The sequence below is a fragment of the Streptomyces millisiae genome (assembly GCF_031845425.1).
GTDB lineage: Bacteria > Actinomycetota > Actinomycetes > Streptomycetales > Streptomycetaceae > Streptomyces > Streptomyces millisiae.
In genome coordinates this window covers 1-96,314 of record NZ_JAVREM010000023.1, presented here as the reverse complement: position 1 = coordinate 96,314, position 96,314 = coordinate 1, and the positions used below count along the sequence as shown (strand labels likewise).

At 74.0% G+C, this 96,314-nt stretch carries 96 protein-coding genes and 2 pseudogenes; 49 read left to right on the top strand and 49 right to left on the bottom strand.

Annotation, left to right across the window (positions count from 1 at the left end; genetic code table 11):
• Nucleotides 1-26 precede the first annotated feature (26 nt).
• Nucleotides 27-2,474 (bottom strand): outer membrane protein assembly factor BamB family protein, encoded by a 2,448-nt coding sequence (locus RNC47_RS18745; protein ID WP_311600230.1) that lies wholly within the window; start codon nucleotides 2,472-2,474, stop codon nucleotides 27-29.
• A gap of 219 nt (nucleotides 2,475-2,693) precedes the next feature.
• Here RNC47_RS18745 and RNC47_RS18740 point away from each other — a divergent pair, with 219 nt between their 5' ends.
• On the top strand, nucleotides 2,694-3,347 hold the full coding sequence (locus RNC47_RS18740) for a TetR family transcriptional regulator (RefSeq protein ID WP_311600228.1): 654 nt from the start codon (nucleotides 2,694-2,696) through the stop codon (nucleotides 3,345-3,347).
• 114 nt (nucleotides 3,348-3,461) lie between these two features.
• Nucleotides 3,462-4,619, top strand: coding sequence for a flavin-containing monooxygenase (locus tag RNC47_RS18735; protein WP_311600226.1), 1,158 nt, complete (start codon nucleotides 3,462-3,464; stop codon nucleotides 4,617-4,619).
• A gap of 179 nt (nucleotides 4,620-4,798) precedes the next feature.
• On the opposite strand, the gene RNC47_RS18730 is transcribed toward RNC47_RS18735, so the two are convergent.
• Together RNC47_RS18730 and RNC47_RS18725 are read right to left on the bottom strand one after the other, a co-directional pair.
• A complete protein-coding gene (locus RNC47_RS18730; RefSeq protein ID WP_311600224.1) occupies nucleotides 4,799-5,272 on the bottom strand; it encodes an ATP-binding protein in 474 nt (157 codons plus the stop codon).
• 186 nt (nucleotides 5,273-5,458) lie between these two features.
• Nucleotides 5,459-5,833, bottom strand: a complete 375-nt coding sequence (locus RNC47_RS18725) for an STAS domain-containing protein (protein ID WP_311600236.1) — start codon at nucleotides 5,831-5,833, stop codon at nucleotides 5,459-5,461.
• A 291-nt stretch (nucleotides 5,834-6,124) separates the two neighbouring features.
• Between RNC47_RS18725 and RNC47_RS18720 the strand changes: the two genes are divergently transcribed.
• Nucleotides 6,125-6,691, top strand: coding sequence for a sigma factor (locus RNC47_RS18720; RefSeq protein WP_311600223.1), 567 nt, complete (start codon nucleotides 6,125-6,127; stop codon nucleotides 6,689-6,691).
• Nucleotides 6,692-6,834: 143 nt separating this feature from the next.
• On the top strand, nucleotides 6,835-7,995 hold the full coding sequence (locus RNC47_RS18715; RefSeq protein ID WP_311600221.1) for a zf-HC2 domain-containing protein: 1,161 nt from the start codon (nucleotides 6,835-6,837) through the stop codon (nucleotides 7,993-7,995).
• 16 nt (nucleotides 7,996-8,011) lie between these two features.
• On the opposite strand, the gene purU is transcribed toward RNC47_RS18715, so the two are convergent.
• From purU to RNC47_RS18695, 4 genes are all read right to left on the bottom strand, one after another.
• Nucleotides 8,012-8,896, bottom strand: coding sequence for a formyltetrahydrofolate deformylase (gene purU / locus RNC47_RS18710; protein WP_311600219.1), 885 nt, complete (start codon nucleotides 8,894-8,896; stop codon nucleotides 8,012-8,014).
• A gap of 43 nt (nucleotides 8,897-8,939) precedes the next feature.
• Nucleotides 8,940-9,386, bottom strand: coding sequence for an SCO4402 family protein (locus RNC47_RS18705; protein WP_311600217.1), 447 nt, complete (start codon nucleotides 9,384-9,386; stop codon nucleotides 8,940-8,942).
• A gap of 65 nt (nucleotides 9,387-9,451) precedes the next feature.
• A complete protein-coding gene (locus RNC47_RS18700; protein ID WP_311600211.1) occupies nucleotides 9,452-11,128 on the bottom strand; it encodes a hypothetical protein in 1,677 nt (558 codons plus the stop codon).
• A 98-nt stretch (nucleotides 11,129-11,226) separates the two neighbouring features.
• Nucleotides 11,227-12,615, bottom strand: coding sequence for a transcriptional regulator (locus RNC47_RS18695; RefSeq protein ID WP_311600210.1), 1,389 nt, complete (start codon nucleotides 12,613-12,615; stop codon nucleotides 11,227-11,229).
• A gap of 309 nt (nucleotides 12,616-12,924) precedes the next feature.
• Here RNC47_RS18695 and RNC47_RS18690 point away from each other — a divergent pair, with 309 nt between their 5' ends.
• Complete coding sequence (locus RNC47_RS18690) at nucleotides 12,925-13,557, top strand: bifunctional DNA primase/polymerase (protein ID WP_311600209.1); 633 nt, start codon at nucleotides 12,925-12,927, stop codon at nucleotides 13,555-13,557.
• A 793-nt stretch (nucleotides 13,558-14,350) separates the two neighbouring features.
• On the opposite strand, the gene RNC47_RS18685 is transcribed toward RNC47_RS18690, so the two are convergent.
• Entirely contained in the window at nucleotides 14,351-15,223 is an 873-nt protein-coding gene (locus tag RNC47_RS18685; RefSeq protein ID WP_311600208.1) for an alpha/beta fold hydrolase, read from the bottom strand.
• 155 nt (nucleotides 15,224-15,378) lie between these two features.
• On the bottom strand, nucleotides 15,379-16,071 hold the full coding sequence (locus RNC47_RS18680; protein ID WP_311600206.1) for a metal-dependent transcriptional regulator: 693 nt from the start codon (nucleotides 16,069-16,071) through the stop codon (nucleotides 15,379-15,381).
• 134 nt (nucleotides 16,072-16,205) lie between these two features.
• Between RNC47_RS18680 and RNC47_RS18675 the strand changes: the two genes are divergently transcribed.
• Nucleotides 16,206-16,985, top strand: coding sequence for an SIS domain-containing protein (locus RNC47_RS18675; protein WP_311600204.1), 780 nt, complete (start codon nucleotides 16,206-16,208; stop codon nucleotides 16,983-16,985).
• Nucleotides 16,986-17,009: 24 nt separating this feature from the next.
• Here the strand turns inward: RNC47_RS18675 and RNC47_RS18670 are convergent, their stop codons facing one another.
• Together RNC47_RS18670 and pdxH are read right to left on the bottom strand one after the other, a co-directional pair.
• Complete coding sequence (locus RNC47_RS18670; RefSeq protein WP_311600202.1) at nucleotides 17,010-18,404, bottom strand: PAS domain-containing protein; 1,395 nt, start codon at nucleotides 18,402-18,404, stop codon at nucleotides 17,010-17,012.
• A gap of 405 nt (nucleotides 18,405-18,809) precedes the next feature.
• Entirely contained in the window at nucleotides 18,810-19,508 is a 699-nt protein-coding gene (pdxH, locus tag RNC47_RS18665; RefSeq protein WP_394814812.1) for a pyridoxamine 5'-phosphate oxidase, read from the bottom strand.
• Nucleotides 19,509-19,663: 155 nt separating this feature from the next.
• Here pdxH and RNC47_RS18660 point away from each other — a divergent pair, with 155 nt between their 5' ends.
• Nucleotides 19,664-20,746: a citrate synthase 2 gene (locus RNC47_RS18660; protein WP_311600200.1), complete on the top strand. Its 1,083-nt coding sequence runs from the start codon at nucleotides 19,664-19,666 to the stop codon at nucleotides 20,744-20,746.
• Nucleotides 20,746-21,576, top strand: a complete 831-nt coding sequence (locus RNC47_RS18655; protein ID WP_311600198.1) for a PhzF family phenazine biosynthesis protein — start codon at nucleotides 20,746-20,748, stop codon at nucleotides 21,574-21,576. The genes RNC47_RS18660 and RNC47_RS18655 overlap by 1 nt, the downstream gene beginning before the upstream one ends.
• 19 nt (nucleotides 21,577-21,595) lie before the next feature.
• Here the strand turns inward: RNC47_RS18655 and RNC47_RS18650 are convergent, their stop codons facing one another.
• A complete protein-coding gene (locus RNC47_RS18650; RefSeq protein WP_311600196.1) occupies nucleotides 21,596-22,630 on the bottom strand; it encodes an aldo/keto reductase in 1,035 nt (344 codons plus the stop codon).
• A gap of 78 nt (nucleotides 22,631-22,708) precedes the next feature.
• Here RNC47_RS18650 and RNC47_RS18645 point away from each other — a divergent pair, with 78 nt between their 5' ends.
• Nucleotides 22,709-23,329, top strand: coding sequence for a TetR/AcrR family transcriptional regulator (locus RNC47_RS18645; protein WP_311600194.1), 621 nt, complete (start codon nucleotides 22,709-22,711; stop codon nucleotides 23,327-23,329).
• A 4-nt stretch (nucleotides 23,330-23,333) separates the two neighbouring features.
• Here RNC47_RS18645 and RNC47_RS18640 read toward each other — a convergent pair whose 3' ends face one another.
• On the bottom strand, nucleotides 23,334-24,230 hold the full coding sequence (locus tag RNC47_RS18640; RefSeq protein WP_311600193.1) for an SDR family oxidoreductase: 897 nt from the start codon (nucleotides 24,228-24,230) through the stop codon (nucleotides 23,334-23,336).
• Between the two features lie 100 nt (nucleotides 24,231-24,330).
• Between RNC47_RS18640 and RNC47_RS18635 the strand changes: the two genes are divergently transcribed.
• A complete protein-coding gene (locus RNC47_RS18635) occupies nucleotides 24,331-24,900 on the top strand; it encodes a TetR/AcrR family transcriptional regulator (RefSeq protein ID WP_311600191.1) in 570 nt (189 codons plus the stop codon).
• On the opposite strand, the gene RNC47_RS18630 is transcribed toward RNC47_RS18635, so the two are convergent.
• A complete protein-coding gene (locus tag RNC47_RS18630) occupies nucleotides 24,872-25,399 on the bottom strand; it encodes a YbaK/EbsC family protein (RefSeq protein ID WP_311600189.1) in 528 nt (175 codons plus the stop codon). The genes RNC47_RS18635 and RNC47_RS18630 overlap by 29 nt on opposite strands.
• Nucleotides 25,363-25,917 carry a hypothetical protein gene (locus RNC47_RS18625; RefSeq protein ID WP_311600188.1) on the bottom strand — a complete coding sequence of 185 codons (555 nt, stop codon included), beginning with the start codon at nucleotides 25,915-25,917 and terminating at the stop codon, nucleotides 25,363-25,365. The genes RNC47_RS18630 and RNC47_RS18625 overlap by 37 nt, the downstream gene beginning before the upstream one ends.
• A gap of 64 nt (nucleotides 25,918-25,981) precedes the next feature.
• On the opposite strand from RNC47_RS18625, the gene RNC47_RS18620 reads away from it, so the two are divergent.
• On the top strand, nucleotides 25,982-26,902 hold the full coding sequence (locus RNC47_RS18620; protein WP_311600186.1) for a LysR family transcriptional regulator: 921 nt from the start codon (nucleotides 25,982-25,984) through the stop codon (nucleotides 26,900-26,902).
• A gap of 18 nt (nucleotides 26,903-26,920) precedes the next feature.
• On the opposite strand, the gene RNC47_RS18615 is transcribed toward RNC47_RS18620, so the two are convergent.
• Nucleotides 26,921-27,862, bottom strand: a complete 942-nt coding sequence (locus RNC47_RS18615) for an RNA polymerase sigma-70 factor (RefSeq protein ID WP_311600184.1) — start codon at nucleotides 27,860-27,862, stop codon at nucleotides 26,921-26,923.
• Between the two features lie 88 nt (nucleotides 27,863-27,950).
• Entirely contained in the window at nucleotides 27,951-29,141 is a 1,191-nt protein-coding gene (locus RNC47_RS18610; protein ID WP_311600182.1) for an NAD(P)/FAD-dependent oxidoreductase, read from the bottom strand.
• A 138-nt stretch (nucleotides 29,142-29,279) separates the two neighbouring features.
• Between RNC47_RS18610 and RNC47_RS18605 the strand changes: the two genes are divergently transcribed.
• Together RNC47_RS18605 and RNC47_RS18600 are read left to right on the top strand one after the other, a co-directional pair.
• Nucleotides 29,280-29,768: a GbsR/MarR family transcriptional regulator gene (locus RNC47_RS18605; RefSeq protein WP_311600181.1), complete on the top strand. Its 489-nt coding sequence runs from the start codon at nucleotides 29,280-29,282 to the stop codon at nucleotides 29,766-29,768.
• Nucleotides 29,765-30,037: a hypothetical protein gene (locus tag RNC47_RS18600; protein WP_311600179.1), complete on the top strand. Its 273-nt coding sequence runs from the start codon at nucleotides 29,765-29,767 to the stop codon at nucleotides 30,035-30,037. Before RNC47_RS18605 ends, RNC47_RS18600 begins: the two co-directional genes overlap by 4 nt.
• A gap of 145 nt (nucleotides 30,038-30,182) precedes the next feature.
• Here RNC47_RS18600 and RNC47_RS18595 read toward each other — a convergent pair whose 3' ends face one another.
• The 4 genes from RNC47_RS18595 to RNC47_RS18580 form a co-directional block, all read right to left on the bottom strand.
• Complete coding sequence (locus RNC47_RS18595) at nucleotides 30,183-30,686, bottom strand: DUF1203 domain-containing protein (RefSeq protein ID WP_311600177.1); 504 nt, start codon at nucleotides 30,684-30,686, stop codon at nucleotides 30,183-30,185.
• Nucleotides 30,687-30,766: 80 nt separating this feature from the next.
• Entirely contained in the window at nucleotides 30,767-31,414 is a 648-nt protein-coding gene (locus RNC47_RS18590) for an SRPBCC family protein (RefSeq protein ID WP_311600175.1), read from the bottom strand.
• Entirely contained in the window at nucleotides 31,411-31,752 is a 342-nt protein-coding gene (locus tag RNC47_RS18585; RefSeq protein WP_311600173.1) for an ArsR/SmtB family transcription factor, read from the bottom strand. Before RNC47_RS18585 ends, RNC47_RS18590 begins: the two co-directional genes overlap by 4 nt.
• A 39-nt stretch (nucleotides 31,753-31,791) precedes the next feature.
• The gene (locus RNC47_RS18580; RefSeq protein WP_311600171.1) at nucleotides 31,792-32,370 is read right to left on the bottom strand and encodes a GNAT family N-acetyltransferase; all 579 of its coding nucleotides are present in this window, start codon (nucleotides 32,368-32,370) and stop codon (nucleotides 31,792-31,794) included.
• A gap of 55 nt (nucleotides 32,371-32,425) precedes the next feature.
• On the opposite strand from RNC47_RS18580, the gene RNC47_RS18575 reads away from it, so the two are divergent.
• The 3 genes and pseudogenes from RNC47_RS18575 to RNC47_RS18565 all read left to right on the top strand — a co-directional run.
• Entirely contained in the window at nucleotides 32,426-33,022 is a 597-nt protein-coding gene (locus RNC47_RS18575) for a TetR/AcrR family transcriptional regulator (protein ID WP_311600169.1), read from the top strand.
• Between the two features lie 104 nt (nucleotides 33,023-33,126).
• Nucleotides 33,127-34,302 (top strand): MFS transporter, encoded by a 1,176-nt coding sequence (locus RNC47_RS18570; RefSeq protein ID WP_311600168.1) that lies wholly within the window; start codon nucleotides 33,127-33,129, stop codon nucleotides 34,300-34,302.
• A gap of 21 nt (nucleotides 34,303-34,323) precedes the next feature.
• Nucleotides 34,324-34,923, top strand: a pseudogene (locus RNC47_RS18565) (GNAT family N-acetyltransferase); the annotation flags it as partial.
• Nucleotides 34,924-34,955: 32 nt separating this feature from the next.
• Here the strand turns inward: RNC47_RS18565 and RNC47_RS18560 are convergent.
• Together RNC47_RS18560 and RNC47_RS18555 are read right to left on the bottom strand one after the other, a co-directional pair.
• A complete protein-coding gene (locus tag RNC47_RS18560) occupies nucleotides 34,956-36,479 on the bottom strand; it encodes a sodium:solute symporter family protein (protein ID WP_311600167.1) in 1,524 nt (507 codons plus the stop codon).
• 853 nt (nucleotides 36,480-37,332) lie between these two features.
• On the bottom strand, nucleotides 37,333-40,200 hold the full coding sequence (locus tag RNC47_RS18555; protein WP_311600165.1) for an FAD-binding and (Fe-S)-binding domain-containing protein: 2,868 nt from the start codon (nucleotides 40,198-40,200) through the stop codon (nucleotides 37,333-37,335).
• Between the two features lie 195 nt (nucleotides 40,201-40,395).
• Between RNC47_RS18555 and RNC47_RS18550 the strand changes: the two genes are divergently transcribed.
• From RNC47_RS18550 to serC, 6 genes are all read left to right on the top strand, one after another.
• Nucleotides 40,396-41,991: a sensor histidine kinase gene (locus tag RNC47_RS18550; RefSeq protein ID WP_311600163.1), complete on the top strand. Its 1,596-nt coding sequence runs from the start codon at nucleotides 40,396-40,398 to the stop codon at nucleotides 41,989-41,991.
• On the top strand, nucleotides 41,988-42,449 hold the full coding sequence (locus RNC47_RS18545; protein WP_311600161.1) for a roadblock/LC7 domain-containing protein: 462 nt from the start codon (nucleotides 41,988-41,990) through the stop codon (nucleotides 42,447-42,449). Before RNC47_RS18550 ends, RNC47_RS18545 begins: the two co-directional genes overlap by 4 nt.
• Entirely contained in the window at nucleotides 42,446-42,802 is a 357-nt protein-coding gene (locus RNC47_RS18540) for a DUF742 domain-containing protein (protein WP_311600159.1), read from the top strand. Before RNC47_RS18545 ends, RNC47_RS18540 begins: the two co-directional genes overlap by 4 nt.
• Nucleotides 42,783-43,418, top strand: a complete 636-nt coding sequence (locus RNC47_RS18535) for a GTP-binding protein (RefSeq protein ID WP_311600157.1) — start codon at nucleotides 42,783-42,785, stop codon at nucleotides 43,416-43,418. The genes RNC47_RS18540 and RNC47_RS18535 overlap by 20 nt, the downstream gene beginning before the upstream one ends.
• Nucleotides 43,415-44,722, top strand: a complete 1,308-nt coding sequence (locus tag RNC47_RS18530) for a cytochrome P450 family protein (RefSeq protein ID WP_311600156.1) — start codon at nucleotides 43,415-43,417, stop codon at nucleotides 44,720-44,722. The genes RNC47_RS18535 and RNC47_RS18530 overlap by 4 nt, the downstream gene beginning before the upstream one ends.
• An 81-nt stretch (nucleotides 44,723-44,803) precedes the next feature.
• Complete coding sequence (gene serC / locus RNC47_RS18525; RefSeq protein WP_311600155.1) at nucleotides 44,804-45,922, top strand: phosphoserine transaminase; 1,119 nt, start codon at nucleotides 44,804-44,806, stop codon at nucleotides 45,920-45,922.
• A gap of 45 nt (nucleotides 45,923-45,967) precedes the next feature.
• Here the strand turns inward: serC and RNC47_RS18520 are convergent, their stop codons facing one another.
• Nucleotides 45,968-46,783: an ABC transporter permease gene (locus RNC47_RS18520; protein WP_311600153.1), complete on the bottom strand. Its 816-nt coding sequence runs from the start codon at nucleotides 46,781-46,783 to the stop codon at nucleotides 45,968-45,970.
• Entirely contained in the window at nucleotides 46,780-47,784 is a 1,005-nt protein-coding gene (locus RNC47_RS18515; protein ID WP_311600151.1) for an ATP-binding cassette domain-containing protein, read from the bottom strand. Before RNC47_RS18515 ends, RNC47_RS18520 begins: the two co-directional genes overlap by 4 nt.
• A 77-nt stretch (nucleotides 47,785-47,861) precedes the next feature.
• On the opposite strand from RNC47_RS18515, the gene RNC47_RS18510 reads away from it, so the two are divergent.
• The gene (locus tag RNC47_RS18510; protein ID WP_311600149.1) at nucleotides 47,862-48,620 is read left to right on the top strand and encodes a TetR/AcrR family transcriptional regulator; all 759 of its coding nucleotides are present in this window, start codon (nucleotides 47,862-47,864) and stop codon (nucleotides 48,618-48,620) included.
• Nucleotides 48,621-48,627: 7 nt separating this feature from the next.
• On the opposite strand, the gene RNC47_RS18505 is transcribed toward RNC47_RS18510, so the two are convergent.
• Nucleotides 48,628-49,707 (bottom strand): hypothetical protein, encoded by a 1,080-nt coding sequence (locus RNC47_RS18505; RefSeq protein ID WP_311600147.1) that lies wholly within the window; start codon nucleotides 49,705-49,707, stop codon nucleotides 48,628-48,630.
• 110 nt (nucleotides 49,708-49,817) lie between these two features.
• On the opposite strand from RNC47_RS18505, the gene RNC47_RS18500 reads away from it, so the two are divergent.
• The 4 genes from RNC47_RS18500 to RNC47_RS18485 all read left to right on the top strand — a co-directional run bounded on the left by RNC47_RS18500 (nucleotide 49,818) and on the right by RNC47_RS18485 (nucleotide 52,693).
• Complete coding sequence (locus RNC47_RS18500; RefSeq protein WP_311600146.1) at nucleotides 49,818-50,351, top strand: hypothetical protein; 534 nt, start codon at nucleotides 49,818-49,820, stop codon at nucleotides 50,349-50,351.
• Nucleotides 50,352-50,452: 101 nt separating this feature from the next.
• Nucleotides 50,453-50,974 carry a hypothetical protein gene (locus RNC47_RS18495; protein WP_311600144.1) on the top strand — a complete coding sequence of 174 codons (522 nt, stop codon included), beginning with the start codon at nucleotides 50,453-50,455 and terminating at the stop codon, nucleotides 50,972-50,974.
• 60 nt (nucleotides 50,975-51,034) lie between these two features.
• Nucleotides 51,035-52,030, top strand: coding sequence for an aldo/keto reductase (locus RNC47_RS18490; protein WP_311600143.1), 996 nt, complete (start codon nucleotides 51,035-51,037; stop codon nucleotides 52,028-52,030).
• Nucleotides 52,031-52,165: 135 nt separating this feature from the next.
• The gene (locus tag RNC47_RS18485) at nucleotides 52,166-52,693 is read left to right on the top strand and encodes a GNAT family N-acetyltransferase (RefSeq protein ID WP_311600142.1); all 528 of its coding nucleotides are present in this window, start codon (nucleotides 52,166-52,168) and stop codon (nucleotides 52,691-52,693) included.
• 414 nt (nucleotides 52,694-53,107) lie between these two features.
• On the opposite strand, the gene RNC47_RS18480 is transcribed toward RNC47_RS18485, so the two are convergent.
• Together RNC47_RS18480 and RNC47_RS18475 are read right to left on the bottom strand one after the other, a co-directional pair.
• On the bottom strand, nucleotides 53,108-54,445 hold the full coding sequence (locus tag RNC47_RS18480; protein ID WP_311600141.1) for an MFS transporter: 1,338 nt from the start codon (nucleotides 54,443-54,445) through the stop codon (nucleotides 53,108-53,110).
• A 94-nt stretch (nucleotides 54,446-54,539) separates the two neighbouring features.
• Nucleotides 54,540-54,983: a MarR family winged helix-turn-helix transcriptional regulator gene (locus RNC47_RS18475; RefSeq protein WP_311600139.1), complete on the bottom strand. Its 444-nt coding sequence runs from the start codon at nucleotides 54,981-54,983 to the stop codon at nucleotides 54,540-54,542.
• Between the two features lie 137 nt (nucleotides 54,984-55,120).
• Here RNC47_RS18475 and RNC47_RS18470 point away from each other — a divergent pair, with 137 nt between their 5' ends.
• Nucleotides 55,121-55,411, top strand: a complete 291-nt coding sequence (locus RNC47_RS18470; RefSeq protein ID WP_311600138.1) for a DUF2530 domain-containing protein — start codon at nucleotides 55,121-55,123, stop codon at nucleotides 55,409-55,411.
• Between the two features lie 27 nt (nucleotides 55,412-55,438).
• Nucleotides 55,439-57,850, top strand: coding sequence for an HAD-IC family P-type ATPase (locus RNC47_RS18465; protein ID WP_311600137.1), 2,412 nt, complete (start codon nucleotides 55,439-55,441; stop codon nucleotides 57,848-57,850).
• Here RNC47_RS18465 and RNC47_RS18460 read toward each other — a convergent pair.
• The 3 genes from RNC47_RS18460 to RNC47_RS18450 all read right to left on the bottom strand — a co-directional run bounded on the left by RNC47_RS18460 (nucleotide 57,741) and on the right by RNC47_RS18450 (nucleotide 59,067).
• On the bottom strand, nucleotides 57,741-58,067 hold the full coding sequence (locus RNC47_RS18460; RefSeq protein WP_311600135.1) for an antibiotic biosynthesis monooxygenase: 327 nt from the start codon (nucleotides 58,065-58,067) through the stop codon (nucleotides 57,741-57,743). The genes RNC47_RS18465 and RNC47_RS18460 overlap by 110 nt on opposite strands.
• Nucleotides 58,068-58,086: 19 nt before the next feature.
• Entirely contained in the window at nucleotides 58,087-58,599 is a 513-nt protein-coding gene (locus tag RNC47_RS18455; protein ID WP_311600133.1) for a hypothetical protein, read from the bottom strand.
• Between the two features lie 183 nt (nucleotides 58,600-58,782).
• Nucleotides 58,783-59,067: a hypothetical protein gene (locus RNC47_RS18450; RefSeq protein ID WP_311600132.1), complete on the bottom strand. Its 285-nt coding sequence runs from the start codon at nucleotides 59,065-59,067 to the stop codon at nucleotides 58,783-58,785.
• A gap of 162 nt (nucleotides 59,068-59,229) precedes the next feature.
• Between RNC47_RS18450 and RNC47_RS18445 the strand changes: the two genes are divergently transcribed.
• On the top strand, nucleotides 59,230-60,096 hold the full coding sequence (locus tag RNC47_RS18445) for a helix-turn-helix domain-containing protein (RefSeq protein ID WP_311600130.1): 867 nt from the start codon (nucleotides 59,230-59,232) through the stop codon (nucleotides 60,094-60,096).
• Nucleotides 60,093-60,299, top strand: coding sequence for a DUF397 domain-containing protein (locus RNC47_RS18440; RefSeq protein WP_311600129.1), 207 nt, complete (start codon nucleotides 60,093-60,095; stop codon nucleotides 60,297-60,299). Before RNC47_RS18445 ends, RNC47_RS18440 begins: the two co-directional genes overlap by 4 nt.
• A 20-nt stretch (nucleotides 60,300-60,319) precedes the next feature.
• Here the strand turns inward: RNC47_RS18440 and RNC47_RS18435 are convergent, their stop codons facing one another.
• The 6 genes from RNC47_RS18435 to RNC47_RS18410 form a co-directional block, all read right to left on the bottom strand.
• On the bottom strand, nucleotides 60,320-61,288 hold the full coding sequence (locus RNC47_RS18435) for an ABC transporter permease (protein WP_311600127.1): 969 nt from the start codon (nucleotides 61,286-61,288) through the stop codon (nucleotides 60,320-60,322).
• Complete coding sequence (locus RNC47_RS18430) at nucleotides 61,285-62,181, bottom strand: ABC transporter ATP-binding protein (RefSeq protein ID WP_311600126.1); 897 nt, start codon at nucleotides 62,179-62,181, stop codon at nucleotides 61,285-61,287. The genes RNC47_RS18435 and RNC47_RS18430 overlap by 4 nt, the downstream gene beginning before the upstream one ends.
• Before the next feature lie 17 nt (nucleotides 62,182-62,198).
• Nucleotides 62,199-62,639: a GntR family transcriptional regulator gene (locus tag RNC47_RS18425; protein ID WP_394814811.1), complete on the bottom strand. Its 441-nt coding sequence runs from the start codon at nucleotides 62,637-62,639 to the stop codon at nucleotides 62,199-62,201.
• 96 nt (nucleotides 62,640-62,735) lie between these two features.
• On the bottom strand, nucleotides 62,736-63,572 hold the full coding sequence (locus RNC47_RS18420) for an endo alpha-1,4 polygalactosaminidase (protein ID WP_311600124.1): 837 nt from the start codon (nucleotides 63,570-63,572) through the stop codon (nucleotides 62,736-62,738).
• A 110-nt stretch (nucleotides 63,573-63,682) separates the two neighbouring features.
• Nucleotides 63,683-66,832: a sacsin N-terminal ATP-binding-like domain-containing protein gene (locus RNC47_RS18415; RefSeq protein ID WP_311600123.1), complete on the bottom strand. Its 3,150-nt coding sequence runs from the start codon at nucleotides 66,830-66,832 to the stop codon at nucleotides 63,683-63,685.
• Between the two features lie 52 nt (nucleotides 66,833-66,884).
• Complete coding sequence (locus tag RNC47_RS18410) at nucleotides 66,885-67,667, bottom strand: DUF3027 domain-containing protein (RefSeq protein ID WP_311600122.1); 783 nt, start codon at nucleotides 67,665-67,667, stop codon at nucleotides 66,885-66,887.
• A 335-nt stretch (nucleotides 67,668-68,002) separates the two neighbouring features.
• On the opposite strand from RNC47_RS18410, the gene RNC47_RS18405 reads away from it, so the two are divergent.
• The 5 genes from RNC47_RS18405 to RNC47_RS18385 all read left to right on the top strand — a co-directional run bounded on the left by RNC47_RS18405 (nucleotide 68,003) and on the right by RNC47_RS18385 (nucleotide 73,406).
• Nucleotides 68,003-69,355, top strand: coding sequence for an MFS transporter (locus tag RNC47_RS18405; RefSeq protein ID WP_311600121.1), 1,353 nt, complete (start codon nucleotides 68,003-68,005; stop codon nucleotides 69,353-69,355).
• Nucleotides 69,356-69,383: 28 nt separating this feature from the next.
• Nucleotides 69,384-69,968 (top strand): hypothetical protein, encoded by a 585-nt coding sequence (locus RNC47_RS18400; RefSeq protein ID WP_311600120.1) that lies wholly within the window; start codon nucleotides 69,384-69,386, stop codon nucleotides 69,966-69,968.
• An 87-nt stretch (nucleotides 69,969-70,055) separates the two neighbouring features.
• Complete coding sequence (locus tag RNC47_RS18395; protein ID WP_311600119.1) at nucleotides 70,056-70,934, top strand: futalosine hydrolase; 879 nt, start codon at nucleotides 70,056-70,058, stop codon at nucleotides 70,932-70,934.
• Nucleotides 70,931-71,812, top strand: a complete 882-nt coding sequence (locus RNC47_RS18390) for a 1,4-dihydroxy-6-naphthoate synthase (RefSeq protein ID WP_311600117.1) — start codon at nucleotides 70,931-70,933, stop codon at nucleotides 71,810-71,812. The genes RNC47_RS18395 and RNC47_RS18390 overlap by 4 nt, the downstream gene beginning before the upstream one ends.
• Nucleotides 71,813-71,942: 130 nt before the next feature.
• Nucleotides 71,943-73,406 (top strand): ATP-binding protein, encoded by a 1,464-nt coding sequence (locus RNC47_RS18385; protein WP_311600232.1) that lies wholly within the window; start codon nucleotides 71,943-71,945, stop codon nucleotides 73,404-73,406.
• Between the two features lie 52 nt (nucleotides 73,407-73,458).
• Here RNC47_RS18385 and RNC47_RS18380 read toward each other — a convergent pair whose 3' ends face one another.
• Nucleotides 73,459-73,839 carry a cold-shock protein gene (locus RNC47_RS18380; RefSeq protein ID WP_132929506.1) on the bottom strand — a complete coding sequence of 127 codons (381 nt, stop codon included), beginning with the start codon at nucleotides 73,837-73,839 and terminating at the stop codon, nucleotides 73,459-73,461.
• A 166-nt stretch (nucleotides 73,840-74,005) separates the two neighbouring features.
• On the opposite strand from RNC47_RS18380, the gene RNC47_RS18375 reads away from it, so the two are divergent.
• Nucleotides 74,006-74,230, top strand: a complete 225-nt coding sequence (locus RNC47_RS18375) for a hypothetical protein (RefSeq protein WP_311600115.1) — start codon at nucleotides 74,006-74,008, stop codon at nucleotides 74,228-74,230.
• A 16-nt stretch (nucleotides 74,231-74,246) separates the two neighbouring features.
• Here RNC47_RS18375 and RNC47_RS18370 read toward each other — a convergent pair whose 3' ends face one another.
• A complete protein-coding gene (locus RNC47_RS18370; protein ID WP_311600113.1) occupies nucleotides 74,247-74,453 on the bottom strand; it encodes a DUF397 domain-containing protein in 207 nt (68 codons plus the stop codon).
• A complete protein-coding gene (locus RNC47_RS18365; protein ID WP_311600112.1) occupies nucleotides 74,450-75,277 on the bottom strand; it encodes a helix-turn-helix domain-containing protein in 828 nt (275 codons plus the stop codon). Before RNC47_RS18365 ends, RNC47_RS18370 begins: the two co-directional genes overlap by 4 nt.
• A gap of 213 nt (nucleotides 75,278-75,490) precedes the next feature.
• On the opposite strand from RNC47_RS18365, the gene RNC47_RS18360 reads away from it, so the two are divergent.
• Both RNC47_RS18360 and RNC47_RS18355 read left to right on the top strand, forming a co-directional pair.
• Nucleotides 75,491-76,186, top strand: coding sequence for a hypothetical protein (locus tag RNC47_RS18360; protein ID WP_311600111.1), 696 nt, complete (start codon nucleotides 75,491-75,493; stop codon nucleotides 76,184-76,186).
• Nucleotides 76,183-76,416: a hypothetical protein gene (locus RNC47_RS18355; protein WP_311600110.1), complete on the top strand. Its 234-nt coding sequence runs from the start codon at nucleotides 76,183-76,185 to the stop codon at nucleotides 76,414-76,416. The genes RNC47_RS18360 and RNC47_RS18355 overlap by 4 nt, the downstream gene beginning before the upstream one ends.
• A gap of 20 nt (nucleotides 76,417-76,436) precedes the next feature.
• On the opposite strand, the gene RNC47_RS18350 is transcribed toward RNC47_RS18355, so the two are convergent.
• Nucleotides 76,437-77,030, bottom strand: coding sequence for a TetR/AcrR family transcriptional regulator (locus RNC47_RS18350; RefSeq protein WP_311600109.1), 594 nt, complete (start codon nucleotides 77,028-77,030; stop codon nucleotides 76,437-76,439).
• Nucleotides 77,031-77,129: 99 nt separating this feature from the next.
• Between RNC47_RS18350 and RNC47_RS18345 the strand changes: the two genes are divergently transcribed.
• Nucleotides 77,130-77,852, top strand: coding sequence for a nitroreductase (locus RNC47_RS18345; protein ID WP_311600108.1), 723 nt, complete (start codon nucleotides 77,130-77,132; stop codon nucleotides 77,850-77,852).
• A 128-nt stretch (nucleotides 77,853-77,980) separates the two neighbouring features.
• Here the strand turns inward: RNC47_RS18345 and RNC47_RS18340 are convergent, their stop codons facing one another.
• Together RNC47_RS18340 and RNC47_RS18335 are read right to left on the bottom strand one after the other, a co-directional pair.
• Nucleotides 77,981-78,607, bottom strand: a complete 627-nt coding sequence (locus RNC47_RS18340; RefSeq protein ID WP_311600107.1) for an HAD family hydrolase — start codon at nucleotides 78,605-78,607, stop codon at nucleotides 77,981-77,983.
• 397 nt (nucleotides 78,608-79,004) lie between these two features.
• Nucleotides 79,005-79,925, bottom strand: a complete 921-nt coding sequence (locus RNC47_RS18335; protein ID WP_311600106.1) for a hypothetical protein — start codon at nucleotides 79,923-79,925, stop codon at nucleotides 79,005-79,007.
• A gap of 347 nt (nucleotides 79,926-80,272) precedes the next feature.
• Here RNC47_RS18335 and RNC47_RS18330 point away from each other — a divergent pair, with 347 nt between their 5' ends.
• The 6 genes from RNC47_RS18330 (at nucleotide 80,273) to pstS (RNC47_RS18305) (ending at nucleotide 86,508) form a co-directional block, all read left to right on the top strand.
• Nucleotides 80,273-81,007: a response regulator transcription factor gene (locus tag RNC47_RS18330; protein WP_311600105.1), complete on the top strand. Its 735-nt coding sequence runs from the start codon at nucleotides 80,273-80,275 to the stop codon at nucleotides 81,005-81,007.
• A gap of 248 nt (nucleotides 81,008-81,255) precedes the next feature.
• Complete coding sequence (pstS, locus tag RNC47_RS18325; RefSeq protein WP_311600104.1) at nucleotides 81,256-82,368, top strand: phosphate ABC transporter substrate-binding protein PstS; 1,113 nt, start codon at nucleotides 81,256-81,258, stop codon at nucleotides 82,366-82,368.
• Nucleotides 82,369-82,534: 166 nt separating this feature from the next.
• Complete coding sequence (pstC, locus tag RNC47_RS18320; protein WP_311600103.1) at nucleotides 82,535-83,479, top strand: phosphate ABC transporter permease subunit PstC; 945 nt, start codon at nucleotides 82,535-82,537, stop codon at nucleotides 83,477-83,479.
• Nucleotides 83,479-84,579 carry a phosphate ABC transporter permease PstA gene (gene pstA, locus RNC47_RS18315; protein ID WP_311600102.1) on the top strand — a complete coding sequence of 367 codons (1,101 nt, stop codon included), beginning with the start codon at nucleotides 83,479-83,481 and terminating at the stop codon, nucleotides 84,577-84,579. The genes pstC and pstA overlap by 1 nt, the downstream gene beginning before the upstream one ends.
• Before the next feature lie 26 nt (nucleotides 84,580-84,605).
• Nucleotides 84,606-85,385 carry a phosphate ABC transporter ATP-binding protein PstB gene (pstB, locus tag RNC47_RS18310; RefSeq protein WP_311600101.1) on the top strand — a complete coding sequence of 260 codons (780 nt, stop codon included), beginning with the start codon at nucleotides 84,606-84,608 and terminating at the stop codon, nucleotides 85,383-85,385.
• Nucleotides 85,386-85,419: 34 nt separating this feature from the next.
• Nucleotides 85,420-86,508 (top strand): phosphate ABC transporter substrate-binding protein PstS, encoded by a 1,089-nt coding sequence (pstS, locus tag RNC47_RS18305; protein ID WP_311600100.1) that lies wholly within the window; start codon nucleotides 85,420-85,422, stop codon nucleotides 86,506-86,508.
• Between the two features lie 12 nt (nucleotides 86,509-86,520).
• Here the strand turns inward: pstS (RNC47_RS18305) and RNC47_RS18300 are convergent, their stop codons facing one another.
• Nucleotides 86,521-87,372: an AraC family transcriptional regulator gene (locus tag RNC47_RS18300; protein WP_311600099.1), complete on the bottom strand. Its 852-nt coding sequence runs from the start codon at nucleotides 87,370-87,372 to the stop codon at nucleotides 86,521-86,523.
• 64 nt (nucleotides 87,373-87,436) lie between these two features.
• Between RNC47_RS18300 and RNC47_RS18295 the strand changes: the two genes are divergently transcribed.
• Nucleotides 87,437-88,357 (top strand): DMT family transporter, encoded by a 921-nt coding sequence (locus RNC47_RS18295; protein ID WP_311600098.1) that lies wholly within the window; start codon nucleotides 87,437-87,439, stop codon nucleotides 88,355-88,357.
• A gap of 21 nt (nucleotides 88,358-88,378) precedes the next feature.
• Here the strand turns inward: RNC47_RS18295 and RNC47_RS18290 are convergent, their stop codons facing one another.
• A complete protein-coding gene (locus RNC47_RS18290) occupies nucleotides 88,379-89,233 on the bottom strand; it encodes a helix-turn-helix domain-containing protein (protein ID WP_311600097.1) in 855 nt (284 codons plus the stop codon).
• Nucleotides 89,234-89,446: 213 nt separating this feature from the next.
• Between RNC47_RS18290 and RNC47_RS18285 the strand changes: the two genes are divergently transcribed.
• Both RNC47_RS18285 and RNC47_RS18280 read left to right on the top strand, forming a co-directional pair.
• Entirely contained in the window at nucleotides 89,447-91,837 is a 2,391-nt protein-coding gene (locus tag RNC47_RS18285; protein ID WP_311600096.1) for a helicase-associated domain-containing protein, read from the top strand.
• Between the two features lie 563 nt (nucleotides 91,838-92,400).
• Entirely contained in the window at nucleotides 92,401-94,161 is a 1,761-nt protein-coding gene (locus RNC47_RS18280; RefSeq protein WP_311600094.1) for a hypothetical protein, read from the top strand.
• On the opposite strand, the gene RNC47_RS18275 is transcribed toward RNC47_RS18280, so the two are convergent.
• The 4 genes and pseudogenes from RNC47_RS18275 to RNC47_RS18260 all read right to left on the bottom strand — a co-directional run.
• Nucleotides 94,133-94,582 carry a hypothetical protein gene (locus tag RNC47_RS18275; RefSeq protein ID WP_311600092.1) on the bottom strand — a complete coding sequence of 150 codons (450 nt, stop codon included), beginning with the start codon at nucleotides 94,580-94,582 and terminating at the stop codon, nucleotides 94,133-94,135. The genes RNC47_RS18280 and RNC47_RS18275 overlap by 29 nt on opposite strands.
• Before the next feature lie 189 nt (nucleotides 94,583-94,771).
• Nucleotides 94,772-95,569 (bottom strand): SGNH/GDSL hydrolase family protein, encoded by a 798-nt coding sequence (locus RNC47_RS18270; protein ID WP_311600091.1) that lies wholly within the window; start codon nucleotides 95,567-95,569, stop codon nucleotides 94,772-94,774.
• A gap of 127 nt (nucleotides 95,570-95,696) precedes the next feature.
• Nucleotides 95,697-96,140, bottom strand: a complete 444-nt coding sequence (locus RNC47_RS18265; RefSeq protein ID WP_311600090.1) for a pyridoxamine 5'-phosphate oxidase family protein — start codon at nucleotides 96,138-96,140, stop codon at nucleotides 95,697-95,699.
• Between the two features lie 70 nt (nucleotides 96,141-96,210).
• Nucleotides 96,211-96,314 (bottom strand): annotated as a pseudogene (locus RNC47_RS18260) (IS982 family transposase); the annotation flags it as partial.

The window sequence follows — 96,314 nt, the reverse complement described above, 5'->3', positions numbered from 1 at the left end:
GGCCGAAGCCAGGCGCAGCGGACCCGTTAGGACTGCGCCTGCCGCGTGCCGCGGGCCGCGTCGAGGGCGTAGACGCAGTGGTCCTTGCTGCACGCGAAGACCATGCCGTCCGACGCCGCCGGCGTCCCGGTGATCGCGCCGCCGGTCTCCAGCTTCCAGCTGAGGCGGCCGCTGACCGCGTCCAGCGTGTACAGGCAGTGGTCCTCGGAGCCGAAGTGCAGGCGGCCGCCGCTCACCACCGGGGAGCCGACGATCGCGGCGCCGGCCGCGAAGCGCCAGCGTGGTGTGCCGCTGACCGCGTCCAGCGTGTACATCGCCGAGCCGCTGCCCAGGTGGACCAGGCCGTCGGCGACCAGGACCGGGTCGGTGCCGGCGCGGGCCTCCGTGGCGATGCGCCAGCGGTCGTCGCCGGTGGTGACGTCGAGCGCGTAGACCGTGCCGAGGTAGTCGGCGAAGTAGATGCCGGCCGCCCGGCTGCGCGGCGACTCGTACGTCGGTGGGCAGAGGATCGCCGCCGGGGCGTCGAAGCGCCACCGCTCGGCGCCGGTGCCCGCGTCGAGGGCCAGCACGCGGGAGCCGGCGCTGACGTACACCACGCCGTCGTCCGTGGGGGCGACGCGGACCGGGACGCCGCCCGTCACCGAGGTGTCGCCCACGGGGTGCCGCCACAGCTCGGCGCCCGTGCGGGCCTCCAGCGCGTAGAGCAGGCCCTCGCCCCACAGGTAGACCACGCCGCCGTGCACGACGGGCGCGGTGTCCTGGGTCTCGAAGTCGGTCTGGGCGCCGGAGAGCTCCCACAGCTGCTCGCCGTTGGCCGCCTCCCAGGCCTGGACGCCGCCGCCCCTGGTGGCGGTGACCACGGTGCCGCGGTCGGCGCGCAGGGCGTAGATCCAGCCGTCGATCGCGATCCGCCAGCGGTCGGTGCCGTCCGTGGCGTCCAGCGCGTAGAGGCTGGGGCCGTCCGAGGCGAGCACCCGGCCGCCGCTGACGGCCATCGACCAGGCGACCTCGCGGGTCTTGAACTGGCGCCGGCCGCTGGCCACGTCGAGCGCGTGTACCTCGAAGGAGGTGACGTAGAGGAGGCCGTCGCGGACGACGGGCGAGCCCCACAGGTCGTTGTTCATCCGGAACCGCCACGGACGCCAGCGGGCGGGGGCCTGTGCCTGGGCGGGCGGGGCGACGGCCGGGGCGCCGGTGACCTGCTGGCCCGGGTGGGCGGTGCGGGGGCTGGCCATGGGGGCCGCCGGGGCGGCCGTGGGCGGCCGGGCCCAGTCGGGCGAGTGCGGCACCAGGTGGTCGTCCGGTCCCGCGGGCTCGCCGCGCTGCGGTCCCGGGCCGATCGGCACGCGGGCGCCCGGCAGCCGCACCGGGTCGTCGGTCGGCGCGGGGGCCGGCGGTGGCGGGGCGGCCGCGACGGGGGGCCCGGCGGGCGGTGGGGTCGGCGGCGAGGACGGCATGGGCGGCGGCGCGGCCGGCATCGGCGGCGGGGTGAGGCCGGGCACCGGGACCGGCGCCGAGGGCGAGACCGACGGCGGTGGTGGGGAGGGGGACGGGGACGGCGCCGCCGGCACCGCCGCCGGCGCCCGGCCTCTGCGCGCCTCGATCAGCGCCACCGCGGCCGGCGGCAGCCAGGCCGAGGCGTTGCCGCTGTCGTCGCTGGCGGCGAAGAGGTGGGGGGCGAGCTCGGCCTGGAGGTCGGCCGGGGTGGGCCGCTCCTCCGGCTTGTGCGCCATCAGCGACTCGATCATCGGCCGCAGCTCGTCGGGCAGCCCCGACAGGTCGGGCCGCTCCCGCAGCAGCATGAACACCGTCTCCACCGGGTTCGCCCCGTGGTAGGGCGGGTGTCCGGTGGCGGCGAAGACCAGGGTCGAGGCCAGCGAGAACACGTCGCTGGCGCCGCTGACGCTGCGCGAGTCCCGCGCCTGCTCGGGCGACATGTAGGCGGGGGTGCCGACCGCCACGTTGGTCATGGTCAGGCGGGTGTTGGAGACGCCGGAGGCGATGCCGAAGTCGATCACCCGGGGGCCGTCCTCGACGACCAGCACGTTGGACGGCTTCATGTCCCGGTGCACCAGGCCGGCGCCGTGGATGGACTGCAGCGCCTCCGCGATGCCGGCCGCGAGCCAGCGCACCGCGGGCACCGGCAGCGGCCCGCACTCGCTGACGATCTCCTCCAGGGAGGGGGCCGGCACGTAGGCGGTGGCCAGCCAGGGCACGGCGGCCCGCGGGTCGGCGTCGACCACGGCGGCCGTGTAGAAGCCGGAGACGGCGCGCGCCGCCTCCACCTCACGCGTGAAGCGCACCCGGAACAACTGGTCCTCGGCGAGCTCGCTGCGCACCGTCTTGATGGCCACCCGCCGCCCGGACGCCGACCGGGCCAGGTACACCAGGCCCATGCCTCCGGCGCCCAGCCGGCCGAGCACCTCGAACGGCCCGATCCGCCGCGGATCGTGCTGCGTCAGCTGCTCCACCACGTGCCTGACACCTCCCCGTCCGGGCTCCGCTTCGCCGCCCTACGCAGCATCTCATTGCCCACCGACACCTGCGGACCTCCGGGACGATTCTTCCCTCAGCGAGGGGCCGTGGCGAACCCGGGGTCGGGAATGAGCTTTCTGTCATGAAACATCCGGAGCCGCCCCCCATTCGGCTGCGATCAAATCGCGCCGTGATCGCGCGTAGATAAGCTGACTTGCATGACAGGACAGGTAACGACCGTCGACGGCCGGGTCGCCGGCCGCAGAGGTCAGGCAACGCGGCAGAAGCTCCTCGACTGCCTGGGCAAGATGCTGGGGAGCTCCCCCTACCGAGACGTCAAGGTGATCGACGTAGCACGCAAAGCGGGCACGTCACCGGCCACTTTCTACCAGTACTTCCCGGATGTCGAGGCCGCGGTCCTGGAGCTCGCCGAGGAGACGCTGCGCGAGAGCGCCGCCCTCGCCGAGCTCGTCGAGGGCCGCTCCTGGGCCGGCAAGGCCGGCTGGCAGACGGCGGAGGACCTGGTGGACGGCTTCCTCGCCTTCTGGCGCAAACACGACGCCATCCTGCGCGTCATCGATCTGGGCGCGGCGGAGGGCGACCGGCGATTCGTCCGGATCAGGACCCGGGTGCAGGGAGCGGTCGTGAAGCCGCTCGCCGAGTCCATCGACGAGCTGCGCACGCGCGGGCGCGCGGCGGACGGAGGCGCGCCCCCGGTGGCCGTCGCCGGCTCGCTCGTCACCATGCTGGCCGCCGTCTCCTCGCAGCCCAAGAGCCTCCAGTCGCTCGGCGCCAAGCAGGCCGACCTGCGTCCCGCGCTGGCGCTGCTCGTCCACCTCGGCGTCACGGGCCGCAAGCCGACCGCCAAGTAGCGACGACGCCGCGGGGCGCCGCCGCCCGGCCCCTGTCACCGGGCCGGCCCGCCCCCACGCGCGCCGCCGCGCACCCTCTGTCAGCTGTCGGACCGGCTGCGTATGCTCGACGCCATGCCGCAGCCGACCCGTGAACCGGGCCAGAACACCACCCCCGTGTACGTCATAGGCGCAGGTCCGGGCGGCCTCGCCGTCGCCGCCGCGCTCGGCCGCCGCGGGGTGCGCACCGTCGTCGTCGACAAGGCGGACGCCGTCGGATCGTCCTGGCGCGGCCACTACGACCGGCTCCGGCTGCACACCACCCGCCGCTGGTCCTCGCTCCCCGGCCTCCGCATCCCGCGCTCCGCCGGCCGCTGGGTCCCCAGGGAGGCGTTCGTCCGCTACCTGGAGCAGTACGCGCACCACCACCGGATCGACCTGGCGCACGGCGTCGAGGTCTCCCACATATCCCGCGCCCCGGACGGCGCCGGATGGGTCCTGGAGGCCAACGGCGGCCGCCTGCTGCGCACCCCGGCCGTGGTCGTCGCCACCGGCTACAACCACACCCCCCGGCTGCCCGACTGGCCCGGCATGGACGGCTTCCCCGGCCAGCTGCTGCACGCCGCCGACTACCGCGACCCGGCGCCGTTCGCCGGCAGGGACGTCCTGGTCGTCGGCGTCGGCAACACCGGCGCCGAGATAGCCGCCGACCTCGCCTTCGGCGGCGCGGGCCAGGTCAGGCTCGCGGTGCGGACCCCGCCGCACATCATGCGCCGCTCCACCCTCGGCTGGCCGAGCCAGGCCAGCGCGATCCTGGTGCGGCGGCTCCCGGTCCGGCTCGTCGACGTGCTGGCCAGGCCGGTCGAGCGCGCCGTCCCCGACCTCGGCCGGCACGGGCTGCCGCGCCCCACCACCGGCCTCTACTCGCGGGTGCGCGAGGGCGCCATCCCGGTGCAGGACGTCGGCCTGGTCAAGGCGGTGCGGAAGGGCCTGGTGCGGCCGGTCGCCGCCGTGTCCTCGTTCGACGGCGCCAAGGTGACGCTGGCGGACGGCGCGACCATCACCCCCGAGGTGGTGATCGCCGCCACCGGGTACCGGCGCGGCCTGGAGCCGCTCGTCGGCCACCTCGGGCTCCTCGACGGCAGAGGCAGACCGCTGGTGCACGGTAGACAGAACCACCCGGCGGCGCCCGGGCTCTACTTCACCGGATTCACCAACCCCATCAGCGGGATGCTCCGCGAGATCGCCAGGGACGCCGAGAAGATCGCCGCCGCCATCGCCCGGCGGCGCTGAGCGCCCCTCCCCGCGCGGAGGAGGGGGCCCAACCGGTGATCCGTACTCGCCGAGGTCCACCCGCGACCGGGCCGACGACCTCGACGTCCCCTCGCAACGCATCACCCCAGTCCGCCGGATCCCGCCTCCGAGGGATCCGCCGGAACCCTTCCTCAGGGTGATCAAGCCAGCACGGCTCGTCAATACCTGGCCGGAACCTTCCGTTCCCCTCGCGGCTCGCGGCGCCGCTCCCCACCAGCCGGCGCGCGCCGGGTCGGCGGGCAGGTCAGCTCGCACCAGACCCGCTTGCCCGCCCCCTCCTCCTGCCACCCCCAGCGGTCGGCCAGCAGTTCCACGAGCTCCAGGCCGCGGCCGCCCGTGTCCTCCCCCGCCGCGCGCCGGGGACGCGGGGCGCGCGCGCTGTCGTCCACCACCTCGAGCCGGACCGAGTCGGGCTCCCGCACGGCGAGCCGCAGCAGCGCCGGCCGGCCCGTGTGCACCACGGCGTTGGTGACCAGCTCGGACACCAGCAGCACCAGCGTGTCGGTCTGCGACTCGTCGGGACAGGCCGGACAGGACTGCCCCCGGCCCAGCTGCGCACGCACCCACCTTCGGGCGCGACCCACCTCGGAGGGCTCGGGGGCGACCTCCAGTTGTTCGTCCAGCTCCTGCACCGTTCACACCATCCGAACCGGCGGACCATTCGCCTTCACCGGGACACAACCCCGGCTGTGCTCAGCATGATTGACGGGCGAGTCGGACAACAAGCGCTTGAGGAATAATCCGGCGCAAAGGAGTAAGGACGTGGCGAACTGTACGATCCCTGAATCGTTACGAGTTCGAACAGAAGGAAGGCGAGCCTACGCCGTCAGCGGGGCGTCGGCGCCCCCCACCGCGGCGTCCAGGTCCGGGTAGCAGTCGAAGAGCCGGCGCACGCCGAGCGCCGCCAGCACCCGGTTCACGTGCGAGCCGTCCTCCGCGCCCCGCGCCGGCAGTATCAACCGGAGTTCGCCGGCGCACGACCGCATCAACCGGCGCGCCGCCACCAGCACCCCCACCCCGCTCGAGTCGCAGAACAGCACCTCGGACAGGTCGAGCACCAGACGCCGCCGCCCGTCGGCGACGGCCTCGTGCACGCGCTGGCGGACGCCAGGCGAGGTCGCCAGGTCGAGCTCGCCGACCACCCGCACCACGGTCCACTCACCCCGCTGTTCTCCCCGCATTCTCAACGTCACCGCCCGCTGCCCTTCTGTGCTCACTCGCTCACCGTGCCCGGCCACTCCGCGCCCGCTTCTCTGCGCCCTGCCCACTTTCGGCGGGACCACGCGTCATATGCCGGCGCGCATGTGCCGCGAACCAGCCATGTCGGCCACCCGAACGAGGGATGGTCTGACGGGAACCGCGCCCCCGCCCCACGATGTGAGCGCTCGGGGGGCGCGCCCCGACACCACCGCGCACTACATTTGACGCGCGGACGGGCTCGTGAGTTGTTCGCCGACGGACGGGAAGCGGGAAGAGGTTGCCGGATGGCGCACGAGACGCCGCCACAGTGGGACCGCGACATGTGCCAGCGGTTGCGGCGCGGCGAGGCCACCGCTCTCGCCGAGGTCTACGACCGGTTCGCCTCCCTCGCCTACGGCATCGCCCAACGCGTCCTCGACGACGAGGAGTTCACGGCGGGCGTGACCCACGACGTGTTCGCCGGGCTCTGGGCGTCCCCGCACGCCTTCGACCCGCGCCGCGGCCCGATGCGGTCCTGGATCGCCGAGGAGGCGCACCGCGTCGCCGTCGACCGGCTGCGCCGCCGCCCCGGCGTCGGCCGTGACCCCGACGAGGTGGCCGCCAAGGTGCGCGCCGCCTCCACCGCGGCCCGCGCCGACTACATCGTCACCGCCATGCCGGCACCGCTGCGGGACGCGCTCGAACTCACCAGGTTCCAGCGGCAGGACTGCGCCCAGACGGCCGCGCGACTCGGCATCACCGAGGCCGAGGCGCGCCGCCGGCTGCGGCTCGGCCTGCAACTGCTCTCCTCCGCCCACCGCTACACCGCCGAAGCGCCGTCGCCCTCGCCCGCGCCCTCGGAGGGCTCGTGACCACCCCCACCCCCTGGGAGAAGTCCCTGACGCGCGACGGCCGACCGGCTCGCGTACCCTCGCCGCGCGACCGGGGTTCCCCACCCGACGGGCGGGGAACCCCCGCGCCCGTCACCCCGCGGCGAAGGGAGGCGAACGAGAGCATGGCGGACCGGCCGGAAGATCCCAGGACCGGCGACCACCAGGAGCTGATGTCGCTGCTCGGCGCCTGGGCGCTGTCCGCCTGCGCGCCGGAGGACACCGAGCGCGTCGAGGCCCACCTCAACGACTGCGGCCGCTGCGCCGAGGAGGCGCTGCGGCTGCGGGACGCCGCCCTGCTGCTCCAGCCGCAGGGCAGCCTCGATCTCGACCCCAAGCTGCGCGCCCGGGTGCTCGACGGCTGCCTCGCCCGCCGGCCCGCGACCCAGCCGGTCCCCGCCTGGGCGGCGCCGCTCGACTCCGAGGCCGCCCGTCTCGACGCGCTGCTGAACGACATCACCGAGGACGAGTGGCGCACCCCCGTGGAGCTGCGCTGGTTCGACGACCACGAGGGCTGGCTCGGCAGGACCACCACCGTCTCCGGGGTGCTCGACCACCTGCTCGCCGTCGACGGCCTGTTGGCCCGCGCCGTCGGCCTGCCCGACGTCCTGCCGGACGCCGGCGACGACCCCGTGGCCCGGACCGAGGCCCGCTGGGCGGGCGCGCGGCGCGAGGCCGACGCCTGGCGGTCCTGGCGGGAGCAGACCCAGGCGCTGGTCCGCGCCGCGGCCGGCACCGGCGGCAGGACCGGCGAACGCACCGTGCCCCGCGCCGCGTTCGGCGACCCCGCCCGGCTGCCGGGCACCGGCCCCGAACTGCCGCTCTCGGACGCCTACCTGGACCGCGCCTTCGCCTGCTGGGTGCACGCCGACGACATCGCCCGCGCCGTCGAGTACCCCTACGACCCGCCGCTCGGCCCACAGTTGCGGCAGCTGGTCGACCTGGCCGCGCGCCGCCTCCCGCAGAGCATCGCCCGCCGGCGCCGCGCGGGCCTCGCCGTCTCCCAGCCCCGCCTCACCACGGCCGGCACGCCGGGCCGCACCCTCCACCTGGAGGTCGAGGGCCCGGGCGGCGGCCACTTCTACATACCGCTCGACTCGCCCGTGGCCACCGTCTCCCGCACCGCGGCCCGCGAGGCGGTGGCCCGCCTCGCCCTCGACGACGTGGTCTTCTGCCAGCTCGTGGCCGGCCGCATCACCCCCGACGAGGCCGCCTCGGGCGGCGAGGGCGACCTGCTGGTGATCCGCGACGTGCTGTGCGCGGCGGCCGCGCTCTCCCGGCTGTGAGCAGCCGGAACAGGGCCTAGTCGAACACCACGGTGCGGCGGCCGTTCAGCAGCACGCGGCGCTCGCTGTGCCACTTGACGGCGCGCGCCAGGGCCTGGCACTCCACGTCCCGGCCGACGGCGACCAGTTGGGACGGGGTGAGGCCGTGGCCCACGCGCTCCACCTCCTGCTCGATGATCGGGCCCTCGTCCAGCTCGGCCGTCACGTAGTGGGCGGTGGCGCCGATCAGCTTCACGCCCCTGGCGTGCGCCTGGTGGTACGGCTTGGCGCCCTTGAAGCTCGGCAGGAAGGAGTGGTGGATGTTGATGATCCGGCCCGGCAGCCGCTTGCACAGGTCGTCGGAGATCACCTGCATGTAGCGGGCGAGCACCACCAGCTCGACCTCCTCGTCCTCGACGATCCGCAGCAGCCGCGCCTCCGCCTCCGCCTTGGTGTCGGCGGTGACCGGGATGTGGTGGAACGGGACGTCGTAGGAGGCGGACAGCTCGGCGAAGTCGGTGTGGTTGGAGACGACGCCCGCGATCTCGATCGGCAGCGCGCCGATCCTGGCGCGGAACAGCAGGTCGTTCAGGCAGTGCCCGAACCTGCTGACCATCAGCAGCACCCGCATCCGCTCGTCGGCCCGGTGCAGCTGCCAGTCCATCCGGAAGGTGTCCCCGACCGCGGCGAAGCTGGCGCGCAGCTTCTCCAGCGTGACCGGCTCATCGGCCGCGAAGTGCACGCGCATGAAGAAGAGCCCGGTGTCCCGGTCCCCGAACTGCTGGCTGTCCTCGATGTTGCAGCCGGTCATGAAGAGGAAACTGGACACGGCGTGCACGATGCCCGGCTTGTCGGGGCAGGACAGGGTGAGCACGTACTGCGGCCCTGGGGCCGCCGCGGGGGTGGTGGGCGAGGACGTCATGCCGCCAAGCGTGGCACACCGCGGCCGGGGGCCGCGCACCCGCTCAGACGGTGTGCAGGACCGCGGCCAGCTCGTCGAGCGAGCGCGGTGGCGTGTCCGGGTCCTCGCCGTCGTTGGCCGCCAGCCTGAGGTGGGCGTCGCGGGCCGCCCGCACCGCCTCGGGCCAGGCGTGGTGCTGCAGGTACCCGGAGGCGGGCGCGTCGGCCCCGACCTGGTGGAGGATCCGCAGGAAGCGCAGCACGGCGACGTCCACCAGCGCGGCCTCCTGGCTGTCCCGGAAGACCGTGCCGACGTACTTCTCGGCCGACCAGTTGTCCAGCCAGGTGTCCTCGACCAGCCGGTAGACGGCGTCCGTCACGTCCCCGTATCCGGGCACGCCGGGGAGCCAGACGCCCTGCTGGAAGGCGGGGTCGGAGAGCATGTGCAGCGCCGAGCGCACGTTCGCGCGCCAACGCCACCAGGGCATGTCGTTGAGCGGCATGCCTGCCATGGTGGATGAGCGGCGGGGCTGACGGGAAGACCTTTCCGAACCTTGCACGGGAAACGATCGTACGGCTACAGCTGGTTGGACGTTCGCTCCGGGAGGCCGTACTGGGTGGCGATGGGGTTCCACAGCTGCGCGGCGCGCTCCTTCGCGGTGGTGGCGCGGCCGCTGGCGGCGTCGCCCAGGTTGGTCCGGTCGGTGCGGCCGGCTCCGCCGCCCCGGCAGACGGCGGGGTCGGTCCTGGCCTCGTCGGCCCAGTACGCGTAGTGGTCGTCGGCCTCGGCGGAGGCCTGCCATGCCTCGGTCAGGGCGGCGGCGAGCGCGGTGCCCTCCGGGAGGGCGTCCAGGGACAGCGTGTTGAGGCGGTCGACGAGGCCGTTGCGCTGGGCGGCGGCGGCGCGCAGGTTGTTCGCGGCGGCGTCCAGGTTGGTGCAGCCGCCGATGTCGGCGACGGCCTGGATGACGGAGTCGCGGCTGGCGCTGCTGTCGGCGAGCAGCGCGGAGAGCGCCTCGGCCTGGGCGCGGGCCTCCGCGTCGGCCTCGGCGCCGGGCTCCGCCCCGGCTTCGGCGTCGGTCGAGGCGTCGGTCGAGGGATCGCCCTCGGCGGACTGGTTCCCGCCTTCTTCGGTCTCGGCGGTCTGCTCGACCGTCGGCTCCCGCGATTCGTCACCGCCACCGAGCAGGGCGCCGCCGAGGAGGCCGAGCACGGCGCAGCCGGCGATGACGGCGAGCGCGATGCCGAACGGCTTCCGCCGGTCGCCGCCGGCCCGCGGCGCCGGCTCGGGCGGGTACGGGTAGCCGCCCGCCGGCGGCGGGCCCTGGGGTGGCCCGGCGGACGCCGCGTGGTCGAACAGGGCGCTGAACTGGCCCTGGGGCTGCGGGTGTTGCGGGGGCGGGGGCGCGGCGTGGCCGGCCGGTCCCCGGGGGCCTGGTCGGACGGCGCGCAGCTGGGTGGTCGCGTCGTCGACGACGGGCCGTCCGAGCCGCGCGGTGGCCTGGTCGGTGGTGGCGGCGGGCACGGGCGGCATGAGCGTGGTGGCGGCCTCGCTCGCGGCGTTCCCCGGGACCGGCGGGATCAGCTGGGTGGGCGCCTCGCCGGCGTTCGCCGGCACCGGCGGGATGAGCTGGGTGGCGGCCTCGTCGCCGCCGGTGGCCGGGACGGGCGGGATGACCTGCGTCGGCGCGGCGTCGGCGCCGCCGCCCGCCGGTACGGGCGGGATCAGCTGGGTCGGGGCCTCGTTGTCGCCGGCCGGGGGTCTGACCTGAGGGCTGAGCTGGGTCGCCGCCTGGTCGAGTCGGGCGGGGGCCGGCGGCGCGGGCGGGGTCGACGGCCGCTCGGGCGTCGCGTGTCTCGGGAGGGCGGGTCCCGGCGGGCCGGCCGGCACGACCGGGCTGAGCTGGGTCGGGGCGTGCTCCGGGCCGCCGGCGGCGGGCGGCGGTGGGGTGGCCGGCCGCTCCGGCGTGCCGTGCTGCGGGAGTGCCCGTATCTGCGCGGTGACCTCCACGGCCGGGATCGCGGCCGTGTCCTCGCCGCCGCCGGGGGGCGCGGGCGGCACCGGCGGCGCCGACATCGCGGGGCGCGGCGGCTCGCCGGTCGCGCCCGGCTGGCCCGGGCCCCACGGCTGACCCCACGGCTGACCGGCCGAGGGGGCGGCCGAGGCGGGGGTGGGCGGCCAGGGGTCGCTGTCCGCCGGGGGCAGTATCACGCCCTCACGGGCCTCGTCGTCCCGTCCGCTGTGGGTGGTCACCAGGCTCCTCGCTTGTTCCAGGCCGATTCGCCGGGCCACGCTACCGGCTCCCGAGGAGAGTCGTCGCGCCGTGGCCCGGTCGTCAAGTCACCGGCGGCTCACGGCGACTGCCAGCGCGCCGCGAACTCCCGCACCCGCGGCTCGGCCCGGTGCGGTTCGAGGCGTGCCCTGAAGTCAGCGAAGTACTCGGAGCCACGGCCGGAGCGCAGTCCGTGCAGCAGCGTGCCGGCCTCGTCCGCGGTCTGGCAGGCGTGTTCGAGATCACCCTCCTGCAGCTGGCCGGTGGCCAGCAGCAGCAGGCCGACCGCGCGGCGTCGCGCCCGGCCGGGCGGGTGGCCGGCCAGCGCCTCGGTGGCGCGCTGCTGGGTGGCCCGGCCCTGGCCCAGGTCCCGGTGGCAGTGGGCGAGTTCGTCGGCGAGGTAGGCGGCGTCGAAGTGGGCGACCCAGGCCGGTTCCTCGCCCGACGCGTCGCCCGCCCGCTCGAACGCGGCCAGCGCGCCGGCGGCCACCCGGCGACAGCTCTCGCGGTCGCCGAGCTGTGCGTGGCCGCGGGCCTCGGCGGCCAGGAACAGCGCCTCGGCCCTGGGGGTGATCCGGCCGCGGGTGCCCTCCTGGGCGGCCCTGGCCAGCTGGATCACCTCGCGCGGGTTGCCGAGCTCGGCGGCGAGATGGCTCATTCCGGCCGCCAGCACATAGCCGCCGAAGCCCCGGTCGCCGGCCGCCTGAGCGAGCCGCAGCGCCTGGATGTAGTAGCGCTGGGCGAGCCCGGGGAGGCCGGTGTCGATGGCCATGTAGCCGGCCAGCTCGGTGAGCCTGGCGGCGGCCCCGAACAGCTCGCGGCCCACCGCCTCCCGGTAGGAGCCGCCGAGCAGCCCGGCGACGACGCTGTTGAGGTAGTGCACGACGACCGGCCTGACGTGCCCGGCGCCCCACCGCCGGTCCAGGTCGATCAGGGCGGCCGTGGTGGCCCGCACGGCCTCCACGTCTGCGGTGCCGACGCGCGGGCCGGAGGCGCGGGCCACCTCGGTGTCGGCCGGGGTGATGAGCCAGTCGCGGCTCGGCTCCACCAGCGCGGACGGCGCGACCTGGGCGCCGCCGGCCGCGTAGGGCCCGGTGGCGTCGACGGTCTCGCGGCGCACGACGTCGGAGCGCCACAGCTCGGCGGCCTGGTCGACGCTCTCGGCGAGCCCCGCGGCGAAGTGCAGGCCGACGGCCGAGGTGAGCTGGCGGGACGCGCCCATGCCGATCTCGTCCACGGTGACCGCGCGGCCGAGCTTGCGGCCGATGGCGTCGGCGATGATCTCGGGGGCGCGGCCGCGCGGCTGTTGGCCGCGGATCCAGCGCGCCACGGACGTCTTGTCGTAGCGGAAGTCGAGGCCGCGTTCGGCGGCGCACATGTTGACGCGGCGGGCGAGGCCCGCGTTCGAGCAGCCGGCCTCGCGGATCAGGGCCAGCAGTCTCTCGTTCGGCTGGCGTGCGGGTGGCACACCCTGGTGGCGCCTTCCGGTCGTTACCGGGGGGAGAAAACTCGCGGACGGTCTGGCAGTCATCACCGGCTCCCTTGCTGACGGGCTGCCCGGGGAGATCCCGGCACATCACTGCCCGTACAGCCCCGACTCCATCCCGTATGCCCCTCCGGATGCACCGATGCGCCCCGCGTGCGGGACCGGCCGGAACACGCCAGTCGCGCGCCGGGCCGTAACCCATCCGGAGCAACGGGCGTTGGTGCGGGCGTGGATAAGCCCATCGGAGTCTCCCCGCGAGCCACCAGACCGACTGTGTCCCCCCTGTCCTCGATGTCCCCGACCCTGACCGTCCCACGTGCCGAATCGCTGCTCGAGCACGCCGTCCGCTACACCGACGAGCGCCGCTGGGACGTCCTGCCCGGCACGTGGCTGGAGACGAGCCGCGGCAGGATCGGTTGTTCGTGCGCTGTTCCCGGGTGCCGCGCGCCCGGCGCACACCCCACGCGCCCCGATTGGACCGCGCAGGCGACGGGAAGTGTGGCCGCCGCCCGCCGGCTGTGGACGGAGGAGCCACGCGCGGCGATCCTGCTGCCGACCGGCCGCTCGTTCGACGCGCTCGAGGTCTCGGAGACGGCGGGCTGCCTGGCGCTGGCCAGGATGGAGCGGATGGGCGCGGCGCTCGGTCCTGTGACGCAGACGCCGTTCGGCCGGATGCAGTTCCTCGTGGCGCCGGGGAGCGCGCCCAGGGTCCCGGGGCTGCTGCGGCAGTTGGGCTGGGCCGCGGTGGGTCCCGAGCTGACGGTGCGGGGCGAGGGCGACTTCGTGGTCGCGCCCCCGACCCGGGTCGGGGCACGCGGCTCGGTCCAGTGGGTACGCCCCCCGAACCCGGCCAACCGATGGCTGCCGGACGTCGAGGACCTCCTGGCCCCGCTCGCCTACGCCTGCGGCCAGGAACCACGCTGACGTGCGTGCCGCCGCGTAGCGGCGGGAGAGGCCACCGGCGGGTGCCGGGCCCGGCGCGCCGCCGGTGCGGTGCCGCGCCGACGCGAAACCGCGCCCTCGCGGAGCGCACCGCCGGGCGGATGCCCGGCGGGCCGGCAGCCGCCGCGGTCAGGTGTCGAGCCGGCAACCCGGCCGCGCGCCGTGAGCACTCTCCGGCCGTGCCCGGCCCGCGGCCTGGCGCGGCGAGCCGCCGTCACGGCCAGGCGCCGCACACCGACGACGCAGCCCGGCCCGCCGCCAAGCCCCGCGCAGCAGCGACGCAGTCGGGCCGCGCCTGAACCGCCCGTCCGCCACCACGACGCGCCGCTCAACGCGGCGAGCCACCGCGGAACGGCAATCAGCCGCGCCCACCGCCAGGCGGAGCGCACCGCGAGCCGCCGGCACGGCCCAGGCGCCGCGCAGCGGCCACGTACCCGGCTCACCGCCAGGCGGCACGCGGGCCACACGCCCGAGCTCTACGCCAGGTCCGGCACGCCCGCCACCACCGCGCGCCGCGCGCCCCGGCGAGCCTCCGGCAGGGCCGGGCGCCGCCAGGCGCCGCGCAGCGGCGACGCAGCCGGGCCGCGCCCGAACCGCCCGTCCGCCACCACAACCCGCCGCTCAACGCGGTGAGCCACCGCGCAACGGCAACCAGCCGCGCCCACCGCCAGGCGGAGCGCACCGCGAGCCGACGGCACGGCCCAGGCGCCGCGCAGCGGCGACGCGGCCCGGCCCAGCCCGCCGGCAGGCGGCGCGCGGCGGCGCGGTGCGGGGTCTACCGCTTCGCGGAGCGTCGCGGTGCCGTCTCGGTGAGGAAGGGTTCGACGATGGCGCGCCATTCGTGGGGGCGTTCGAGGTGGGCGAGGTGGCCGGCGTCGGGGATGTCGGCGTAGCGGCCGGCGGGGAGGACGCGGACCATCTCGTGGGCCTCGGCGCGGCCGAGCACGCCGTCCACGCCGCGGATCACCAGCGTCGGGCAGCTGACGCCGGCCAGTTCGTCCCAGTGGGCGTCGTGGGCGAAGCCCTCCCTGGCGGCCAGCATCTGGCGGCGGGAGAAGACCGGCCGCCAGCCGTCGGCGCGCTTGGCCATCACGGCGGCGAAGAACTCGCCGCGGGCCGGGCTCGGGTGGTCGAGCGAGGGGTCCTCCTCGCCGAACCAGCGCCTGGCGGCGGCCCGGCTCGGGAAGGGCAGGGGCCAGGAGGAGAGCCAGCCGCGCAGCTCCCGCTGGGAGACCGCGCCGAGCGCGGCGGCCCGCATGTCGCAGATGACGAGGGCCCGCACCAGGTCGGGGCGGCGGGCCGCGAGGCGCCAGGCGATCAGCGCGCCCATGGCGTGGCCGACCAGCGCCACCCGGCCGAGGCCGAGGCGCTCGATCACCGCCTCGACGTCCGCCACGAAGACGTCCCGGTCCAGCGGCCAGCTGCCCGGCTTCTCGCTCCGGCCGTGGCCGCGCTGGTCGAGGGCCACCACCCGGTAGTGGCGGGAGAGCCAGCGCGCGGCCGACGCCCAGTGCTCGGCCCGGCCCATCAGGCCGTGCAGCAGCACCACGGCGGGCCGCTCCTCAGCGGCCGGGTCGCCGCCCTCGGTGAACTCCCAGGCCGCGAGACGTACGCCGCCGTGCCCCACCACGTCCACGCACCGCGCCATGACCTCCGTCCCTTCCTCCGGCCTCGGGTGACCGAACGACCGAAGACCACGATATCGAATACGAGTTCGAAAGCCGTGTGAGATAAGCGACCGATACGAAGGGCCCGCCCCGGAGAGCTCTCACTCCTCCGGGACGGGCCCGCGCCGCCCGGGTGTCACCCCTTGGCGACGAACACGTGCATCGCGACGTGGTGCGCCAGCTCGGCGGACTCGCCCCCGCTGCCGACCTGGACGGACCCGCCGGAGCCCGCCGTGACGCTGACCGAGGCGCCCGGCTGCACGCCGGCCCGCCGCAGCGTGTGCATGACCTGCGCGTCCGTCTGGATCGGCTCGCCGATCCGCCGGACCACCACCGTCTTGCCGCCGTCCGAGTCCAGCTCGGAGAGGGCGACCATCCCCTCGGAGAGGAACGGGTCGGCCTCGCCGGCCTCGCCGAGCTCGGCGAGCGCCGGGATCGGGTTGCCGTAGGGCGACTCGGTCGGGTGGTTCAACAGCTTGAGGACCCGCCGCTCGACGGCCTCGCTCATCACGTGCTCCCAGCGACACGCCTCGGCGTGCACGTGCTCCCACTCCAGGCCGATCACGTCGACCAGCAGACACTCGGCGAGCCGGTGCTTGCGCATCACACGCTGGGCGAGGCGCCGCCCCTCGGCCGTCAGCTCCAGGTGGCGGTCGCCGGCGATGGTGAGCAGGCCGTCCCGCTCCATCCGCGCCACCGTCTGGCTGACGGTCGGACCGCTCTGCTCGAGACGCTCGGCGATGCGGGCGCGCATCGGTACCACCCCCTCCTCCTCCAGCTCCAGGATGGTGCGGAGGTACATCTCGGTGGTGTCGATGAGTCCGGACATAAAGCGCCCCTCGATATCTCGTGCGGTGGCCCTGTGCCAATTCTGACGCACGCCACCGACAACCGTTCCCGTTCGACCGCGCGAGGTGCGTGCGTCTTGACACCGCTCTGGTCCAGACCATTACGGTGTGGGGCGTGACGGAGAACACCCGCGGCGACGTTTCCCCCGCCACCCTCGGCGGTCGCTTCCTCGACGCCGCCATCGGGCTGCTGGGCGAGGTGCGCGACCGCGAGGGCGCCGCGATCGCCAAGGCCGCGGCCGCGATCGCCGACACCGTCACCGCCGGCGGCCGGCTCTTCGCCTACGGCGCCGGGCACTCCGCGCTCCCCGCCCACGACCTGGTCTACCGGGCCGGCGGCCTGGCCCTGGTCAACCTGCTGACCGTCCCCGGCACCAGCGGCGTCGACGTCTCCCCCGCCACCCTCGGCAGCGCCCTCGAACACGTCGGCGGCCTGGCCACCGCCGCGCTCGACAGCAGCCCGGCCGAGGCCGGCGACCTGCTGATCGTCGTCTCCCTCTCCGGCCGGAACACGCTCCCCGTCGAGATGGCAAGCCATGCCAGGGCCCGCGGCCTCACCGTGATCGGCGCGACCTCGGCGGCCTACGCCGAGCTCACCAGATCCCGTCATCCCTCCGGCACCTTCCTCAGGGACCACTGCGACGTGGTCCTCGACAGCCACGTGCCCTACGGCGACACCACGTTGACCAGCGACGGCGTCGACGCCCCGTTCGCGCCCGCCTCCACGGTCGTCACCTGCGCGCTGCTCCAGGCCGTGGTCGCCGAGGCGGCCGGCCTGCTCGCGGCCCGCGGCACGCAGCCGCCGCTGCTGCGCTCGGCCAACGTGGACGGCGGCCATGAGTGGAACGAGCGCGTCTTCGCCGAACACGCCGACCGCATCCTCTGGCGCCGCTAGCCCGCTGGCCAGTCAGCCAGCCAGCTAGGTCCGCGCCGGACCGTGCAGGTCGACCGCCGACGCCACCCGCAGCGCCACGTCCTCGCCGTAGGCCGCGTCCGCGCGGTCGAACGGCCGTCGGCTCGCGCCGCGCAGGAAGGTGAGCACCCCCAGGCTCCGGCCCCGGCTGCGCAGCACCACGCACAGCGCGTGCTCCGCGTCCTTGGGCCAGCGGTGCTCCACCGCCCAGCTGGACCGGGAGACGCCGCCGGTGGCCCGCACCGCCATGCCACGCTCCAGTGCCTGGAGCGCCGGATGGCCCTGCCGGTAGCGGACGGCCACCCCGCGGGCGCCCGAGGCCGCGCCGAAGGCGCCGGGGCTCTCGGCGGTCCGCACCAGGGTGGCGGCCTTGGGCGAGACGGTGTCGAGCAGCGCGTGGTCGGCGAAGCCGGGGAGCGCGTAGTGGAGGTGGAGCACCGCAGCCTCCAGCGGGTCCTCGCACTCGGCCGCCGCCCTGGCCGCGCGCGACAGCTGCTCGTCCCTGAACCGCCGCCTGGCGACGCCGCGCGCCTGCCGCCTGGCGCGGGTGACGTCCTGGAAGACCCAGGCCACGCCGAGCGGCGCCGGCTCGGGACCGGCCGGCGCGCCGAGCCGCAGGAAGCCGCTGACCAGGCAGCGTCGGGCGTCCCCCGAGGGGCCCGAGCTCGGCTCGCCGAAGCCGTCCTCGTGGGTGCCGTCGTCGAGCAGCGTCAGCCACAGTTCGACCGGGCCGGCCGGCGGCTGGCCGGCGAGGGCCTGTTCGAGGCCGCTCTCCAGCTCGTCGAGCCCCGCGCCGAAGAACTCGCCGAGCGGCTCCCCCAGCATGTCGACCGGCGTCACCGCGAGCGCCTCGGCCGCGGCGTCGTTGACGGCCACGGTGCGCAGGTCGGCGTCGAGCAGCACGGTGGCCCAGGAGCCGCACTCGCCGAGCAGGGCCTCGCTCAGCGCCAGGTTCCGCTCCAGGTCGAGCTGGGCGTGCGCCTCGCCGAAGGCGCAGTAGACGCCGGTCGGCCGGCCGTCCGGCTCCCGCACGGCCGTGGTCTTGGCCCGCACGAGTATCCGGCCGCCGTCCTTCCTGACCAGGGGGAACTCCTGGAAGGGCCGTCCTGCGCCGTCCTCGGCCGGCGACCGCAGCGCGGCCAGCAGCCGGTCCATCACGTCGGCGGCGTCGGCCTCCCGCACCGCCCAGCCGCCGAGCCCGGCCCGGCCCACGGCCTGCTCGCGCGACCAGCCGAGCATCCGCTCGGCCTTCCGGTTCCAGTGGGTGATCCGGCCGGCGGTGTCGACCGCGAACAGAGCCGCCTCCATGCCGTCAAGCAGTGCGGCCAGCAGCCGGTCGTCGGCGGTCGTGGCCCTGCCGGGGGCCGAGACCCGGCCGGAAACCTCGGAGTGAGTGGTCACCTGGTACCCCCAGCACAGGAGAGTGAGCCGCCTGTCGCGTGCGCCGGACCATTCAACTGCACGGTGACGCCCGTCACATAGGGTTCGGCCGAATCTGGTGCTCGTGGGACCGCTTCGAAATTCGCTTGTGACACCCCGGGGGCGGCGCCTAGCGTGTGGGCTACACGAGAAGGGAGGTGGTTCGGCAGATGTATGACAACCGGACGCGTGAGGTGACTGCGGCCTAGCGGTCGCCGTCCCACGACGTGTGGTGCCGGCACCGCCCGGCAATACCAAGCAGTCACCCGATCCGCGGGCCGCCGGTAAGTCCGGCCGGCTCCCCGGGGCCGCGAGGCCCGGGGGACCAGGCCCGCGGATCGTTCTTTTGCTCTTTTGAGTTCCCTTTCAAGGGCAGAGGCGCTCCCCTTAAGGGCAGAGGCGCTCCACGGCCCACCCGCCGCCCGCCCGCACATACCGCAGCCGGTCGTGCAGCCGGTTCTCCCGGCCCTGCCAGAACTCGACGGCGTCGGGCACCACCCGGTAGCCGCCCCACTGCGAGGGCGCCGGCACGTCCACGCCCTCCGGGTAGCGGTCGGCGAGCTCCGCGTACAGCTGGTCGAGCTCGGCGCGCGAGGCCACCCGCGACGACTGCTCGCTGGCCCACGCGCCGAGCTGCGAGCCGTGCGGCCGGGTCCTGAAGTAGGCGGCCGTCTCGTCCCGCCCGGTGCGCTCCGCGGTGCCGGAGACGATCACCTGGCGGGCGATGCCGTGCCAGGGGAAGAGGAGCGAGACGAGCGGGTTCGCCTCGATGTCCCGGCCCTTGCGGGAGCCGTAGTTGGTGAAGAAGACGAAGCCGCGCCGGTCGAAGCGCTTGAGCAGCACCGTCCTGCTGCTGGGGCGGCCCGCGGCGTCCGCGGTGGCGAGGACCATCGCGTTGGGCTCGTGCAGCCCGCTGTCCACCGCCTGCGCGAACCAGTGCTCGAACTGCTCGAACGGGTCGGCTGCCAGGTCGCTCTCGTCGAGGCCCGCGTCACGGTACCTGGCGCGCATCGCGGCCGGATCGAGCTGCGGGCTTGGGGCTTGGGGGGCGTTGTCGGCGTGGGACACGCCGATATCTTGCAACATGCCGCCGACAGTCTCGCCGGGCTCGGAGTTTTGTCCCGTGCTCTGTGGCCCGGTGACACCGGGAGTTAAGGTGACGGCCAGACTTATCGTGCGAATTCATCGCGTGCCGCCCCCACCACGAGGCGCGCGCCACCGCGCTACCGAGGAGCCGCCTGATGTCCGAGTTCGTTCCCGGGCTCGAGGGAGTCGTCGCGTTCGAGACGGAGATCGCCGAGCCGGACCGGGAGGGCGGCGCCCTGCGCTACCGGGGCGTGGACATCGAGGAGCTGGTCGGCCAGGTCACCTTCGGCGAGGTGTGGGGCCTGCTGGTGGACGGCTCGTTCACGCCGGGGCTGCCGCCGGCCGAGCCGTTCCCCATCCCGGTCCACTCGGGGGACGTGCGGGTGGACGTGCAGGCGGCGCTCGCGATGCTGTCGCCGGTGTGGGGGCTGCGGCCGCTGCTGGACATCGACGCCGCCCAGGCGCGTGACGACCTGGCGCGGGCCGCGGTGATGGCGCTGAGCTTCGTCGCCCAGTCGGCGCGCGGCGCGGGCCTGCCGATGGTGCCGCAGCGCGAGATCGACAAGGCGGACAGCATCACCGAGCGTTTCCTGCGCCGCTGGCGCGGCGAGCCCGACCCGCGGCACGTGGCCGCGCTGGACGCGTACTGGATCTCGGCCGCCGAGCACGGCATGAACTCGTCGACGTTCACCGCCCGCGTCGTCGCCTCGACCGGGGCCGACGTGGCCGCCGCGCTGTCGGGCGCGGTGGGCGCGATGTCGGGACCGCTGCACGGCGGGGCGCCGGCCCGGGTGCTCGGCATGATCGAGGAGATCGAGCGGAGCGGCGACGCGGAGGGCTATGTGCGGCGGAAGCTGGACGCCGGCGAGCGGCTGATGGGTTTCGGCCACCGCGTGTACCGGGCCGAGGACCCGCGCGCCCGGGTGCTGCGGGAGACGGCGCGGGAGCTCGACGCCCCGCGCTACGAGGTGGCGGTGGCGCTGGAGCGGGCCGCGCTGGCCGAGCTGTCGGCGCGCCGCCCCGACCGGGTGCTGGCCACCAACGTGGAGTTCTGGGCGGCGATCGTGCTGGACTTCGCCGAGGTGCCGGCGCACATGTTCACGGCGATGTTCACCTGTGCGCGGACGGCCGGCTGGTCGGCGCACATCCTGGAGCAGAAGCGCACCGGCCGGCTGATCCGGCCCTCCGCGCGCTACGTGGGTCCGGCCCCGCGCGGGCGTGACGAGGTGGCGGGCTGATGGCGTCCCACGAGTTCGTCATCGCCGACGTCTTCACCGAACGAGCCCTGAGCGGCAACCAGTTGGCGGTCTTCCCGGACGCGCGTGGGCTTTCGGACGCCGACATGGCGGCGCTCACCCGGGAGTTCGGCTTCTCGGAGACCACGTTCGTGCTGCCGCCGGACGATCCGGCGCACACCTGCCGGGTGCGGATCTTCAACCCGGCCGAGGAGATGGTGTTCGCCGGCCATCCCACGGTCGGGACGGCCGCCGTGCTGGCCGCGTCGGGGCGCGCGTCGAGCGGCCGGCTGGTCTTCGAGGAGGGCATCGGGCCGGTGCCGGTGGAGGTCTCGGGCTCCTTCGCCCGCTTCACGGTGACCGCGCCCTACGAGTCCCCCGAGGAGCGCCCGGACGTGCCGGCCGTGGCGGCCGCGCTCTCGCTCGCGCCCAGGGAGGTCGTCGAGGCGTGGTTCGGCGGCCTCGGCAACCGCTTCTGCTACGTGCGGCTGGCCGACCGGGCCACGGTGGACCGGGTCGTGGTCGACGTGGCGGCCCGGCGCGCGGGTCTCGCGGGCGCCTGGTCGTCCGACCTGTATGTCTTCGCCGGCGACGACCGGCCGTACGCCCGTTCCTTCCCCGACACCCCGGCCATCCCCGAGGACCCGGCCACCGGCTCCGCCGTCACCGGCCTGGTCGCCGCCCTGGCGAAGGGCGGCGAGCTGGCGGTCACCGTCGAGCAGGGCGTGGCGATGGGCCGGCCCAGCGTGATCGAGGCCACCGCGCACGCCTCGGGCGCCGTCTCCATCGGCGGCCACACGGTGGTCGTCGGCCAGGGCACGATCAGCCTCTAGCCGCTGGCCGACGCCCGCGTCAGACGACCGCCGGGTTGAGGCGGGCGAATCCCTCCTGGCGGCGGTAGGGGAAGTACGGGTAGGCCGCCTCGGTCGCGCTCGCCGCGTCGAGGCGGGCCACCTGTTCGTCGGTGAGGGCCCAGCCGACGGCGCCGAGGTTGTCGCGCAGCTGCCGCTCGTTCCGCGCGCCGATGATGACCGAGGAGACGGTGGGGCGCCGCAGCAGCCAGTTGATGGCGACCTGGGGGACGGTCCTGCCGGTCTCGGCGGCGATCTCGTCGAGCGCGTCCACCACGCGGTAGAGCAGCTCGTCGGGGACCGGCGGGCCGAAGGCGGCGGTGGCGTGCAGCCGGCTGCCCGCCGGCAGCGGCTGGTCGCGCCGCACCTTCCCGGTGAGCCGGCCCCAGCCCAGCGGGCTCCACACCAGCGCGCCCACGCCCTGGTCGAGGCCGAGCGGCATCAGCTCCCACTCGTAGTCGCGGCCGACGAGGGAGTAGTAGACCTGGTGGGCGACGTAGCGGGGGTGGCCGTGCCGTTCGGCGGCGGCGAGGGACTTCATCAGCTGCCAGCCGGAGAAGTTGGAGACCCCGACGTAGCGCAGCTTGCCGGCCCGCACCAGGTCGTCGAGGGTGGCGAGCACCTCCTCGACGGGCGTGGCGGCGTCGAAGGCGTGGAGCTGGAAGAGGTCGATGTGGTCGGTGCCGAGGCGGCGCAGCGCGGCGTCGGTCGCGGCGATCAGCCGGGACCTGGAGGTGCCGGCGTCGCCCGGCCCCTCGCCGGTCGGCAGGGCGGCCTTGGTGGAGATCAGCACCCGGTCCCTGCGGCCCCTGATCGCCTGTCCCAGCACCTCCTCCGAGGCGCCGGCCGAGTAGACGTCCGCGGTGTCGAAGAGCGTGACGCCGGCGTCCAGGCAGATGTCGACCAGGCGCCGCGCCTCCTCGGCGTCGCTCGTCCCCCATGCCCCGAACAGCGGCCCCTGGCCGCCGAAGGTGCCCGTGCCGAAGCTCAGGGCCGGAACGGTCAGCCCGGACGCGCCGAGTCGTCGGTACTCCATGAGTCACCCCACCTTCATTAACGGGACTACAGTCCCTTTAGTGCGATGTGCGGTAGCGTACCACCGGAGGGGCGCTTAATGGAACAGGGATCCCGTTACGACCAGCCCGGCCAGACCAGACCCGGCGGCCGGACCGCACGCGTGCGCGCCGCCGTGCTGCGCGCCGCCGGCGACGCGCTCGCCGAACACGGCTTCGACCGGCTCGACCTCGCCGACGTGGCCCGCCGCGCGGGCGTCGGCCGCACCACGGTCTACCGCCGCTGGGCCACGCCGGCCGGCCTGGTCGCCGACCTGCTCGTCGAGATGGCCACCGAGTCCCTGCCCCGCACCGAGTCGGGATCTCTCCTCGACGACCTCAGGGCCAACGCGCGGCTGGTCTGCCGCACCCTCGCCGACCCGCGCCAGGGCCCGCTGTTCAAGGCGGTGATCGCCGCCGCCACCGCCGACGAGGACGCGGCCGCCGCGCTCCGCCGCTTCTACGCCACCCGCATCGCCGAGTGGGCACCCTGCGTCGAACAGGCCGTCGCCCGCGGCGAGTTGCCGTCCGGCACGGACCCGCACGAGGTGGTCGCCGCGGTCTCGGCTCCCCTCTACTACCGCCTGCTCGCCAGCGGCGACCCGCTGGACGAGGCCGCCGCCGACCGCGCCGCGGCGGCCGCGGCGGCCGCGGCCCGCGCCGGCGCGTTCGTCTCCCCCTGACGACTCAGGCGGCCGGCGCGGCGAAGTAGTGGCCCTGATCCAGGTCCTCCAGGAGGCCGGGGCCCGTCGGCTGCCAGCCGAGGAGTTCGCGGGTGAGCGCGCTCGACGCCGGGAGGTCGGCGGCGAAGAACCCGCCGATCCAGCCGAAGTGGTCCGCCGCGTCCGCCGGGTCGACGGAGGCCACCGGGAGGCCGAGGTGACGGCCGATCACCTCGGCGATCTCGCGGGTCGGCACGCCCTCCTCGGCGGTCCCGTGCAGCACGGAGCCGGCCGGCGCCTTCTCCACCGCCAGCCGGAACAGCCGCGCGGCGTCGCTGCGGTGCACCCCGGGCCAGCGGTTGGCGCCGTCGCCGGGGTAGCCGGCGACGCCCTTGGCCCGGGCGACGCCGATCAGGGTCGCGAGGAAGCCGCCGTCGCCCTCGCCGTGCACGGAGGGCGCCAGCCGCAGCACGGCGGAGCGGACGCCGCGTTCGGCGAGCGCGAGCGCCGCCCGCGCCGAGACGACGCGGGGGGACGAGTCGGCCGGCGTGTCCCGCTCGGTGCTGGTGCGCCCGGCCGGCAGGCCGACGAACCCGGAGGCGATGACCAGCGGCCGGTCGGAGCCCGCCAGGGCGCCGCCCATCGCCTCGATGGCCCGCAGGTCGGTGCGGGCCGCGCTCTCGTACCGCGCGAAGTCGTGGATGAAGGCGAGGTGGACGACGCCGTCGGACGCGGCGGCGCCGGCCCGCAGGCGGTCGAGGTCGTCGAGGGAGCCGCGCAGCACCTCGGCGCCGGCGGCGGCGACCGCCGCGGCGGCGGCGTCCGAGCGGGCGAGCCCGACCACCTCGTGGCCGGCGGCGAGGAGTTCGGGGACGACGGCGGAACCGATGAATCCGGACGCGCCGGTGACGAAAACGCGCATGGCGAGCACTCCAGTCGATCGTGACGGCAGAAGGATGTCAGTGCCTGTCGTCAAAACTAGCACCCGATGTCAGAGACTGCCATCACGTAGGATTCACGCCATGGGTCGATGGGAGCCGAACGCGCGCGGCCGCCTGCAGCAGGCGGCCCTCGACCTGTACATCGAGCGCGGCTACGGGCAGACCACGGTGGCGGAGATCGCCAGACGGGCCGGCCTGACGGAGCGCACGTTCTTCCGGCACTTCGCCGACAAGCGCGAGGTCCTGTTCGCCGGCTCGGACGAGCTGCGCGAGCTGTTCGCGAGCACCGTCGCCGCCGCGCCCGCCACCGCGGCCCCGATCGACGCGGTGGCCGCCGCCCTCGACGCCGCGGCCGACTCGTTCCGGGAGCGCCGGGACCACGCGCGCCGCCGGCAGGGCGTCCTCGCCGCCAACGCCGAGCTCCAGGAACGCGAGTTGACCAAACTCGCCGGGCTCTCCGCCGCGGTCGCCGACGCCCTGCGCCGGCGCGGTCTCCCGGAACCGGCCGCCAGCCTGACGGCGGAGGCCGGCATCGCCGTCTTCAAGGTCGCCTTCGAGCGCTGGACCGCCGCGGCCGAGACCCGCGACCTGTCCGACCTCGTGCACGAGTCGCTGGACGAGCTCAAGTCCATGACGAAGTGCGCGGATTGAGCACCGACGGCCCGGCGACGGGTTCGACGCGCGGCCCGGCGAGCGCCGCGTAGTCGGCGCCGGACATGACCAGCGAGCGGTCCAGTCGCGCCGCGTTGAAGTACAGCTCCGGGCTCGCGACGACGGCCGGGTCGGCGACGAGTTCGAGGTCCGGGTCGAAGCTGAAGGGCAGCACGGTGCCGGGCACCGCGCGGGCCAGCCGCTCGGCGGTGGCCGCGTCGCTGAACCCGACGTAGCGCGCGGCGAACAGCGTCCGCACGGCGTCCAGATCGACCCGCCGGTCCCCGGGCACCACGGCCAGGACATGCCGCGTCGTCCGTCGGTCGACCTTCACCCGCAGCACGATGCACTTCGCCGCGTGCGACGCCGGATGCCCGCGCAGCGCGCTCACGGCCTCGGTCGCCCCCTCCGGCTCGTGGTCGATGAGCCGGTACGGCGTCCCCGTCGTGTCGAGCAGCTCGATCAGGCGGCGGTAGGTGTCGTGCTCGTGGTCGGGCATGGGTCGTCGTCCCTCGTGTCCTTCTCGGTGGTCCGGTGGGCGCGCTCGACGGCCTGCCCCCAGTACGTCCCGGCGACCAGCAGCGCGGCGCCGAGAGCGGCCGGCACGGTGAGCCGTTCGCCGCCGAGGCTGAGCCCGACCGCGACGGCCGCCGTGCCGACGGCGGTCTGCACGGCCGTCAACTGGAGTGGCCGCACCGGGCGGTGGGCGGTGAGCCGGCCGACGAGCGCGACGTGCCCCGCCCGCACCACGGCCGCCGCCAGCCGCACCAGGATCGCCGCCTGGGTGACGCCGAGCAGCGCCCCGCCCCGGGCCTCCTCCCGGGTCGGCCGGCGGGTGGCGACCAGCGGCCCGCAGGCGAGCGCCGAGATCGCGTACCGCGCGAACAGCACCACCAGCACGGGCAGCGCGACGGTGGCCGTCTTGGCCGCCAGGTAGCTGGAGCCCCAGACGATCGCGACCAGCAGGAGCACCACGTCGGTGCGGCGGGCGTCGAGCACGGCACCACGCTGCCGCATCGGCGACGCTGAAGCCCAGTACCACCTTCTGAAACGACCTTGTAGCGGAGCTACAGTGTTCCGGGTGGACCCCCGGCAGCTCCGCATCCTCCGCGAGCTCGGCGAACTGGGCAGCGTCAGCGCCGTCGCCGAGGCGCTGCTCGTGACCCCGTCGGCGATCTCGCAGCAACTGCGGCTGCTGCAGCGCTCGATCCCCGTCCCGCTCACCGAACGTGCCGGCCGCCGCGTGGTGTTGACCGACGCCGGCCAGGCGCTCGCCGCCGCGGCCGTCGAGGTTGAGACCGCCCTGGCCCGGGCCCGGCACTCCGTGGCCGACTTCGCCGAACGCCCCGACGGCACGGTCTCGTTGGCCGCCTTCCACAGCGCGGCCGCCGCCTTCTTCCCGCTGCTGCTGCGCGGCCTCGCCGGACCCGACGCCCCGCGCCTCGCGCTGGCCGACGAGGACGTGGCCCAGGACCGTTTCCCGCTCCTCACCCGCGACTACGACCTGGTGCTCGCCCACCGCCTCGACCACGCCCCGCCCTGGCCGCGCATGGTCACCGCCAGCACGCTGCTGCGCGAGCCACTCGACGTGGCGCTGCCGGCCGGCCACCCGCTGGCCGCCCGCCGGCGGCTCTACCCGCGCGATGTCGCCGACCAGCCGTGGATCACCGTGCACGACGGCTTCCCGTTGATGGCCACCATCGAGGCCATCGCCGCGGCGGCCGGCCGCCGGCTGGACCTCGTGCACCGCATCAACGAGTTCGCCGTCGTCGCCGAGGCGGTGGCCGCCGGCGGCGGGCTGGCCCTGATGCCGCGCTGGACCACCCGCCCGCACCCGGCCCTGGTCCTCCGCCCGCTCGCCGGCGTCCACGCGCACCGCCACATCGACGCCCTGCACCGCCCGGAGCGCGCGGCGCGCCGGGCGGTCCGCACCGTCCTCGCCGAGCTGCGCCGCGCGGCCGCGACGATCCGGGGCCGGGACGTGGCGCCCGGCGACCGGTGACGGCGGCGCGGTGCGCGCTCAGCGCAGGGTGAGCGGGGTCTCGGAGTCGATGTGGGCCAGCTTCTGCGGGTTGCGGACGTAGTAGAGGCCGGTGATGCGGTTGTCCTCGACGCGCACCGCGATGACGCCGTCGAGTTCCCCGTCCATGTGCAGGGCCAGGGCGGGGCCGCCGTTGACCATGGTCTCCTCGACGACGAGGCTGACGACGTGCCGGGTGAGGCCGCCGACGATGAAGCGGGCCACCTTGTCGGCGCCGGTGACCGGCCGGGGCGTGGCCTGCCGGATGCCGCCCCCGTCGCTGATCGCCACGACGTCGGGGGCGAGCACGTCGAGCAGGCCCCGCACGTCCCGGGTCTCGATCGCCCGTCGGAACGCCTCGACGGCCGCCTCGGCCTGCCGGGCGGTGACCGACCGGCGCGGGCGGCGGGCCTCGACGTGGCGGCGCGCGCGGTGCGCGATCTGGTGCACGGCCGCGGGGGTCTTGTCGACCGCGGCGGCGATCTCGTCGTAGCCGAACCCGAACGCCTCCCGCAGCACGAAGACCGCCCGTTCGGTGGGGGTCAGCGTCTCGAGCACGAGCATCAGCGCCATCGACACGCTCTCGGCGAGTTCGACGTCGGCGGCCACGTCCGGAGTGGTGAGCAGCGGCTCCGGCAGCCAGGAGCCCACATACGCCTCCCGGCGGCGTTTCACCGACCGAAGCCGGTTGAGCGCCTGGCGGGTGGCGATCCGGACCAGGTAGGCGCGGGGTTCTCTGACCTGCGCCGCGTCGACCTCGACCCAGCGCAGCCAGGTCTCCTGCAGGACGTCGTCCGCGTCGGCCACCGAGCCGAGCATCTCGTAGGCGACGGTGAACAGCAGGCTGCGGTGGGCGAGGAACGTCTCCGTCGCCTCGCGGGTGTCCTCGCCGCCGGCCCCTCGCCGCCCGCCGGTCTCACCCGTTTCACCTGTCGTGCTCATGGGGTCCTTCTCCCTGTCTCCGGTCGGTGGCCGTTTCGTCCCGGCCCACCGGGTCGCGGACGAAGCGGGTGGGAACAGCATCCGGTGCCTACGCGACCGGCGCCGCCGCGTCCCCGCTGCGGGCCCGCAGCTGGGCCGGCCGGTGCTTGCCGTCCTTGGGCCAGGAGTGGGCGCCGGGCTTGCGCGCCTCGGTCACCAGGTGCTTGACGCTGGCCTCGCAGGAGATCTCCTTCAGCTTCCGGCCCACCGGCCCGCTGAAGTACAGCCGCGTCGCGGTGTCGTCCTTGCGGCCGAGCTGGAAGATCCCGGCGCCACGGCCGAAGCTGATGCACATGGCCGGGAACGACAGGTCGACCGGCGACGGCCGCTCACCCGCGATCCGCTTCAGCACGGTGTCGGCGGCATGGGCGCCCAGGCATCCCGCGGCGTAGGCGCTCATCCGGAACGGCAGGTCGGACGGTGCCGACGAGTCGCCCGCCGCGACGACGCGCTCGTCGTCGACGCTGGTCAGCGTCTCGTCGGTGAGCAGCCGCCCGGCGGCGTCGGTGCGCAGCCCGCTGCGGTGGGCGAGGTCGGGCACGCCGAAGCCCACGGTCCAGACGGTGACCCGGCTCGGCACCGTGCGGCCGTCACGGAGTTCCACGGCCTCCCGGGTCACCGCGGTGACCGCGGTGTCTGGGCCTTCGAGGACGTCGACCCCCAACCTGGCGAGGTACGTACGGGCGGTGCGTCGCGCCCGGGGGTGCAGGTAGGGGCCGAGGGCACCCCCGCAGACCAGCGTGACGGCGCGGCCCCGCTCCGCCAGTTCCGCGGCGGTCTCGATGCCGGTCGGACCGCCCCCGACGACCGTCACCCGGGCCGTCACGGGCGTGTCGTCGAGCACCGACCGCAGGCGCCGCGCCGCCTCCAGGGTCGCGACCTGGTGGGCGAACTCGGCCGCGCCCGGCACCCGCGGTCCTGAGGCGCCGCTGCCGACCGCGTAGACCAGGTAGTCGTAGCCGAGTTCGCCGCCCCCGGCCAGCGTCACCGTGCGCGCGGCCGCGTCGATCCGTGCCGCGCTGTCGACGACCAGCCGGACGCCCTCGGCCAGGACCGTCTCGTAGTCGACGACCGCGTCGTGGGTCCCGGCGACCAGCTGGTGCAGCCGCAGCCGCGGGACGAAGACCGGGCGCGGGTTGACCACGGTCACGGTCACGTCGTCGCGCCGCGTCAGACGGTTGGCCGCCATCACCCCGGCGTATCCGCCGCCGATCACGACCACGTCGGTGTTCCTGCTCATGGTGTCTCCTTCGCTCCGAGGGGCTCGGTCACAGGACACCGCGTGGACCAGGATCCTGACATCATGTGAGGCAGATCACTGCAAACCAAGATGACAGAGATCTGTGTCATCTCAGCCGAAGGCGTTACGCTCGCCCCCGTGTCCCACGACGCACGCCTCGTCTTCGCCGACCACGTAGGCCGCTTCTACGCCCGCCAGCACGGCTTTCCGCCGATGGCCGGGCGGCTGCTCGGCCATCTCCTGGTCTGCGATCCGCCGCGCCAGACCATCGACGAGTTGGGCGAGGCGTTGCTGGCCAGCCGCAGCGCCATCACCGGCGCGGTCAAGCTGCTGGAGTCCTACCGACTGGTGCGGCGGACGCGGACCGCGGGTGAGCGGATGGACCGGGTGGGGCTCGACCCCGCGAGCCAGCAGCCGCGGAACTTCGACTCCACCGTCCACCGCGAACAGGCCGCGCTGTTCCGCGAGGGGCTCGCGCTGCTCGCCGACGCACCGCCCGAACGGCGGGCCCCGCTCGCGGAGTTGGTCGCGCTCGCGGACTTCCTCAGCGAGCGGCTGCCGGCGCTGCTCGACGAGTGGCACACACACCGCGACAGGCTTCGAGCGACGGGAGAGCTCCCCTCATGACCGACTTCGACACCGATCTGCCCACCCTGCGGGCCCTGGCCGAACGCGGCGACGGCGACGCGATCGACATCCTCGTCGAACTCGCCGGCGAACGCGGCGACCTGGCCGAACTGCGCCACCTCTCCGACGCCGGCAGCGCCACCGCCACGGACCAGCTGATCGAGCTGGCCACCGAGCTGGAGGACCTGCCCGAGCTGCGCCGCCTCGCCGCGGCCGGCGACGCCACCGCGGCCGAACAGCTCGCGGAGCTCACCGAGACGGAGTGCTGAGCCCGCCTACCCCTCCACGGTGACGCGCGCGGGCGCGGCCCGCCGGGTGCCGGCGGCCGGGGCGAGGAAGACCGCCGCGGCGGCGAAGCCGGCGTAGACGGCCGACCCCAGGGCGGGGTCCATGTCGTGGCCGTCGTACGCGCGGTCAGCGCGGGCCCGGGCCCACGGCCGGCCGACGGGTGACGGCGAACATGTAGCAGCCCCAGGCGACGTTGCGGCTGTGCAGCCGCACCACCTCGGGATCCGCGAGGAGTTCGGCGATCACCCGGTCCGGGTCCCGGCCGTCGTGCACGGTGGTCGCGTCGTGGATCCAGCCGCGGGCGTCGTAGGCCCGCAGCACCTGCGGCCGGCCCCGCCAGTCGGCGGGGTAGCCGGTGAGGTCGGCCGGCCCCGCGCACGGTTCGGCGTGCGCCAGCACCGCGCCCACCTCGCGGTAAGGGCTGGCCGCCGGGAGCGGCGGCTGGTAGCCGAAGAGCAGCAGCGCCTCGCCGGGCGCGGCGTCCCGCAGGCAGCACCTGACGGGCTCGCCGCCCGTCGCGGTGAGGCGTTCGGCCGGGGTCCCGAAGGCGTCGACGCCGCGCGCCCGCACGTCGGCCAGCACCTCGCCGGGCAGCGCGTGGACCCGGAAGGCGACCGTGGATGTCGTCATGCGCCCAGGCTCCCCGCCCCGCCCCCGGTCGGCCGGCGGGGATCGGACATGGCGTTCGGTCGGCCGCCGGGGCGCCCGGGCTACTGAGGCGCGTCGCCCGCGGGCGCGTAGAACTCGGTGGTGGCCGCCGTCGCCGCCGCGACCTCGGCCGGGTCGGCGCCGGAGGCGGCGTGGGCCGCGCCCCAGGCCTGGGCGCTGAGGGTGTTGAACTCCCTGGCCTCCGGCCTGTCGTGCCAGGTCGCCGGGTCCAGGTCTTCGCCCCGCAGGTGGTGGTCGAGGCCGAGCAGTCCGCCGTCCCAGCCGACGCCGGTGGCGCCGGGGCCGAACTTCTTCCAGAACTCGGCGGGGACGACGGCGGCGTGTTCGAGTTCGAGGATCGTCTCGCCGTCCTCGCCCGGGGCGAGCCGCAGTTCGACCTCGCTGATGTCCTTGTCGGTGGTGTTCTCGCCGAAGACCCAGGTCACGCGGAGCAGCCGGGGCGGTTCGCAGTGCAGGATCTCGCCCCGCGCGTTGCCCTTCAACTGGTAGCTCCCGCCGAGCCGCAGGTCGCCGGTGACCGGCAGGAACCAGCGGGCCAGCCGCTCGGGGTCGGTGCAGGCGTCCCAGACGTCCTCGATCGGGGCGGCGTAGCCGCGCCGCAGCAGGACGGTGGTGCCCTCGCCGGCGGGGATGCGCTTCTTCCCCAACTCGCGGTGGACGGCGTTGATCCGGTCGGCGATCTCGCTCATGAGTCCTCGTTCTTCCTTCGCTCTCGTCTGCCTCGGGCGAGCTCGGTGGCCAGCGCGTCGAGTCGCTGGTTCCAGAACCCGCGGAAGTGGTCCAGCCAGGCGTCGACCTCGCGCAGCGGGGTGGCGTCGACCGCGTAGAGGCGGCGGGTGCCGTCGGCCCGGACTGTGGTGAAGCCGTTCTCCCGCAGCACCTTGAGGTGCTGTGACACGGCGGGCTGGGAGATGCCGAACTCCTGGCCTATCACCGCGCTGACCGCCCCGGAGCTCCGCTCGCCCCCGGCGAGCAACTCCAGGATCCGGCGCCGGACGGGGTCCCCGAGGACGTCGAATGCGTGCACGGAAGGACTCTTGCAGCCCAGGCTTATATAAGTCAAGCCTTATGGGACGTCCAGGGGCGCGGCGAAGCGCCGGCAGACGTGAACGCGGGCGAACCGCTCCCGCATCGCCCGCTCGTGGCGCAGGTCGGCATGGAGGAACAGGCCCACCGGCCGGAGGTCGGGGTGCGGCTCGGCGACAGCGCGGGACGGTTCGGCCGGGTCGGTGTACGCGTGGGCGAAGACATGCAGGTAGTGGTCGCTCTCGGCGAAGCCCATGGCCCGGTACCAGTGGAGGGTGCCGGGATCGTCCCTGGTCCAGGCGTCCAGCGTCACGACCCCGAGGGCGCGCAGCCGCGAGCGGGCTTCGGCGAGGAGGTCGCGCGCGATGCCGCGCCGCTGGTGGTCGGGGTGGACCGCGACCGTGTCGATGGTCGCCGAGTCGCCCTCGACGAGGACGTCGAGGATGCCGACGACGGCGCCGGCCGGGGCGACGGCGACGAGCGCCGGGCCGGGCGCCGGGATGTGCGGCTTGGCGCGGTCGACGTCGTCGAAGTAGGCGGTGGCGAGGAAGGACAGGACCCGGCAGCGAAGCCAGGACGTCTCGTCGGTGGGCGCGTAGTCGCGCACGAGATGGCTCACGGGCGGGATCCTCGCGTATTGGACCGAGCGATGCAAAACCTGTTACGGTCACCGCATGGCCCGACCCAGGACGTTCGACGAGGAGCGGGCCCTGGACGCCGCGATGCGGGTGTTCTGGGAGAAGGGCTATGAGGCCACCTCGACCCAGGACCTGTGCGAGGCGACGGGGCTCGGGCGCAGCAGCGTCTACAACACCTTCCGCAGCAAGCACGACCTGTTCCGGCGCGCCCTCGGGCGCTATCTGGACGGGATGACGGAGGCACAGCTCGGGGTGCTGGAGGACGTCGAGCGGCCGGGTGGCGAGCGGGTCCGCGCGCTGTTGGCGTCGATCGTCGCGGGAGAGGCCGAACACCGGGCCGCCGGGCGGGTGCTCGGCTGCCTGGGGGTGAACACCACCGTCGAACTGGCGGCGCGGGACGCGGCGGCGGCGGAGCTGCTGGCGCGGGACACCGCGCGGCGGCTGGCCGCGCTGCGGGCGGCGCTGGCCGCCGGGCAGCGGGACGGCAGCGTCGCCTCGACGCGGGACCCCGGGGAGTTGGCCCGGTTCGTCAACGCGACGATCGCCGGGATCCGGGTCTCCAGCCAGGGCGGCGCCGACCAGGCCACGTTGGAGTCGATCGCCGAGATCGCCCTAGGCGCGCTGCTGCGCTGACGCGCTGACACATGGTCCGCCAACGCCCGTGGTGACGCGCGGACAGGTTTTGAACTGATCGATCCATAACGGGAGACCCGATGAACCCGATGAGGAGTGGGGCAGTGCCTCGTGCCGTGTACGTGTTGGCCCTCGGCATCTTCGCCATGGTGACCAGCGAGTTCGTCGTGGCGGGACTGATGCCGCGGCTGGCGGACGGCCTGGGCGCCACCGTGCCGCAGGTCGGCTATCTGATCACCGCGTTCGCCGTGGCCATGGCCGTCGGCGGGCCCTTCCTGACCGTGGCGCTGCTGCGGGTGACGCCGAAGAACGCGCTGCTGCTGCTGTTCGCCGTCTTCCTCGCCGGCAACGTGCTGGCCGCGACCGCCACCGACTACGCCACCATGCTGGCGGCCAGGATCGTCACCGGCGTCGCGTCGCAGGCGTTCTTCGGGGTGGCGATCTCGCTCGCCGTGCGGCTGACCCGCGCCGAGACCCGCGGCCGGGCGATAGCGGTGGTGATGAACGGGCTGATGCTCGGCACCCTGCTCGGGCTGCCGCTGTCCACGCTGGTCGGCGAGCGGTTCGGCTGGCGGGCCGCGTTCTGGGTGATCTCGGCGATCGCGGTGGTCGCGGCGGCGACGACGCTCGTCGGCGTGCCGGCGCTGGCGCGGGCCGAGGGGGAGGGCGGCTTCCGGCAGGAGCGCGGCGTGTTCCGCCGGCCGCGCCTGTGGCTGGTGCTCTCCACCAGCACGCTGATCATCGGCGCCACCTTCGCCGCGTTCAGCTACCTCAACCCGATCCTCACCGAGCTGACCGGCTTCGCCACCGGCACCGTGCCGCTGCTGCTGATCGCCTACGGCGCGGCGACCGTCGTCGGCAACACGGTCGTCGGCCGGCTCGCCGACCGGCACACGGTGCCGGTGCTGGCCGTCGGACTCGGGCTCAACGCCGTCTTCCTCGCCGGCTTCGCGCTGCTGGCCGAGGTGCCGGTCGCGGCCGTGGCCCTCCTGCTGGGCGTCGGCCTGGTCGGCGTGACCATGAACCCGGCGATGGTGACCAGAGTGCAGCGCACCGGCAACGCCCGGCCGCTGGTCAACACCGTCCACTCCTCCTTCATCACGCTCGGCGTGATCCTCGGCTCCTCGCTCGGCGCCCTCGCCATCGACGCCTGGGGGCTGCGCGCCACGCTCTGGCTGGGCGCCGCCATGGCCGTGCTCGGGCTGCTCACGCTGCTGCCGGACGCGGGGCGCCGGCGACCCGAGGAGGCGCCCCATGTAATGTTCGAACCGCAGAGCTGACCATTACGACTGGAGGGCGTGATGAACGGCGCGGACGCGGCCATACCCGAGCTGGTGCTGGCCTGGGCGGCGGGCTGGGCGGTGTCGCGGGGGACGCCGCCGCCGGTCGAGCGGCCGTGGGGGGTGCGGATCGACGTCGGCCTCCCCCACGCCATGGGCCGGCACGTGCTGCCGGCGGCCGACGAGGCGGGCGTCCGGGGCGTCGTCGGCGCGGTCACCGTGCCCACCACCCAGCTCAAGGTGTTCGTCGACGTCGAGACCGTGGCCGGCTGGCTCACCCCGGACTGGACCGAGGGCGACCACGGCCATCTGATGGCCACCACGCTGCGCGCCTCCGCGCCCCGGGTGCCCGACGGCTACCGCCTCGCCGTGGAGACCACCGACGGGGTGACGCGGGCGCGGGTGTTCGCCGCCGACGGTTCGCTGGCGGCGCGCGGGCAGGTCGCCCCGGTCGGCGACGCCGCCGTGGTCGACCAGGTCGAGACCCACCCGGCCCACCAGCGGCGCGGCCTCGGCTCCCTGGTGATGCGGACGCTCGCCGACGAGGCCGTCGAACGCGGCGCGACCACCGGCGTCCTGGGCGCCACCGACGAGGGCCGCGCCCTCTACGAGACCCTGGGCTGGACGGTGGCCGCGCCGCTCACCGCGTTCGTCTACCGGGCGGTCAGCGCGCCGCCCTCCGGCTCGGCCTGGGAGGAGGGGGCGGCCGGCTCGGGATCGGAGTTGAGCGAGTCGAGCAGCGCGTCCGTCTCCGGCTTCGGCTCGGGCCGCAGCATCCCGACCCCGACGTAGAGGACCAGCGACGTCAGCAGCGGCAGGCCGACGATGGCCGCCTGGGTGGCGCCGTCCACGACGTAGCGCACGACGTACCAGACGAGCAGGCCGCCCGCCCACGAGGTGATGGCGGCGGTCGGCCCGACCCGGCGGAACCACGGCAGCAGGCCGAGCATCAGCGGGATGGATATCGGGCCCATGGTCGCGGCCACCAGCTCCACCACGGTGTCGAGCACGAAGCCCTCGCCGCCGGTGGTGATGGCGATGGTCATGGAGAGGGCGACGAACAGCACCGTGGTGACGCGGGCGAACGTCAGCTGCGCGGCCTCCGTCAGCCGCCGCACGCGCGGCGCGAGCACCGGGGCGATGTCGCGGGTGATGACGGCGGTGATGACATTGGAGTCGGAGGCCACCATGGCCATGGTGTGCGAGAAGAACCCGGCCAGCATCAGGCCGATCAGGCCCGCCGGCAGCAGCTCCCTGGCGAGCGCGATGTAGGACTCCTCGCCGTTGCTCAGCCCGGGCACGATCAGCGGCGCGGCGATCATCGGCAGGAAGAGGATCAACGGCCAGACCAGCCACAGCGCGCTGGAGAGCAGCGCGGCGCGGCGCGCGTCGGAACCGGAGGGCGAGGCCATGTAGCGCTGCGCCAGGTTCCACATGCCGCCGTTGTACTCGAAGGTCTTCACTAGCAGGAACGCGAGGATGAGCCAGGTGGTGACGGTGCCGTTGACCGGGTCGCCGTGGCCGTCGGGCAGGTCGCCCCACATCGTGAACGGGAAGCCGACGCCGAGTTCGATCATCACCGCGAGCAGCATGGCGACGCCGGCCACGGCCTGGATGACGAACTGCCCCATGTCGGTGAGGACGTCGGCCCACAGGCCGCCGACGGTCATGTAGGCCATGGTGGCGATGCCGGTGAAGATGATGCCGACCTCGATGGGGATGTCGGCGAAGCCGCGCAACAGGACCGAGATCGCGACCCACTTGGCGGCGATGTCGACGACCTTGAGGGCGGCGCCGCTGTAGGCGAGCACCTGCTGGGTGGGCAGGTTGTAGCGGCGGGTCAGGTACTCCAGCGGGGACTTGACGTCGTGCTTGGCCCGCAGCCGGTTCCAGCGGGCCGCGAAGAGGAAGGCGCCGACGCCGACGCCGAGTCCGATGGTGAGCGGCCACCAGAAGTAGACGGTGATGCCGCTGTTGTACGCGACGGCCGCGAACGCGACGAACATCACCGCGCTGTAGCCCGACATGTGGTGCGACACCCCCGACAGCCACCAGGGGATCTTCCCCCTGGCCGTGAAGAAGTCGGCCACGCTGTGGATGCGGTTCTTCGACCACCAGCCGATGGCTACCACGACGAGGAAGTAACCAGCGACCACGATCCAGTCCAACGCTGACATCGCGGCTCCTATGGAAAGGGGAGAGGGGAGGATCTCGCGCGCGTGGTGCCAGAGTGTTCACATACAGGAACGTAGAACATTGTCATGAACAGACCTCGCCACGATAGGAGCCGCCCAAACCACCGTCAATAGACCGGACGGAACCCCTGCGGGGCCTTGGCCCCCACCACGCACCGGCGCTCCGCGCCGGGACGCGCCGCCGCCGGCCGAAGCGGCGGCCGGCGGGGCCGGCCAACGCACCGGCGCTCCGCGCCGGGTAGCGGGCAGTGGCGCGGCCTGCCGGGTAGCGGCCGCCGGTCGGCGGCGCGGCGTGAAGCGGCAGCCGCCTTCGCCGCGGTACGGCGGTGGGACCTGGCCAACGCACCGGCGCTGCGCGCCGGGTAGCGGCCTGGGACACCGGCCGCTGTTCGGCGCCGCGTCAGATCGGGGGCGCCGCCGCACCGACGCCGCGGTCGGCGGTGCGTTGGCCCGACCGGCTCAACTGGTGGCGCTGCGCGCCGAGTCGAAGACGAGCGCCGGCGGGACCACGGCCCAAGCGCTCGACGCCGCGCGCAGGGCCGCCGGCCATGGCGGGCGGGCCGGGCGCTTGGCCGAGGGACCGCGTCGGCCGGGACACCCCGGCCGGACCGGCGCAGCCTGGCGGCTCCGCCGAAGCCTCGGCCGGCAGGCCGGTTTGGCGGCGGCGCATCCACGCCGACGCCCGTGGCCCGGCACGCCCGGCGGGCCGGCCGCCCCGCGCGGCGAAGCCGGGGGCGCCGGCCCCCCGGCCGGATCCGCGCGACCGCCGGGCAGGCGCGGCCGGCAGGCCGGCTTGGCGGCGGAGCCGCCGCGCGGCCGTGGCCGGCGGCGGGCGTCAGCGGGTGCGGTCTCGCAGGGCCGCGGCCAGCGCCTCGGCCAGGTGGAGCGGGTGGTGGTCGGGGGCGAGGTGGGTGAGTTGGGTGCGGCAGGAGTAGCCGTCGGCGAGGACCGTCGCGTCGGCCGGGGCGGAGCGGAGTGCGGGGAGCAGGTGGTCCTCGGCGCAGGCCACGGAGACGTCGTAGTGGCCCTTCTCGAAGCCGAAGTTGCCGGCGAGGCCGCAGCAGCCGGCGGACAGGTCGCCGCGCAGGCCGGCGCGTTCGCGGAGCCGGCGGTCGGGGGCGTCGCCGAGGACCGCGTGTTGGTGGCAGTGGGTCTGGCCGACGACCGGGCGGTCGAGGCGCGGCGGCTCCCAGTCGGGTGCGTACCGCTCCAGCGTCTCGGCGAACGTGCGGACCAGGGAGGCGAGTCGGGCGGCGCGCGGGTCGTCGGGGAGGAGTTCGGGGAGGTCGGTGCGGAGCGCCGCCGCGCACGGCGGTTCCAGGACCGTGACGGGGAGTTCACCGGCGAGGGCCGGCGCGAGCCGGGACAGGGTGCGGCGCATCACCGCGCGGGCCTGGTCGAGTTGGCCCGTGCTGACGTAGGTGAGTCCGCAGCAGACCGCCCGCCGCGGCACGGTGGGGCGCAGGCCGGCCGCCGAGAGGACGGTCGCGGCGGCGTGTCCCGCCGAGGGGGCGAGGTGGTTGGTGAAGGTGTCGGGGAAGAGGAGGACGGGCCGCCCCGTGGCGGCCGGCTCCGGCCGCCAGCCGCGGGTGAACGACGTGGTCGGCAGCGGCGGGATGGCGCGTTCCTGGGCGATGCCGGCGAGACGTTTGGCGAGGGTGGCGAGCGGGCCGATCCGGACGGCGGCGTTGGCGAGCGGTGCGAGGCGGAGCGAGGAGACGAGGTCGAGCCACCTCGGGAGCCGGCCGAGCGCGTAGTGCGAGGCGGGGCGGAGCCGGCCGGCGTAGTGGTGGTGCAGGAACTCCGCCTTGTAGGTGGCCATGTCGACGCCGACCGGGCAGTCGCTGCGGCAGCCCTTGCAGGAGAGGCACAGGTCGAGCGCGTCCCGCACCTCGGTCGAGCGCCAGCCGTCCGTGACGACCTCGCCGAGCAGCATCTCGTGCAGCAGCCTGGCCCGGCCCCTGGTGGAGTGCGTCTCGTCGCGGGTGGCGCGGAACGACGGGCACATCACGTCGGCGCCCGGCGCCGTGACGCGGCAGCGGGCGACGCCGACGCAGCGCCGGACGGCCGCCGAGAAGTCGCCGCCGTCGTCGGGGTAGGAGAAGGCCAACGGGCCTGGCCGCACCGGGAGTCCGGTGAAGCGGAGGTTGGCGTCGAGCGGCTCGGGGCGGGCCAGCACGCCCGGGTTGAGCGCGCCGTCCGGGTCCCACAGGTCCTTGAACTCGCCGAAGGTGTCGACCAGTTCGGGCCCGTACATGCGGGGCAGGAGTTCGGCGCGGGCCAGCCCGTCGCCGTGTTCGCCGGAGAGCGAGCCGCCGTGCTCGGTCACCAGGTCGGCCAGCTCGACGCTGAACTCCCGGAACCGCGCGACGCCCTCGGTGGTCAGCAGGTCGAAGTCGATGCGGATGTGGATGCAGCCGTCGCCGAAGTGGCCGTAGGGCGCGCCGCGCAGCCCGTGGTCGCGCAGCAGGCCGCGGAACTCGCGGAGGTAGGGGCCGAGCCTGGCCGGCGGCACGGCGCAGTCCTCCCATCCTGGCCAGGCCTCACCGCCGTCCGGCAGCCTGGTGGCGGTGCCCGAGGCGTCCTCCCGGACCCGCCACAGCACCCGTTGCCCGGCCGGGTCCGCCACCACGGTGCGGCCGGTGAGCGAGGATCCTGCGGCGCGGCAGACGGCCTCGGCCGCGGCGGTCGCCTCGGCCCGGTCGGCGCCGCCGGTCTCGACGAACAGCCAGGCGCCGCCGGCCGGCAGCACGCTGAGCGCGTGCTCGTCGACCAGGTCGGCGGCCATGCCCTCGACGGTCAGCGGCCCGAGGCCCAGCAGTCCGGAGGCCGCCTCGGCGGCGGCCGACTCGTCCGGGTAGCCGAGCACCGCCAGCGCCCGCGCCGCGGGGGACGGCACCAGGCGCACGGTGGCGGCGGTGAGCACGCCGAGCGTGCCCTCGCTGCCGGTGAAGGCGCGGGCCCAGTCGCGGCCCTTCTCCGGCAGCAGTTCGTCGAGCGCGTAGCCGGAGATGCGGCGGGGCAGCTCGGGGTAGCCGGTGCGCAGCAGCGCGAGCCGGTCGGCGACCAGCGACTCGACGGCCGAGCGCAACGGCAGCGGCACCCCCTGGCCGCCGCGGTCCAGGCGGGCGGCGTCGCCGCGGTAGGTGAGGACGTCGAGGGCGAGGGTGTTGTCGGCGGTGGTGCCCCAGGCGACGGAGTGCGAGCCGCAGGCGTTGTTGCCGATCATGCCGCCGATGGTGCAGCGGCTGTGCGTCGACGGGTCGGGGCCGAAGGTCAGGCCGTGCGGGGCGGCGGCGTCGCGCAACGTGTCGCAGACGACGCCGGGTTGGACGACGGCGGTGCGGGCCTCCGGGTCGATGGCCAGCACCTGGTCCATGTGGCGGGTGAAGTCGAGGACGACGCCGGTGCCGGTGGCCTGCCCCGCGATGCTGGTGCCGCCGCCCCTGGGCACCACGGGGGTGCCGTGCGCGCGGCAGACGGCGAGCGCCGCGGCCACGTCGTCGGCGTCCCGCGGGGCGACGACGCCGACCGGCACCCGCCGGTAGTTGGAGGCGTCCATGGTGACCAGCGCCCGGCCGGCCGCGTCGAACTCGACCTCGCCGCGCACGGTGGCGCGCAGCGCCGCCGCCAGCTCCGTCGCCGTCGCCGACGCCGACGCCGATCCTTCCCGTCCCCGTACTTGTCCCGATTGATCACGCATGAGCACAGCCTGCCCGCTGAGCCGGCGAGAATCGATCGTCAGCGGAGGGAAACACGCGCCGAACACACAGAAACGGCACGCGGCGTCGAGACGGTCTCCATATCAGTTCCATACCGAGCTTCTCATCCGGGGGTGAGAAGTCACCTATAGTGTGGGCGAATTGAACAGGCCCCCCGTCAGCGAGGTCACCGGCTCATGACAGCGCACATACCTCCGCACCACCGGGCGGTGCGCCCCCCGCTGCGGCCGATAGTGATCGCCCTGCTCGGTTCGGCCGCCGTCGCCGGCGCTGCCTGGGCCGCCGCCCTCGCCGCGGCCCCCGACTCGTTCCGCACCCCGGTGGCCGCCGGCGGCGGCGTCGCGGCGCTGGCGCTGTGCGCGGCCGTGGTCACCGCGGCCGTGCAGGCCGGCAGGTACCGGTCGCTGCGGGAGCGGGTGGAGGCCCACGAGCGCGCCGTGGCCCGCTTCGTCGACACCTCGGTGCCACGCCTGGTGGAGCGGCTGCGCGGCGGGGCCTCGGCCGAGACCGCGATCGCCGCCGTCGAGCGGCCGGCCGACGCGCACACGCAGCGCGTGCTGCGCACCATGGCCGAGGAGATCGCCCGCGGCGAGGCCACCAAGGCCGCCGCCATGGCCGCCTGCGCCAACGCGGCGGGCCGCATGCAGGCGTTGGCCACCAGCATGCTGGCCAGCCTGCGCGAGATGGAGCACCGGCACACCGACGAGGACGTGCTGGAGGACCTGCTGCACCTCGACCACCGCACCGCCCAGGCCGGCCGGCTCGCCGACAGCATCGCGGTGCTCACCGGCGCCAGGTCGGGCCGCCGGTGGGGCAAGCCGATCGTGATGGAGAGCATCCTGCGCGGCGCGATGGGCCGGATCGGCGGCTACCAGCGGGTCAGGCTGCACTCGGCGGTCGGCGTCGCCGTCGCGGGCCACGCGGCCGAGGGCGTGATGCACGCGCTCGCCGAACTGATGGACAACGCGGCCAACTTCTCGCCGCCCAACTCCGAGGTGCACGTCTACGCGGAGGAGGTGCCGGCCGGCGTCGTCATCACCGTGGAGGACAGCGGCCTGGTGATGAGCGAGGTGGCGCTGCGCCGCGCCGAGCGGGCCGTCTCCAGCGAGGCGCTCGACCTGACGACCCTCTCCGGCACCCGCCTCGGCCTGGCCGTGGTGGGCGTGCTGGCCCGCAAGCACGGCCTCTCGGTCTCCTTCCGGCCGTCCGCGCGCGGCGGCACGGGGGCGCTGCTGATGATCCCGCAGGACCTCATCACCCGGCCCAGGACGGAGCGCATCGACGACGCCGACAGCGGCACCACCCGGCCGGCCCGCACCGTCCGGCTGCGGCCCTCGGGCGACGGCACCCCGCAGGACGCCAAGGCGCCGGCGGCCCCGGGCGGGGCCGTGGCGCTGGCGACCGCCGCCGGCCGCGCCGAGCCGCGCCCCACCGCCGAGCACGCGCCCGCCGGGGACGGCGGCGACCCCACCGAGACCGGCGGACTGCCCCAGCTCAACGAGGCGGGGCTGCCCAAGCGCCGCCGCGGCCGGACCCTGGCCAAGGCACACCCGCAGGGCCTCGACCGACCGCGCGACGCCGGCCAGCAGACGCCGCCGCCCGCCGAGTCGGGCACCCGCTTCCGGACCTTCCGCCAGGCCGTCCAGAAACAGGGTCAGGGACAGACCCGGGCCCCCGGCGCCGACCAGGCGGCGACCACTCCCCCAGCCGACTCCCCCACGCCTTCCGCTCCCACCGCCAACACCGCCCAACCGGAGGACGACACCCCATGACCGCTCCATCCACGGGGGCCCACCAGAACGCGACGGGCACCGGCGCCGCGGACGACAAGCTGGACTGGCTGCTGGAGAACCTCCTGAGCCGCACGCCGGGCGCCCGGCACGCGCTCGTCCTCTCCAGGGACGGCCTCAAGCTCTGTCGCACCCCCGAGCTGTCCGAGGACCAGGCGGACCAGCTGGCCGCCATCTCGGCCGGCATCCAGAGCCTCTCGCACGGCGCCTCCATCGAGTTCGGCGACGGCACGGGCGGCGTCCGGCAGTCCATGACCGAGTTCTACGGCGGGATCCTGTTCATCGTGGAGGCCGGCGACGGCGCCCACCTGGCGATCGTCGCCGACGAGGACGCCGACGTCGGCCTCATCGGCCACAACATGAGCGAGCTCGTCGAGCAGCTCGGCGAGCACCTGAGCGCTCCGCCGCGGCACGCCGCCGAGGGCGGCGAATCGGCATGAGCCGGCGGGGCCGGGACGAGGATCCCGACCGGCTGTACACCCTCACCAGGGGCCGCAGCCGGGCTTCGGACGAGTTCGACCTGGTCACGCTCGTGGTGAGTGAGTCCGAGCCGGTGCCCGGCATGCAGTCGGAGCACCGGCGGATCCTGCGGATGTGCCGCTACCCCACCGCCGTGGTGGAGGTGGCGGCCGAGCTCAGGCTGCCGGTCACCATCGTCCGCATCATGTTGAGCGACCTGCTCGAACAGGGCCTGATCAGCGCACGCCACCCCCGTACCGTCGCCGCCCGGGCCGACGGACTTCCCGACTCCCATCTCCTTGAGCAGGTGCTCGTTGGACTCCGCAACCTCTGACCGCCCCGCCGTGCGCACCCACCTGGGCAGCCAGGCGAGCAACGGGCTGAAGATCGTGATCGTCGGCGGCTTCGGCGTCGGCAAGACCACCATGGTCCGCTCCGTCAGCGACATCCGGCCGCTGAACACGGAGGAGATCATGACCAGGGCCGGGCAGGAGGTCGACGACCTGACCGGCGTCAGCGGCAAGACCTCCACCACCGTCGCCTTCGACTTCGGGCGCATCAGCCTCAACGAGCAGACGGTGCTCTACCTGTTCGGCGCGCCCGGGCAGGAGCGGTTCTGGTTCCTGTGGGACCGGCTGTTCTCCGGCACGCTCGGCGCGGTGGTGCTGGTCGACACCCGGCGGCTCCAGGACTCCTGGTACGCGATCGACCGCCTGGAGCACCACGGCACCCCGTTCATCGTGGCGCACAACGACTTCGGCGGCCCGTCCCACACCCACGAGCAGATCCGCGACGCCCTCGACCTGCCGCCGGACGTGCCGCTGATCGACTGCGACGCCAGGTCCCGCGCGTCGAGCAAGAGCGTGCTGATCGAGCTGGTCAGCCACCTGCACCGGCTCTCCACGGCCCGGGCGGGCGGCGCCGTCGGCGCCCGGGGGGCCGCCAGGTGACCGTGCCGGCCCGCCCCCTGGCCCCGGACGCGGTGCCGCTGGACACGGACCGCTTCCACACCGATCCGGTGCCCCTCTACCGCGAGCTGCGGCACCGGCACGGCTCGGTGGTCCCGGTGCTGCTGCCCTCGGACATCCCGGCCTGGCTGGTCATCGGCTACCGCGAGGTGCACCGGGTCAGCGGCGACGCCGACACCTACACCAGGGACCCGGCCCGCTGGAACCAGTGGGCCAGCGTGCCGGCCGACTGGCCGCTGCTGCCGCTCATCGCGCCGCGCGGCGCGTCCCTGCTGCACACGGTCGGCACGGCGCACGCCCGGCGCGCCACCGTGCTCAGCGACGCGCTGGAGGCCGTGGAGCCGGGCGAGCTGCGCCGGCACACCGAGCGGATCGCCGACGCGCTGGTCGACGACTTCGGCCTCGACGGCCGGGCCGACCTGGTCGCCGCCTACACGGCCCGGCTGCCGTTCCTCGTGCTGGCCGAGCTCTTCGGGCTGCCGGCGGACGAGGCGCCCGAGCTCGGCGACGCGCTCCGGCGGGGCATGGCGAGCGGCGCGGCCGCCAACCGGGCGCGCGGCCTGCTCGTGGAGACGATGCGGCGGCTGCTCGCCGCCCGGCGCGCGGCGCCCGGCGCCGACGTGCCGTCCAGGGTGCTGGCCGCCTCCCCTGGGGCGGGCGAGACGGAGCTGGCCGAAGATCTGGCGGTGCTGTTCGCCGCCGGCCACCTGCCGACCGCCGACTGGCTCGGCAACACACTGCGGCTGATGCTGACCGACGCCCGCTACGCCGCCTCGGACGCCGGCGGCCGGCTCGGCGTGGAGCGGGCGATGAACGAGGTGCTGTGGCGGGACACCCCGACGCAGACGGTGGTGGGCCGCTGGGCCACCCGCGACGTCCAGCTCGGCCCGCGCCAGCTGCGCGCCGGCGACCTGCTGCTGCTCGGCCTCCAGGGCGCCAACGGCGACCCGCTGGTGCACGGCACCAGCGCCCCGGTGGCCACGGCGGCCGCGCTCTACGGCCTCTCCGGGCTGGTCAGCGAGCCGGGCCCGGTGCCCGAGCCGGTCGCCGGCGGCCCCGCGAACAGCGCCTACCTCTCCTTCGGGCACGGCGAGCGCCGCTGCCCGTTCCCCGCCCAGGAGATCGCCGAGACCGTCACCCGGACCGGCGCCGAGGTGCTGCTCGACCGCCTCCCGGACATCGAACTTTCCGTCGCCGCCGAGGAGTTGACCTACCGGCCGTCGTCCTGGCTGCGGGGCCTCGACGCGCTGCCGACCCGCTTCGCCCCGGTGGCCGGACGGCGCTGATCCCGGGGCCCGGGGCGGGCGTCAGGCTGCCGAGGTACACCAGATGTGCGGGACCGGCGCCGGAGGGGCTACGCTCCGGCCGTGGCCGATATCCAGATTCCCGCTGACATCAAGCCCGCCGACGGCCGGTTCGGTTCCGGCCCCTCCAAGGTGCGCACCGAGGCGCTGAGCGCCCTGGCCGCGACCGGGAGCTCCCTGCTCGGCACCTCCCACCGTCAGGCCCCCGTCAAGGACCTGGTCGGCAGGGTGCGCGCCGGGGTGCGCGAGCTGTTCTCGCTGCCCGAGGAGTACGAGGTCGTGCTGGGCAACGGCGGCTCCACCGCCTTCTGGGACGTCGCGACGCACGGCCTGATCGAGGCCAAGTCGCAGCACCTCTCGTTCGGGGAGTTCTCCTCGAAGTTCGCCAAGGCCGCCAGCAAGGCGCCCTGGCTGGACGAGCCGACGGTCATCACGGCCACGCCCGGCACCCACCCGCAGCCGCGGGCCGAGCGCGGCGCCGACGCCTACGGCCTGACCCACAACGAGACCTCCACGGGCGTGTCCGCCCCGATCCGCCGGGTGCCGGGCGCCGACGAGGGCTCGCTGGTGCTGGTGGACGCCACCTCGGGCGCCGGCGGCCTGCCGGTCGACATCACCGAGACCGACGTCTACTACTTCGCCCCGCAGAAGTCGTTCGCGGCGGACGGCGGCCTGTGGGTGGCGGTGTTCTCGCCGGCGGCGATCGCCAGGGCGGAGCGGATCGCGGCCTCCGGCCGGCACATCCCCGAGTTCTTCTCGCTGACCACCGCCATCGACAACTCGCGGAAGAACCAGACCTACAACACCCCGGCGCTGGCCACGCTGTTCCTGCTGAACGAGCAGCTGGAGTGGATCAACGGCCAGGGCGGCCTGTCCTGGGCCACCGAGCGCACCGCCGACTCCGCGTCCCGGCTCTACGGCTGGGCGGAGAAGGCCGAGTACGCCTCCCCGTTCGTGACCGACCCGGCCCAGCGCTCGCAGGTCGTGGGCACCATCGACTTCGCGGACGGCGTGGACGCGGCGGCGGTCGCCAAGGTCCTGCGCGCCAACGGCATCGTGGACACCGAGCCGTACCGCAAGCTGGGCCGCAACCAGCTGCGCATCGCGATGTTCCCGGCGATCGACCCCGCCGACGTGGAGGCCCTGACCCGCTGCGTCGACCACGTCATCGAGCGCCTCTAGCCTGCGAGACGGGCCGGCGGCACGCGCCGCCGGCCCGCACGCGTCTCACCTCCCCAGCGCCTGGTAGCGGCGGACGGCGAGCGGCAGGAAGACGGCCGTGATGGCCAGCGGCCAGACCAGGGACATCAGCAGCGCGTGCTGTTCCACCCAGCTGTCGCCGGTGGTGGACGGCAGCCCGAAGAGCTCGCGGACGGCGGTGGCCGTGGAGGAGACCGGGTTCCACATGGCGATCGCGCCCAGCCAGTCCGGCATCAGCGAGGGCGGCGTGAAGACGCTGGAGATCATGCCGAACGGGAAGGCGACGGCGAACAGGTTGCCGGCCGCCTCCTGGTTGGGCACCAGCAGCCCGAGGTAGACGCCGATCCAGATCAGCGCGAACCGCAGCAGGAGCAGCAGCAGGAACGCGTAGACCGTCTCGACGAGCGTGCCGTCCGAGCGCCAGCCGATGGCGAGCGCGATCAGCGCCATCACGGCCAGGTCGATGCCGGCGTGCAGCACGTCGGCCACCCCGCGCCCCGCGACGACGGCGGAGCGGGCCATCGGCATCGACCGGAAGCGGTCGATCACGCCGCGGTCCTTCTCGACCGTCACCGCCACCGCCGTGTTCATGAAGCCGAAGGCCATGGTCATGGCGAACATGCCGGGCATGACGAACGTCGTGTAGTCCTGTCCCCCGCCGACGTCCATGGCGCTGCCGAAGACGTAGACGTACAGCAGCACGGAGACGATCGGGAAGCCCAGCTGCCAGGCGATCAGCGAGGGCTGCTTCACCAGGTGGCCCAGCTCGCGCCGGACGATCGTCCCGCAGTCGGCGAACGCCCAGTAGAGGCGGCGCTCGTTCCCTTCGATGGCGGTGCTCATGCCGCGTTCTCCTTCTGCTTCTCCTGGTCGGTCTCCTCGTCCGGCCGGTCGCCGGTCAGCCGCAGGAAGACCTCGTCGAGGGTGGGGCGGCGCAGCCCGATGTCGAGCACGGCGGCGCCCGCCTCCTGGAGGGTGCGGGCGACCTCGGTCAGGGCGGCCACGCCGTCGGTCACCGGCGCGTGCACCCGCAGTTCGGCCTCGTCCGTCTCCGGTGGCCGGCCGCCGGCCACCCGGGCCACGGCCGTGGTGGTGACGGGCAGGTCGGCCGGGTCGGCGAGCACCACCTCGATCCGGTCCCCGCCGACCGCGCGCTTGAGCCCGGCCGGGGTGTCCTCGGTGACCTTGCGGCCCCGGTCGACGACGCAGATCCAGTCCGAGAGCTTGTCGGCCTCGTCCAGGTAGTGGGTGGTCAGCAGCACGGTGGTGCCGGTGGCGGTCAGCCGGCGCACGGCGTCCCAGACCTCGCGCCGGCCGCGCGGGTCGAGCCCGGTGGTCGGTTCGTCGAGGAACAGCACCTCGGGCGCGAGGATCATGCTGGCCGCCAGGTCGAGCCGGCGCCGCATGCCGCCGCTGAACCCGCGCACCTGCTTGTCGGCGGCCTCGCCCAGGCTGAACTGGGCCAGCAACTCCTCGGCCCGCGCTCTGGCCTCCCGGTGGCTCAGGTGGAAGAGCCGGCCGAACATGCGGAGGTTCTGCCGGGCGGTCAGGATCTCGTCGACGGCCGGGTGCTGGCCGGTGAGTCCGATGCGGCGGCGCACCAGGTCGGGGCGGCGCACCACGTCGTGGCCGCCGACCTCGGCGCGGCCGCCGTCGGGCCGCACCAGCGTGGACAGCATGCGGACCGAGGTGGTCTTGCCCGCGCCGTTCGGCCCCAGCAGGCCGCAGACGGTGCCGCGCCGCACCCGCAGGTCGAGGCCGTCGACGGCGGTCTTGTCGCCGTAGCGCTTGCGCAGCCCCTCGGCGATCACGGAGTACTCGGAGGTTTCGGAAACGGGTGGCATGCGGCCAGTGTAGCCACTACCGCGTACGCCGTACCCATTTATTTTCCCGGATCGGGGCGGCCCTACAATGACCAGCCATGACATCGGCACACAGCGGACGCGGCGACATCAGCCGCAGCCTCGAGCTGATGTGGCGCGGCCGTGAGCGGTCGACCAGGGGCCCCAAGCCGGGGCTCACCCTGGAGCGCATCGTCGAGGCCGCCGTCGAACTCGCCGACCGGGACGGCATCGCGGCCCTGTCGATGCGCAACGTGGCCGCCGCGCTCGGCGTCGGCACCATGTCGCTCTACCGCTACGTGCCGGGCAAGAGCGAGCTGCTCGACCTGATGCTCGACCACGTCGAGGCCCCCGCGGCCGACCTGGCGGAGTGGCGCGGCCGGGAGTGGCGCGACACGCTGCAGTTCATCGGCCAGGGCACCTACCGGCTCTACCTGCGACACCCCTGGCTGCTCCAGGTCAACCAGGCCCGCCCGCTGCTCGGCCCCAACGCGCTGACCAACTTCGAGTTCGCGCTGTCCGCGCTCGACGGCCTCGGGCTGACCAGCCGGGAGAAGGTCGGCCTGATCACCACGCTCGTCGCGTACGTCAGCGGCCTGGCGCGGCAGCACGTGCTGACCGCCCAGGCCAACGAGGACGCCGAGCTGAGCCAGGAGGAGTTCTGGGCCGCGCAGGGGCCGGTGATGGAGCTGGCGCAGGCCAGCGGCGCCTACCCGCGGGTGTTCGCGCTGGAGGACGACACCTTCGCCGAGGGGAGCGTCGAGTACGGCCTGGACTTCGGCCTGGCCCTGCTGCTCGACGGCTTCGCGACGTTCGTCGCGGCGAAACGAGGGTCCTGACGGGCCGTCACGCCCTGCGCCGCCCGCCGCCGCGCAGCAGCCGGCGCAGGCCGAGCAGCGCGACCACGCCGAGGCCGACCAGCACCGCGCCCCGGGTCAGCAGCCCCGACGCGGCGCCGTCGTCCCCCTCGTCCGCCGCCGCGTCCCCGCCGCCGGGGTCGTCCGAGCCCTCCTCGGCGGCGTCCCGCTCCGCGCCCGCGGCGTCCGGCAGCAGGTCCCCGGACAGCTCGACCGGCTCGACCTCGCTGCCCGCGCCCTCGGTGCCGAACATCAGGGTGCGGCCGTCCGGGGCGAAGGTCACCGACTCGCCCTGCTGCTGCACCGGCGGGAACACGCTCCGCTCGATGGGCACCGGCGCGTCGTCCTCCCACCGGTAGACGCGGGCCGCGAAGTAGCCGCGCAGGACGAGGCGCGTGCCGTCGGGCGAGAACGCCCCGTCCGTCGTCCACAGTTCGATGTCGGCCACCCGCTCCAGGGTGTTGACGCCTTCGGTCGACAGCTCGCCGGGCGCCGCGTAGAGCGCGCCCGTGCCGTCCTGCTTCTTGCTGACGACATAGACCCGGCCGGTCTCCGGATGCACCATCAGCGCCTCGGCGTCGCGCGGCCCGTCCGCGTAGCTGACGGGGTAGACGGTGGGCGTCACCGTGGCGTCGGCCAGCTCGGCCGGCTCGGGGAAGCGGTAGAGCCACACCTCCGACCAGCCGCCGTCGAAGTTGTCCCCGATGTCGCCGACCCAGAGGTCGCCGTCCGGGCCGATCGAGATCGCCTCCAGGTCCCGCCCCTCCACGCCGCTCAGCGTGACGGTGGCGACCGTCTGCCCGGTCGCGGAGTCCACGGCGTAGACGTTGGGGCCCGCCGCGTCCTGGTCGTTGTGGGTCCAGTAGACGCCCGGGTGGCGCCGGCTGGCCTGGAGGCCGCTGGACTCGGTGATCCGCGGGTCCTCGATGGTGAACGCGGACGGCGGCTCGCCGGCGTCGTCCTCGGCGGCCGCCGCGATCCCCGGGGTGAGGGCGGTCAGCAGCAGCCCGGCGGCGAGGGAGACGGCGCGGCGCGGCGCGGTCACCGGCGGAACGGTCAGGGTCGGCATGGCCCAAGCCTGCCATCCGACCGGGTGACGGTGACATTGCAGGTTGCGATGTGGCGAACTGCGCTCCGCGATCTTGTGGCCACGCATCGCAACCCATAGTGTCGCTGACCATGACTACCGCACACGGCCGGAGCACGGTGACCGCGGCCCCGGCCGCCGCCGACCGGCCCCCGACCCTCCCGGCACTGGCCGCCCTGGCCGGCTCCATCCTGGCGATATCCGGCTCGTTACTCGACTGGTCGGTCGTCGAGCACCAGCAGTGGGGCACCACCGAACTCACCGGGATGGACGGCGACGGTGTCTACACGCTCATCGCCTCGGCGCTCGCCGCGCTGCTCCTGCTGGCCGGCGTCCTGGGGAAGCGCGCCCTGATCGTGCTGGGCGCCGCGGCCCCCGCGCTGGTCGCCGTCGGCTTCGCGCTGCGCACCCTCGCCGACCCCGACCGGTTCGCCCGCGCCTACATCGCCGACGAGTTGGGCGCCACGGGAGAGCGCGCGGAGGCCATCCTGACCAGCGTCGTGGAGTGCTCGCTCACCACCTACCCCTGGCTCGTGCTGGCCGGCGCCGGGCTCGCGGCGCTCGGCGCCGTCATCGCGGGCGCCCGGGGCTTCAACGGAAGACGCCGTTCCGAACCGACGGGTTGAGCGGGCATCGCGCGGACATTGCGCGAAGGATTGTCAGCAACGGGCGACAAAACGGACGATCGCGTTGCGGCGGCCCGGGCCGCTCCGTACGGTCGCTGCACGTGACTGGCATCGGACAACACCAACCAGCCATGCAGCCGACCGTGCCGCCTGCGGGGGGCGGCGCGGCAGGCATACCCGCCGCCCCCCTCTGGGTGGCGCTCACGGGCGGCGCCCTCGCCGTCACCGGCTCGTTCCTGGCGTTCTCCACCGTCCAGGTCGACGGCGGGACCGAGAGCAGCGGCGGCCTGAAGGGCGACGGCGTCTACACGCTGGTCGCCGCGTTGAAGATGCTCGGCTGGCTGGTCGCCGGTCTGCTCGCCCCGCACGTCAGGACGCGCCTCACGCTCGTCGCCGGCCTGCCCGCGCTCGCCCTCGTCGGCCTCGGCGTCCTCAACCTGGCCTCCCCGGAGCGGGCCCTGCGGTCCGAGATCGAGAAGAACGGCGGCTCGGGCGCGGATCTTGACGAGCTGCTCGCGCTCCTCGACGTCTCGGCCGGCGTCGGCGTCTGGCTGGTGCTGGCCGGCGGCCTCGTCGGCCTCGGCGCGATCGCCGCCGTGGGGCTGCGCGCCCGCCGCGGCTGAGGCGCCGTCAGGGCCGCGCCCCGCTTGCCTGGAGCGCGCTCCAGGGCGTTGGCTTGCCCCATGAAGTACACGCAGCTCGGACGCACGGGACTCAAGGTCAGCCGGCTGGTCCTCGGGACCATGAACTTCGGACCGCTCACCGACGAGGCGGACAGCCACGCCATCATGGACGCCGCGCTCGACGCGGGCGTCAACTTCTTCGACACCGCCAACGTGTACGGGTGGGGCGAGAACAAGGGCCGTACCGAGGAGATCATCGGCTCCTGGTTCGCCAAGGGCGGCGACCGCCGCGACAAGGTGGTGCTCGCCACCAAGGTCTACGGCGACATGACCCCCGAGCGGACCGCGTGGCCCAACCACGACCGGCTCTCCGCGCTGAACATCCGCCGCGCGGTGGACGCCAGCCTCCGCCGGCTCGGGACCGACCACATCGATCTCTACCAGTTCCACCACATCGACCGGAACACGCCCTGGGACGAGATCTGGCAGGCCATGGACGTGCTGGTCACCCAGGGCAAGATCCTCTACGCCGGCTCCTCCAACTTCGCCGGCTGGCACATCGCGAGCGCCAACGAGGCCGCCGCGCGGCGCGGCTCGTTGGGCCTGGTCAGCGAGCAGTGCCTGTACAACCTGGCGGAGCGGCGCGCCGAGATGGAGGTCGTGCCGGCGGCCCAGCACTACGGTCTCGGCGTCATCCCGTGGTCGCCGCTGCACGGCGGGCTGCTCGGCGGCGCGCTCCGCAAGGAGCGGGAGGGCGGCGGCAGCCGCTCCACGGGCGGCCGCTCGGCCGACGCGCTGGCGGACGCCACGACGCGGGCCCGGATCCAGGCGTACGAGGACCTGCTCGACAAGCACGGCCTCGCCCCGGGCGAGGTGGCCCTGGCCTGGCTGCTGACCCGCCCCGGGGTCACGGGACCGATCGTCGGCCCCCGGGTGCGCGAGCAGCTGGACTCGGCGGTGCGGGCGGTGGAGCTCGACCTCGACGAGGAGCTGCTCGCCGCCCTCGACGAGATCTTCCCCGGCCCCGGCGCCTCCCCCGAGGCGTTCGCCTGGTGACGGCCGGCTGACGACGACCGGCGGCGGCCTATCCCAGGGCCGCCGCCAGCACCACCACGGCCAGCAAGGCCACCAACGCCGCCGTCACGATCCGGCTCCTGCTCCTGGCATTCACGCCCTCTAGTATCCGCCCCCATGAGCGAGATACGGATGCGGGCCGGGGGCCCCGATGACGTCCCCCTGATCCTGGCGATGCTGGACGGCGCCGTGGAGTGGCTGGCGTCCCTGGGCCGCACCGGCCAGTGGGGCACCGAACCGTGGTCCACCCGCCCCAAGGCGGTCGCCCGGGTCCACGAGATCGTCGCCTCGGGCACCCCCTGGATCGCCGAGCTGGACGGCGAACCGGCCGGCGTCGTCACGCTCACCCCCGGGCCGACGGCGTACGTCGACCCGGTCGACGAGCCGGAGGTCTACGTCCACCTGCTGGTCACCGACCGCCGCTTCAAGGGCCACGGCGTCGGCGCGGCGCTCCTGGCCCACGCCGTGGCCGAGGCCCGCCGCCAGCGGATCGACCTCGTCCGCGTCGACTGCTACGCCGGCGACGACGGCCGCCTCGTCGCCTACTACCGAAGCCAGGGCTTCACCCCCGTGACCACCTTCACGGTCGGCGACTGGCCGGGCCAGCTCCTCGCCCAACGAGTCCTCTCCGACGACCGGACCTGACGCGTACCGCGCTGCGCGCGGGAAGCGATGCCGCGCTGCGCGCGGCGGGAACGCCGTGAGGCGCGGAGGCCGCCGGCCGTACGCCGCGCCTCCGGCGCGAACAGGCCACGCCTGACGGCGCGAGCCGCTGCCGCGCTCCGCGCGGCGGGCCGACCAGCGGGACGCGGGCCGTGCGTCGCGCCACCGGCGCGGCCACGCACCGCCTGACGGCGCGGGCCGTCGCCCACCGGCGCCGCGACGGCTGGCCACCGCGCCCCCGGCGCGGCGGAACGTCGGCCGTGCCGGCTGGCGCCGCGCGCGAGCGCGCTCCGCGCTCGCGGCGCGAACATACACCGCCTGACGGCGCGGAGCCGTCGCCCGCCGGCGCGGCGCACGGCCGCGCTTGCGCGCGCGAGCGCGGCCCCGCTGCGGCCGTTAGGCCGCTCTCGCGCCGGGGATGGCCGGGACCTCGCGGGGGACGAGGGCGACGCGGCGGCGGCCGTCGCGGAGGGTGATCTGGAGGCGGAGGCCGCCGATCCTGGCCAGGACGAGGGCCACGCCCACCGCCGAGCCCAGGCAGATGGCGCCGCCCGCGATCATGCCGATCCGGGCGCCGAACTCGTCCGTCAGCCAGCCCATCATCGGCCCGCCGATCGGCGTGCCGCCCACGAACACCATCATGAAGAGGCTGATCACCCGGCCCCGCATGGCCGGGTCGCTGGCCACCTGGATGCTGGAGTTCGCCGTCACCTGGAACATCAGCGCGGCCAGGCCGACCGGGAACATCAACACCGCGAACAGCCAGAACACCGGCGACAGCGCCGCCACCATCAGCGCCAGGCCGAACGCCGCGCCCGCCGCCACCGTGAACCGCATCCGCCGGCTGCCGCGCCGCGCCGCCAGCAGCGCGCCGGCCACCGAGCCCGCCGCCATCACCGAGTTGAGCAGGCCGTAGGTGCCCGCCCCCGAGTCGAAGACCCGGTCGGTGAACGCGACCAGCCAGATCGCCGCGTTGAAGCCGAACGTGCCGATGAAGCCGACCAGCACGATCATCCACAGCAGGTCGGGTCGGCCGCCCACGTACCGCAGGCCCTCGCGCAGCTGTCCCTTGCTCCGCGGCACCCGCTCCACCGGCATGAGCTCCGAGGTCCGCATCAGGCAGAGGCCGACGATCGGCGCGATGAACGAGAGCCCGTTGTAGAGGAAGGCCCAGCCGGAGCCCACCGAGGTGATCACGACGCCGGCCACGGCCGGGCCGACGAGCCGCGCGGACTGGAAGTTGGCGGAGTTGAGCGAGACCGCGTTGCGCAGCAGCCCCGGGCCGACCATGTCGGAGACGAAGGTCTGGCGGGCCGGGTTGTCCACCACGGTCGCCAGGCCCACCGCGAACGAGAGCGCGTAGACGTGCCAGACCTCGACCACGCCGCTGAGCGTCAGCACCGCCAGCAGGACGCCGGTGACGCCCAGCGCGGCCTGGGTGCAGATCAGCAGCCGCCGCTTGTCGAAGCGGTCGGCGAGCACGCCGCCGTAGAGGCCGAAGAGCAGGAACGGCAGGAACTGCAGCGCCATGGTGATGCCGACCGCGGCGGCCGAGTCGGTCAGCTCGTGCACCAGCCAGTCCTGGGCGATGCGCTGCATCCACGTCCCGATGTTGGAGACGGCGGAGCCCAGGAAGTGGATCCGGTAGTTGCGGACCCGGAAGGAACTGAAGGTGGATATCTTGTCGGTCGTCGTGGGTGCGGGTGCGGAGTCGGCTCCGGGTCCCGGACTCAAGGGGAACACTCCTTCGTGCTGTGGTTCCTATCGTGCGTCGGTGCGTGGGTGGGGGATGGTCTCCTGGGGGTGAGGGCCGGGGGCGGCCCGGCGGCTAGAGGTGCGCGAGTTTGTGCAGCACGGGCGCCGCCTCGCGGAGCGCGGCCCACTCCTCCTCGTCGAGCTCCTCGATCAGCTTGGCCAGCCAGGCGTTGCGCTGGTGGCGGCTCGACTCGAGCATCTCGGCCGCCTGGTCGGTGGTGGCCACGAGCTTCTGCCGGCGGTCCTCGGGGTGGGGTTCCAGGCGCACCAGGTGGCGCTCCTGGAGCAGCGCGATGATCCGCGTCATCGACGGCGGCTGGACGTGCTCCTTGCGGGCGAGCTCCCCCGGGGTCATGGCGCCGCAGCGGGAGAGCGTGCCGAGCGCGGACAGCTCGGCCAGGCTCAGCGTGTGGTCGACACCGAGGTGACGCAGCCGGCGGGACAGTCGCAACACGCCCATGCGGAGCGTGTTCACCGCCTCGGCGTCGTCGGGGTCGTCCATCATCGCGTGGGGCATGCGTCACCGCCATTGCTCATTAGCTTGCCTAACGAAATATATGACGATCATAGGCTCGGGTCCATTCCCTTGCGCCCATTGGAGTGAGACGTCACACCCGTACCAGCGGGTAGGGACCGGCCGGCTACCCTGACCCCATGCGCTGGGGTGATGTGACCAAGGGCAAGCGGGAGGCTCCCGAGCCGCTTGAGGGCAACGTGGTGGCCACCATCACCGTGGGCACCGTCGTCTGGGCCGTGCTCTTCGTCGCCCAACTGCCGTTCTACTCCTGGTACGCGGACCACGGGCACACCCGGTGGCTCTGGTCCTGCGCGGCCGGCGTCGGCCTCGGGCTGCTCGGCCTGGTGCTCGTGCGCCGCCGCGAGGCCGGCCTCCGGGTCGCTCGCGCGGCCGCCGACACCCGCCGGGAGACCACTCCACAGGACTGAGGCCACGCCCCGCCGTACCGTCGGAACATGACGCAGACGCCGGCGGGCGGCCTCACGGCGGCCGAGGTCGCGGAGCGCGTCCGGCGCGGTCGGGTCAACGACGTACCGGCGCGCTCCTCCCGCCCGGTGCGGGAGATCGTCCGGGCCAACGTCCTCACCCTCTTCAACGGGATCATGGGGACGCTCTTCGCGATCATCCTCGTCGTCGGCCCGATCCAGGACGCGCTCTTCGGCTTCGTCGTGGTGGCCAACACGCTGATCGGCATCGTGCAGGAGCTGCGGGCCAAGCGGACCCTGGACAGCCTGGCCGTCGTCGGCGAGGCCCGCCCGACCGTGCGCCGCGACGGCGAGCCGCGCGCCGTCCCCACCTCCGAGATCGTGCTCGACGACCTGATCGAGCTCGGCCCCGGCGACAAGGTCGTCGTGGACGGCCGCGTCGTCGAGGCGGACGGCCTGGAGATCGACGAGTCGCTGCTCACCGGCGAGAACGACCCGGTCCTCAAGCGCCCGGGCGACCAGGTGCTCTCCGGCAGCTTCGTGGCCGCCGGCGGCGGGGCGTACCAGGCCACCAGGGTGGGCCGGGAGGCGTACGCGGCACGGCTCGCCGAGGAGGCCACCCGCTTCACCCTCGTCAACTCCGAGCTGCGCAACGGCATCCAGCGCATCCTGCGGATCTGCCTGGCCGTGATGGTGCCGGCCGGCGTCGGCCTGGTCGTCAGCCAGCTGGTGGTGTTCAACAGGACCGACACCTTCGGCGCGATCCGCCGCGCGGTGGCCGGCATCGTGGTGATGGTCCCCGAGGGCCTCGTGCTGCTGACGTCCGTCGCCTTCGCGATCGGCGTCATCCGGCTCGGCCGGCGGCTCTGCCTGGTGCAGGAGCTGCCGGCCATCGAGGGCCTGGCCCGGGTCGACGTCGTCTGCCTCGACAAGACCGGCACCCTCACCGAGGGTGGCATGGACGTGGCCGAGCTGCGGCCGCTCGGCGACACGGCGCCGCGGCTCGCCGGCGAGGTGCTCGGCGCCCTCGGCGCGGCCGACCCGCGCCCCAACGCCAGCCTGCGGGCCGTCATCGACGCCTACCCGCCGCCGGAGGGCTGGCGGGCCGCCGACACCCTGCCCTTCTCCTCGGCCCGCAAGTACGCGGGCGCGGCGCTCACCGCGCCGGACGGCCGGGAGTCCGTCTGGCTGCTCGGCGCGCCCGACGTGCTGCTGCCGTCAGCTCATCCACAGCTTGTGGATATCGAACGGCTCAACGCGGCCGGGCTGCGCGTCCTGCTGCTCGCCGGCTCGGCGCGCCCGCTCGACGCCGCCCCCGACGACGTCACGCCCGCGGCCCTCGTCATCCTCGAACAGCGGCTGCGCCCCGACGCCGGCGACACGCTGCGCTACTTCGCGGAGCAGGGCGTCGCGGCCAAGGTCATCTCGGGCGACAACGCGGTCTCGGTCGGCGCCGTCGCCGCCAGGCTGGACCTGCCGGGCGCCGGTCCCGGCGAGGCCGTCGACGCCCGCGACCTCACCCCGGAGGACCTGGAGCGCGCCACCGTCTTCGGCCGCGTCACCCCGCGGCAGAAGCGCGAGCTGGTCGGCGGCCTGCGGGCCGGCGGCCACACGGTCGCGATGACCGGCGACGGCGTCAACGACGTGCTGGCCCTCAAGGACGCGGACATCGGCGTCTCGATGGGCTCCGGGTCGGCCGCGGCCCGGGCGGTGGCGCAGATCGTGCTGCTGAACAACAGCTTCGCCACCCTGCCGTCGGTCGTCGCCGAGGGCCGCCGGGTCATCGGCAACATCGAACGGGTCGCGACCCTCTTCCTCACCAAGACCGTCTACTCGGTGGTCCTCGCCGTCGTCGTCATCGCCACCGCCGTCCCCTACCCCTTCCTCCCCCGCCACCTCACCCTGCTGTCCACGCTGACCATCGGCGTGCCCGCGTTCTTCCTCGCCCTCGCCCCCAACACCGCCCGCGCCCACGCCGGCTTCGTCCCCCGCGTGCTGCGGCTGTCCGTCCCGTTCGGCGTGATCGCCGGCGCCGCCACCATCGGCGTCTACCTCCTCGCCCGCGCCCACTACGGCGCCGGCGCCGCCACCAGGGAGGCCGAGACCAGCGCCGCCACGCTGACGCTGTTCCTGATCGCGCTGTGGGTGCTCGGCATCATCGCCCGCCCGCTGACCGGCTGGCGGATCGTGCTCATCGCCGCGATGGCGGCCGCCTTCGCACTGGTCCTGCTGGTCCCCGGCCTCCAGCACTTCTTCGCCCTCCGCCTGGCCGGCCTGCTGCTGCCCTGGGCGGCGGTGGCGGCCGCGGTCGCCGCCTGCGCGCTGATCGAGCTCAGCTACCGGCACCCGTGGCCGACCAGGCGTCGACCACCTCGACGTGCCGGATCCCGCCCGACTCGGAGATATGGCCGAACCAGGCGGCGCACTCCGGGATCGTCGTGATCATCCGCGCCGCCTCCTCGGCCTCCGCCCGGCTCCGCCACACGATCACGTCCAGCCACCCGCCGTCGTCCTCCCTGGTGAGATACGCCGCCAGACACCCGGGGAACCGCCGGTGCAACGCCTCGACCATCCGCGGCCGCTCGCTGACCAGCAGCCGCTCGGCCCCCTCCAGGATCCGGAACCGCGCCAGTTCGATCACGTTCGACTCGTTCGACATGTCCGGATTCTACGGTCCGTCACCGCGCGGACCGGGGCGGCCACGAGCGTGCCGGCGCGGCCGACTCCGCGCCGGGGCAGGAAAACCCCGGGCCGCCGCGGTTGGGCGAGCAGGTGATGAGGTCGAGGGTGGTGTAGCCGGTTGCTTGGATATACCAAGCGGCGTGCGCGTCCCTCCCCCGGCGGAGGGTGGCGGCCACATGCGCCACCTTGGCGGCCAGCCGCGCCGGCTCCCCCTCCTGCGGCGAGGCGAAGCCGGGCGCGGCGTGCGTCATCTGTTCCTCGAACCAGCGGACGGCGTCGTCGATGTCGTGGAACGTGGCGGTGATGGCGCTCGCCGGCCGCAGCAGCCAGTTGGCGATGAGGATCGGGGTGCAACGGTTGGCCGCGAAGGCAGGTGACTCGGGTCGGCGTGGACCCTCCTGGTCGTAGGTACGGCGGTCGCCGGTCCAGCGGTAGGCGTGGATGTGCCGGCGGGGCCGGCCCCCCTCCGAGGAAGGGGGCCGGCCGTGGTGCGGGTTACTGGCGTCCACAGCCGTCGCCGTCTCCGCAGCCTCCGGACTGTCCGCCCTCAGTGGGCTCGTCGTCGTCTCCCGGATCAACGCGCACGTCGGTTACCGTTCCTTTCATGCCGAAGGCGCGAGGACTCTCCTCGTGCCGGTGGTGCAGCCGTTCCGGGCGGGGACGGCCAAATCCAAACGCCCGGAACGGACATCTCAGGAGCGCCCGACGTCGCTCGGCCAGACCAGGCGGGCCGTGATGTCGGGGGCGTGGCTGAAGGATCCGAGGGCTCGGTCCGGCGACGCGAGGCGCATGCGGCGGTGCCCCTCGACGCTGACGACCTCGGACAGGCCCTCGTCGAAGGCCATGCCCCACGCGGCCACGCGGGCGTCCTCGTGCTCGCGGTAGACCTGAACCACCGCGAAGAGGCGGGGCAGTTGGGACGTGACCAGATCGTGCACGGCCCCGTTGAAGTCGATACGGCTGAAGTCGTCTTCCATGGCTGCTACCTCCGGTGGTGTGTCGACCACGATCCGCCATCACGTTAGACCTTTACATCAAAGGCCCGCCATCACTCGGGCGAGTGAAACTCCTTTACGTAAAGGCACCGTTGAGTAGGCTCGACCTCGACAAAGCGTCACCGGAGGGGGGCGACAGCCAACATGGCCAACTCATCCGCACAGTTGCGCCGACTGGGCACCGAACTGCGCAGGCTGCGCGAGAGTGTTGGGCGAACGCAGGGCGATGTGGGTGCGGCGATCGGGCGTACGCACGCCAGCGTGGTCAACTGGGAGCGCGGCAAGACCAGGATCAGCAAGTCCGATCTGGTCTGCCTGCTGGCCGAGTTGCACGCGCCGGCCGAGGTGCGCAAGGGGCTTGAGAAGCTTCGCGAGGACGCGGCGCGTGGCACCTCGTCCTGGGCGACCTACGGCCTTCCTGACTGGTTGCGGCCGATGCTCAGCTTCGAGGAGGACGCGACCGGCGTCACCACCTTCGAGCCGGTGCTGGTGCCGGGGCTGCTCCAGACCGAGGAGTACGCCCGCGCCATCCACACGGCCGGGCGCCACAAGGTCGCCCCGGAGTACGTCGAGAAGTGGGTCGCGGCACGCATGCGACGCCAGCAGCGGCTCAGCGGACCTGGCGCCCTCACCGTGCACGCGGTGATCGCCGAGGCCGTGCTGCGACTTGAGGTCGGCGGACCCGAGGTGTTCGGCCGGCAGCTTGAGCGGCTGTGCGAGGCGGCGTCGGCCGACAACATCACCGTGCAGGTGCTGATCGCCGATCAGGGTGGCTACGGTGGCATGGCGAGCAACTTCACCATGCTGCACTTCGCCGATCCGGCGATCGACCCGCCGCTCGGCTGCTTTGACGGTCCGCTCGGCGGCCATCTCCTCAGCGACGCGGGAGACGTGGCCACCATGGCAAAGATGTTCGATGATCTGAGGGAGATGGCCCTGCCGGCGGAGGACTCCGCCGAACTGCTGGCCACGATCCTCGCCGAGCATCGGAGAAAGGGCGGCACCGGATGACCAGAAGCACCAGCACGCCGCGCTGGCGCACCTCCTCCCACAGCAACGCCGGAGGCAACTGCGTCCAGCTGGCGGACCTCGCGGACGGCCGAATAGCCGTCCGCGACAGCAAGGCCCCCGAGAGCGGGCCGATCTCCTTCGAGCGGGCCCCGATTGCCGCCTGGCTCAAGGCCGCCAAGGCAGGGGCCCTGGATCGCCCATAGCCGGTCGACGACCGCGCGGCTCAGGAGAGCCGGCGGATGCGCCGCACCGCGAGGTAGCAGAGGAGCGCGGTCAGGGCCAGGAAGACGCCGGTCTCGATGAACTGGAAGGGCCAGAAGCGGTCGCCCGGCTGGTAGAGCTGCCAGTTGACGGAGCCGGGTTCGACGCCGCCCCGGTCCAGGCACTCCGGGTCGTGCGGCGGGCAGCCGATCAGGCCGGTGCTGACGAGTTCGCCGTCGGCGTTCCGGACGCCGCTGTCGTAGACCCAACTGGCGGCGGCCGGGTTGAGCCACTCACCGCCGGTGGTGCTGTAGCTCAGTTCCTCGGCGGGCAGGTAGTGGGGCCGGAGCACCAGCTCGACGAACAGCCGGACGGCGACGAAGCCGCCGAGGGTGAGGGCCATGGCGGGCATGACGCGGCGGGTCACGGTGCCGGCGAAGGTGCCGAGCGCGAGGGCGAAGAGCGTGTAGCCGACGGGCGCGACGCCCTGCACGTCGAAGAAGCCGTAGGCGAGGCGTCCGGTGCCGTTGGCCGCCATGGGCCCGAACCACCAGGTGACGCCGAGCGCGTACGCCACGGCGAGCGGGATGGTGACGGCGCCGAGCAGCCCGAGCTTGGTGAGGGCCCAGCGGCGCCGGCTGACGCCCTGGGTCCAGACGAGGCGGTGGGTGCCGTGTTCGAGCTCGCGGGAGACCAGCGGGGCGCCGAGGAAGAGGCCGACGAGCAGCGGCAGCACCATGAAGAGGATGGCCACCATGGTCAGGCTGTTGAACTCGCCGGTGAACTGGCGACGCAGCGCGTCGCAGGTGTCGGCCCCGCCGGAGACGAGCACCTCGGTGCCGAGGACGTCGAGGCAGTCGGCGAGCCCGGAGTCCTCGAAGGAGTCGTGCATGCGCAGCCCGGTGGGCACCATCAGGGCGGCGAGCGCGAGCAACGCCAGGGCGGTGTAGAGGAGTTGCCTGCGGTGTTGGCGCCAGGTCAGCCAGATCACGCGGCCACCCCCGCGCGGCTGTCGGCGGCGCCGAGGTAGGCGAGGACGAGGTCCTCCAGGGAGACCTCGTGCGCGGACCAGGCGGGGTCGGCCGGTCCGGCGCCGGTGGTGCGGGCCAGCAGGGTGGTCTGCCGGTCGGTGTGGCTGGCGCGGACCACGTTCCGGACGCCGGGGACGGCCTCCGGGCGGTCGGTGCGCGGGCCGACGAGGGTGCGGTGCTCGGCGAGCAGGTCGTCGACGGCGCCGGTGAGTTGGACGTGCGCGGTCTGGAGCAGGACCAGGTGGTCGCAGACCCGCTCCAGGTCGGCGAGCAGGTGGGAGGAGAGCAGCACGGTGGTGCCGGTCTCGGCGACCGCGTCCATCAGCGTGCCCATGAACTCGTGGCGGGCCAGCGGGTCGAGGGCGGCGGCCGGCTCGTCGAGCAGCAGCAGCCGGGGCCGCTTGGCCAACGCGAGTCCCAGGGCGACCTGGGCGCGCTGGCCGCCGGAGAGACTCCCGACGGGCTTACCGGTCGGTATGCCGACGGCGGCCAGTCGGTCGCGGACGAGCTCCGCGTCCCAGCGGCGGTTGAGCCTGGCGCCCATGGTGATCAGCTCGTCGGCGGTGAACTCCCGGTAGAGCGGGGTCTCCTGCGCGACGAAGCCGATCTCGGCCAGGGCGTCGGTGTCGCCCCGCGGGTCGCGGCCGAAGACGCGGACGTGGCCGGCGTCGGGGCGCGACAGGCCGACGGCCAGGTGCAGCAGGGTGGACTTGCCGGCGCCGTTCGGTCCGACCAGCGCGGCGATCCGGCCGGCCGGCAGCCGCAGCGAGCAGTCGCGCAACGCCCAGGCGCGGCCGTGGCGTTTGCCCACCGCGTCCATCTCCAACGCCGTGTCGCGGGCGTCATCCGTCATCTGTGCTCCCACTGGGTTCATGGAGTGTCGTCGGGAACCGGGCGACCGAGGGTGGACCGCAGCGTGGTGTCGATCAGCGCCGCGATGTCCTCACGGCCGAGCCCGGCGGCCTCGGCCCTGCGCAGCCACGCCACCAACTCCTCGCGCAGCGCGGCCTGATGGGCCAGGGAGTCGCCGGCGAGGGTCGCCACCAGAAAGGTGCCGACCCCCGGCCGGCCCTCGGCCAGGCCCTCCAACTCCAGCTCGCGGTACGCCTTGAGCACCGTGTTCGGGTTGATCGCCAACGTCCGTGCCACCTCACGCACCTTGGGCAACTGGTCCCCGGGCCGGGCGATGCCGACGCGCAGCGCCTGCTTCACCTGGAGCACCAACTGCATGTAGGTGGCCACCTTCGAGCGACCGTCGAGCACGAACTCGATCACCGATTCTCCTATTGTCCTATGACAGTAAGACAGCATGGGCGTGGGCGTGCCCGATGTCAATCGTCTCCGAGAATCGGTACGACGGCGGCCCCGACGACGGTGCCCGCCGCCGGGGTGCTGCCAGGCCCTAGATCAGGCCGCCGCCGCGCAGGTCTCGCGCCACACGTCCAGGTCCAGGTTCTTCAGCAGCGAGCTCAGGCCGAGCGCTGTGGTGACGGGACAGAACTCCTCGGTCGTCAGCTCGTACTCGGCGTGGAAGACGGCCTTGCCCGCCTCGACGAACGGGGTCAGCGCCTCGCACTCCTCGTACTGCGCGCACTGCTCGTTGACCGCGAAGTCGTAGTCGTCGACGAGCTCCGGGATCTGGTCCAGGTCGTTCTTCAGGCCGACCGAGAGGCCCCGCTCGTGGGCCAGGTCCGCGATCATGCGGTTGAAGGCCAGCTGGTCGTCCGCGGTGATGTCGAAGCCGCTGTCGTTGACGTAGGCGTCCATGTTGTCCGGCTCGACCGCGTCGAAGCCCTTGTCCGCGCACATGTCGAAGCGCTCGGCCATGATCGGCTCCAGCACGTCCAACGCACGGATGTCCAGCCAGCGCTCGCCCGGCCAGCCGTTGGGCTCGCCCAGGATCTCCTCGGGGAACTCGTCGGCGTCGGGACGGAAGTCCTCCCAGGCGCCGGCGCTGATGTAGCAGATCACCCGCACGTCCCGCGCGTGCAGCTCCTCGACCACGGCGGCGTCGTTCTCGAAGCCGTCGATGTCGTAGACCGGGACGTCGACCGAGGTGTCCACCTCGCCGATGAGCTGCCACTGCCAGTCGGTGCCGGGCTCCGGCGTCCAGAACTCCGAGCTGACGGCCGCCTCGTCGCCCGAGGGCGACGAGGAGCCGTCCGCGTCGGCGGAGCCGGCAGAGCAGGCGAACAGTAACGGCAGCACTGCCAGCGGCGCGGCCATGCGGGTGAGTCGTGTCATCGGGCGAACTCCAACTCCTCAGCCTGGACGGGCCGGGCAACGGCGTGGCGGGGAGGGAACGACGACGCCACCGCCGCGTGGCCCGGCCAGGCCCGCCGCCAGGCGACGGGTCAGTCGAACCATCGGGCGGTCTCCAGCTCCTCGGCCCGGGACGGGTCCTCCAGGAGGGCGGCGAGCTCGAAGCGGCGTGGCCACTGGCCGGTGGCCCAGGCCAGGCCGGCCGCCAGGCCCTCGAAGGTGGCGGCGTGCAGCGTGCCGTCCGGGGTGAGACGCCACTCCACCTCCACGCCGTCGACGACCAGTTCGTCGTGCTCCACGTAGTCGGGCGGCGTGTCGGGGCCCAGCAGGGCGTGCGCCGCCTCGGGGGTGTCGCGGCGGGTGCCGCCCTCCGGGGCCGGCGCGGGCAGCGCGACGCTCAGCGGGCGCACGTCCAGCACGGCGGCCAGCGCGGCGGCACGCTCCGGCGGCACCGGCAGCAGGGCCCGGCCGGCGGCCAGCGGCAACAGGTCGGGCGCGTCCGCCACCAGCGCCTCGGCCACCGGCACCACCGCGACCGAGCCGTCCACCACCGCGCACAGCTCGTCGGGCAGGGTGACGTCGGCCGGGTCGAGGTCGGCCAGCAGCGCGTACAGGCCGTGCAGCTGGGCCGGGACCACCGTCGACTCCGGGTCGACGAGCCGGCTCAGCAGCTCGGCCGCGCCGCCCGGCTCGGCCAGCAGCGCCCGGGCCGTGGTGCGCACGCCCAGCGCGTGCAGCACGGCCTCGTCGGCGTCGGCGGTGTCCGCGTCCTCGTAGAGGCCGGCCAGCAGCGGGTCCCCGTCCGCCGAGCGCAGGCCCACCGGCTCCCGCCCGCCCAGCACCGGGGCGCCGCGCAGCCACCAGGCGCTGTACGGGCGGGCCAGCTCGACCGAGCCGTCCGGCATCCGCACCCGCACGGGCGTCGTCAACGCCTCCCGGTAGGGGGCGCGGGAGAACAGCTCCAGGGCACGCGGCCACTGGTCGTCCGCCACCAGATCCAGGTCCCGGATGGCGACCACCTCGGCCGCCACCGGCGGCAGCTCGGCGTCCGGCAGGGCGTCCAGGACGTCCTCGCACCAGACGTCGACGGCCTCCAGCAGCCCCAGGTTGTCCGGCTCGGGATAGCCGACGTCCCGGTCCTCCCCCAGCTCGTCCGGGTCGAGGACGACGTCGGTGGCCCGTATCAGCACGAAGTCGGCCTGCACGCCGACCGCCGTCAGCGGCTGCTCGCCCCACCGCTCGGCGAGCTCCGGGTCGACGGTGGCCAGCTCGCCCGGCTCGATGAGCTCCGCGAACGGGCTGCCGGGCAGCACGAGATCGGCGGCCGGGCTCAGCTCGCCGTCCTCGTCGGGAAGGGCCAGGGCGGCCAGCCAGGGCTCCTCGCCGGGCGCCAACTCCGCGTCCCGCGCCAGCCCCAGCACGAGCTCGGCCAGCTCCTCCGGCGGGATCGCGTCCTCGTCCCACACCTCGGCGTCGGCCGAGGCCGCCACGGCCGACCGCACCTGCGGGGTGACCAGCACGGCGCGCGGCGTGGCCGGGCTCGCGCCCAGCTTCTCCAACAACGGGTGGGCCGCCTCCGGATGCACCACCTTGAGCCCGAGCCGGCCAAGATCCGCCGCGTCCGTGCCGGGCACCGGCAGCAGCGCGCGGCGCGGCCCGATGGTGGTGCCGCCGTCGGCCAGCGGCACCGGCAGGCCCGTCAGCAGGTCCGGGTCGACGCCCGCCAGCGACTCGTAGAGCCGCGCCCACCAGCCGGGCGGCCGCTCCACGCCCGCCAGCCGGTCGATCACCTCGCCGAGCGAGACCCGCGCCACCTCCAGCACCCGCAGCTCGGGGCGCCGCTCGAGACCGGCGGGCAGCAGCTGCGGGAACAGCTCGGCGAGCACCGCCACCGTCTCGGCGCCGGCCCGCTCCACCAGCTCGGCGTCCCTGGGACGCAGCGCGACGGCCCCCTCCTCCTCGCCCTCCTCGGCCTCGGCGGCCGGGGCCGCGGCGCGCGGCAGGAAGGCCGTGCCGGGCAGCCGGTCGAGCAGCGCGGCGCGCAGCCTGCCGTCCAACTCGCCGCGGCCCAGCGGCCCGGGCACCAGGCCGAGGATGTCGCCGGTGACCGGGCGCCAGTCGGCGAGCAGCGCCGCGTACGCCTCGGCGGCCCGGTCGATCAGGAAGTCGGTGAGCGGCCCCGGCGCCACATGGCGGCGGGTCGGCTCCAGCGGGAAGCTGGCGATCAGCAGCGCGGGCAGGCCGAGCGCGTCGTCCGTCGGCGTCGGGGCGTGCACCACGGCGGGGCTGTTGGGCGCGGCGGGGGCGCCCTCCGCGTCCACCGGCACCGCCCAGGTGACGGACCAGTGGCGCCGGTCGCGCTCCTCGATCGGCCGGTCCGCGAACAGCTCGGGCTTGGCCTCGCCGCTGTCCTGCGAGACCCGCCACCGGGTGGCGCGCACCGCGAGCCCGGCCGGGCCCGGCTCCTCGGTGATCTGCGTGTAGGGGCCGAACTGGCGGCGCGTCAGGGTGCGGGTGCCGCCCGGCGTCTCCACCGCGACCTCGACCAGGCCCGGCAGGGTGAGCAGCAGCGTGTCGTCGACCGCGTCGAGCAGCCGGGTGGCCAGGTCCTCGGCCGCCGCGTCCCGCAGCGGCAGGGTGACGGCCGTGTCGAAGCCGTCCGGCACCGCCGCGGCGGGATCGCCCGCCGGCACCGGGAACGGCAGCCGCAGCAGCGGGACCGCGTGCCGCTGGCCGGCCCTGCGGTCCAACTCCGCCAGCAGCCGCGGGCTGTCCGCGCCGGTGGCGCGCGCGAGCTCAGCGGCCTCGCCGAGCGACCAGCGGACGGCGCCGGCCGCGCCGGCGATCGCGGGCGCGTCACTCACGGCCAGCACGGCGGCGAAGCCGACGCCGAACCGGCCCACGCCGCTCGACTGCTCGCGCTTCGCCGAGGCGCGCAGCGTGGACAGCGACTCCACGCCCGCCGCGTCGAGCGGGGCGCCGGTGTTGGCGACGGTCAGCACGCCGTCCCGAAGGGTCAGGCGCAGCCGGCCCGGCGTGCCGGCGCGGGCCGCGGCGTCCGCCGCGTTCTGCGCGAGCTCGACGACGAGCCGGTCGCGGTAGCCGCCGCGGGCCAAATCCTCCTCGGCGTTGGCGTCCTCCCGGAAACGGGCGGGTGAGGCCGCCCAGGCGGTCAGGACGCCGTGCCGCAGCCGCGCGGTGCCGAAGGGGTCGGCGGGGTCGGCGTGGTGGTCGGTGGTCACGGGGCGACAGTACCGGGTCGCACCGACAGCGGGCTCCCCGGCGACGGCCGCGCTACAGCGGATCCGCGCCCAGGTGGTCGATGACCGGCGGCGCCGGCCGCTGCGGCTTGGGCACCTCGGCGGCCTCCGAGTGCGCGCCGCAGCCGTAGGACAACGAGACGACCTGGCCGTCGGCCGGCGCGTACTCGTTGGCGCACACCCCGAACGCCTGCCGCAGCGAGCCGGCCATCGGCAGCAGGAACCCGCAGCTGGCACAGCTCGCCGGCGCGGCCTGCGCCATCGGCGTCTCGGGCCCGAACCGCTCCTCCCAGCGGTCGGCGGCCTCCTGCAGCCCGACCCAGGACAGCACCCGGCGGCGCCCGAGCCCCAACTTGTTGGCCACGTCGGTGACCGCGCCGCGCCCGCCCGCCGGCTCCTCTTCCTCCTCGGGCTCCTCGCCCGGCGCCTCCGCGAGCACCCCGGGTTCGAGCCGCACGTCGTCCGCCTCGGCGGGCAACAGGTCGCCAGGACCCAGGTCCCCGGGGCGCAGCCGCTCGCTCCACGGCACCCAGTCCGGCGCCAACAGCGCCTCGGGGCCGGGCGTCAGGGCGACCTCGTCGACCGTGACATAGCGGGCGCGGGCGGCGCGGGCCACCGTGACGCCCCAGCGCCAGCCGGGGTAGCCGGGGTCCCGGCTACCGAAGAAGTGGGTGACGAGCCGGTCGCCTTCGGCGACCACCCCCAGGTGCTCGCCGATCGGCTGGGGATGGGCCGCCTGCGCCGCGGCGTCGCGGGCGAGGTCGACCGCCTCGGCGCAGAGCCGATCGGGTGTGCGGCTTCGCGTCGGGCCTGGCATCCCAGCACTCACAAGAACTCTCCTACGCCGTTGACCGGTGCGGGCGCCTCAGGCGAACGGGGCCGACGGAGCGGACGCTGGGACCGCTGCGACGTCGCGCTGAACGAGGCAAGGCGCACCGCCGGCCCACGCTACCGCACGGGCCAGCCGCGCGGCGCGTGGCCCAGGGCAGCCCAGCTCGGTGCACGCCCGACCACCGCCACGCGCCCCCCATATCAGAAGGGCCCCACCCGCCGCCCGCTGATCCTCGAAGATCGCCCGACAAGGGCCTAGGCTGGGTGACCGTGGTCGCTGGCAGCTCGTCGGGTACCAGGAGCGGAGGCGGTTCGGGGCGCGTGCCCCGGGCGGTCCAGGCGACCGGGCGTGCCCTGCGGGCGGTGCCGATCGCCATCGGGCGCCGCATCCGGCGCACGACGCACGCGCAGGGCGCGGGCGAGTCCGGGCTCGGCAAGCTGATCGAGCTGCACGCCGTGCACTCGGCCGGCGACATGCTGATCACCATGGCGCTCGCCTCCACCATCTTCTTCTCGGTGCCCACCGGCGAGGCACGCGGCCGGGTCGCGCTCTACCTGGCCGTCACCATGGCCCCGTTCATCCTGCTGGCGCCCGTCATCGGCCCGCTCCTCGACCGGATCCCGCACGGCAGGCGGGCCGCGATGGCCGGCGCGCTGCTCGCCCGCGGCATGCTCGCCCTCGTCATCGCCAGCGTGGTCGCCACCGGCGGCCTGGAGCTGTACCCGGCGGCGCTGGGCGTCATGGTCTGCTCCAAGGCGTACAACATCGTGCGGGCCGCCGTCGTCCCCCGGCTCCTGCCCAGCACCATCTCGCTGGTGAAGGCCAACGCCCGCATCACCCTGACCGGCCTCGTCTCGGCCGGCGCGATGGCACCCTTCGGCCTGGCTCTCAACGCCGTCGGCGAGCGGCTCCCCCTCTACGCCGCCTGCCTGGTCACCGTCATCGGCGCCTTCCTCTCCTTCCGGCTGCCGCACAAGGTGGACCTGGCCCGCGGCGAGCGGGACGTGCACCTGGCCGAGCTCGCCGAGACCCGCGCCGCGCTCGCCAGGGAGCGGGACGGGCGGGGCGGCGCCAGCCCGCTGCGGGCGGCCGCCGACTCGCCGGTGGTCAAGGCGCTGGTCGCCAACGGCTCGCTGCGCGCGCTCTCCGGCTTCCTCCTGTTCTTCCTCGCCTTCCTGCTGCGCGGCGAGGCGCTGCCCGGGCTCACCGCCGCGTTCTCGCTCGCCCTCGTCGGGCTCGCGGCCGGCGGCGGCAACGCGCTGGGCAACCTGCTGGGCAGCCTGCTGCGCGACCGCACCCCCGAGCTGAACCTGCTGGTGATACTGCTGCTCGCGCTCACCGTGACCGCCGTGGCCGCCGTCAGCTACAACGCGTTCACGGTCGTCGCCGTCTGCGCGGCGGCCGGCATCTGCCAGGCCATGGGCAAGCTGTCGCTCGACGCGATGATCCAGCGGGACGTGTCCGAGGTGGTGCGCACCTCGACGTTCGCCCGCACCGAGACGGCGGTGCAGATGTCGTGGGTGCTGGGCGGCGCGATCGGCATCTCGCTGCCGCTGCACGGCCCGCTCGGCATGTGGGTGGCGGCCCTGCTGGTGCTGACCGGAGTGCTCGCCTCCGCCCGCAGCCTGGCCGCCGCGGTGCGGCGCGGCACGGCCCACCCCCGCGTCAGGTGATCGGCGGGCGCGCGGGTAACCTGCCCGCATGACTGCGATCTCAACGAACCGGGGCCGCCGGGCCTTCCGCACCACGTTCGCCCTCGGCGCTGTTTCGCTGGGTCTGGTCGCCCTCTCCGCGTGCGAGAAGCCGAGCCCGAACGCGCACTTCACGCTCAACTCCGACACGGAGTCGCGCGAGGCGCCCGACGACTGCTACGGCCACGGCGACGCGCTCGGCGCCGAGCGGGCGCGGTCCTGCACGGAGAGCACCGACGACGTGCCGCGCTTCACGACCCGCGCCGGCGACACCTTCCGCGTCGGCGTCGACCCGCGCATCGCCGACAACGGCTGGCTGCTGTTCGTCAACGGCCTGCTCTACGACACCGAGCCGTTCACGACGACGTACCACAGCTTCCCCAGCGACGACCTGTACCGCGCGGCCGAGCAGCAGGCCAACCAGAGCCAGCAGCCCGCGGCGGAGACCCTGCGGCTCAACGTCGTCGAGGTGTCGGACGACTACGACGCCGACGAGATCCTCAACTCCCAGACGCAGGAGGAGTACGAGTCGAAGATGTTCGGCGCGGTCGACGGCGTCTGGAACGTCGAGCTCGAACCGCACGAGGGCCACTGAGCGAGGCGCTGCTCGCGCGGAGTTGAGCCGGGAGGACGCGACATGCGGGGCGCTGCTCGTGCCGAGTCAGGCGGAGAGGACGCCGGTATGCGGGTGCTGATCGCGACGGCCGTCGAGTCCGAGCGCCGGGCCGTGACCCGCGCCTCCGGCGCGGGGACCCCGGCCGTCGTCCCCCTGCCGTTCGGCGGCGACCTGCACCGGATCCGCCTGGGTGGCGGGCCTCGGTCGCCGGGCCGGCCCGCCGGCGCGAAGCGCACGGCCGCGGACGCGGCCGAACCGGCCGGTGCGCGGCCCGAATCCGGCGGCGCCGAGCCGACCGACCGGCCGGCCGGTGCGACGGGCCAACCGGCAGGCCGGCAGGCCGGGGTCGTGGCCGATGTCGTCGTGGTGGGCGTCGGCTCCGCGGCGGCAGCCGCCGTCGTGGGGAGCGTGCTGGCCGTGGCCGACGAGCCCTACGACCTCGTGGTGTCGGCCGGGATCGGCGGCGGCTTCGCGGAGCGGGTGCCCGTCGGCGGCCTCGTCGTGGCCTCCAGCGTCCTCGTCGTCGACCTGGGGGCGCAGACCGGGACCGGGTTCTCCGACGTGGCGGAGCTCGGCTTCGGCGTGGTCGTCCACCAGCCGCCCCCGGAGCTGGCCGCGGCGGTGGCCGCCGCCACCGGCGGCGTCCTCGCGCCGGTGCTGTCCGTGTCCACCGTGACCGGCACCGAGGAGCGCCGCGCCGAGCTCGCCGCCCGCCACCGGGGCGCCGCCGCCGAGGCGATGGAGGGTTTCGCGGTGGCCACCGCCGCCGACCTGCACGGCGTGCCGACGCTGGAGATCCGCGCCGTCTCCAACGCCGTCGGCCCGCGCGACCGCGAGGCCTGGCGCATCCCGGACGCGCTGGACGCGCTCGCCGCCGCGTTCGCCGCCGTCGGGCCCGTCATCGAGGACTGGCACCAGCAGAGGCACCAGAGGGAGCCGTCATGACCGCCGAAGCAGTGCCCGGGCCGCTGGGCATCGCGTACTCGCCCTGCCCCAACGACACCTTCGTCTTCCACGCCTGGTCGCACGGGCTGCTGCCCGGCGCCCCCGCCGTCGACGTGGACTTCGCCGACATCGACATCACCAACGGCCGCGCCGAGCGCGGCGAGGGCGACCTGCTCAAGGTGTCGTACGCCGTGCTGCCGTGGGTGCTCGACGAGTACGCGCTGCTGCCGTGCGGCGGCGCGCTCGGCCGCGGCTGCGGACCGCTGGTGCTGACCCGCGAGCCGGCCACCGCGGCCGACCTCGCCGGCCGCACGGTCGCGGTGCCGAGCGAACGGTCCACCGCCTACCTGCTGTTCCGGCTCTGGGCGGCGGCCCACGTACCGGGCGGCGTCGGCGAGGTGCGGGTGCTGCCGTTCCACGAGATCATGCCGGCCGTGCGGGACGGGGCCGTGGACGCCGGCCTCGTCATCCACGAGGCCCGCTTCACCTACCAGCGGTTCGGCCTGCACCAGCTCGCCGACATGGGCGAGTTCTGGGAGGCGAGCACCGGCCACCCCATCCCGCTCGGCGCCATCATCGCCAAGCGCTCCCTCGGGCCCGAGCGGCTCGCCACCGTCACCGACGCCATCCGCGCCTCGGTCCGGCGGGCCTGGTCGGACCCGGAGGCGAGCCGCGACTACGTGCTGGCACACGCCCAGGAGATGGACCCGGAGGTGGCCCGGGCCCACATCGACCTCTATGTCAACGAGTTCACCGCCGACCTGGGGGAGGCCGGCTACGCCGCCATCCGCGAGCTGCTGACCAGGGCGGCCGACGAGGGCCTCGTGCCACGCCTGCCGGCGGAGGCGCTGGCCGTGCCGGGACCGGTCGGGGCCTGAAGCGGGCGGCTGGTACACGGGTGCCGCCACAGCCCCCGAGTTCGCATAAGTCGAGTTATGATAGCCAGACCTATGCCAATGCCCGCGGGAAGGGGTTGCGCGGATGGAGATCCCGGCTCGGCCAACCGGCATGTTCGACCGACACCGCGAGTGGGACGCACTGACTCGCTTCGCTGTCGACCCCAGGGCCGGAGCCACGCTGGGCGTCGTGTCGGGAAGGCGACGGCAGGGCAAGACGTATCTGCTGCGCGCACTGTGTCAGGCCGTGGGGGGCTTCTACTTCGCCGCCGATGAGGGCGCCGACGCGGAGTCGCTGCGGCGGCTCGGTGAAGCCGTGGCCGCCCACACGGGGGCCGTGGCGCCGTTGTCCTTCGCCGGCTGGCATGAGGCGGTCGACGCGCTCCTCGCGCTCGGCAAGGCCACCCCCCTGCCCGTCGTGATCGATGAGTTCCCCTACCTCGCGCGTGCCAATGCCCGACTGCCGTCGATCCTGCAGAACGCGCTCGCCCCGCTGCGCCCGGAGCGTGAGGAAAGCCAGACCCGGCTGCTGCTGTGCGGCTCCGCCATGTCGTTCATGGGCGGGTTGCTGAGCGGTAACGCACCCCTGCGCGGCCGGGCCGGTCTCGAGCTCGTGGTACCGACACTCGACCACCAACTGGCCGCCGAGTTCTGGGGCATCGACGACCCGACCACCGCGGTCAAGGTGAACGCCATCGTCGGCGGCACCCCCGCCTACCGCCGCGAGTTCGCCCGCGACGACACCCCGGCGGGCCCTGACGACTTTGACGCCTGGGTGCTGCGCACCGTGCTCTCCCCGGCCAGTCCGCTCTTCCGGGAGGCCCGCTACCTCCTCGCTGACGAGCCCGAGCTACGCGACACCAGCCTCTACCACTCCGTGCTGGCGGCGATCGCGGCGGGCAACACAGGGCGTGGTGGGATCGCCTCCTACCTCGGCCGCAGGTCCGGCGATCTGGCGCACCCCCTCACCGTCCTCGAAGACTGTGGGCTCGTCATTCGGGAACCCGACGCCTTCAAGGACAACCGCACCCACTTCCGCATCGCCGAGCCGCTGGTGACCTTCTATCACGCGGTGATGCGCCCGATCTGGTCCGACCTGGAACACAGTCGAGACGCCCGGGAGAGCCGTCGGCTGTGGCAGCGAAGCCAGCGCCGGTTCCAATCGAGCATCCTCGGTCCCCACTTCGAACGCCTGTGCCGCACCTGGACCCGGCACATGGCTCCCGAAGACCTGCTCCCCGACCTGCCCCACCGGGTGATCTCCGGCACCGTCAACGACCCTGCCGCCAGGACGAGTCATGAGGTCGACATCGTCGCCTACGGCCTGGACGACGACAACCGTCAGCCTCTCCTCGCGATCGGCGAGGCCAAGTGGGGCGAGACCATGGGCGTGCCCCACCTCGACCGGCTGCGACGCATTCGTGGTCTGCTCACCCACCAGGGCCGCCCAGGCGCGGAGACGGCCCGCCTGCTCTGTTTCAGCGGCACGGGCTTCACCGGTGACCTGCAAGCCGAGGCTGACACCTCCCGTGACGTGGTGCTCATCACCCCGGGCGATCTCTACCAGAGGACCTGAACCCGACATCCGCGAGCGCGGCCTCGGCGCTCGTGCGCTGCGAACGCGCGGCTCAGACGTCCAACTGGTCGGCGACGGCGCGCAGCATGCCGGCGATCTTGCGGCCGTTCTGCCGGTCCGGGTAGCGGCCGCGCTCCAGTTGCTGCGTGACGCTCTCCAGCAGGGTCGTCAGGTCCTGGACGATGGAGGCCAGTTCGTCCGGCTTGCGGCGCTGCGCGGCGGCCACCGACGGCACGGGGTCGAGCAGGGTGACGGAGAGCGCCTGGTCCCCGCGCTGACCGGCGACCACGCCGAACTCCACACGCTGACCCGGCTTCAACTCGACGCCCCCGGGCAGCGCTGAGGAGTGCACAAAGACATCGCCGCCGTCGTCACGGGAAAGGAAGCCGAAGCCCTTCTCGGTGTTGAACCACTTGACCTTGCCGGTAGGCACGTGTCCTCGTCCTCGCACTCGTCATAACAAGACGGCGGGCCACAGGACCCGCCTTTCACTCCAGGCTAACCGCCCCCTGCCCGGTGACAAGATGCCGCCGGGCCGTTTCGGAGGATCACTGCCCCCGCCGTATGGCCGATAACCCTGCGTCTGCCACTCTGTAGGTATGAGTGAGGCGAGTGAGCGGTCCCCGGGGGACACGTTGGTGCGGGTCGGCGGCGTGATCTTCGCGGTCGGCGCGGTGGCGACGCTGGTCACCATGGTCCCGCTGCTGATCGGCGCGGACCCGCTGCCGACGGCGGCCTACGTGGTGTCGATGCTGATGGGCGTGGGCTTCCTGGTGGCCGGCACCGGCCTGCTGCGCTCCATCGCGGCGCAACGTTCGCGCTAGCGCCGGCCGCCGGGGCTCAGCCGCGCGCCAGGTGCGAGACGAGTCGGGCGAAGGCGCCGGCCGGCACTATGACCGTCGCCCGCGCCGGATCCTTGGAGTCACGGACCCCGGTCCAGGGACCGAGGTGGGCGACCTCGACGCACTCGTTCTGCGCACCGCTCGCGCTGCTCTTGATCCAGGTGGCCGCGGCCAGGTCGTCGGGGGAGGGTCCGGGTTGCGTCATCGCGTGTACTCCTGTCGGGCTGTGCTCAGCAGTCGGATGCTCTGGGTCGGTCCCGCTGCCTGGGCGCGAAGGCGGTCGAACATGTCCTTGTAGGCGGTGACGTCTTCCGGATCGTCGAGATAGACGCCTCGGCGAGGCAGTTCCAGGTAGACCACCGCCATGGTATTGCGGGGGTCGCGCTCGTCGTCTCGCCCCAGCACGAGGAACTGTGCTCCCGTCACGGCTGGTGGTCCGGACTGGAACGGCAGGATCTGGATGTCGACTGAGGGCCGACGCGCGACCTCCTGCAGGTGGGCGAGTTGTTCGGCCATGACCTGCTCGTCACCGACCACGCGTCGCAGGACGCTCTCGTCCAGGACGGCCCACAGCCTGAGCCCCTCGGCCAGCCGTTCCTGTCGCCTCATGCGAGCGTCGACCTCCAACTCCAGAGCCTCGCCATCGATGCCCTGGCCACGGAGCACGGCCCTCGCGTAGGCGCGGGTCTGGAGGAGGCCGGGCACGAACGTGGTGACGGCGATGCGTTCGTACGCGGCCATCGCTTCGAACGAGACGAGCGGGTCCAGCCATGGCGGCACCGCCGGGTTGCCGACCCACCAACCGGCCTTGAGGTCCTTGGCCATCGCCACCAGCGCGTCCCGCTCCTCGTCGGTGGCGTCGCATGCCTCGGCGATCGCCTTGACGGTCGCCCACTTCACGGTGCGGCGGTCCTGCCATTCCTCGTAGCGGCTGACGGTGGCCTTGGAGCAACCCGCGCGCTCAGCGGCTTGTACCTGGGTGAGTTGAGCCCGCTCGCGTAGGGCGACCAGACCGCGAGCGATCTGCATGCGTCCGGCCGGACCCACGGGTGACTGACTCATCGGCGACCCGCCCTTCTCTCATTCCCGCTGATCAAGTGCCGAGAGTACGCGCGGTGTTGCCCAACACCCGCAGCCGAGCCACTCGATCGAGGGAAATCCATAATGCTGTTTCTACTGGAGAGAAACAGCATGCCACGATGTCGCCCACACAACGCACACGCCTCACGGCGGAGGGTGGCCATGGCCTCGAACACCACGAAACCGGCAAACGTCCAACACGCCCCCGATGTCCTCTCGTTCTTCCTGCCGCTCGCCTGGGTGAGCCTCGACGCGCAGCGGCGGCTCGACGGTCGGGAGTGCGCCCGGTGTGGCTCCACCGCCGGTCTGCGGCCCGGTGGGCACGCCGTCACCCCGACTCCGGACGGCGGGTCCCTGGGGTGGGCGGTCCGGGTCTGCCAGACGTGCCCGCCCGCGTCCGCGGTCTGCGACAGCGCGGCGGCCGTCGCCTGGGTGGTGGCGGCCGGGGCCGTCGAGGACGACGTCCTGACCGCCTGGCGGTGGCGCCGCTCGGTGGCTGTGCCCACGGGGCGGCTGTGGGACGTGGTCCGCGTCACCCGCTCCGTGGGGCTGACGATCCTCAGCCGGCTGCCGCAGCACGTGCGCGCGGTCGGCCCGGTGCTGGAAGTCCCGGCGCGGGAGACGGTCGAGTTCCTGGTGCCGCGCGGCACCGCGGCCACCTGGCCCGGGGTGCGCGGCGTCTTCTGCGTCGGTGCGGGTGGCGCCAGCCGACTCCCGTCCCCGGGGATGTCGGTCACGGAGGGACGGCGAGCCCGCTGCGGCCGTCGATGGCTCACCCGCCTGGAACCACACCGCACCCCCACGACGCACGGCGGCGGGCTCCTCGAATGCCTGCTGACCGAACTCCCCCGTCGATGACCGTGGACTGGGGTGCGTGCGACGACTCGACGGAGACGCTGCGGCGGGTCGCCGCCGCACTGCGGTGCAGCCTGGAGTGCTGGCGCTGCGGCACCACCGAGAGCCGACTGACGGTCGGCGGCGACGTCAACGGCGAGTTCGGCACCGTGCCGCTGTTCGTCTGCGCCGACTGCGCGCGGGTGTGGGAACGGCTCTACCGGACGGCGTTCGGTCGCCACCCGTCAGCCTGACGACGCCACCCGGGTGCGGATCACCCTGTCCCCGGCAGGGCGTGCGCGAGGAGGACCTCCGCTGCCGCTCGGGCGTGTCGGCCGTAGTCGGCGTCGCCCAGCACCATGGCACGGCTGGCCGCCCCGTCCGCGAGGGTGACCAACTGCTCGGCGAGGACGGCGGGTTCGCGGCAGCCCAGTTCCGTCACCAGTGCGGTGACCAGCCGCACCATGCGCAGCTTCTGCTCGCGGGCGTAGGCGTGCACCGCGCTCTCCGGGTCGGGGAACTCCGCCGCGGCGTCGATGAACGGACACCCGCGTACCGGCGCCTCGTCCGGCGCGGGCTGGTCGAACAGCCCGAGGATGCGCTCCCGCGCCGGGAGGTCCTCGCGGGTCAGCACGCTCTCCAGGGTGGCGCCCGACGAGGCGAGCTCCTGGAGATGCGCCATCACGAGGTCGTTCTTGGCTCGGAAGTGCGCGTAGAGCGTGCGCTTGGACACCGGCGCCGCTTCCGCGACCTGCTCCATGCCGGTCGCGTTGATCCCCTGGGTCGCGAACAGCCGGGCGGCGGCGGCCAGGATGCGCTCCCGCCCGCCCCGCCCCCGCCCCTGCGATGCCGTTGCCGCCACACTCATGGCTTAACTATACGCCGGCGTTTACTCCGCCGGCCGGCGCCAGCTATAGTCGCATCGTTGTAAACGATTCCGTTTACATCGAATGTCGAGGAGTGATCCATGCGCCTGCCAGTCCCCACCGAGCTGAGTGACTACGCGGAGAAGCTGATACGCGGCCGTCGCGCGACCCGTGCGTTCCGCCCGGAAGCCGTACCCGACGACACGATGCGGGCGATCTTCTCGCTGGCCGGCGCCGCGCCGTCCAACTCCAACGCCCAGCCGTGGCGGGTGGAGGTGGCCAGCGGCGCCACACGTGAGCGTCTGGCGGACGCCCTGCGAGCGGCCCACGCCGAACACCGCACCTCGGCCGACTTCGCCTACTCCGAGGACATGTACGCGCCGGTGCATCAGGCGCGGCGGGCGGCGTTCGGCGCCGGACTGTACGGAGCGCTGGGCATCGGCCCCGACGATCACGCGACGCGGGCCGCCTACGACGCGGAGAGCCTGCGCTTCTACGGCGCGCCGCACGCCGCGTTCCTGTTCGTCACCGGGGACGGCGGGCCCCGGCTGGCCGCCGATGTCGGCGCCTACCTGCAGACGCTGCTCCTGGCGATGACGGCGTACGGAGTGGCGAGTTGCCCGCAGGGGCTGCTGAGCTTCTACGCCGACACGGTCCGCGCCGAACTCGGGCTCACCGAGGGGAAGCTGCTCGTGGGCGTCTCCTTCGGCTACGCCGACGAATCCGCGCCGGTGAACCACGTCACGACCGAGCGGGCCCCGCTCGAAGAGGTCACGACCTTCCACGGCCAGGCCCGCTCCAGGCGATCACGAGAGGCCGGCTGATGTGACGCGAGGGCCGTGGATCCGCGGCGCTGCGACGATCCGCGCGTGATCACTCCTGGCCCAACAGTCCCCGACGGTGCGAAATCCCATCGGCGGAACGACGACCAGATCAGAAGACCGGACAGGGACTAGCCGGCCAGGTGCCCGTCGAGCCAGGCCGGGAAGTCGGTCAGGTCGGGCAGCACCACGTCGGCGCCCTCGCGCCGCAGTTCGTCGGCGCTGCACGGTCCGGTGGCGACGGCCACGGAGTACGCGCCGGCCGTGACGGCGCCGCGCACGTCCCCGACGTGGTCGCCGACGTAGACGCCGGCGGCGTGGTCGCGGAGCGCGGCGGCCTTCCCCTCCGCCCAGAGCGAGCCGATGACGACGTCGGGCCCCAGGCCGAGGTGGGCCACGTGGCGCTCGGCGTTCGGCGCGTACTTCGCGGTGACGACGATCACCCGGCCGCCGCGCTCCCGCACGGCCGCGATGGCCTCGCGGGCGCCCGGCATGGCGGGCGTCTCGGCGATCGCGTAGTCCCGGTACATGGTGCGGTAGCGGTCCGCCGCCTCGGCTATCCGCTCGGCCGGGAACCAGTTCGCCAGCTCGACCTCCAGCGGCGGCCCGAGCCGGGTGACGGCCAGGTCGGCGTCGATCGGGATACCGGTCTCGCGCGCGAGCGCGAGGTAGACGCTGCGGATCCCTGGACGGGAGTCGATGAGCGTCATGTCGAGATCGAAGCCGACGGTGAGCGGAATGCTTGGCATATGAAACATTCTGCCCGAACCGGCGTCCGTGCCTGGTGGGCGGGGGTTCCTCCCCCCACCCACCCGCCCTTTTCCGCGCTCCGCGCAGGGGGCCGCGGCGGCTGCGCCGCCGGTGCCGACCCGGCGCTTCGCGCAGGATCGTGCTCCCCACCCGCCCGCTCTTTTGGGGCTGCGCGGTGTGGGGCCCCACCTGGCCGCTGGTGCCGGCCCGGCGCTTCGCGCGAGCCCGCCCTCTCCCGCGCTACATGCGCGGGCCCGCGGCGCTGCGCGCCGGATTGGCGCTGGCCCATCCGCCCCGTCGCGCTACGCGCGGGCGGGGCCACGGCGGTTGCGCCGCCGGTGCCGGCCCGGCGGCCAGGCCGCGCGACGACCCGCCCGGAGGGCGGGTGGGTGGGCGCGGCGGCCGTCAGCCGTCGGACTTCGGCGGCGGCGCGTGGCGGCGGGCTCGGTAGAGGAGGAAGGCGGCGCTGGCGAGGGCGGCAGCCCTCAGCAGCCATGGCCAGTGGTCGGCCAGCAGGGCTTCCGCCTCGCCCTCGGCGAGGAGCTCGCCCCAGTAGCCGCCGGCGCGGCCGAGGAGCCAGAGGGTGTAGGCGCCGGCCACGGCGGCCGGCATGCCGAAGGTGGCCCACTGGGCCTCGCGGCGGCTGAGTCGGGGGGACCAGTAGCAGGTGAGCCAGCCGAGGGCGAGCACGACGATGGAGCCGGCGACCGTGCCGGCGACCAGCAGGACGACGCCGAGCAGTTCGACGAGGCCGCCGACCCGTTTGCCGCCGAGAGCGGCGCGCGCCAGGCGGCGGGCGGGCGGGGGGTCCGCGACCCGCTTCGTGGCGCGTTTGCCGGTGCGCTTCTCGGGCCGGGGCTCGGGCTCCTCCTCGGCGTCCGCCTCCGCCTCGGCCTCCGGCTCGTCGTCCATCCCGGGCCGCAGGATCTCGGGGATCTCGATGCCGCCGCGGAAGCGGCCGATGTCGCCGTCGGGCCAGTACGTGTCGGGCAGCGGCTTCTCGAGCGTCGGGCCCGGGCCCGACGCCGGGATACGCGGTGGAGGCACCGGCGCGGCCACCGGCGCCGGCGGTGTGGGCGGCGCCGGCTGGGACGTCTCGGCCGCCGCGGCGACCACGTCCTCCGGGGTGCCCATCCGGCCCAGGATACGTTTCACCGCGGCGCGGCTCTCGCCGCCGCCGGTGGCGGTCGACCGTTGGCGGCCGATCTCGTCCCGCAGCCGGTTCACCAGCGCGGCGCGCTCCGCCGCCGACATGGTGGTGCCGTGAGCGAGGTCGCCGACCCGGCTCAGGTAGTCGAAGACCAGCTGTTCACTCTCGATTCCCACGCCAACTGCCCCTGCGTCCGCATCGGCCAGAACCCCACCCGATGCTACTCGCGGGGCGGGCGAACCTGAGAGAACGCCGTTGTTCATCGGGGGTTCACCGAACGCCGTACAACCCGCTACCCACAGCTCGTTACATGTGAACGTCCCCACCTCACACCGGAAACGACACCGACACCACGCCCCCGGGAGCGCGACCGCACCGCGTTTCTTCACTGCCGACCGCGACAGCGAGGGAGAGCGCCATGGGCGCATGGTTGAGCACGACCAGACCGCGACGTTCGACGTCCTCCTCCCCAACGAGCGAGCCCAGAGTCGAGCCGAGGATCGAGCCGCGCGGGATCTTCTCCGTGCCGGTGGACGGGGAGCTGCCCGAGGAGCCGGCGGCGCCCATACCGCTCGGCTCCAACCCGGTGGTGCTGCTGGCCGACTCGGACGAGCGGATCCGGCAGGGGCTGACCGCGCAGCTGGCCAAGTACCAGGTGTCGGTGGTGCACTGCGCGGACGGCGCGACGGCGCTGCTGGAGGCGGGGCTGCGGAAGCCCGACGTGCTGCTGGTGTCGGCCGAGCTGCCGGTGATCGACGGGGCGACGGTGCTGCGGCTGGTGCGGAAGCGGCTTTCGATCCCGGTGGTGCTCGGCGTGGGCCCGGACGACACGGCGCAGGTGGGCCCGGCCCTGGCGGCCGGCGCGAGCGCCTGCGTGGCGCGCCCCTACCGGCCGCGTGAGGTGGCGCAGTTGCTCAGCCTGGCGGACCGGGGTCCGCGTGGCTGGGACCAGCCCCTGGTGTGCGGGCCGCTGACGCTGGACCCGAGCACCTACGAGGTGCGGATGCACGGCGTCTCGACGGCCCGGTTGCCGCTGCGCGAGTTCCAGCTGCTTCACTTGCTGATGCTGCACGCCGAGAAGGTGATCACCCGGGAGCGGATCAGGAACGAGCTGTGGGGCGAGGGGGCCCGGCGGTCGAACACCATCACCGTTCACATTCGGCGCCTTCGGGAGCGGCTCGGCGACGACCCGCACCACCCGGAGATCATCCAGACCGTGCGGGGCGTGGGGTACCGGCTGGTGCCGCCGGAGAGCTGATGGCACAAGGGCTCGGGCCCGGTGGCGCGGCCGCCGGGCCAGTGGTGTACCCGGGCGCCGGGCGCGTCCGCACCCGCCCGGTCCTTAACGATTCCAACACTTTTTGTGAAACTGCCGGTTCCACCGAACCTATCTTTCTGTTCACCTTCTGGCCCGCCCCGCTTCGCTGACCCCTCCTACGTTCAGCACGACATATTCAAGTCATCTGCACCCAGCCGGCCGGCTGGACATGAACAAGGAGCAAGGTCATGCGCAACATGCGCGCCAAGACCGCCGCGATAGCCGTGGTTTCCGCCCTGGCCCTGGTCACGGCCTGCAGCAGCGAGAACGAGAGCGGCGACACCGGCGGCAACGGCGGCGGGCCCACCGACGGCGGTTCGAGCCTGTCCGGCACCCTCGCGGGCGCGGGCGCCAGCTCGCAGGAGGCGGCGCAGCAGGCCTGGATGGCCGGCTTCCAGTCCGCCAACCCCGATGTCACCGTCTCGTACGACGCGGCCGGTTCCGGCGCCGGGCGTGAGCAGTTCATCGCGGGTGGTGTGGCCTTCGCCGGCAGCGACGCCTACCTGGACGACGAGGAGCTGACCGCCGCCACCGAGCAGTGCGGTGGGGACGTCGTCGAGGTCCCGGTCTACGTGTCGCCGATCGCCGTGATCTTCAACCTGCCGGGTGTGGACTCGCTCAACCTCTCCCCGAGCACCATCGCCCAGATCTTCAACCAGCAGATCACCAACTGGAACGACGAGGCGATCGCCGCCGACAACCCCGACGTCGAGCTGCCCGACCTCGCGATCACCCCGGTGAACCGCTCCGACGAGTCGGGCACCACCGAGAACTTCGCCGACTACCTGTCGCAGACCGCCGGTGAGGACTGGCCGCACGAGGTCAGCGGCGAGTGGCCGGTCGGCGGCGGCGAGGCCGCCCAGGGCACCTCCGGCGTCGTGGCCGCCGTCAGCGGCGGCGAGGGCACCATCGGCTACGCCGACGCCAGCCAGGCCAACGGCCTCGGCACCGTCAACGTGGGCGTGGGCGAGGAGTTCGTGCCCTACTCGCCCGAGGCCGCGGCCGCCGTGCTCGGCGTCTCGGAGCGGGTCGCCGACCGTGGCGAGCACGACTTCGCCTTCGACCTGGCCCGGGACACCACCGAGGCCGGCACCTACCCGATCGTCCTGCTCTCCTACGGCCTGGCCTGCGGCTCCTACGACGACGCCGCGCAGGGCGAGCTGGCCCGCGCCTACCTGTCCTACATCGTGAGCGAGGAGGGCCAGGCCGCCGCCGCCGAGGCCGCCGGTTCCGCCCCGATCTCGGACGAGCTGCGCCAGCAGATCCAGCCCGCCGTCGACGCCATCGGCAACGCCGGCTGAGTCCGCCACTCCCCGCGGTCCGGGCGGTCACCCGCAAGGGGGATGCCGCCCGGGCCCGTGGGCTTCCCGGTGCGCGGGCCAGGGCTGGCCCGGGCCCGCGCGCCGGCCGACCGCACGTCGTACCGAGCAGCGAAAGCCGCGAGAAGTCGTAAGAAAGGGACAAGGAGTGCCCCCCACCACAGAGAAGACGCGCACCCGCGGGGCGCCACAGCGGCCGGGCGATCGCATCTTCGCGGGCGCCTCGACCGGGGCAGGCGTGCTGATCCTGGTCATCCTGGCCGGCGTCGCGGCCTTCCTGGTCACCGAGGCGTGGCCGGCGATGACGGCGCCGGCGGAGGACATACCCGGCGGCGACACCTTCGTCGTCTACGTGTGGCCGCTGCTCTTCGGCACCCTGCTCTCGGCGTTCTTCGCCCTGCTGATCGCCACCCCGCTCGCGGTGGCGATCGCGCTGTTCATCACCCACTACGCGCCGCGGCGGCTCGCCACGGCGCTCGGCTATGTGATCGACCTGCTCGCCGCGGTGCCGAGCATCATCTTCGGCCTGTGGGGCATCGCCGAGCTGGCGCCCCGCACCGTGGAGCCGACCCGCTGGCTGGAGGAGAACCTGGGCTTCATCCCGCTGTTCGAGGGCCCGGCGTCGGCGACCGGCCGCACCATGCTGACGATCTCCATCGTGCTCGCGGTGATGGTCCTGCCGATCATCACCGCCGTCGTGCGGGAGGCGTTCCTGCAGACGCCCCGGCTGCACGAGGAGGCGTCGCTGGCGCTGGGCGCGACCCGCTGGGAGATGATCCGGATGGCGGTGCTGCCGTTCGGCCGCTCGGCCATCATCGGTGGCGCGATGCTCGGCCTGGGCCGCGCGCTGGGCGAGACGATGGCGGTGGCGATCCTGCTGTCGCCCTCGGGCGACGTCTCGTTCAACCTGATCAGCAGCGCCAACCCGTCGACCATCGCGGCCAACATCGCGCTGACCTTCCCCGAGTCCTCCGGCCTCACGATCAACGTCCTGATCGCCTCCGGCCTCGTCCTCTTCGCCGTCACGCTCCTGGTCAACATGGGTGCCCGCGCGGTGATCAACCGGCGTCGCGAATTCTCGGGAGCCAACTGATGTCCACCACCCCCACCACCTCCGAGAGCCGCGAGACGGAGCCGGTCGGCCCCGGTAAGGCCGAGCTGCAGCCGGCGCGGCTGACCCACGGCACGCTTCCGCGGCGGGCCGCCCAGCTCGTGCTGGGCGCGGCGGCGCTGGTCGGCGTCGCGCTGTGGCTGCCCGGCGTCCTGGGCCCGGTGGCGGCCGCGCTGCTGGCGGCGGTCGGCTACACGGCCGGGATCTACCTGTGGTCCCGCTCGGTCGAGGGCCCGCGGAAGGCGTTCGACCGCTTCGTGACCGCCGTGGTCACCTCGGCGTTCCTGCTGGCGCTGCTGCCGCTGGTCTCGGTGCTCTTCACGGTCTTCGACCGCGGCTTCGAGCGGTTCGACGCCGAGTTCTTCACCTACTCGATGCGCAACATCGTCGGCGAGGGCGGCGGCGCCCACCACGCGCTGTTCGGCACGCTGATCATCACCGCGCTCGCCGCGCTGATCTCGGTGCCGGTCGGCATGCTGACCGCGATCTACCTGGTGGAGTACGGGCGCGGCCGGCTGGCGCGCTACATCACCTTCTTCGTGGACGTGATGACCGGCATCCCGTCGATCGTCGCCGGCCTGTTCGCCTTCGCCCTCTTCCAGCTGTTCCTGGGCCCGGCGGTCCGGATGGGCTTCATGGGCGCCGTGGCGCTGAGCGTGCTGATGATCCCGATCGTGGTGCGCTCCACCGAGGAGATGCTGAAGCTGGTGCCCAACGAGCTGCGCGAGGCGTCGTACGCGCTGGCGGTGCCGAAGTGGCGCACCATCATGAAGGTGGTGCTGCCCACCGCGGCGGCCGGTATCGGCTCCGGCGTGACGCTGGCCATCGCCCGCGTGATCGGCGAGACCGCCCCGCTGCTGGTCACGGTCGGCCTCACCACGAGCGACAACTTCAACCCGTTCGACGGGCGGATGGCGACCCTCTCGGTGTTCTCGTACAGCCAGTACGCCTCGCCCGGGGTGCCTCCGGAGTTCAGCCTCGACCGCGCCTGGGCGGCGGCCCTCACGCTGATCCTCGTCGTGATGGTGCTCAACCTCGTGGCGCGACTGATCGCCCGCCTTTTCGCCCCCAAGACCCGCTGACGAACAGCTGAGAGAAGAGAAGCACAGTGGCCAAGCGCATCGAGGTCAAGGGTCTCGACATCTACTACGGCAACTTCCTCGCCGTGCAGGGTGTGTCGATGACGATCCAGCCCAAGTCGGTCACCGCCCTGATCGGTCCCTCGGGCTGTGGCAAGTCGACGTTCCTGCGCACCCTCAACCGCATGCACGAGCTGGTGCCCGGCGCGCGCGTGGAGGGCAAGGTGACGATGGACGGCCAGGACCTGTACGGGCCCGACGTCGACCCGGTCAACGTCCGCCGCCAGATAGGCATGGTCTTCCAGCGGCCCAACCCGTTCCCGACGATGTCGATCTACGACAACGTGGTGGCGGGTGTGAAGCTGAACAGCAAGCGCATGAAGAAGGCCGCCATGGACGAGCTTGTGGAGCGCTCGCTCCGCTCGGCCAACCTGTGGGAGGAGGTCAAGGACCGGCTCTCCAAGCCGGGTTCCGGCCTCTCCGGCGGCCAGCAGCAGCGCCTGTGCATAGCCCGAGCGGTGGCCGTGCGGCCCGAGGTGCTGCTGATGGACGAGCCGTGCTCGGCGCTCGACCCCATCTCCACGATGGCCATCGAGGACCTGATGATGCAGCTCAAGTCCGAGTACACGATCGTCATCGTGACCCACAACATGCAGCAGGCGGCGCGGGTCAGCGACACCACGGGGTTCTTCAACCTCAAGGCGGTCGGCGAGCCCGGCGGTCTGGTCGAGGTGGACGCGACGGACAAGATCTTCTCCAACCCGTCGATCCAGGCCACCGAGGACTACATCTCCGGCCGGTTCGGCTGACGGTCCCGGCGACCGAGGCCGCGAGGGGGGCACCATGCGGAACCGTTCGTTCAGGCCGGCCAGATCCGTCGCGCTCGGCACGGCGGCCGGCCTCGTCCTCGCCGGCTGCCTGGCCGGCGTGGACGACCGGCCCACCGTGACCAGGGGTTCGCTCTCCGGCGCCGTCACCGGAGCCGGGGCGACGTTCCCCGACCCGCTGTTCCAGGAGTGGATCGCCCACTACGAGCAGCGGGTCGAGACCGGCGTCGACATCGGCTACCAGGCGGTCGGCTCGGGCGGCGGCATCGAGCAGTTCCTGGCCGACGCGGTCGACTTCGGCTCGTCCGAGCGCTACCTGCGGCAGGGCGAGCTGACCGTGGCGAGCGAGGTGCGGGGCTGCGCGGCGGTGCAGTTCCCGGTGCTGTTCGGCGCCGTGGTGCTGGCGCTGCACGACGACGCGCTGGACGGCCTGGTGCTCGACCCGGACGTGATCGCCGGCATCTACGACCGCCGGATCACCCGCTACGACGACCCGGCGATCGCCGCGCTCAACCCGGGGATGGCGCTGCCGGAGGCCGAGATCCTGCCGGTGCACCGCTCGGACGGCTCCGGCACCACCTACGTGTTCACCCGCTATCTGACGGCCGAGGTGCCGTTCTGGGCGCAGCGGTACGCGGAGGGCACGGACATCGACTGGCACGACGACACCCTGGGCGGCGAGGGCAACGAGGGCGTGACCAGGGCGGTGCAGGAGAACGCGGGCGGCATCGGCTACGTCAACCAGTCCTACGCGCTCGCCAACGACCTGGCCACGGCGCGGGTGGTGAACGAGGACGGGCAGCCGATCGAGCCGACGCTGGAGGCGACGACGGCCGCCTCGGAGGAGGCGTCGATCCCGGACGACTTCCAGTTCGACATCGACGACATCGGCGGCAGCGGCTACCCGATCACGGGCGCCAACTGGATCTTCGCCTACGAGTGCGGCTACGAGGACGAGACGGCCGCCGTGCTGCGGGACTTCTGGACCTGGGTGCTGACGGACGTGGAGGCCGACCGGCTGGCGGCGGAGCTCGGCTACGCGCCGATGGGCCGGGAGCTGAAGCGCCGGGTGATCGAGGAGATCGCCCGGATCAACGCCGGCTAGGCACGGGAGCGCTCACGCCTGGCCACGCTGGAAGACGCGCGGGGTGATGCCGTAGGCGCGCTTGAACCAGCGGCCGAGGTGCGCCTGGTCCGCGAAGCCGGTGGCCGCCGCGGCGTCGGCCGGGGCGGCGCCCTCGGCCAGCAGGGCACGCGCCCGGCGCAGCCGCGCCTGGCGTTCGTAGTCGCTCGGCGGCATGCCGAACTCCGCCCGGAACGCCCGGTAGAGGGCGAACCTGCTGCACCCGGCGGTGCGCGCCAGCAGCTCGGCGGTCACGGCCTCCTGGCCGGCCTCGGTCAGCAGCGCGTGGGCCCGGCGGGCCGCCTGCCGCTGCGCCCGCCCGGCCAGGGTGCGCACGCGTGGCGCGCGCGTCGCGCCGCGGTCCGCCATCGCGACGACGGCGGCGGTCAGCAGTTCGTCGCGCTCCAGGTCGCTCGCGCCGCCCACCAGGGCGGCGTGCAGGCGGGCCAGGGCGCCGGCGAGCACGGGGTCGGTCAGCACGGGCCGGACGAAGAGCGGCAGCCCGCCGGACCGTCGGTCGGCCGCGTCGGCCGCGTCGGCCGCGTCGGCGAGGACCTCGCGCACCAGCGTGGGGCCCAGGTGCACGATGCGGTAGTGGTAGCCGAGGTCCGCCGCCGACCGGCCGTCGTGCGCCTCGTCCGGGTTGAACGCCATCACCATGCCCGCGCCGCTGACGTGCTCGGCGCCACGGCACCGGAAGCCCTGGGCGCCGGCGTCGGTGATGCCGAAGGAGTAGGCGTCGTGGCTGTGCCGGGTGTAGACGTGGTCCACGAAGCGCGCGTGCATGGCCTCCAGCGGGCGTGCCGCGTCCCGCCAGTACCGCACCCAGTTGTGCCGTGTCGCCATGCCCCGATTGTGGCGCGCACCAGCGTTCAAGCCATCCGGGCCCCCCGCGGCCACAGTCGGACCCATGGACACGAGACGAGGGCCGGGCAGCCCGTACCTGCTCCTGACGGTCACCATGCTGCTGTGGGGCAGCGCCTTCTCCAGCTCCAAGGCGGTGGTCGAGCACGTGCCGCACGCGGTGGCCGCCCTGCTGCGGTTCGGCGGGGGCGCGCTCGCCCTGCTCATAGCCCTGTCGCTGTTCGGCGGGCGGGCGACGAGCGGGGTGCCGGGCAGCGGGTGGCGGGCGGCCGGCGCGGGCGTGCTGGGGGTCTTCGCCTACAACGGCTTCTTCTTCTGGGGACTCTCGCTGGCGCCGTCCCTGGACGCCGGCGTCCTCATCCCGGTCATGAGCCCCGTGCTCACCAGCGGCTACCTGCTGGTGACGGGTAGGGAACGCGCCTCGGCCGGCCGGCTGGCCGGTCTGGGGCTCGGGCTCGTCGGGGCCGGGGTCTTCTTCCTGGGGGCGGGCGGCTCCTCGGGCGGTGGCTCGACGCGCCTCGCGGGGGACGCGCTGTTCCTGCTCAGCGCCGTGTGCTGGGCCGCGTTCACGCTGGCCGGGCCGCGCGTGCTGGCCGGCATCGAGCCGCTGCGCGCGACGACCTACGCCACCTGTGCGGGCGCGGTGCTGCTCGGCGTGCTCGCCGCCCCGGACCTGGGCCGGGTCGACTGGGGCGCCCTGCCGGCCGGCGTCTGGTGGAACACCGCGTACCTGGCCGTCGGGGCCGCCGCCGTGGCCAACCTGCTCTACTACCGGGGGGTGGGGGCCGTGGGGCCGGCGAAGGCGTCCCTGATGATGTTCACCGTCCCGGTCGTCAACACCCTGTGCGCCACGCTCTTCATGGGGGAGTCCTTCGGCGCCCTCCAGGGGGCGGGCGCGCTGGTGCTGCTGGCGGGGGCGGTGCTCGCCGTGACGCGGGGCCGGCTGCCCGGGCGCGCCGCCAGGTGAGGCGCGGCGGCCGCGGGCGGCTCACATCTCGCGGGCGACGTGGTAGATCAGCTGCCGGGACTCGTCGGGCGGCAGCGAGACCTTCAGGGCCCGGTCGAAGAACATCCGGTAGCGGGAGAGCGGGGCGTCCGCGTCGAGGTAGAAGCCGCCGATCGGGGTGTCGATCTGCACGGTGTCGAGCTCGGGCACGATGCCCCGGGCGTAGGAGACGGCCGTGGTGGCCTCGAAGAAGTCCTCGTTGGTGAAGGGGATCACCCGCACCCGGATGTTGGGCCGCTCGGTGTCGCGCAGCAGCTGGTCGAGCTGGGCCCTGGCGACGGCCCGGCCGCCGTAGCGCATGCGCAGCACCGCCTCGTGCAGGAAGACGTGGAAGGGCATGGGGTTGTCCCGTTCCAGGACAACCTTTCGCCGCATCCGGTGCTCCAGGCGGGCCTCCACCTCCTCGTGCGGGAGTTCGATCAGCCCGCCGCTGAACAGGGCCCGCGCGTAGTCCTCGGTCTGCATCAGCCCCGGGATGGTCACGGTGCAGCAGATCTGCATGCTTGACGCGTGGTGTTCGAGCTCCGAGATGTCCAGCCAACTAGGAGCAAGGATGCCACGGTATTCGTCCCACCAGAACTGGCCCCGGTGCTCGCGGGCGATCGCGCACAACGCGTCGAGCAGGGGCTGATCTGTGCATTCGTAGAAGGTGGCGAGCTTGCGGATGCGTTCCTCGCTGACGCCGATGCGGCCGGACTCTATGTGACTGATCTTCCCCTGGTCCGTCCCCAACATCCCGGCGGCCTCCCGCGCGGTCCGGCCGGCGCGCTCCCGCAGTTTGCGCAACTCCGCGCCCAGACGCCCCTGTCGGTAGGTGGGGTTCTCCCTCGGCGGCATCGGTACTGGTGTCCTTCCATCGACTGGCCCCGAGTCTGCCGCCCCATCACCCCCTGAGTCCACTCGCCTACAGATCTTGGCATATGCAGCTTTGCACCGGCGCAACCATGCTCCTGTTCGGTTGGCGATGGCCTGTGCGGTGTTGTGTGGTGTTCACGTCTCGTTCCGTCCCGTCCGGTGCTCTTCCGACGCCGTCCGGGTAGCGTTGGGTGGATGACAAGGCCGCCGGCCCCCCGCACCCTCGCCGACGAGCTGCGCGCCCGCTCCGACGCGCGGCTGGCGCGGCTGCTGCGGGCACGCGCCGATCTCCTCTCGCCGCTCCCCGGCGACCTGTCCCAGCTCGCCACCCGCGCCGGCACCAGGACCTCCGTGCTGCGCGCCCTGGAGCGCCTCGACACCTTCACGCTGCGCGTCGCCGAGGCCCTGGCCATCGCGCCGCAGCCCTGCCCCGTCGAGACCCTGGCCGCGCTGCTGCCCGGCGGCGAGGAGCGGCTCCCGCTCGCCCTCGACGCCCTCCGCGACCGCGCCCTGATCTGGGGCAGGGACGACGGGCTGCGGCTCGTCCGCACCGCGCAGGAGCTGCTCGCCCCGGGGCCCGGCCGCCCCAGCCCCACCGGGCTCGGCCCCACCCTCGCCGAGACCGCGACCGGCATCTCGCCCAGCCGCATCCAGGAGCTGCTGACCGGCGCCGGGCTGCCCGCCACCCACGACCCGGTCTCGGCGCTGGCCGCCCTCGCCGGGCTCTTCGCCGACCGGGACCGGCTCACCGCCCTGCTCGACCAGGCCCCGGACGCCGCCCGCGCCGTGCTCGACCGGCTCACCTGGGGACCCCCGTACGGCGAGGTGTCGGCCCGCCCCAGCCCGCCCGTGCGCTGGCTGCTCGACCGCGCCCTGCTGATGCCGACCGCGCCCGGCACCGTCGTGCTGCCCCGCGAGGTGGCGCTCGCGCTGCGCGGCGGCCGCGCCCACCGCGAGCTCGTCGCCGAACCACCAGACCCAGGACCCTGCGTCGAGCACCGGCCGGACACCGTGGACGCGGCGGCGGCCGGCGCCGCGCAGGCCGCGCTCGCCCTCGTCGAACAGCTGGCGACCGGCTGGTCAACCGACGGCCCCGCCGTGCTGCGCGCCGGCGGGCTCGGCGCCCGCGAGCTCAAGCGGACCGCCGTGCTCCTCGACATCCCCGAGCCGGAGGCCGCGTTCTGGGTCGAGCTCGCCTTCGCCGCCGGGCTGCTGGCCCCGGACGGCGAGGCCGACGAGCGGTGCGCGCCGACCCCCGGCTACGACGAGTGGCTGGCCCTGCCCGCCGCCGAGCGCTGGACCGCGCTGGTCACCGCCTGGCTCGCCACCACCCGCGTCCCCGGGCTCGTCGGCACCCGCGACTCCAAGGGCCGGCTGCTGGCCGCGCTCGGCCCAGGGCTCGACCGGGGCCCGGCCGCCGCGCTGCGCCGCCGGGTGCTCACCCTGCTCGCCGCGCTCCCGCCGGGCCACGCGCCGGCCGCCGAGGGCGTCCAACGGCGCATCGGCTGGGAGCTGCCCCGGCGGATGCCGGACGAGACCAGGATCCAGCTGTGCGACGCGGTGCTGGCCGAGGCCGAGCGCCTCGGCGTCACCGGGCGCGGCGCGTTCGCCTCCTTCGCCCGCCCCCTGCTGTCCTCCCCGCGCCCCGAAGGACCGGCCGCCGCCGAGCTGCTGCGCGACCAACTCCCCGAGCCACTCGACCACTTCCTCCTCCAGGCCGACCTGACGGCCATCGCGCCTGGACCGCTGCGGCCCGACGTGCGGCGGGTCATGGACGCCGCCGCCGACGTCGAGTCCAAGGGCGGCGCCACGGTCTACCGCTTCACCGCCGGCACCGTCCGCCGCGCCCTCGACGCCGGCTGGACGCCGGACGAACTCCACGCCTTCCTGGCCGAGCACTCCCGCACGCCCGTGCCGCAGCCGCTCAGCTACCTCGTCGACGACATGGCCCGCCGACACGGCCGGCTCCGCGTCGGCGCCGCCAGCAGCTACCTGCGGTGCGACGACGAGGCGCTGCTCACCCAGCTCGTCGCCGACCGCCGCGCGGCACCGCTGCGGCTGCGCCGGCTCGCGCCCACGGTGCTGATCTCCGAGCTCGCCCCCGACACGCTGCTCACCCGGCTCCGCGACCTCGGCCTCGCGCCGGCCGCCGAGACCGCCGAGGGCGCGCTGGTCACGCTGCGCGCCGAGGCGCGCCGCACCCCGCCCCGCACGCCCCCCGAGCCGGCCCCCGACGGGCCGCCGCCCGCCGACGACACGCTGCTCGCCGCCGCCGTCCGCGCCATCCGCGCCGGCGACCACGCCGCCGGCGCGGCCGGCCCCTCCCCCACCACCGCCCGCCTCGCGGAGCCGGCGGGACCACCACCGCGCACGCCCGCGCTGGAGACCCTGGCCACCCTCCGCGCGGCGGCCCGCGCCGGCACCCAGGTCCACGTCGGCTACGTCACCGCCGACGGCGTCGCCGCCCACCACGTCCTCTCCCCCGTCCGCGTCGAGGCCGGCTTCGTCACCGCCTTCGACCACACGGCCGACGAGATCCGCACGTATCCACTGCACCGCGTCACGGGGGCGACACCGCTGCGCTAGCGCTGCGCTTCGGCCTGAGCGGAGGCAACCAGGGCTCGCCGACGAAGCCGCCGTAACCGACTTCGGGGCGATGGTCCTCGTCCGGCGATACCGTTGATGGCAGTCAGTAGAGAGTGCTCGTCACATGTGCTCGGAGGCAAGCGGGCCCGCCCTTCGACGTTAGGTGGGGCATGTCAGGGGGACCACGCAGGTTCAGGCGGCGGCATCGGGGGCGAACCGACCGTGTCCACACCAACATCGTCACCGGCGGGCACGCGGAGAACCTCGTCCAGGCACACAGCATCGGCGTGCTCAACGTAGGCGCTCCTCCGGTCGATGGAGCAACTCCGCTCGAACGGTCCCTGCGCGCGCTCGCGCAGGCGGTACGTCATCAGTGGCAGACGGAGACCCGTACGCTCGGCCTGTACCAACCGGCGCCGATGCCCGTCCCGTTGATGGTCACGTCGGGACCGCTCAAGGGCCGGACCTCTACCACAGCCACAGCCGCCGCACTCCTCAAGGAGGCACCGAGCCGTCGCCTCGTCATCACCGGCCCCAGCGGGTGCGGCAAGACGACCTGTGCCATGCTGCTCGTCGAATCGCTCCTGGCGGACTGGGGACCGGGGGCTCCCGTCCCCGTCCTGCTCCCGCTCTCCTCCTGGGACCCGGAGAGCGAGAACCTGCGTCACTGGGTCGCCAGGAAGATCGCCGAGGACTATCCCGGTGTCCTCACCGAGCAGGTGTCCGCACATGAACTGGTTGAAGACAACCATGTGTTACCGGTGTTCGACGGGCTCGACGAGGTCGCGGCGAAGAAGCGGTCGCTTGCCCTGCGGAAGATCGGCACCTCGTACGACAGTCGGGACCCGATGGTGCTCACCTGCCGCGACGCGGAGTTCGAAGCGGCGCTGATGGTCGGCGGCGGGCTGACGGCCGCCTCGGTCGTCTCGATGCTCGACATACCGCTCGCGGACGTCACGGACTACCTGTGCCCCCTGGACGGCGACACCCCCTGGCGCCGAGTACTGCCCGAACTCGCCAGGCGCCCCGGGATGGCGCGCGCGGCCGGCAGCCCGCTCCTGGTGGGTCTGCTACGCGGCCACTACGACGTCCCTGGCCGGCATCCGGGGGAGTTGCTCAACACATCCACGTTCCCCGACTCGACAGCCGTCGAACGCCTAGTGCTCGACGACGTCGTCCCCACCGCCTTCGCCCGCCGTCCGGTCGGCGACCGTGGATCGGAGCGGCGGCGCCGGTGGCCTGAGCCCCTGGCCCAGCGCTGGCTTCGCTACCTGGCCGCGCGGGCGCACGGTGGCGGGCTGGCCTGGTGGCGGTTGGCGGAACCGGCACTTCACGGACTCCCGCAGCGGGTAGTGGCGTTAGCGGCCGTAGCCGGGGGAATCTGGTTCGCGGCAGCGTTGGCGATGGCACGGTTCGCCCTCCGGGAAGCTCAGGTGGCGCCGGACTTCGGCCAAGCGCTGGGCCTCTTGCTGCTGCTGGCGGTGTTGGCCTGCGGCGTAGCCATGGCCTTCTGTATCACGCTCACGAGCGAGACCGCGGCCACGTCGCGGATATGGCGAAGGATCGAAGCCGTTCCCGGAACGGCCAGACGTGCTCGTCGGCTGGGCGCCCTGCTCGGTGTCTACCTGGTCCTCGGACTGTCGTGCGGCGGGGCGGCGACCGTGGTCCCCTGGGTCGTCGTGGGCACCCTCAACGCGGTGTCGATCAGCGCGGAGGAATGTGCTGCCCAGGCCGAGAGCCGCGGCGCCGACACCTGCCTCTCGCCCTTCGCCATTCCCGCTCCGGCCCCAGGAAGCGTGGCCATACCGGGTTCGTTCCCGGAGTTCCGGCCCGAGAACGCCTCCGGGGTTGAAGCCGACTGGCAGGCGTTCGTGCGGCACGGTCCGGCCTTGGTCACCGCCGGCCTGGCCATCGCGTCCGTGACCTTCCTGTACGGGCTCGTCTCGCCACCCGCCCGTGACACCTCACCCACCCCGCGGTCATCCCTGGCGGCAGCTCGCAGACGGGCGCTGGGCGCCGCACTCCTGCAGACTGTCGGTTTCGTCATCGTTGGCACCTTCCCGACCCTGCTCTTCCACCCCCCGACCGCAGTCGTCGGCTTCGGTGCCCTGCTGGCCCTCACCCTGGTGCTCTGGCAGCTGTCACGGTCGGCTTGGGCCCAATACCGGGTCGCCCACGCACTCCTCGCGCTGCACGGGCACGTGCCCTGGCGGCTGATGGCCTTCTGCGACGACGCCCACCGCCGCAACGTGCTGCGCCAGGCCGGCTCGGCGTACGAGTTCCGGCACGAGACGCTCAGGAGGCATCTGGCGGCCGATCCGTGAGCTCTGCGGACCGAGGCAGGCCGATGGAGAGCCCGGAGATGTCCCGGGCCTGGATCACCGGGCCGTGCTGGGTGCCACCGGCGATCACGTTGGTCACCTCGCCCTCGCCGGTGACCGCCGCTCGTGAACGCCGCCACCACTCCGCGAGCTCGTCGCGGAAGCCCTCGTCGAGTGCGGCCCGCACCGCGAGGGCGGCGCTCAACGCCGAGGCGCGATCCGGATCGGACGGGTCCTGCCATAGCCGGGCGAGCTCGGCCTCCCCTGAGCTCACCGACGGCTCGTCCGCGCCGCTCGCGAGCCCCGTGCCGCGCCGAAAGGGTCGGCGGACCAGCGCACCGAGCGACGCCCAGGCCTGGCGGCCGGCCTCACCACCGATGCCGCCGGCCAACGCGGCCAGTGCCGCCGCCGAGATCGGATCCATCTCCACTCCCCCCGTGTCCACTCCTTCCCGATCTACGGACCGGAAGCCCGATTGGTTCCCGTCCGTTGATGACCTGGCCGCGAACCGCCCGGAGAGCCAGCCAGGGGCCAGGCCCGGTTCACGAGAGGGCCCGGCCCTGGCCGGTTGGCGGCGGGCGGCTGTGGAGCCGCCCCTCGCCGAGATCGTCCGTCAGTCGTTCGCGTTGAGGGCCGGCAGGTAGCCGTTGGCGTGGCCCAGGCTGGTCGGGTGGTAGGACTCCCAGACCGGGATCCGCACGTCGTGCAGGTAGTCGTCGCCGGAGCAGAGCTCGTGGTCGTTGAAGGTGGGGCGGACGTCGCCGAAGCGGAAGCCGTGGGCGGCGGCCCGGGCGGAGATCACCGAGTTGAGGGCGTCCGACGTGTCGTTGATCGCCTCCCGCTTGGTGTTGCTGAGACCGAGGCAGTACCAGGGCGAGGGCTCTATGTACATGTGCGGGTAACCGAGCACGACGACCCGGGCGTTGGGCGCCCGGGACCGCACCGCGCTGTAGACGGCGTCGAGCCGGCCGGGCAGCGTGTTGTTGATGTAGGTGCGGGCCGTGTTCAGCCGGTTGAGGCAGGTGCTGTCGGAGCCGGTGACGCACGTCGTCATCGCGTCCGCGAAGCCGGCGTCGTTGCCGCCGATGGTGATGCTGACCAGCGTGGTCGAGGAGTTGAGCGAGCCCAGCTGGTTGTTGAGCACGTCCGTGGTCACCGCGCCGGAACAGGCCACGAAGGCGAAGCCGGACGGGCTGTTGGCGGCGGCCCAGCGCGCCGGGAAGGCGTTGTTGCTGCGGTGGCAGTCGCCGCTCGACGAGATGTAGCTGCCGGCTCCGTTGCCGGACGAGTACGAGTCGCCGAGGGCCACGTACACCGGCGCCGCCGCCTGGGCGGTGCCGGCGCCCAACAGGCCGACGACGAGGGCGGATACGAGCACGAAGACGGCTGACAGGGACCTTCTGAGTCTCACGCGACCTCCAACGGCAGAGTCTCTGCCCGCACTTGTAGCAAGCTACGCGCGTTGACGGAAGTGTTCATGCCAATCTTCGGGGTGAAGTTCCCTGAAACAAACCGGAACTGACGGGCGGTCGCCCCGCTCAGCGACCGCCCCCGACCGAGTAGCTCAGGTCGGTCGCCCGGAGCGAGGAGGGCGCCAACCGCAGCCAGACCGTGCCGCGTTCCCCCGGGTCGTCGTACAGGTAGTGGACGAACCGCGCGTCCCACCGCGCCTCGTCCGCCCCCAGGTACCGCGCCAGCTTCCGCCGCCCGCGCGCCACGTCGAACGGCACCAGATCGGCCCGGCCACGCGCCACCACCTGCCGCACGAGGCCGGTCGCCGGCTCGCACACGTCGACCACGATCGCGACCGCCGGGTCCCTGGCCACCAGCCCGCTGAGCCGGGCCCAGGGGCCGGTGAGGATCCAGAACGCGCCGCCCTCCCACAGGAACCACACCGGCCGCACGGTCGGCCCGGCCGTCGCGATCCGCGCGGTCAGCGGCTGGGCGAGGAACTCGTCCACGTCGAAGTCGGGTTGGCTCATCCGCCCCATGCTGCCCGGCCGCCACCCGGGCCGACAGGGTCGCGAGACCTAGATGAGTAAGTCCTAATGGTTAGTGGTCGTAGGCGGTCAGCGATCGTGTGATGGGCTGGCCGGTGGTGCGGTTATGCCAGATGGCGCAGGTCAGGGCGAGGATGCGTTGGCCGATTCGGGCGA

Excerpts from the sequence above, each read along its gene's own strand:
- RNC47_RS18740 (WP_311600228.1), top strand. The coding sequence starts at position 2,694 with ATGACAGGACAGGTAACGACCGTCGACGGCCGGGTCGCCGGCCGCAGA.
- RNC47_RS18735 (WP_311600226.1), top strand. The coding sequence starts at position 3,462 with ATGCCGCAGCCGACCCGTGAACCGGGCCAGAACACCACCCCCGTGTAC.
- RNC47_RS18720 (WP_311600223.1), top strand. The coding sequence starts at position 6,125 with ATGGCGCACGAGACGCCGCCACAGTGGGACCGCGACATGTGCCAGCGG.
- RNC47_RS18715 (WP_311600221.1), top strand. The coding sequence starts at position 6,835 with ATGGCGGACCGGCCGGAAGATCCCAGGACCGGCGACCACCAGGAGCTG.
- purU (WP_311600219.1), bottom strand. The coding sequence starts at position 8,896 with ATGACGTCCTCGCCCACCACCCCCGCGGCGGCCCCAGGGCCGCAGTAC.
- RNC47_RS18705 (WP_311600217.1), bottom strand. The coding sequence starts at position 9,386 with ATGGCAGGCATGCCGCTCAACGACATGCCCTGGTGGCGTTGGCGCGCG.
- RNC47_RS18690 (WP_311600209.1), top strand. The coding sequence starts at position 12,925 with ATGTCCCCGACCCTGACCGTCCCACGTGCCGAATCGCTGCTCGAGCAC.
- RNC47_RS18685 (WP_311600208.1), bottom strand. The coding sequence starts at position 15,223 with ATGGCGCGGTGCGTGGACGTGGTGGGGCACGGCGGCGTACGTCTCGCG.
- RNC47_RS18680 (WP_311600206.1), bottom strand. The coding sequence starts at position 16,071 with ATGTCCGGACTCATCGACACCACCGAGATGTACCTCCGCACCATCCTG.
- pdxH (WP_394814812.1), bottom strand. The coding sequence starts at position 19,508 with ATGTTGCAAGATATCGGCGTGTCCCACGCCGACAACGCCCCCCAAGCC.
- RNC47_RS18660 (WP_311600200.1), top strand. The coding sequence starts at position 19,664 with ATGTCCGAGTTCGTTCCCGGGCTCGAGGGAGTCGTCGCGTTCGAGACG.
- RNC47_RS18655 (WP_311600198.1), top strand. The coding sequence starts at position 20,746 with ATGGCGTCCCACGAGTTCGTCATCGCCGACGTCTTCACCGAACGAGCC.
- RNC47_RS18650 (WP_311600196.1), bottom strand. The coding sequence starts at position 22,630 with ATGGAGTACCGACGACTCGGCGCGTCCGGGCTGACCGTTCCGGCCCTG.
- RNC47_RS18645 (WP_311600194.1), top strand. The coding sequence starts at position 22,709 with ATGGAACAGGGATCCCGTTACGACCAGCCCGGCCAGACCAGACCCGGC.
- RNC47_RS18640 (WP_311600193.1), bottom strand. The coding sequence starts at position 24,230 with ATGCGCGTTTTCGTCACCGGCGCGTCCGGATTCATCGGTTCCGCCGTC.
- RNC47_RS18635 (WP_311600191.1), top strand. The coding sequence starts at position 24,331 with ATGGGTCGATGGGAGCCGAACGCGCGCGGCCGCCTGCAGCAGGCGGCC.
- RNC47_RS18630 (WP_311600189.1), bottom strand. The coding sequence starts at position 25,399 with ATGCCCGACCACGAGCACGACACCTACCGCCGCCTGATCGAGCTGCTC.
- RNC47_RS18625 (WP_311600188.1), bottom strand. The coding sequence starts at position 25,917 with ATGCGGCAGCGTGGTGCCGTGCTCGACGCCCGCCGCACCGACGTGGTG.
- RNC47_RS18615 (WP_311600184.1), bottom strand. The coding sequence starts at position 27,862 with ATGAGCACGACAGGTGAAACGGGTGAGACCGGCGGGCGGCGAGGGGCC.
- RNC47_RS18610 (WP_311600182.1), bottom strand. The coding sequence starts at position 29,141 with ATGAGCAGGAACACCGACGTGGTCGTGATCGGCGGCGGATACGCCGGG.
- RNC47_RS18600 (WP_311600179.1), top strand. The coding sequence starts at position 29,765 with ATGACCGACTTCGACACCGATCTGCCCACCCTGCGGGCCCTGGCCGAA.
- RNC47_RS18595 (WP_311600177.1), bottom strand. The coding sequence starts at position 30,686 with ATGACGACATCCACGGTCGCCTTCCGGGTCCACGCGCTGCCCGGCGAG.
- RNC47_RS18590 (WP_311600175.1), bottom strand. The coding sequence starts at position 31,414 with ATGAGCGAGATCGCCGACCGGATCAACGCCGTCCACCGCGAGTTGGGG.
- RNC47_RS18575 (WP_311600169.1), top strand. The coding sequence starts at position 32,426 with ATGGCCCGACCCAGGACGTTCGACGAGGAGCGGGCCCTGGACGCCGCG.
- RNC47_RS18560 (WP_311600167.1), bottom strand. The coding sequence starts at position 36,479 with ATGTCAGCGTTGGACTGGATCGTGGTCGCTGGTTACTTCCTCGTCGTG.
- RNC47_RS18555 (WP_311600165.1), bottom strand. The coding sequence starts at position 40,200 with ATGCGTGATCAATCGGGACAAGTACGGGGACGGGAAGGATCGGCGTCG.
- RNC47_RS18550 (WP_311600163.1), top strand. The coding sequence starts at position 40,396 with ATGACAGCGCACATACCTCCGCACCACCGGGCGGTGCGCCCCCCGCTG.
- RNC47_RS18545 (WP_311600161.1), top strand. The coding sequence starts at position 41,988 with ATGACCGCTCCATCCACGGGGGCCCACCAGAACGCGACGGGCACCGGC.
- RNC47_RS18540 (WP_311600159.1), top strand. The coding sequence starts at position 42,446 with ATGAGCCGGCGGGGCCGGGACGAGGATCCCGACCGGCTGTACACCCTC.
- RNC47_RS18520 (WP_311600153.1), bottom strand. The coding sequence starts at position 46,783 with ATGAGCACCGCCATCGAAGGGAACGAGCGCCGCCTCTACTGGGCGTTC.
- RNC47_RS18515 (WP_311600151.1), bottom strand. The coding sequence starts at position 47,784 with ATGCCACCCGTTTCCGAAACCTCCGAGTACTCCGTGATCGCCGAGGGG.
- RNC47_RS18510 (WP_311600149.1), top strand. The coding sequence starts at position 47,862 with ATGACATCGGCACACAGCGGACGCGGCGACATCAGCCGCAGCCTCGAG.
- RNC47_RS18505 (WP_311600147.1), bottom strand. The coding sequence starts at position 49,707 with ATGCCGACCCTGACCGTTCCGCCGGTGACCGCGCCGCGCCGCGCCGTC.
- RNC47_RS18500 (WP_311600146.1), top strand. The coding sequence starts at position 49,818 with ATGACTACCGCACACGGCCGGAGCACGGTGACCGCGGCCCCGGCCGCC.
- RNC47_RS18490 (WP_311600143.1), top strand. The coding sequence starts at position 51,035 with ATGAAGTACACGCAGCTCGGACGCACGGGACTCAAGGTCAGCCGGCTG.
- RNC47_RS18485 (WP_311600142.1), top strand. The coding sequence starts at position 52,166 with ATGAGCGAGATACGGATGCGGGCCGGGGGCCCCGATGACGTCCCCCTG.
- RNC47_RS18475 (WP_311600139.1), bottom strand. The coding sequence starts at position 54,983 with ATGCCCCACGCGATGATGGACGACCCCGACGACGCCGAGGCGGTGAAC.
- RNC47_RS18470 (WP_311600138.1), top strand. The coding sequence starts at position 55,121 with ATGCGCTGGGGTGATGTGACCAAGGGCAAGCGGGAGGCTCCCGAGCCG.
- RNC47_RS18465 (WP_311600137.1), top strand. The coding sequence starts at position 55,439 with ATGACGCAGACGCCGGCGGGCGGCCTCACGGCGGCCGAGGTCGCGGAG.
- RNC47_RS18460 (WP_311600135.1), bottom strand. The coding sequence starts at position 58,067 with ATGTCGAACGAGTCGAACGTGATCGAACTGGCGCGGTTCCGGATCCTG.
- RNC47_RS18450 (WP_311600132.1), bottom strand. The coding sequence starts at position 59,067 with ATGGAAGACGACTTCAGCCGTATCGACTTCAACGGGGCCGTGCACGAT.
- RNC47_RS18445 (WP_311600130.1), top strand. The coding sequence starts at position 59,230 with ATGGCCAACTCATCCGCACAGTTGCGCCGACTGGGCACCGAACTGCGC.
- RNC47_RS18440 (WP_311600129.1), top strand. The coding sequence starts at position 60,093 with ATGACCAGAAGCACCAGCACGCCGCGCTGGCGCACCTCCTCCCACAGC.
- RNC47_RS18430 (WP_311600126.1), bottom strand. The coding sequence starts at position 62,181 with ATGACGGATGACGCCCGCGACACGGCGTTGGAGATGGACGCGGTGGGC.
- RNC47_RS18425 (WP_394814811.1), bottom strand. The coding sequence starts at position 62,639 with ATGCTGTCTTACTGTCATAGGACAATAGGAGAATCGGTGATCGAGTTC.
- RNC47_RS18420 (WP_311600124.1), bottom strand. The coding sequence starts at position 63,572 with ATGACACGACTCACCCGCATGGCCGCGCCGCTGGCAGTGCTGCCGTTA.
- RNC47_RS18410 (WP_311600122.1), bottom strand. The coding sequence starts at position 67,667 with ATGCCAGGCCCGACGCGAAGCCGCACACCCGATCGGCTCTGCGCCGAG.
- RNC47_RS18400 (WP_311600120.1), top strand. The coding sequence starts at position 69,384 with ATGACTGCGATCTCAACGAACCGGGGCCGCCGGGCCTTCCGCACCACG.
- RNC47_RS18395 (WP_311600119.1), top strand. The coding sequence starts at position 70,056 with ATGCGGGTGCTGATCGCGACGGCCGTCGAGTCCGAGCGCCGGGCCGTG.
- RNC47_RS18390 (WP_311600117.1), top strand. The coding sequence starts at position 70,931 with ATGACCGCCGAAGCAGTGCCCGGGCCGCTGGGCATCGCGTACTCGCCC.
- RNC47_RS18385 (WP_311600232.1), top strand. The coding sequence starts at position 71,943 with ATGTTCGACCGACACCGCGAGTGGGACGCACTGACTCGCTTCGCTGTC.
- RNC47_RS18375 (WP_311600115.1), top strand. The coding sequence starts at position 74,006 with ATGAGTGAGGCGAGTGAGCGGTCCCCGGGGGACACGTTGGTGCGGGTC.
- RNC47_RS18370 (WP_311600113.1), bottom strand. The coding sequence starts at position 74,453 with ATGACGCAACCCGGACCCTCCCCCGACGACCTGGCCGCGGCCACCTGG.
- RNC47_RS18365 (WP_311600112.1), bottom strand. The coding sequence starts at position 75,277 with ATGCAGATCGCTCGCGGTCTGGTCGCCCTACGCGAGCGGGCTCAACTC.
- RNC47_RS18360 (WP_311600111.1), top strand. The coding sequence starts at position 75,491 with ATGGCCTCGAACACCACGAAACCGGCAAACGTCCAACACGCCCCCGAT.
- RNC47_RS18355 (WP_311600110.1), top strand. The coding sequence starts at position 76,183 with ATGACCGTGGACTGGGGTGCGTGCGACGACTCGACGGAGACGCTGCGG.
- RNC47_RS18350 (WP_311600109.1), bottom strand. The coding sequence starts at position 77,030 with ATGAGTGTGGCGGCAACGGCATCGCAGGGGCGGGGGCGGGGCGGGCGG.
- RNC47_RS18345 (WP_311600108.1), top strand. The coding sequence starts at position 77,130 with ATGCGCCTGCCAGTCCCCACCGAGCTGAGTGACTACGCGGAGAAGCTG.
- RNC47_RS18340 (WP_311600107.1), bottom strand. The coding sequence starts at position 78,607 with ATGTTTCATATGCCAAGCATTCCGCTCACCGTCGGCTTCGATCTCGAC.
- pstS (WP_311600104.1), top strand. The coding sequence starts at position 81,256 with ATGCGCAACATGCGCGCCAAGACCGCCGCGATAGCCGTGGTTTCCGCC.
- pstA (WP_311600102.1), top strand. The coding sequence starts at position 83,479 with ATGTCCACCACCCCCACCACCTCCGAGAGCCGCGAGACGGAGCCGGTC.
- pstS (WP_311600100.1), top strand. The coding sequence starts at position 85,420 with ATGCGGAACCGTTCGTTCAGGCCGGCCAGATCCGTCGCGCTCGGCACG.
- RNC47_RS18300 (WP_311600099.1), bottom strand. The coding sequence starts at position 87,372 with ATGGCGACACGGCACAACTGGGTGCGGTACTGGCGGGACGCGGCACGC.
- RNC47_RS18295 (WP_311600098.1), top strand. The coding sequence starts at position 87,437 with ATGGACACGAGACGAGGGCCGGGCAGCCCGTACCTGCTCCTGACGGTC.
- RNC47_RS18290 (WP_311600097.1), bottom strand. The coding sequence starts at position 89,233 with ATGCCGCCGAGGGAGAACCCCACCTACCGACAGGGGCGTCTGGGCGCG.
- RNC47_RS18285 (WP_311600096.1), top strand. The coding sequence starts at position 89,447 with ATGACAAGGCCGCCGGCCCCCCGCACCCTCGCCGACGAGCTGCGCGCC.
- RNC47_RS18280 (WP_311600094.1), top strand. The coding sequence starts at position 92,401 with ATGCTGCTCGTCGAATCGCTCCTGGCGGACTGGGGACCGGGGGCTCCC.
- RNC47_RS18275 (WP_311600092.1), bottom strand. The coding sequence starts at position 94,582 with ATGGATCCGATCTCGGCGGCGGCACTGGCCGCGTTGGCCGGCGGCATC.
- RNC47_RS18265 (WP_311600090.1), bottom strand. The coding sequence starts at position 96,140 with ATGAGCCAACCCGACTTCGACGTGGACGAGTTCCTCGCCCAGCCGCTG.